Origin of the sequence: Paenibacillus sp. FSL L8-0340 (genome assembly GCF_038593145.1) — a bacterium.
GTDB lineage: Bacteria > Bacillota > Bacilli > Paenibacillales > Paenibacillaceae > Paenibacillus_AQ.
On sequence record NZ_CP151967.1, the window covers coordinates 3286410 to 3401752 of the forward strand.

The 115343-nt window shown below is 47.8% G+C and carries 121 protein-coding genes, 1 pseudogene and 1 riboswitch (2 of these 123 cut by a window edge); of the genes and pseudogenes, 88 read left to right on the forward strand and 34 right to left on the reverse strand.

What is annotated here, in order from left to right:
- On the forward strand, positions 1 to 68 hold the final stretch of the coding sequence (locus NST07_RS14700) for an AraC family transcriptional regulator (RefSeq protein ID WP_342481798.1). The gene continues 859 nt to the left of window position 1, outside the view; only the last 68 of its 927 coding nucleotides appear in the window; the start codon falls outside the window, past its left edge; it ends in the stop codon at positions 66 to 68.
- 13 nt (positions 69 to 81) lie between these two features.
- Here the strand turns inward: NST07_RS14700 and NST07_RS14705 are convergent, their stop codons facing one another.
- Complete coding sequence (locus NST07_RS14705) at positions 82 to 459, reverse strand: PilZ domain-containing protein (RefSeq protein WP_341092667.1); 378 nt, start codon at positions 457 to 459, stop codon at positions 82 to 84.
- 177 nt (positions 460 to 636) lie between these two features.
- Positions 637 to 747: riboswitch (purine riboswitch) on the forward strand.
- A gap of 75 nt (positions 748 to 822) precedes the next feature.
- Here NST07_RS14705 and NST07_RS14710 point away from each other — a divergent pair.
- Positions 823 to 1779, forward strand: coding sequence for a DMT family transporter (locus NST07_RS14710; RefSeq protein ID WP_341092668.1), 957 nt, complete (start codon positions 823 to 825; stop codon positions 1777 to 1779).
- Positions 1780 to 1939: 160 nt separating this feature from the next.
- The gene (locus NST07_RS14715; RefSeq protein ID WP_341092669.1) at positions 1940 to 2494 is read left to right on the forward strand and encodes a CueP family metal-binding protein; all 555 of its coding nucleotides are present in this window, start codon (positions 1940 to 1942) and stop codon (positions 2492 to 2494) included.
- A gap of 95 nt (positions 2495 to 2589) precedes the next feature.
- On the opposite strand, the gene NST07_RS14720 is transcribed toward NST07_RS14715, so the two are convergent.
- Entirely contained in the window at positions 2590 to 2919 is a 330-nt protein-coding gene (locus NST07_RS14720; RefSeq protein WP_052092545.1) for a helix-turn-helix domain-containing protein, read from the reverse strand.
- A gap of 156 nt (positions 2920 to 3075) precedes the next feature.
- Here NST07_RS14720 and NST07_RS14725 point away from each other — a divergent pair, with 156 nt between their 5' ends.
- From NST07_RS14725 to NST07_RS14735, 3 genes are all read left to right on the forward strand, one after another.
- The gene (locus tag NST07_RS14725) at positions 3076 to 3702 is read left to right on the forward strand and encodes a nitroreductase family protein (protein ID WP_342481799.1); all 627 of its coding nucleotides are present in this window, start codon (positions 3076 to 3078) and stop codon (positions 3700 to 3702) included.
- 65 nt (positions 3703 to 3767) lie between these two features.
- On the forward strand, positions 3768 to 3935 hold the full coding sequence (locus NST07_RS14730) for an ankyrin repeat domain-containing protein (RefSeq protein ID WP_342481800.1): 168 nt from the start codon (positions 3768 to 3770) through the stop codon (positions 3933 to 3935).
- The gene (locus tag NST07_RS14735) at positions 3932 to 4198 is read left to right on the forward strand and encodes a hypothetical protein (RefSeq protein ID WP_342481801.1); all 267 of its coding nucleotides are present in this window, start codon (positions 3932 to 3934) and stop codon (positions 4196 to 4198) included. Before NST07_RS14730 ends, NST07_RS14735 begins: the two co-directional genes overlap by 4 nt.
- Before the next feature lie 28 nt (positions 4199 to 4226).
- Here NST07_RS14735 and NST07_RS14740 read toward each other — a convergent pair whose 3' ends face one another.
- On the reverse strand, positions 4227 to 4739 hold the full coding sequence (locus NST07_RS14740) for a MepB family protein (protein ID WP_342481802.1): 513 nt from the start codon (positions 4737 to 4739) through the stop codon (positions 4227 to 4229).
- 676 nt (positions 4740 to 5415) lie between these two features.
- Here NST07_RS14740 and NST07_RS14745 point away from each other — a divergent pair.
- From NST07_RS14745 to NST07_RS14755, 3 genes are all read left to right on the forward strand, one after another.
- A complete protein-coding gene (locus NST07_RS14745) occupies positions 5416 to 6027 on the forward strand; it encodes a TetR/AcrR family transcriptional regulator (protein WP_341092679.1) in 612 nt (203 codons plus the stop codon).
- Positions 6005 to 6703: an ABC transporter ATP-binding protein gene (locus NST07_RS14750; RefSeq protein WP_341092680.1), complete on the forward strand. Its 699-nt coding sequence runs from the start codon at positions 6005 to 6007 to the stop codon at positions 6701 to 6703. The genes NST07_RS14745 and NST07_RS14750 overlap by 23 nt, the downstream gene beginning before the upstream one ends.
- A gap of 69 nt (positions 6704 to 6772) precedes the next feature.
- Positions 6773 to 8983: an FtsX-like permease family protein gene (locus NST07_RS14755; RefSeq protein ID WP_342481803.1), complete on the forward strand. Its 2211-nt coding sequence runs from the start codon at positions 6773 to 6775 to the stop codon at positions 8981 to 8983.
- A 122-nt stretch (positions 8984 to 9105) separates the two neighbouring features.
- On the opposite strand, the gene NST07_RS14760 is transcribed toward NST07_RS14755, so the two are convergent.
- The 3 genes from NST07_RS14760 to NST07_RS14770 form a co-directional block, all read right to left on the reverse strand.
- Positions 9106 to 11169 carry a methyl-accepting chemotaxis protein gene (locus NST07_RS14760; protein ID WP_342481804.1) on the reverse strand — a complete coding sequence of 688 codons (2064 nt, stop codon included), beginning with the start codon at positions 11167 to 11169 and terminating at the stop codon, positions 9106 to 9108.
- A 285-nt stretch (positions 11170 to 11454) separates the two neighbouring features.
- On the reverse strand, positions 11455 to 12435 hold the full coding sequence (locus NST07_RS14765; protein ID WP_342481805.1) for a BtrH N-terminal domain-containing protein: 981 nt from the start codon (positions 12433 to 12435) through the stop codon (positions 11455 to 11457).
- Positions 12425 to 12997, reverse strand: coding sequence for a PadR family transcriptional regulator (locus tag NST07_RS14770; RefSeq protein WP_341092688.1), 573 nt, complete (start codon positions 12995 to 12997; stop codon positions 12425 to 12427). Before NST07_RS14770 ends, NST07_RS14765 begins: the two co-directional genes overlap by 11 nt.
- Positions 12998 to 13220: 223 nt before the next feature.
- Here NST07_RS14770 and NST07_RS14775 point away from each other — a divergent pair, with 223 nt between their 5' ends.
- Together NST07_RS14775 and NST07_RS14780 are read left to right on the forward strand one after the other, a co-directional pair.
- A complete protein-coding gene (locus NST07_RS14775; protein WP_341092689.1) occupies positions 13221 to 13598 on the forward strand; it encodes a BlaI/MecI/CopY family transcriptional regulator in 378 nt (125 codons plus the stop codon).
- Between the two features lie 5 nt (positions 13599 to 13603).
- Positions 13604 to 15868 (forward strand): M56 family metallopeptidase, encoded by a 2265-nt coding sequence (locus NST07_RS14780; RefSeq protein WP_342481806.1) that lies wholly within the window; start codon positions 13604 to 13606, stop codon positions 15866 to 15868.
- Positions 15869 to 15880: 12 nt separating this feature from the next.
- Here the strand turns inward: NST07_RS14780 and NST07_RS14785 are convergent, their stop codons facing one another.
- Entirely contained in the window at positions 15881 to 16357 is a 477-nt protein-coding gene (locus tag NST07_RS14785) for a GNAT family N-acetyltransferase (RefSeq protein WP_342481807.1), read from the reverse strand.
- A gap of 422 nt (positions 16358 to 16779) precedes the next feature.
- Here NST07_RS14785 and NST07_RS14790 point away from each other — a divergent pair, with 422 nt between their 5' ends.
- The 3 genes from NST07_RS14790 to NST07_RS14800 all read left to right on the forward strand — a co-directional run bounded on the left by NST07_RS14790 (position 16780) and on the right by NST07_RS14800 (position 19421).
- A complete protein-coding gene (locus NST07_RS14790) occupies positions 16780 to 17514 on the forward strand; it encodes a LuxR C-terminal-related transcriptional regulator (protein ID WP_342481808.1) in 735 nt (244 codons plus the stop codon).
- 93 nt (positions 17515 to 17607) lie between these two features.
- The gene (locus tag NST07_RS14795) at positions 17608 to 18252 is read left to right on the forward strand and encodes a hypothetical protein (protein ID WP_341092697.1); all 645 of its coding nucleotides are present in this window, start codon (positions 17608 to 17610) and stop codon (positions 18250 to 18252) included.
- Positions 18253 to 18494: 242 nt separating this feature from the next.
- Positions 18495 to 19421, forward strand: a complete 927-nt coding sequence (locus NST07_RS14800) for a hypothetical protein (RefSeq protein WP_341092699.1) — start codon at positions 18495 to 18497, stop codon at positions 19419 to 19421.
- A gap of 1 nt (position 19422) precedes the next feature.
- On the opposite strand, the gene NST07_RS14805 is transcribed toward NST07_RS14800, so the two are convergent.
- Positions 19423 to 19869, reverse strand: a complete 447-nt coding sequence (locus NST07_RS14805) for a hypothetical protein (RefSeq protein ID WP_342481809.1) — start codon at positions 19867 to 19869, stop codon at positions 19423 to 19425.
- Between the two features lie 129 nt (positions 19870 to 19998).
- Here NST07_RS14805 and NST07_RS14810 point away from each other — a divergent pair, with 129 nt between their 5' ends.
- The 6 genes from NST07_RS14810 to NST07_RS14835 all read left to right on the forward strand — a co-directional run bounded on the left by NST07_RS14810 (position 19999) and on the right by NST07_RS14835 (position 24835).
- Positions 19999 to 20505: a hypothetical protein gene (locus tag NST07_RS14810; RefSeq protein WP_342481810.1), complete on the forward strand. Its 507-nt coding sequence runs from the start codon at positions 19999 to 20001 to the stop codon at positions 20503 to 20505.
- A gap of 267 nt (positions 20506 to 20772) precedes the next feature.
- Positions 20773 to 22131, forward strand: a complete 1359-nt coding sequence (locus tag NST07_RS14815; RefSeq protein ID WP_341092704.1) for a hypothetical protein — start codon at positions 20773 to 20775, stop codon at positions 22129 to 22131.
- Positions 22124 to 22759, forward strand: coding sequence for a hypothetical protein (locus tag NST07_RS14820; protein WP_341092705.1), 636 nt, complete (start codon positions 22124 to 22126; stop codon positions 22757 to 22759). Before NST07_RS14815 ends, NST07_RS14820 begins: the two co-directional genes overlap by 8 nt.
- A gap of 92 nt (positions 22760 to 22851) precedes the next feature.
- Complete coding sequence (locus tag NST07_RS14825) at positions 22852 to 23433, forward strand: hypothetical protein (RefSeq protein ID WP_341092706.1); 582 nt, start codon at positions 22852 to 22854, stop codon at positions 23431 to 23433.
- A gap of 92 nt (positions 23434 to 23525) precedes the next feature.
- Complete coding sequence (locus tag NST07_RS14830) at positions 23526 to 24158, forward strand: hypothetical protein (RefSeq protein WP_341092708.1); 633 nt, start codon at positions 23526 to 23528, stop codon at positions 24156 to 24158.
- A 95-nt stretch (positions 24159 to 24253) separates the two neighbouring features.
- A complete protein-coding gene (locus NST07_RS14835; RefSeq protein WP_341092709.1) occupies positions 24254 to 24835 on the forward strand; it encodes a hypothetical protein in 582 nt (193 codons plus the stop codon).
- Between the two features lie 151 nt (positions 24836 to 24986).
- Here NST07_RS14835 and NST07_RS14840 read toward each other — a convergent pair whose 3' ends face one another.
- The 5 genes from NST07_RS14840 to NST07_RS14860 form a co-directional block, all read right to left on the reverse strand.
- Positions 24987 to 25628 (reverse strand): ABC-2 transporter permease, encoded by a 642-nt coding sequence (locus tag NST07_RS14840; RefSeq protein ID WP_341092711.1) that lies wholly within the window; start codon positions 25626 to 25628, stop codon positions 24987 to 24989.
- Position 25629: 1 nt separating this feature from the next.
- The gene (locus NST07_RS14845; protein ID WP_341092712.1) at positions 25630 to 26493 is read right to left on the reverse strand and encodes an ABC transporter ATP-binding protein; all 864 of its coding nucleotides are present in this window, start codon (positions 26491 to 26493) and stop codon (positions 25630 to 25632) included.
- A complete protein-coding gene (locus NST07_RS14850) occupies positions 26490 to 26870 on the reverse strand; it encodes a GntR family transcriptional regulator (protein WP_341092715.1) in 381 nt (126 codons plus the stop codon). Before NST07_RS14850 ends, NST07_RS14845 begins: the two co-directional genes overlap by 4 nt.
- A 356-nt stretch (positions 26871 to 27226) precedes the next feature.
- On the reverse strand, positions 27227 to 27691 hold the full coding sequence (locus NST07_RS14855) for a hypothetical protein (RefSeq protein ID WP_341092717.1): 465 nt from the start codon (positions 27689 to 27691) through the stop codon (positions 27227 to 27229).
- A 235-nt stretch (positions 27692 to 27926) separates the two neighbouring features.
- On the reverse strand, positions 27927 to 29009 hold the full coding sequence (locus NST07_RS14860) for a YiiG family protein (RefSeq protein WP_342481811.1): 1083 nt from the start codon (positions 29007 to 29009) through the stop codon (positions 27927 to 27929).
- Positions 29010 to 29486: 477 nt separating this feature from the next.
- Here NST07_RS14860 and NST07_RS14865 point away from each other — a divergent pair, with 477 nt between their 5' ends.
- The 5 genes from NST07_RS14865 (at position 29487) to NST07_RS14885 (ending at position 34287) form a co-directional block, all read left to right on the forward strand.
- A complete protein-coding gene (locus NST07_RS14865) occupies positions 29487 to 30242 on the forward strand; it encodes an N-acetylmuramoyl-L-alanine amidase (RefSeq protein ID WP_341092719.1) in 756 nt (251 codons plus the stop codon).
- A 32-nt stretch (positions 30243 to 30274) separates the two neighbouring features.
- Complete coding sequence (locus tag NST07_RS14870) at positions 30275 to 31246, forward strand: copper amine oxidase N-terminal domain-containing protein (protein WP_341092721.1); 972 nt, start codon at positions 30275 to 30277, stop codon at positions 31244 to 31246.
- An 83-nt stretch (positions 31247 to 31329) separates the two neighbouring features.
- Positions 31330 to 32637 (forward strand): hypothetical protein, encoded by a 1308-nt coding sequence (locus NST07_RS14875; RefSeq protein WP_342481812.1) that lies wholly within the window; start codon positions 31330 to 31332, stop codon positions 32635 to 32637.
- 130 nt (positions 32638 to 32767) lie between these two features.
- Positions 32768 to 33430 carry a DUF2625 family protein gene (locus NST07_RS14880; protein ID WP_342481813.1) on the forward strand — a complete coding sequence of 221 codons (663 nt, stop codon included), beginning with the start codon at positions 32768 to 32770 and terminating at the stop codon, positions 33428 to 33430.
- Positions 33427 to 34287 carry a metallophosphoesterase family protein gene (locus NST07_RS14885; protein ID WP_342481814.1) on the forward strand — a complete coding sequence of 287 codons (861 nt, stop codon included), beginning with the start codon at positions 33427 to 33429 and terminating at the stop codon, positions 34285 to 34287. The genes NST07_RS14880 and NST07_RS14885 overlap by 4 nt, the downstream gene beginning before the upstream one ends.
- A gap of 181 nt (positions 34288 to 34468) precedes the next feature.
- Here NST07_RS14885 and NST07_RS14890 read toward each other — a convergent pair whose 3' ends face one another.
- Together NST07_RS14890 and NST07_RS14895 are read right to left on the reverse strand one after the other, a co-directional pair.
- The gene (locus NST07_RS14890) at positions 34469 to 36742 is read right to left on the reverse strand and encodes a DEAD/DEAH box helicase (protein WP_342481815.1); all 2274 of its coding nucleotides are present in this window, start codon (positions 36740 to 36742) and stop codon (positions 34469 to 34471) included.
- A gap of 106 nt (positions 36743 to 36848) precedes the next feature.
- Positions 36849 to 37001 (reverse strand): helix-turn-helix domain-containing protein, encoded by a 153-nt coding sequence (locus tag NST07_RS14895; RefSeq protein WP_341092726.1) that lies wholly within the window; start codon positions 36999 to 37001, stop codon positions 36849 to 36851.
- 1199 nt (positions 37002 to 38200) lie between these two features.
- Between NST07_RS14895 and NST07_RS14900 the strand changes: the two genes are divergently transcribed.
- From NST07_RS14900 to NST07_RS14920, 5 genes are all read left to right on the forward strand, one after another.
- Positions 38201 to 38563 carry a VOC family protein gene (locus tag NST07_RS14900; RefSeq protein WP_341092727.1) on the forward strand — a complete coding sequence of 121 codons (363 nt, stop codon included), beginning with the start codon at positions 38201 to 38203 and terminating at the stop codon, positions 38561 to 38563.
- Complete coding sequence (locus tag NST07_RS14905; protein ID WP_341092728.1) at positions 38560 to 39123, forward strand: winged helix-turn-helix transcriptional regulator; 564 nt, start codon at positions 38560 to 38562, stop codon at positions 39121 to 39123. The genes NST07_RS14900 and NST07_RS14905 overlap by 4 nt, the downstream gene beginning before the upstream one ends.
- Before the next feature lie 947 nt (positions 39124 to 40070).
- Positions 40071 to 41984, forward strand: coding sequence for a serine hydrolase domain-containing protein (locus tag NST07_RS14910; RefSeq protein WP_342481816.1), 1914 nt, complete (start codon positions 40071 to 40073; stop codon positions 41982 to 41984).
- Positions 41985 to 42007: 23 nt separating this feature from the next.
- The gene (locus tag NST07_RS14915) at positions 42008 to 42166 is read left to right on the forward strand and encodes a transposase (RefSeq protein ID WP_341092730.1); all 159 of its coding nucleotides are present in this window, start codon (positions 42008 to 42010) and stop codon (positions 42164 to 42166) included.
- The gene (locus tag NST07_RS14920; protein ID WP_341092731.1) at positions 42163 to 42336 is read left to right on the forward strand and encodes a transposase; all 174 of its coding nucleotides are present in this window, start codon (positions 42163 to 42165) and stop codon (positions 42334 to 42336) included. The genes NST07_RS14915 and NST07_RS14920 overlap by 4 nt, the downstream gene beginning before the upstream one ends.
- Before the next feature lie 93 nt (positions 42337 to 42429).
- On the opposite strand, the gene NST07_RS14925 is transcribed toward NST07_RS14920, so the two are convergent.
- The 3 genes from NST07_RS14925 to NST07_RS14935 all read right to left on the reverse strand — a co-directional run bounded on the left by NST07_RS14925 (position 42430) and on the right by NST07_RS14935 (position 45946).
- On the reverse strand, positions 42430 to 43203 hold the full coding sequence (locus NST07_RS14925; RefSeq protein ID WP_341092732.1) for a (2Fe-2S)-binding protein: 774 nt from the start codon (positions 43201 to 43203) through the stop codon (positions 42430 to 42432).
- A gap of 13 nt (positions 43204 to 43216) precedes the next feature.
- Positions 43217 to 44179, reverse strand: coding sequence for an ABC transporter substrate-binding protein (locus NST07_RS14930; RefSeq protein ID WP_342481817.1), 963 nt, complete (start codon positions 44177 to 44179; stop codon positions 43217 to 43219).
- A gap of 120 nt (positions 44180 to 44299) precedes the next feature.
- The gene (locus NST07_RS14935) at positions 44300 to 45946 is read right to left on the reverse strand and encodes an AraC family transcriptional regulator (protein ID WP_341378420.1); all 1647 of its coding nucleotides are present in this window, start codon (positions 45944 to 45946) and stop codon (positions 44300 to 44302) included.
- Positions 45947 to 46539: 593 nt separating this feature from the next.
- Here NST07_RS14935 and NST07_RS14940 point away from each other — a divergent pair.
- Genes NST07_RS14940 through NST07_RS14960 form a run of 5 tightly spaced genes read left to right on the forward strand, consistent with a single transcriptional unit; the run spans position 46540 to position 49872 of the window.
- The gene (locus tag NST07_RS14940) at positions 46540 to 47124 is read left to right on the forward strand and encodes a TetR/AcrR family transcriptional regulator (RefSeq protein ID WP_341097654.1); all 585 of its coding nucleotides are present in this window, start codon (positions 46540 to 46542) and stop codon (positions 47122 to 47124) included.
- A 19-nt stretch (positions 47125 to 47143) separates the two neighbouring features.
- Positions 47144 to 47965, forward strand: a complete 822-nt coding sequence (locus NST07_RS14945; protein WP_341092735.1) for an ABC transporter substrate-binding protein — start codon at positions 47144 to 47146, stop codon at positions 47963 to 47965.
- A 42-nt stretch (positions 47966 to 48007) separates the two neighbouring features.
- Entirely contained in the window at positions 48008 to 48652 is a 645-nt protein-coding gene (locus tag NST07_RS14950) for an amino acid ABC transporter permease (RefSeq protein WP_189022729.1), read from the forward strand.
- 19 nt (positions 48653 to 48671) lie between these two features.
- A complete protein-coding gene (locus tag NST07_RS14955; RefSeq protein WP_341092740.1) occupies positions 48672 to 49418 on the forward strand; it encodes an amino acid ABC transporter ATP-binding protein in 747 nt (248 codons plus the stop codon).
- Positions 49419 to 49437: 19 nt separating this feature from the next.
- Positions 49438 to 49872, forward strand: a complete 435-nt coding sequence (locus tag NST07_RS14960) for an OsmC family protein (protein ID WP_215184439.1) — start codon at positions 49438 to 49440, stop codon at positions 49870 to 49872.
- Between the two features lie 81 nt (positions 49873 to 49953).
- Here the strand turns inward: NST07_RS14960 and NST07_RS14965 are convergent, their stop codons facing one another.
- The 3 genes from NST07_RS14965 to NST07_RS14975 all read right to left on the reverse strand — a co-directional run bounded on the left by NST07_RS14965 (position 49954) and on the right by NST07_RS14975 (position 52092).
- Complete coding sequence (locus NST07_RS14965; RefSeq protein WP_342481818.1) at positions 49954 to 50817, reverse strand: sulfurtransferase; 864 nt, start codon at positions 50815 to 50817, stop codon at positions 49954 to 49956.
- An 85-nt stretch (positions 50818 to 50902) separates the two neighbouring features.
- Complete coding sequence (locus tag NST07_RS14970; RefSeq protein WP_341092746.1) at positions 50903 to 51604, reverse strand: zf-HC2 domain-containing protein; 702 nt, start codon at positions 51602 to 51604, stop codon at positions 50903 to 50905.
- Positions 51604 to 52092 carry an RNA polymerase sigma factor gene (locus tag NST07_RS14975; protein ID WP_341092748.1) on the reverse strand — a complete coding sequence of 163 codons (489 nt, stop codon included), beginning with the start codon at positions 52090 to 52092 and terminating at the stop codon, positions 51604 to 51606. Before NST07_RS14975 ends, NST07_RS14970 begins: the two co-directional genes overlap by 1 nt.
- 120 nt (positions 52093 to 52212) lie before the next feature.
- Between NST07_RS14975 and NST07_RS14980 the strand changes: the two genes are divergently transcribed.
- Positions 52213 to 53172 carry a phosphotransferase gene (locus NST07_RS14980; protein WP_341378421.1) on the forward strand — a complete coding sequence of 320 codons (960 nt, stop codon included), beginning with the start codon at positions 52213 to 52215 and terminating at the stop codon, positions 53170 to 53172.
- A 436-nt stretch (positions 53173 to 53608) separates the two neighbouring features.
- Entirely contained in the window at positions 53609 to 54580 is a 972-nt protein-coding gene (locus NST07_RS14985; protein WP_341092751.1) for an alpha/beta hydrolase, read from the forward strand.
- Positions 54581 to 54654: 74 nt separating this feature from the next.
- Here the strand turns inward: NST07_RS14985 and NST07_RS14990 are convergent, their stop codons facing one another.
- Positions 54655 to 55026 carry a hypothetical protein gene (locus tag NST07_RS14990; protein ID WP_341092752.1) on the reverse strand — a complete coding sequence of 124 codons (372 nt, stop codon included), beginning with the start codon at positions 55024 to 55026 and terminating at the stop codon, positions 54655 to 54657.
- Between the two features lie 296 nt (positions 55027 to 55322).
- On the opposite strand from NST07_RS14990, the gene NST07_RS14995 reads away from it, so the two are divergent.
- Genes NST07_RS14995 through NST07_RS15015 form a run of 5 tightly spaced genes read left to right on the forward strand, consistent with a single transcriptional unit; the run spans position 55323 to position 58847 of the window.
- The gene (locus NST07_RS14995; protein ID WP_342481819.1) at positions 55323 to 56294 is read left to right on the forward strand and encodes an ABC transporter ATP-binding protein; all 972 of its coding nucleotides are present in this window, start codon (positions 55323 to 55325) and stop codon (positions 56292 to 56294) included.
- The gene (locus NST07_RS15000; RefSeq protein ID WP_341092756.1) at positions 56287 to 57033 is read left to right on the forward strand and encodes an ABC transporter permease; all 747 of its coding nucleotides are present in this window, start codon (positions 56287 to 56289) and stop codon (positions 57031 to 57033) included. Before NST07_RS14995 ends, NST07_RS15000 begins: the two co-directional genes overlap by 8 nt.
- On the forward strand, positions 57033 to 57407 hold the full coding sequence (locus NST07_RS15005) for a GntR family transcriptional regulator (RefSeq protein WP_341092758.1): 375 nt from the start codon (positions 57033 to 57035) through the stop codon (positions 57405 to 57407). The genes NST07_RS15000 and NST07_RS15005 overlap by 1 nt, the downstream gene beginning before the upstream one ends.
- 13 nt (positions 57408 to 57420) lie before the next feature.
- Complete coding sequence (locus tag NST07_RS15010) at positions 57421 to 58122, forward strand: ABC transporter ATP-binding protein (RefSeq protein ID WP_342481820.1); 702 nt, start codon at positions 57421 to 57423, stop codon at positions 58120 to 58122.
- Positions 58116 to 58847 (forward strand): hypothetical protein, encoded by a 732-nt coding sequence (locus NST07_RS15015; RefSeq protein ID WP_341378424.1) that lies wholly within the window; start codon positions 58116 to 58118, stop codon positions 58845 to 58847. The genes NST07_RS15010 and NST07_RS15015 overlap by 7 nt, the downstream gene beginning before the upstream one ends.
- A gap of 143 nt (positions 58848 to 58990) precedes the next feature.
- On the opposite strand, the gene NST07_RS15020 is transcribed toward NST07_RS15015, so the two are convergent.
- Positions 58991 to 59374 (reverse strand): PilZ domain-containing protein, encoded by a 384-nt coding sequence (locus NST07_RS15020; protein ID WP_341092762.1) that lies wholly within the window; start codon positions 59372 to 59374, stop codon positions 58991 to 58993.
- Between the two features lie 127 nt (positions 59375 to 59501).
- Between NST07_RS15020 and NST07_RS15025 the strand changes: the two genes are divergently transcribed.
- From NST07_RS15025 to cysK, 8 genes are all read left to right on the forward strand, one after another.
- Positions 59502 to 60107 (forward strand): pentapeptide repeat-containing protein, encoded by a 606-nt coding sequence (locus NST07_RS15025; protein WP_341092764.1) that lies wholly within the window; start codon positions 59502 to 59504, stop codon positions 60105 to 60107.
- Between the two features lie 157 nt (positions 60108 to 60264).
- Positions 60265 to 61896, forward strand: coding sequence for a sensor domain-containing diguanylate cyclase (locus tag NST07_RS15030; RefSeq protein WP_342481821.1), 1632 nt, complete (start codon positions 60265 to 60267; stop codon positions 61894 to 61896).
- Positions 61897 to 62540: 644 nt separating this feature from the next.
- On the forward strand, positions 62541 to 62918 hold the full coding sequence (locus NST07_RS15035) for a hypothetical protein (RefSeq protein ID WP_342481822.1): 378 nt from the start codon (positions 62541 to 62543) through the stop codon (positions 62916 to 62918).
- Between the two features lie 5 nt (positions 62919 to 62923).
- The gene (locus NST07_RS15040; RefSeq protein WP_341097655.1) at positions 62924 to 63202 is read left to right on the forward strand and encodes a holin; all 279 of its coding nucleotides are present in this window, start codon (positions 62924 to 62926) and stop codon (positions 63200 to 63202) included.
- A 136-nt stretch (positions 63203 to 63338) separates the two neighbouring features.
- Positions 63339 to 63761, forward strand: coding sequence for a hypothetical protein (locus tag NST07_RS15045; RefSeq protein WP_341092769.1), 423 nt, complete (start codon positions 63339 to 63341; stop codon positions 63759 to 63761).
- A gap of 228 nt (positions 63762 to 63989) precedes the next feature.
- On the forward strand, positions 63990 to 64124 hold the full coding sequence (locus NST07_RS15050) for a YjcZ family sporulation protein (protein WP_341092770.1): 135 nt from the start codon (positions 63990 to 63992) through the stop codon (positions 64122 to 64124).
- A 127-nt stretch (positions 64125 to 64251) separates the two neighbouring features.
- Positions 64252 to 64704 carry a GNAT family N-acetyltransferase gene (locus NST07_RS15055; protein WP_341092771.1) on the forward strand — a complete coding sequence of 151 codons (453 nt, stop codon included), beginning with the start codon at positions 64252 to 64254 and terminating at the stop codon, positions 64702 to 64704.
- 64 nt (positions 64705 to 64768) lie between these two features.
- Positions 64769 to 65707 (forward strand): cysteine synthase A, encoded by a 939-nt coding sequence (gene cysK / locus NST07_RS15060; RefSeq protein WP_341092772.1) that lies wholly within the window; start codon positions 64769 to 64771, stop codon positions 65705 to 65707.
- 608 nt (positions 65708 to 66315) lie between these two features.
- On the opposite strand, the gene NST07_RS15065 is transcribed toward cysK, so the two are convergent.
- Positions 66316 to 66636, reverse strand: a complete 321-nt coding sequence (locus NST07_RS15065) for a ferritin-like domain-containing protein (RefSeq protein WP_342481823.1) — start codon at positions 66634 to 66636, stop codon at positions 66316 to 66318.
- Between the two features lie 44 nt (positions 66637 to 66680).
- The gene (locus NST07_RS15070; protein WP_341092775.1) at positions 66681 to 67076 is read right to left on the reverse strand and encodes a VOC family protein; all 396 of its coding nucleotides are present in this window, start codon (positions 67074 to 67076) and stop codon (positions 66681 to 66683) included.
- Positions 67077 to 67235: 159 nt separating this feature from the next.
- Between NST07_RS15070 and NST07_RS15075 the strand changes: the two genes are divergently transcribed.
- Entirely contained in the window at positions 67236 to 67361 is a 126-nt protein-coding gene (locus tag NST07_RS15075; protein WP_341092776.1) for a hypothetical protein, read from the forward strand.
- Between the two features lie 972 nt (positions 67362 to 68333).
- Here NST07_RS15075 and NST07_RS15080 read toward each other — a convergent pair.
- From NST07_RS15080 to NST07_RS15090, 3 genes are all read right to left on the reverse strand, one after another.
- A complete protein-coding gene (locus NST07_RS15080) occupies positions 68334 to 69215 on the reverse strand; it encodes a glycosyltransferase (RefSeq protein WP_341092777.1) in 882 nt (293 codons plus the stop codon).
- A 107-nt stretch (positions 69216 to 69322) separates the two neighbouring features.
- Positions 69323 to 70186, reverse strand: a complete 864-nt coding sequence (locus NST07_RS15085; protein ID WP_341092779.1) for an ATP-dependent DNA ligase — start codon at positions 70184 to 70186, stop codon at positions 69323 to 69325.
- Positions 70187 to 70254: 68 nt separating this feature from the next.
- Positions 70255 to 70470 carry a galactose oxidase gene (locus tag NST07_RS15090; protein ID WP_341097656.1) on the reverse strand — a complete coding sequence of 72 codons (216 nt, stop codon included), beginning with the start codon at positions 70468 to 70470 and terminating at the stop codon, positions 70255 to 70257.
- A gap of 333 nt (positions 70471 to 70803) precedes the next feature.
- Here NST07_RS15090 and NST07_RS15095 point away from each other — a divergent pair, with 333 nt between their 5' ends.
- The 4 genes from NST07_RS15095 to coaD all read left to right on the forward strand — a co-directional run bounded on the left by NST07_RS15095 (position 70804) and on the right by coaD (position 72833).
- Positions 70804 to 71202 carry a hypothetical protein gene (locus NST07_RS15095; RefSeq protein ID WP_342481824.1) on the forward strand — a complete coding sequence of 133 codons (399 nt, stop codon included), beginning with the start codon at positions 70804 to 70806 and terminating at the stop codon, positions 71200 to 71202.
- A gap of 258 nt (positions 71203 to 71460) precedes the next feature.
- Positions 71461 to 71592 (forward strand): hypothetical protein, encoded by a 132-nt coding sequence (locus tag NST07_RS15100; protein ID WP_341092781.1) that lies wholly within the window; start codon positions 71461 to 71463, stop codon positions 71590 to 71592.
- A gap of 130 nt (positions 71593 to 71722) precedes the next feature.
- Positions 71723 to 72331 (forward strand): 16S rRNA (guanine(966)-N(2))-methyltransferase RsmD, encoded by a 609-nt coding sequence (gene rsmD, locus NST07_RS15105; RefSeq protein WP_341378427.1) that lies wholly within the window; start codon positions 71723 to 71725, stop codon positions 72329 to 72331.
- A complete protein-coding gene (gene coaD / locus NST07_RS15110; RefSeq protein WP_144024236.1) occupies positions 72315 to 72833 on the forward strand; it encodes a pantetheine-phosphate adenylyltransferase in 519 nt (172 codons plus the stop codon). Before rsmD ends, coaD begins: the two co-directional genes overlap by 17 nt.
- On the opposite strand, the gene NST07_RS15115 is transcribed toward coaD, so the two are convergent.
- Positions 72805 to 74034 (reverse strand): nucleoside recognition domain-containing protein, encoded by a 1230-nt coding sequence (locus NST07_RS15115; RefSeq protein WP_341092783.1) that lies wholly within the window; start codon positions 74032 to 74034, stop codon positions 72805 to 72807. The two genes, coaD and NST07_RS15115, sit on opposite strands and share 29 nt — an antisense overlap.
- A 154-nt stretch (positions 74035 to 74188) precedes the next feature.
- Between NST07_RS15115 and NST07_RS15120 the strand changes: the two genes are divergently transcribed.
- Positions 74189 to 75226, forward strand: coding sequence for a SepM family pheromone-processing serine protease (locus tag NST07_RS15120; protein ID WP_341092784.1), 1038 nt, complete (start codon positions 74189 to 74191; stop codon positions 75224 to 75226).
- Here NST07_RS15120 and NST07_RS15125 read toward each other — a convergent pair.
- Positions 75216 to 76454 (reverse strand): nucleotidyltransferase, encoded by a 1239-nt coding sequence (locus tag NST07_RS15125; protein WP_341092785.1) that lies wholly within the window; start codon positions 76452 to 76454, stop codon positions 75216 to 75218. The genes NST07_RS15120 and NST07_RS15125 overlap by 11 nt on opposite strands.
- Before the next feature lie 148 nt (positions 76455 to 76602).
- Between NST07_RS15125 and NST07_RS15130 the strand changes: the two genes are divergently transcribed.
- The 18 genes from NST07_RS15130 to hydF all read left to right on the forward strand — a co-directional run bounded on the left by NST07_RS15130 (position 76603) and on the right by hydF (position 93830).
- Entirely contained in the window at positions 76603 to 77112 is a 510-nt protein-coding gene (locus tag NST07_RS15130; protein WP_341092786.1) for a DUF177 domain-containing protein, read from the forward strand.
- 62 nt (positions 77113 to 77174) lie between these two features.
- Positions 77175 to 77348, forward strand: coding sequence for a 50S ribosomal protein L32 (gene rpmF, locus NST07_RS15135; protein ID WP_019911234.1), 174 nt, complete (start codon positions 77175 to 77177; stop codon positions 77346 to 77348).
- Positions 77349 to 77615: 267 nt separating this feature from the next.
- A complete protein-coding gene (gene fapR / locus NST07_RS15140) occupies positions 77616 to 78212 on the forward strand; it encodes a transcription factor FapR (RefSeq protein WP_076109228.1) in 597 nt (198 codons plus the stop codon).
- Positions 78196 to 79185, forward strand: coding sequence for a phosphate acyltransferase PlsX (plsX, locus tag NST07_RS15145; RefSeq protein ID WP_341097657.1), 990 nt, complete (start codon positions 78196 to 78198; stop codon positions 79183 to 79185). The genes fapR and plsX overlap by 17 nt, the downstream gene beginning before the upstream one ends.
- A gap of 8 nt (positions 79186 to 79193) precedes the next feature.
- A complete protein-coding gene (locus NST07_RS15150; RefSeq protein WP_341092788.1) occupies positions 79194 to 80183 on the forward strand; it encodes a beta-ketoacyl-ACP synthase III in 990 nt (329 codons plus the stop codon).
- Between the two features lie 97 nt (positions 80184 to 80280).
- Positions 80281 to 81213 (forward strand): ACP S-malonyltransferase, encoded by a 933-nt coding sequence (gene fabD / locus NST07_RS15155; protein WP_341378432.1) that lies wholly within the window; start codon positions 80281 to 80283, stop codon positions 81211 to 81213.
- 34 nt (positions 81214 to 81247) lie between these two features.
- Positions 81248 to 81997: a 3-oxoacyl-ACP reductase FabG gene (fabG, locus tag NST07_RS15160; protein ID WP_341092791.1), complete on the forward strand. Its 750-nt coding sequence runs from the start codon at positions 81248 to 81250 to the stop codon at positions 81995 to 81997.
- 121 nt (positions 81998 to 82118) lie between these two features.
- Entirely contained in the window at positions 82119 to 82352 is a 234-nt protein-coding gene (locus tag NST07_RS15165; protein ID WP_019911228.1) for an acyl carrier protein, read from the forward strand.
- 221 nt (positions 82353 to 82573) lie between these two features.
- On the forward strand, positions 82574 to 83812 hold the full coding sequence (gene fabF, locus NST07_RS15170) for a beta-ketoacyl-ACP synthase II (protein WP_076109231.1): 1239 nt from the start codon (positions 82574 to 82576) through the stop codon (positions 83810 to 83812).
- 12 nt (positions 83813 to 83824) lie between these two features.
- On the forward strand, positions 83825 to 84529 hold the full coding sequence (gene rnc / locus NST07_RS15175) for a ribonuclease III (RefSeq protein WP_038591210.1): 705 nt from the start codon (positions 83825 to 83827) through the stop codon (positions 84527 to 84529).
- A gap of 311 nt (positions 84530 to 84840) precedes the next feature.
- Positions 84841 to 85158 carry a Na-translocating system protein MpsC family protein gene (locus tag NST07_RS15180; protein ID WP_341092792.1) on the forward strand — a complete coding sequence of 106 codons (318 nt, stop codon included), beginning with the start codon at positions 84841 to 84843 and terminating at the stop codon, positions 85156 to 85158.
- A 133-nt stretch (positions 85159 to 85291) separates the two neighbouring features.
- Positions 85292 to 87436 (forward strand): formate dehydrogenase subunit alpha, encoded by a 2145-nt coding sequence (gene fdhF, locus NST07_RS15185; RefSeq protein ID WP_341092793.1) that lies wholly within the window; start codon positions 85292 to 85294, stop codon positions 87434 to 87436.
- On the forward strand, positions 87433 to 88023 hold the full coding sequence (locus tag NST07_RS15190; protein ID WP_341092794.1) for a 4Fe-4S dicluster domain-containing protein: 591 nt from the start codon (positions 87433 to 87435) through the stop codon (positions 88021 to 88023). The genes fdhF and NST07_RS15190 overlap by 4 nt, the downstream gene beginning before the upstream one ends.
- Positions 88024 to 88055: 32 nt before the next feature.
- Complete coding sequence (locus NST07_RS15195; RefSeq protein WP_341092796.1) at positions 88056 to 89453, forward strand: [FeFe] hydrogenase, group A; 1398 nt, start codon at positions 88056 to 88058, stop codon at positions 89451 to 89453.
- Positions 89450 to 90034, forward strand: coding sequence for a 4Fe-4S dicluster domain-containing protein (locus NST07_RS15200; RefSeq protein WP_342481825.1), 585 nt, complete (start codon positions 89450 to 89452; stop codon positions 90032 to 90034). Before NST07_RS15195 ends, NST07_RS15200 begins: the two co-directional genes overlap by 4 nt.
- 36 nt (positions 90035 to 90070) lie before the next feature.
- Positions 90071 to 91102 (forward strand): GTP 3',8-cyclase MoaA, encoded by a 1032-nt coding sequence (moaA, locus tag NST07_RS15205; protein WP_341092798.1) that lies wholly within the window; start codon positions 90071 to 90073, stop codon positions 91100 to 91102.
- A gap of 7 nt (positions 91103 to 91109) precedes the next feature.
- Positions 91110 to 92531, forward strand: coding sequence for an aspartate ammonia-lyase (locus NST07_RS15210; protein ID WP_341092800.1), 1422 nt, complete (start codon positions 91110 to 91112; stop codon positions 92529 to 92531).
- A 30-nt stretch (positions 92532 to 92561) separates the two neighbouring features.
- The gene (gene hydF / locus NST07_RS15215; RefSeq protein WP_342481826.1) at positions 92562 to 93830 is read left to right on the forward strand and encodes a [FeFe] hydrogenase H-cluster maturation GTPase HydF; all 1269 of its coding nucleotides are present in this window, start codon (positions 92562 to 92564) and stop codon (positions 93828 to 93830) included.
- A gap of 88 nt (positions 93831 to 93918) precedes the next feature.
- On the opposite strand, the gene hydG is transcribed toward hydF, so the two are convergent.
- The 3 genes from hydG to fdhD form a co-directional block, all read right to left on the reverse strand.
- A complete protein-coding gene (hydG, locus tag NST07_RS15220) occupies positions 93919 to 95334 on the reverse strand; it encodes a [FeFe] hydrogenase H-cluster radical SAM maturase HydG (protein ID WP_341378438.1) in 1416 nt (471 codons plus the stop codon).
- Between the two features lie 100 nt (positions 95335 to 95434).
- Positions 95435 to 96511, reverse strand: coding sequence for a [FeFe] hydrogenase H-cluster radical SAM maturase HydE (hydE, locus tag NST07_RS15225; RefSeq protein WP_342481827.1), 1077 nt, complete (start codon positions 96509 to 96511; stop codon positions 95435 to 95437).
- 121 nt (positions 96512 to 96632) lie between these two features.
- The gene (fdhD, locus tag NST07_RS15230; protein ID WP_341380366.1) at positions 96633 to 97442 is read right to left on the reverse strand and encodes a formate dehydrogenase accessory sulfurtransferase FdhD; all 810 of its coding nucleotides are present in this window, start codon (positions 97440 to 97442) and stop codon (positions 96633 to 96635) included.
- A 216-nt stretch (positions 97443 to 97658) separates the two neighbouring features.
- On the opposite strand from fdhD, the gene smc reads away from it, so the two are divergent.
- The 12 genes and pseudogenes from smc to NST07_RS15290 all read left to right on the forward strand — a co-directional run bounded on the left by smc (position 97659) and on the right by NST07_RS15290 (position 114007).
- Complete coding sequence (smc, locus tag NST07_RS15235) at positions 97659 to 101228, forward strand: chromosome segregation protein SMC (RefSeq protein WP_342481828.1); 3570 nt, start codon at positions 97659 to 97661, stop codon at positions 101226 to 101228.
- Between the two features lie 67 nt (positions 101229 to 101295).
- Positions 101296 to 102294 (forward strand): signal recognition particle-docking protein FtsY, encoded by a 999-nt coding sequence (gene ftsY / locus NST07_RS15240; RefSeq protein WP_341092808.1) that lies wholly within the window; start codon positions 101296 to 101298, stop codon positions 102292 to 102294.
- A gap of 482 nt (positions 102295 to 102776) precedes the next feature.
- The gene (locus NST07_RS15245; protein WP_342481829.1) at positions 102777 to 104240 is read left to right on the forward strand and encodes a circularly permuted type 2 ATP-grasp protein; all 1464 of its coding nucleotides are present in this window, start codon (positions 102777 to 102779) and stop codon (positions 104238 to 104240) included.
- Between the two features lie 67 nt (positions 104241 to 104307).
- The gene (locus tag NST07_RS15250) at positions 104308 to 105261 is read left to right on the forward strand and encodes an alpha-E domain-containing protein (RefSeq protein ID WP_341092813.1); all 954 of its coding nucleotides are present in this window, start codon (positions 104308 to 104310) and stop codon (positions 105259 to 105261) included.
- Positions 105258 to 106124 carry a transglutaminase family protein gene (locus NST07_RS15255; RefSeq protein ID WP_341092814.1) on the forward strand — a complete coding sequence of 289 codons (867 nt, stop codon included), beginning with the start codon at positions 105258 to 105260 and terminating at the stop codon, positions 106122 to 106124. Before NST07_RS15250 ends, NST07_RS15255 begins: the two co-directional genes overlap by 4 nt.
- 209 nt (positions 106125 to 106333) lie before the next feature.
- Positions 106334 to 107143: an SDR family NAD(P)-dependent oxidoreductase gene (locus tag NST07_RS15260; RefSeq protein ID WP_038591254.1), complete on the forward strand. Its 810-nt coding sequence runs from the start codon at positions 106334 to 106336 to the stop codon at positions 107141 to 107143.
- A 362-nt stretch (positions 107144 to 107505) separates the two neighbouring features.
- Positions 107506 to 108330 carry a DUF2087 domain-containing protein gene (locus NST07_RS15265; RefSeq protein WP_341092816.1) on the forward strand — a complete coding sequence of 275 codons (825 nt, stop codon included), beginning with the start codon at positions 107506 to 107508 and terminating at the stop codon, positions 108328 to 108330.
- 49 nt (positions 108331 to 108379) lie between these two features.
- Positions 108380 to 108763, forward strand: coding sequence for a GIY-YIG nuclease family protein (locus tag NST07_RS15270; RefSeq protein WP_341092817.1), 384 nt, complete (start codon positions 108380 to 108382; stop codon positions 108761 to 108763).
- A gap of 65 nt (positions 108764 to 108828) precedes the next feature.
- Entirely contained in the window at positions 108829 to 109227 is a 399-nt protein-coding gene (locus NST07_RS15275; RefSeq protein WP_341092818.1) for a DnaJ family domain-containing protein, read from the forward strand.
- A gap of 191 nt (positions 109228 to 109418) precedes the next feature.
- Positions 109419 to 111907, forward strand: a pseudogene (gene hrpB / locus NST07_RS15280) (ATP-dependent helicase HrpB).
- A gap of 257 nt (positions 111908 to 112164) precedes the next feature.
- Entirely contained in the window at positions 112165 to 112740 is a 576-nt protein-coding gene (locus NST07_RS15285) for a general stress protein (RefSeq protein WP_341092820.1), read from the forward strand.
- 907 nt (positions 112741 to 113647) lie between these two features.
- Positions 113648 to 114007 carry a helix-turn-helix transcriptional regulator gene (locus NST07_RS15290; RefSeq protein WP_020432045.1) on the forward strand — a complete coding sequence of 120 codons (360 nt, stop codon included), beginning with the start codon at positions 113648 to 113650 and terminating at the stop codon, positions 114005 to 114007.
- Positions 114008 to 114009: 2 nt separating this feature from the next.
- On the opposite strand, the gene NST07_RS15295 is transcribed toward NST07_RS15290, so the two are convergent.
- Entirely contained in the window at positions 114010 to 114573 is a 564-nt protein-coding gene (locus tag NST07_RS15295) for a conjugal transfer protein TraR (protein WP_341092823.1), read from the reverse strand.
- 186 nt (positions 114574 to 114759) lie between these two features.
- Between NST07_RS15295 and NST07_RS15300 the strand changes: the two genes are divergently transcribed.
- The gene (locus NST07_RS15300) at positions 114760 to 115143 is read left to right on the forward strand and encodes a DivIVA domain-containing protein (RefSeq protein WP_038591281.1); all 384 of its coding nucleotides are present in this window, start codon (positions 114760 to 114762) and stop codon (positions 115141 to 115143) included.
- 43 nt (positions 115144 to 115186) lie between these two features.
- Positions 115187 to 115343: the 5' end (the start) of a CHASE3 domain-containing protein gene (locus tag NST07_RS15305; protein WP_342481830.1), read on the forward strand. 2591 nt of this gene lie beyond the right edge of the window; 157 of the gene's 2748 nt are visible here — the first part of the coding sequence; the start codon lies at positions 115187 to 115189; the stop codon falls past the right edge of the window.

Here is a 115343-nt window from a genome sequence, read left to right on the forward strand (position 1 = left end):
CCCGCCTCTTCGGGCAGCCGCCCATCAGGGATGTCAATCAGTTGCGGCATAGGCTGTCAAGAAGCTGACACCGCAACTCTTCTATTTGACAATGATTTTGCTTTGCCCGGCCAGCAGCCGGAGTTCACGCGGAAGCCGGTCGCGTTCATGTTCGGGGATGTCCAGCTGGACGCCGTAATAATGATTATCTGCTTCCTCACGGCCCCAGCGCAGCGTGCCCTCCAACTGCAATGGTTCTTCATGCAGGACGAGGTTTAAGCTGACCCGGATTTGATTGCTGTCTACTCTAAGCGCAAGCGGCATCTTAAGACCACAACCTGAACGGCTGATGTCATACATGAGCGCCTGTACGGGTTTGGCGGGAGCGGGTATTCCATTTATGCTTACAATAAACAAGTTGAAGGAGACCGGCTCCTTAAAGGTGTATCGGAAAGGTTCTTTTCTGTGGTTGATCTTCATCGGTACCTCCATAATTTTCCTGGCAATATCAGCATATATCTATCATCGTCAGGAAACGTCCTGTGATGAAGAGTAACACTTCAGTTCCATAGGGGTTCCTAAGACAAAACCACAAATTTAAAGAAATTAGTGTTGACGTCTGCTCACTTGCCGTGTAACATATGAACAGTCGAAACACAGAAAACTACATACTGTTCTCGTATAACCTCGCAGCCATTTGCTACATACAGGGCGAGGGTTTCTACAGGAAGCCTATTCTTCCTAACTACGATGACAAGGATCTAATGTTATGATCCTTGTCCCCGGAGTTAGGATTTTTTGTGTGCAGCGGCCGATTCAGAAGATTCAGGAGGATTAATAAACATGAAAGATTTGAAATACCTCATATCCGTCTTAGTGGGGGCCATGAGCTATGGTATCCTATCAACAATTGTTGTGCTGGCTTACGGAAAAGGATATCAGCTCGGGGAAGTGGTCGGTACACAGTTATTGACCGGCTGCATACTCGCTTGGCTGCTGGCTATCTATACAAAAGTCAAAGAAAACCGCAAACAAAAGAGCCACGGCATTCCAGCCGCAGCAACGCAGCGTGTGTCAACAGCACTGACCTGGAAGCATAGACTGCTGCTCATGCTCGCCGGAGCTCCGACGGTGTTGACTGGTCTGCTGTATTATCAGTCGCTCCGCTATATTCCGGCATCGCTGGCGATCATCCTGTTGTTCCAGTTCACATGGATCAGTGTGCTGATTCAAGCTGTAAGCAAACGCCAGCGTCCCGATAAAATTACACTGCTGACTTTGCTGCTGCTGTTCGGAGGAACATTGCTGGCTGCGGGGATTTTGGATCAAGGTGCCGCCCATTTCAATATCTTGGGGCTCACTTTAGGCCTGCTGTCTGCGGTAAGCTATTCGATGTTCATTATATTCAGCGGCAAAGCCGTTCCTGCCGCACACCCGGCCTACCGGAGCGCCTGGATGATTACCGGCGGATTTATATTATTATGCATTTTATTCCCGCCAACCTTCATCTTCAACGGTTTGCTGTGGGGACAATTGCTGCTGTATGGTTTCCTGCTGGGTTTGTTCGGCGCCTTTATTCCGCCTGTGCTGTTTGCAATCGGTGTTCCCCATATTGGCGGCGGAATGGCAGGGATTCTTGGTGCCGCCGAGCTGCCGGTTGCAGTTCTGCTGTCCTCATTTGTACTGCATGAGCATGTAAGCTGGCTGCAGTGGACTGGCGTCATTATAGTGCTGATCGGAGTTGTGCTTCCTGAACTGTATAAGCTGCGCTGGAAAAATACACGCGTAATAACGTCATAATCTTATTGTTCCTTTGTCAAAGGCCGGTATCCACTCAGGAGGAGTTGGACAACCGGCCTTCTTTGATATTGTTACTCTTTTGCGAATATCATCTGTGCCACGCGCACAATTGTACGATCTCGGTTACAATAAAATAAACGGACAAGGAGATGAATTCAAGATGAACAAAAAAACGCTGGCGGCTGCTGGAGTAGTTGCTATCGCGCTGGGGACATACCTATTTGCGGGAAACACCGAAAAACAAAAACCTGAACATGACATAGCACCTAATATTAAACAAATGGTACATGATTTCAGTACAGGCAACACAACGGCCCAATCGGCTTCTATCACTTCCGGGCAGCTTATCGTGACTGGTGACAATTCAAAAGAAATCACCTACAATCTGCCTGAGGATGAGTTTTTTCTGTCCATCGCGCCTTACATAGATAAAACACACCCTTGCGCAATCCATAGCCTCACTGGCTGTCAGGGCGAAATGACGGATGAAGAGTTCAGTGTAGGGATTGAGGATTCAGAGGGGAACTCCGTAATGGACAAAACTACAATGAAATCACAAGACAATGGATTTATTGATCTGTGGCTGCCGCGTGACAAAACATACCATATAACGGTGGAGCATGACGGGAAAACCGCGGAATCCGCCATCTCTACTTTTGAGAACGACGACACCTGTATTGCAACCATGCAATTAAAAGACAAAGAGAGCTTGTAAGCCCCCTTGAGAAGGAAGCTGTTTAGCTCTAGTTAATGATCGGGGGCAATCCGGCACAACTGGAATGCCCCCACGATAAACCTCCTTATGTCCTGCTATTGAGGATTATTTTGGTGCGTGCAGTAAAATTGTCCGTCTCGCTCTATCTCCTTCAACACTGCATATTCATGGCCCCAGTCACACATTGTATTTAACACGGGCACAAAAGATTGGCCCAACTCCGTTAGACTATATTCTACTTTTGGTGGAACCTCCTGAAAGATCTCTCTTTTTACAAGTCCGTCTTTTTCCAGCTGACGCAATTGATCGGTTAATACTTTTTGTGTGATCCCCGGAATGTACTCATAAAACTCCTTGGTTCTGACCGGATTCCGGCTCAAAAAGAAAAGAATTAAACACTTCCACTTTCCGCCCACAATATTCATAAATATATTTATCCCTGAATTATATTGGACCAAGTCCCGTTCCTCCCCAATAGGCACTTAAAAGTGGGTAAACCACAATTTTGTGCGTTATTTTCCTGTGTAATCTTTACTACTATAATTTGAAAAGCAAGATAAATAAAGGTGGGAGTGAATAACATGAGTGTGAAAAATATTTTAGAACATCGGAATTCAGTCCGGCATTATGATCCGGATTATAAAATCAGCCCGGAACTGCTGGCTTCATTCATTGAAAGTGCAAGCAAATCACCCAATGGAAATAATGTACAGGCTGTCCGGTACCTGATTATTGATGATCCTCATATCCAAAAGTCACTATTGCCTATCGCATACAATCAGCAGCAAGTGGCAGACGCCTCCGCTGTATTGGTGATGCTTGGTGATTATAAAGCGTTCCAGGACGACAACATTATTCAGATTCACGAGGAAGGGTTTCAAGCTGGTTATTTCGATGAATCATTAAGAGACTACCTGGCAAATGCGGCCATCGGATATTATGCCAGTAAATCAGAAGAGGACCTCCGGATGGAATTAACCAGAGATGTAAGTCTTGCGGCTATGTCATTTGTGTTGCTGGCGAATGAAGCCGGACTGGACACGATTACAATGTCAGGTTATGATTCCAGGCAGCTAAAGGCAATTTTGAATATTTCCGAAAGATATCTGGATGTAATGCTTATTGCTATCGGTAAAGGGATTAAAGCAGGGCATCGGACGGTGAGACATGAGGTAAATAAAGTGATTTATAGAAATAAACTAACTTAACTCAGACCGAATGGATATTTTGCAGATACTCTATAATCGGAAATCTCAACGCGCTGCAAACCCCATTGTCAGACGGCCTGGACATCAACATTGAGCTAGAACTAAGCAAATTCACTAAGGTTACTCCTCTGGAATTGGCGCTTATCAAAGACCGTTTGGACGTCGTCCAGCTGCTGGTGGAGCAGGGCGCGAAGTTGAATACACCGGTTAAAGCGGAGAGAATCTGCGTGTGAAGCTTCCGGCGAACAACTATGGAGTCGATTACATCGACTTCTTTACCCTGACGGACACAATTGAAATGAAGTCCGGCCGGCAAAAGCTGCGGCGCCTGTCGGCAGAAGTAGACGATTACACGGATATCCTTATCGTGTGGCATCCGGGCTCACAAAAGATCGGCTACTACGATGTAGAGCATCAGGAATATGCTCCTTTGGCTAAATTCGCGGAGTTCATGGCCGATCCGGCCCTGTATATGACCAGAATTATGGAAGGCTAGATTGCAGCCCTACAAACGGCACATGGGATCAGCTGGAGTATAATTCTATTAATTTCTGTGTCTGTAAACAATCTTTGTTATTTACAATAGCAAAATAGGGTAATTGCCAGCTTTGTGTAGCTATAGCTTGTTTGCTGGTGGGGGTATCCCAACTAGGGTAGACTCTAATGGCCATTTTTCCATTTGCCTTAGTTGTTGTAAGGATATTATGTTTCACAAGAACATCTTTTGGGAAAACGAATTGTCCAAAGCGATTATTAGGTGCATCAAAAGTATTAATAACCAATAAGTCTGTGGCCTTTTCATATGAAAAGGCTTGATTATTATGATGACAATCTTTTTCCCATATTGCGACAAATTGTCCTGTTTTGGTTGGTGTTATTTTGGCAACTCTGAATCTGACCGATTTAGAATTCAGCTGGAATACACCAGCCCCATAATCAGAATTTTGGGGTTCTTCCCGGACGGATGCTATCGTTAATTGATTAGGTTCATACAAAATTTCTTTTACATAGGATAGTGCCTCAAAAAATCTATTCATTTTACAACTCCTCATTTTACTGCTTTACAGAATCCCCCACAAATACTAATCCCAGTCCATAAAAAATGTGGATTCCAACTGTCCGTGTTCACACGCAGGGCAACTCAAATGAACAGGCACCAAGTGTTCCAAGGGTGTAAGCCTCAGGGTATCCTTGCATCTTTTACAAGTATAGATCGTTACAAACTGAGATGTGTCCGAGCACATTTTCATAAATAATTCATTTCGGACAGCATTACAGGATGGGCAGACATATAAAGCCTTATAAGCGTCGAAGGTCGTGGCAGGATCTTTTTGAAAATGTTCAATCTGTTGTTTGAGCGCAAGGTCTTTTACAAATGAGGCAATGGACTCCAAGCTGAAATAATAGAAACCAATTCCAATATATATATCTTCAGTATATGTACAGTGATCACAGGTCAGTTTGTAGCCTTGTCCCATTTTACGCACCTCTTGGATTTATTTCTGTATTGGCTTATATGTGATTTTAGCACAGTTTTTGGCCAGGAGGATGGACGGATTGAGTAACTGTGAAGTTCAACACAATGTAGCGCTCATCCAGTTGTGGACAGACAAACGTATATTGACAAAAGCGACAGTGGTGTCATAAAATCAAAAAGCGACAGTCGTGTCACATTTTTGAGTGGAAGTTCTTTTAGCGATTGGAGGAATGAGGATGGCCAAAAAATCAGTGGAAAAGAGACAATTGATTCTGAGTAAAGCACTAGAGTTATTCGTTCGCAAAGGATTTCATGCTGTGACGATGAGCGATATTGTAGAGGAGTGCCAGATTAGCCGAGGTGGTTTGTACCGTTATTACAGCTCTACAGATGATATCTTCCGCGAACTGTTGCGTGCAAATGCCATACATACAGAGGAAATCTTTGAATCTATGATGGGGGCAGGCAAGCCCTATCGTGAAATCATGGAGCTGTTTTTGTCCGGGCAAAGAGCGGAGCTACGCCAGATTAATAACAGCATGATGACTGCAGCCTATGAGTTTTTCCTCTCACACAAAAGCAAATCAGACAGGGAGTTCTTACAGCAGCAGTACATACAATCAGCGGCTTTTCTCAGCAGGCTGATCCAGTACGGCAATGAACGGAAAGAGACGGAGTTAGCCTCCCCGGATATAGTTGCCAATCAGTTGCTGATATTTTTAGAGGGCCTGAGGGTGCTGGGTTTATCCGTTGATCTTACAGATGAATTTCTGGAGGAGCAGTTCAAGTGGTTTCAAAATAATCTGTTCGGAGGCCATCCCCCTTATGAAAACAATCCTTACAGTTAACGAGGTAACGAAGCAATACAGGAACAATGAACTCATTCTCAAAGAGGTTTCACTGGAAATAGAGGAAGGAAGCTTCACGGTTATCATTGGGCCAAGCGGGTCAGGAAAATCCACCTTGCTCAACATCATGTCCGGATTACAAAAGCCGAGCAGCGGAACTGTATTCTTCGGAGACAAAGACATTACACAATTCAGCGAACATGAGCTTGCTGATTTTCGCAGACAAGATATCGGTCAGATTTTCCAGCAATATTTGCTGCTCTCCCATCTCACGGCAGAAGAGAACATCAGGATTGGTGCGCCTGCATCGGGTGGAGCGTATTCTGTGCAAGAATTGGCGGAGATGCTGGATATATCTGGTGTTTTGGACCAATATCCAGGCGAATTGTCGGGAGGCCAGCAACAGCGGGTAGCCATTGCCAGAGCTTTGATCAAGAAGCCGCGTATGCTGTTTTGCGATGAGGCTACTGGGGCTCTGGATGAAACAAACAGCAGAAAGGTTATTTCTTTGCTGCATCAGATTTGTGTTAAATATGGTGTAACTGTACTTTTCATCACCCACAATTACGAAATCGCGAGAACCGCAGATCGTGTGATTACGATTAAGGATGGATCGATGATTAAAGATATACATCAGAAGAATCCTATTCCTGTGGAACAAATGAGCTGGGTATAGCGCGTGCAGACTGAAGGGGAATGGGGCGGAATTGGATTGCACTATTTAAAAAAGCAAATAGTTAGCCTGTTGAAGCAAAACCGTGCTTATGGAGCAGTGCTGCTGTTGATTATTTTGTTAACCTCTTTTATGTATTTTTTCGTGCAATTTTCAGTTGACCGGAATGTAACGAATATGGAGTACTACTTGAGAAATCAAAACCAGGAAGATGTCAGATTCCAGTTCACCGGCACAGCAGACAAGAACAGGGTATTGAAGGGGTTAGAGAATAAACTGATTACCGAGGAACGCAGCATTAAGAAAGTGAAGGGGGAGAACAAGACTTATTTTCTGCTTAGTGAACCTCAGCGGCTGAATATGCCTTATATCGTGAAGGGCAGGCTGCCGGAGCAAGCAGATGAAATTGCGGTCTTGCCGCAATTTCTGCAACAGAATAACCTGCAAGTTGGCGATTCATGGAGAATCGGAGAAGTAAGCTTTACGATTACTGGTTCAATGTATTTGCCGGATTACTTATCGTTTATACCCTTTGGTGAGGTTCAGCAAAATTATTCCGATGCTACGTTCGTTCTTGTCTTACCGGAAGTCTATGACAGACTAGAGGGGCAGGAGAGTCAATATTATGCCGGAGCCTTGCGAGAGGGCGTTGATCACCTATCAAAGGAAAGCCTGCTGGCAGAACCAGCTTTTTCTTATTTAGCATCGGCCGCTGAGATAGACAGCGATACAGAACTGCAAAAGGCGCTGGAATCAAATAATGGACTGGCGCAGTCTTTTTTGATTGTGCTCGGTTTAATATCTTTTTTCATCTTTTATATGTTTTTTAAACGATTCATGTCGCTGCACAAGCAAGATTTGGGCTGTTTAAAAGCACTTGGCTTTACCGGGAGGCAAATAACTTTTGTCCTGATAAGGTTTACCTTCGGAATTGCAGGCATAGGTTGCCTCTTGGGGATGGGGTTAGGATATCTTGGATCCAACGTGCTCATGGGCATGCTGGAAAGCACTTATTCCTTCCCGTTTTTTGAACGGGGGATTCATTTCGGGTCAGCCGTTAAAGGCATCTTATTTCCAGTCGGGGGAGCAGTTCTTATAACGTGTTCTGCAGCGGTTCCGTTTTTGAAGCAAGAAACCCATGCTTTGTTAAACATTTCAGCGCAGCCGCGGCCGGTCAAGGGTGTCTTGCGGGCTGCCAACCGGGTAGTTAATCTATTGCCGGAGAAGTGGCGGTTGCCGTTCCGTGTTGCACTGCGAAAATGGAATGCCTTAATCCTTAGTGCTTGTGCGATTCTGCTGACTACCTTGTTGTTCTTGCTAAGTTATTCCTTATATCAATCCAGCGGTACAGCCTTGAATGCCCAAATGGCTGGCATTGATTATACCTATGACATTACCTATCCGGAATTTCAGAATGATGATGCGAATGCCAGATCCTCCCGGATGTATTATCTCCAGCAACAAGTGCAACTAAAGCAAAAGAAAGGCAGTATCATCTCAGCGCAAATGCTGGGACTCGATAGCGGGGGGACGCTGTTCACGCTGCTCGATGCCAATAATAACGGCCTCAGGATGGATAACCTGAAAGGAGTCATTGTCAGCCGCTCATTCAGCTGGTTATATGGCATCAAGAAGGGGGATACTCTCAACCTTATACTGGATCGGCAAAATGTGGAGGTTGTCGTTCAGTCGATCAGTCAAAACGGGGATACGGATACGATATATACTTCCAAAGATAACCTCGCTGGTTGGATGAAGGTGGAGCGTTCACTGCATTCGGGGGAGTTAAGTGATGAAATGAATTCTTCCGCCAACGTTAAAGTGGTAACTGCTGCGGATAAAAGAGCTGCGCTGGAAAGCAGCGCTGTTTCAAGTCGTTCAAGTGCTGTCATTAATCAAATGATTGGCGTTGTAATTGGCGTTTTACTGATATACCTGATTCTCCTGCTTAATTTTCAGGACAGTACCCGGGATATGAAAATACTCCGGCTGCTTGGTTACAAATCAGCCGAAATCAGCCGTTTGCTGATTGACGTGTACAGACCGCTGCTGGTATTGCTCTATGTTATTACTCTTCCGTTTGCGGTGTTTATTACAGAACGGATTTTACGGATTCTATCTCTTCAGACTGGTGATTATATACCGTTTAACCTGAATATATGGATGCTGATTCTTCCGCTGGCGCTTATTATGCTGCAATATATGCTGGTTATGCCGATATTCAAGGGTAAGCTGCGCAGAGGAAATAGAGACAACAACAGTATTGAAACGAATACCTGTTGAAATTTTGGTGCTGCGGATCAAAAAGATAAATTAACACAAACAGCGCGCGCCGATGGAATATCGGTGCGCGCTGCCTGCTTAGCATGATTCTGTTATTGAGTTAACAGGGGATAACTTGAGCACTATTCGACCTGGAACTGGTTCAACTCATCCTGAAGTTTTTTGGACAAATGACTGAGTTGCTGGGATAGTTCAGCGACCTGTTCAATGCTGTCCAGTTGTTCCTGCGTGCTTGCACTAACCTCTTCCGTTGAAGCGGAATTCTCTTCTGTAGTGGAAGAGATGATTTCCAGTGCCTGGAGAATTTCATCTTTATGTTTATGGACCTTGGAAGTGTTGCTGCTGATCTGAATCATGCGTAATTTCAAGGCCTCCAAATCCTTGTTAATGCTAAAGAATACCTGCTTCGTAGCCTCCACGGATTTTGCATTTTCTTCAGCAATTTCAAGACCCTGTGCTGTGTATTTAACGGATGCAACAGTTTTTTCCTCGATTTCATGTACCTTTCTGCCAATCTCCTGTGTGGCCTGTGCGGTCTGCTCCGCCAGCTTGCGAACCTCTCCGGCAACAACGGCAAACCCGCGGCCCTGTTCTCCCGCACGGGCGGCTTCAATGGAAGCATTGAGCGCCAGCAGATTGGTTTGTGTGGCAATTTGATGTACTGTATCCACAATGCTTGAAATTTCATGGCGGCTTAGATCAATATCATGAATAGCTGACGATATCGACTGGGTGGAGTTGTGATTTTCTTCCGCCCACTTGGATAACTGATCCAATACACCCAACCCCAGCTCGCTTTGGTCAGCAGAAGCTTGCACCATCGTTTCTATGGCTATGGCATCACTGGCGATTTCGTCAATTTGGCCCGACAGAGATCCGGTTTTTTGCAATATAGTATCTGTTTCGATCGACTGATAGTTGGTCGCATTGGCAATCTCATTAATGGCCGTCGCTGTATCGTTCATGGTTATAGCCGTTCTGGAAGAAATGGATTGCAGATCCTTGGAAGACTGGTTCAATACCTCAGCGGAGGTGCCGACCATCTGGAGCATACCTTGAATTTTCTGGACCATATTGAAGATTCCGTTTGAAATTTGTCCGATTTCGTTGTTGGAATGGGCATCAAACTGAACTGTCAAATCCCCGTTTTCCACCCGCTTGATTTTAGTGAGCAGTATGGGGATTGATCTGAGCAGGTAACGGAGCGTGAGATAAGAAAATAGAACGAGCAGGATCGCAGCTGCAGTAAACCCGCCAAGCGTAACCCAGGTGAACTTTTTTAATTCTGAGAGCACTTCACGCTCCGTAATGGTCAAACCTACGGACCATCCGGTATCTTTACTGATAGCATAGCCAATGTACCGGCTTTCTCCGTTGTCATCAATCAGTTGTACCCCGGATTCGCCAGCTATCATTTTCTTTCCGATTCCTCCAAGATCGCCCGGGAACTCATTAATCTTTTCCTTGGATACCTTAGTCTGGTCAGGGTGATACAGGATATCACCTGTTTTGGAGACCAGAATGGAATAACCTGTGCTGCCAAGCTTGTAGCTTTCCATTATGGCAGGGATGTCTTTAAAGGCTATATCAACCGCTGCAAAACCGATTAATGCATTGTTATCATCCTTAATCGGATAAAAGATACCCATCAGCGTATCGCCCGAAGTGATGTCAATATAAGGATCGGAATAGTACAGTCCGTCTGCTGCGGCTACCGGTTTGTAATATGGCCGTTCCTTAATATTAAAGGCTGCATCGGATGCCTTGCCGTCATTCAAAAGGTAAAAACCTTTGCCGTCAATACTTGCAATCCAAGCATCTGCAAAAGAGGGTTCTGCTTTTACAATGGCTGCCAGAGTCTTCACTACTTCATTGGCATGCGGGGAAGTTATAGCCATTTCCGGAGATTCAGTGGTTTCAATGTATTGTTTAAATATATCATTCGTTGCCATTTGTTTAACTTGTGAGCCCTTTTCCTTAAATAGAGCATCGAATTGACTTACGAGTGCCTGTGTCTTGGTCTGCAGCATAGATTCTTGTTGTTTCACAAGTATGCTTCGAGTGCTGGAAAACATATATGTTCCCAAGATCGAGAAGACGACAACAATAATAACTAAAAGTACAATGGACAAAGTATTTGCTATGCTAGGTGAGCCGAATCGCCATTTCTTTATTTGCTGCAACATATTACCATCTCCCCCGAATCTTTTCTGAGCTAAAAGCTCATAAGAATATGTCGGAAGATTGTAACCCTTTTAATATAGCTTTTATCTAAATGAACGAAATTTAATTTTAAAAAATAAGGATTTGGGAACTTAAATACGTTAAGTGCGATATATGCTGTCCTTATTCTGGATGGGTTTCCAGACAGGTGGAAGGAGATGGGCTAATTAGACAATAAGCGGAAAATCTAAATCCAGCACAAAAAGCCCACGCTGGACGCGGGCAGCTCGTATTTACCAGTCCTGAAGTTAAATTGTCAATAAAATCTCCATGGCGGAGCGTTCTCTCTGGGCAATATCGCTTAAAAGCTCGGATCCCCGTCTTAGCTCCTGCTGATTTCCGGTTCTTCCCGCATTGTCAATTGACGCTGATACATTATTCCACAAGAGGGCGATTTCCGTAAACAGCAGATAAGCCTTTTCTATTTTTGAATTACTGAGCAAGTCCACACATTCTTTGAGGAAATCTCTGTATAGGTTGCGAAATAAGGCACCGCCGGTTCCGGCCTTTTCCATTAACATAGCAGTCAAACATAAATCTTTCTCCAAGTCCTTACTGCGAGCAGGCCATTTCAGAATTTCATTGCTCATTTTTTCGATGCCTTTATTGCCCATATTGCGGATCGGCGGATTCAAATAGTCGTGCGCATTATTAAGAATAGAGGATCGTATTGCAGGCAGAAGCGGTGGAAGGTCACCTGTCAGTTCAAGCGTAAAGGAACGGTTCCTGGAACTCATGGATCCCTTTGCGTTCCTTGCCATGGCCAAACTGGATAACCGTGTGGCTACGAGCCCGCCTTGTTGGCCTGTGTCTGACATATAGGCGTATTCGTCATCCATACCGTAGATCACGGCATAGTGGGCGGCAAAGTGTATTTTATTCGTAAAGTAATCTAAATAATATGAATCTAATTTAAGGCCTACGGGAACACCTTGCTCTATGCAGCTTTGCACATTCTGCCATGCTTTTGTGACAGAGGAAGTTTCCTTCACCTTCATGTTTAACTGGAGCCGGGATGCCAGGCATGCAGACAGTTCATCTGGCTTCGCTCTGCCTCCAATAAAAGGAAAGTCCATTCCCTTCGAATCCCAATATATAAATCCTAATCCTTGTCCAATTCCGAATAACATCGGCTCCGATAATTGAACGCCTGCATGTTGAAGCAGATTACCCATAGCTGTGGTCTCGCAGTGTTCTCCCTGATAAGGAGCAAAGTTTTCAATCCTCATGATTTTGACCCTCCAATTCCCCTATTAGTTCGTTGATCAGATTGGCGACAAAAATCTTTTCATTCTCGATGAGACTCATCGGGTGAAGAAAAAGAGCCCTGACGTGCAACGGCAACCGGTAGCCGCCTTGTGATTCATATTTTTGCGCGATGTTCCTCAATGACTCCTCCAGAAAAATCTGCCGTGTCTGCAATGCTTCTACAGCTTCATTTATCCCGATAAAAGGGAGAGCCGCCAGCCCGAGATCGAAACGGTTATCCCGTTCCCGTGAGGTAGTTAGGCTAAGGATGATTTCATTTCTCAAAGTGTGCATACCGTCTTCCAGCATGACAAAAGTGGACGGGAGAGGACCTTTACCAGACTTGTGGCCGGATTGTTCGGATCGGATCAGGCCTTTGTCTTTCAATTTCTGCAAACCATTGTAAATAGAAGTAGTGCCTATGTTCGCCCATTCCCGGTAACCCCGCTGCTCGATCAGCTTATTAATCTGGTAACCTGACGCTTGCTTGGATTCCGCAATAATTTGCAATAAGATGAATTCCACGTTGGAGAGACTATACATTTTCTTCCTCCTTATATTACATGAGTGTAATATAACACTAGTGGATTATAACGTCAATAGAGTTAATTTGGGGAACGGCCCAGTTTCGCCGGAAAACTCTGAACATGCATGAAACCTCGCAGATAAGAGCTGCTTCTGGTTGACATAAATGAGATATACTTGTATATTATTGGAATTGGATTACAATTGTAGTCATGGAAACGGGTAGAAGGGCGGAAAGAATATGTCTACGGAAACTCCAAGAATCTCGGATGCCGAGTGGGAAGTAATGAAGGTGCTGTGGGCAGAGGCCCCTCGCACTGCAGGTGAAATTATTGAAGTGCTGGAAGGCAGCCGGGACTGGAACCCGAAGACGGTACGGACACTGATTAAGCGTCTGACCGAGAAGCGGGCCGTCGGGTACAACCAGACAGGAAGGGTGTATTCATATTACCCGCTTGTACGGGAAGAGGAATGCGTTCAATCGGAGACCCAATCGTTTCTGAAACGGATCTACGGCGGAACTCTGCGTCCGATGTTGGTCAACTTTTTGCAGGATGAGAAGTTGTCCCGGGAAGATATTGATGAATTGAAGAGAATTTTGGATGAACGAAAGGACTGAGCTGCTTGCTGGAAGCTGCATACAATCTGTTCGTCAAGGTAGTGTCGCTGTCCGCTATGGCGAGCGTGCTGACGCTGCTGATCCTGGCTGCCCGGTTTCTGTTCAAGGATCGTTTAAAACCGGCCTGGACGTATCTACTATGGATACCGCTGATTGTGAGGTTGGCCATTCCTTGGGCACCGGAGAGCGCGTTCAGCATTTTTAATCTGCTGCCGCTGGAGAAAGAACTGGCGCAGACTACCTCCATTCCGTCAACGCAGCCGATGGTCGGCATTAAGCTTGAGGCCGGGTGGACCGGTGGAGAATCAGGCTCCCCGCCTGACGCTGGAACAGCAGGTGCCGGACTTTCACCGCTAACGACGATACCGGGTCTAATACCGGATAATCCGACCTCGCCGGTTAGTGTTATTCAGCCGGGGACAGGGAATGCTCTGGCTGCAGATGCAGGCTGGACGCCGCTATATTTGCTGGGACTGGTATGGCTTGGTGGAGCTGCAGTGGTACTGGGCCTGTTGGTCCGGGCGCAAATGCGCTTCACGGCGAGGGTTCGGCGGGAACCGGAGGTCATTTCTCCGGACATCCGAATGTTGTTCGAAACCTGTCTTTGCGAACTGCAGGTGCGTCGTCCGGTGAAGCTGATCGAGACGAGGCAGATTCCCGTCCCGGCGCTGCTCGGTGTTATTTGGCCCAGGCTGCTGCTGCCGGCATCCACGCTGCATACTCTGGAGGCAAGCGGGCTCCGCCATGTATTTCTCCATGAACTGGCGCATTTGAAACGCCGCGACATTCCACTGAATCTGCTGACAAGCTTGCTGCTGGCCCTGCATTGGTTCAACCCGCTGCTGTGGTATGCCGTACGCCAAATGAAAGCGGATCAGGAGGTCGCGTGTGATGCACTGGTCTTGACACATCTTGAACCGGAATGCCACAGAAGCTACGCGCTGACTCTTCTCAAACTGTTGGAAACATTACCTGGCCCGATCAGTCTGGCCGGAGCAGCTGGCATTTCAAGCAATAAAAAGGAAATGGAAAGAAGGATAATCATGATCACAAGGCATAAGAAAATCACAGCAAAGAACACGCTGTTGGGCCTGGCCGTAATTATGCTCTTAAGCGGCTGTAGCCTGACCGGGGCCAAGCTGAATTCTGCGCCGGTCCCGGAGAAGAGTACTCCTGCTGCTTCCCCGGCAGCTTCACAGGATAAAGATACCACTGCATCCGGTGTCAAAGGGACTCTGTTGGGAGAAAAAAACGGGATCACTGTGACCGCTAAGCCCACAGGGGAGAATACGCTTTTGCATGAAGTCACAGTTAATGTACGGGGTGAAGTGAGCCGCACGTTCTTGTGGGATGCCGGTAAAGACGAGACGCGGCCTCCGATCATTGATGAAGCTGACCTGAACGGGGACGGTACTAAAGAAATCTTCATTCGTATTACGACCGGCACCGGCACAGGACTTTATATGAATGACATTCATGTTCTGCAGCCTGTTACCCTGGAAGAGCTTGTGGTGGAGGATCCGGTCGAAGCGCTGAATCAGAGGCTGAAATCCTCCATTACACACCGCGATAACCATACCTATGTCTCTGCTGAACTGGATGGAAAGCATATGAGCAAAGTTTATGATTACACTGAGGCAGCATGGGGGGAGAAGGTCGGATTTGGTGCTATAGTTTCGTATGAGCTGACAGGCGGCCGTATCGTGGCCCGCTTGTCCGGCGCTGCGTCTATGACTGAGTTTCCGCTCGATGTTGTTGTTGTTTACGGCAAGGACCTGACCCTTGACAGCGTACAGATGTACTATGGCTCGTTCGTTGCTCCGCCGCTCAGCGAACAAGAGATCAAGTCCATGATGGAACAAAGGCTTCCTGCAACCGGCTGGACCTTTGGCAAAGACGGCGACCAATACACTGTGGATTTCACTGATCCGCCGAACGGCGAAGGGCAAGGTAACACCTATAAAATCAATCCGTTTACCGGAACGGTTTATGACGCTATCTCCGGCAATCCCTTGAGAAGCCTTGTAAACAGGGAAGCGATAGATTTGTGGGAGATCTCTGACGGCAGCAAATACCAGAAGGAGCTGTATAAGCTGCTCCAGCCCATTCTGGATACCGAAGGCTTCGAGCCGGTCAGCAAGGACTGGATTTCCGGCTTTACCGGGGATGGTTATTTGTTCGGTGAAGTCAGGAAAGAGGGCAGGGAATTCACGATTAAAGCCGATGTCTTTACCAGCCAGTGGGAAGAAATTCCTGATCCGTATAAATAGTTAAGCCGCATTTCAGATTTGCAATACGGTTACTAACTCGTTGTTACAGATTTCGCCGTTGTCACGGAAGCCGAAACTTTCATAAAGCTTTTGGGCGAAGGAATTTTCGCCTGCATAAGGAATCCAGCAGTAATTTGCAGGCCCGGCTGGAAAGGTGCGGATAAATTCCAATATCTTTGTCATAGCTGCCCGGCCATAGCCCCGATTCTGGAATTGCTTGTCAATCATTAGCCGCAGGATGCAATAATTACCGTCTGCTACTGACGGGAGATCGTATCCGGTGATTCCATAAGTCAGCATTACAAAACCGACAGGCTGTTCATCCGCATAAATAGCAAACGGAAACGGATGTCCCCCATTGGTGGTCAGAACATAACATGAAGCCATACTTGACAGATTGGACGCAACATAACGGCGTTGGTCTTCTGAAACCTCCAGATTAAAGATGGACCGCCGGTTTTCCAGCGTGATTTTTCTGAGCGTAATCATGTAATGTGTCTCCCTTCATTTTTCGTTTTGCGCCGCAGCCGCTTATATAACATACAATTTATACAGAAAAAGTAATAGACTTATATTGTATTTTTTTATAGACTAATATGTATCCATGGCTTTTTTAGATATCGTCTTATTTGGCAGTATTGGCTAACCCCCCCACATAATTGTTCCAGTTTTATTATTTCGTTAACATATAACTTTACGCCGCCAGAACCTTGGCGGTTTTTTTGCATTCTCCGCGAAAAATACTTCTATATAGATTGAACTTAAAAACTTGAGATAAGGAAAGGAGGAACGGAAGATTAAAATTTAAAGAGAGTTATTCATAAAATTTAAGTTCTCCTGCAGTTATTCCGATATGTATAAAAGGAATATCCACAATCTGGATGAGCATAAACGGAAGGAGAAATATAGTAATGATTAATATCATCGATACATCTGGCAGACTTGGAAAAGAAGGCTGCTTGCTATCGAATACGCAGCAATTTATCCGGAAAAGTGCACCGAATCAACTATTAATTGAAGTTTTCCAGGACTGTATATTCAATATTAAAGAACATCTTTCCGGCACTTTTTTATTTCTTCTTACGGATGAAGAGGGAGTTCTGCTCGCGATGGATTACAGCCCTAACTTGGAGAGAACAGTGAGCAGGTCGCCTATTCACTTAGGAATGCTTTTTACAGAGGATCATTGTGGTGTAAATGCAATATCAGAGGCCATTGCCCAAGGCTGTCCTGTGTATTTACCGCCTGAAGATCATGAGAACCCTTTTTTTAAAGATTGGCATTGTTTTTCGATTCCTTTAATTGTTAATGAAGAAATTGTTGGTTATCTCGATGTCTCCACGATTAATTCGGATATGAAAAGTGAATTGATCGCGATTGCCAAGCTGATTCCGGCAGATATGTTGATCAATTACCAGGACCAGCTTGTAAATCAGGCCGCTGAACAGCTTTCAGCACAACTAAGTGAACGTCAATTAAACGTACTTGAACTGATTTCTCAAGGACTGACAGGAAAAGCGATTGCTTCAGAATTAAAAATCAAAGAGTGTACAGTGAATCATCATAAGAAAATTATTTTTGATAAATTGGATGTTCGATCCAGCTCAGAAGCTGTTTCTGTCGCGACCCGGATGTCATTGTTTTAGCACTTCCCTATAGTTTTATATAGTGGGAAATGATGGGGCAACATGCTAAAATTATCTGGTGTTTAAAAAAGAGAGAGACATCAGGAGGGTATAATGAAGAAAAAAGTTGGATTATTATCAATGGTAATGGTTTTAATGCTGATGATGGTTACGGCATGCGGGGGGAAAGATAAAGAAGTAAGCTTAGGTGTGACTGAAAGTGGTACATATAAGAATGATTACTTTGGTGTGTCCCTTAACTTCCCAAAAGAATGGGTTTTCCAGAACAAAGATGAGATGATAGAGACTATGGAGGCTGGCTTGGAAATTGTTGCCGGTGATAATGCAGACAAGAAGAAAAAGTTGGATCTGGCAAAAACCAAAACACTTAACCTGTTGATGGCTTCCAAATTTTCGTTAGACTCAGGTAAAGTCGGACCTTCCATTGTCTCTGTTGCCGAGAAGTTAAGCATGCTCCAAGGTATTAAGGACGGTAAGGACTATCTGGAAGCTTATATAAAGCAGGCGAAGGCAAGCCAGCTGCCGTATGAATTTGCAGAAATCACGACGGTAAAAGTCGGTGGCAAAGATATGGACATGTTGAAAGGTACCATTGATAACGGAGACTTGGGAGTAGTCACACAAGAATATTACAGCACATTAATTGAAGGCTATTCATTCAACTTTATTCTTACATACGTAGATGATGCGTCGAAGGCTGAAACGGATAAGATTTTGGAATCTGTTTCGTTTAAATAATAGGCTGGCCTATAAGTCCAAACTGTAATAAAACACAGAGCAGCGATTCTCCTGTTACCGGAGAACTGCTGCTCTGTGTTTTTTGGGTCATTAGCGGCTTGAAATGGAGGGAATGACATCTCTTTATTGGCGAGAGAGCTGCTATAATGACGTGGAGGAATACTTGAAAAAATTTGGACGACGTATATAAACTGGGTTTTCCTGAGAGCAGATTGGCATTTATTATGAGAGGGGACAATCAGATGGTTACATTGAATCATGCGGCGTGGAGCCGGTTATCCGGGCCTGAAAAACAACAAATGCTGCAGGAACGGCTGCCGAAAGGCTTCTCGTTCTGTCGGCTGGAGCGCTTTGAACGTTATGGGCAGAGTTTGGAAACGGGAGTGTGCGCCTATGAAGGGGTCGAATTTGTATTTGTTCCCGGCAACGAGGTAACCTTGGGCTGGGACGGATGGTCCGGGGAGCCGGACAGTACAGCCTCCAGGGTTATGGAAGAAAGTTTTGCGCTAATCAGGGTGGCGTCCGAGAAGGTGGAGGAGAGGCTGCGCGGAATAATGACTCCAGTCAGAAACGCTGTCATCCAGCCGATGTTGGTAGAACGTAATACCCAGTCTGTTGGCTGGACAGAAGTGACTGCCCGGGAGCTGGATGCAGAGAAACACGCCGAGCTGTTCGAGCGGTTGGATACGTTCAAGAACAATTCTAACGGAAACCGCGAATACTATCCTTCCTATCGTCTGGATCGTGATGGTGAACAGATCCGCATCTATCTGTTCAATGAAAGTGAGGATTTCGAGGATTGGGCCGATTACACATTGAAGCGGGAATTTGACATTCCGACTGAAGACGAATGGGAGTATTTGTATGGCGCTGGCTGCCGGACCTTGTTCCCATGGGGAGACGGAATGAACGATTCCATGCATCTTGAGCTGCCGAATGCTTTCGGGCTTTACTTTCTGGGAGATCCATATCAGAAGGAGCTGACCAGGACTGGAGACGGTGGGTCGATTGGCAAAGGAGGCGACGGTATGGTTATTCACAGCGGCGGTCCGGGCGAGTTTTTCAGTTATTTGACAACGGCTGTATATTACCATGACCATCATGAAGACGAACAGGAATGGATGGATTGGCTCGATCAGCTGCATTACCGGCGGATTGTGAGGCTGTAGTCTATACCTGGTAGATTTTAAGCTCCTGTTGAAATATTCTGTCTCCATAACGGAGGGTAAGGGGATATTGCTCAGGTCTTGTCAGCTTATAAAGTACAGACTGGCCTTCATGGTAAAAGACTTTGTGTTCGCACTCATCATACAGTTTTCGGGACAACTGCTGAATCAGCTTATGATTATGGGTAGCACGCCATCCGAACTGTACCATGCCCAGCTGGTCTATCGGATCTTGATAGGTGTCCAGGATAATGTAAGTTCCAGGTTGATCCTTATGGACATATTTAAGCACATGACCAGTATGGACAGGCTGTTCCAGAGCATATTCATAGATGTCATGGAAAGGGATTGTAATGTCCAGAGCGTCCATGATGTTCTGAAAGTTAGGATGTACCAAATATTCTGCCGCATCTTCATCCGGCCAATAAGCCAGTTCAGATAAAGGTGCCATTATTAAAAATTGTTGCTCCAAGCTGCTTCCTCCTTTTATTTCATAGTACCTTCAAGTGTAAGAGAACAAGGTTTGCTTGTAAAGGGAGGGGGCGTACTGCAGAGGCATTAATTACTCAGGGGAGGAAATATGATGAACCTAACTAATTTGTCAAAAAAAGAACGCGGGAGCCTGGCGATTGACTTTACGGAGGCCGAGCAGAAGGTTGGATTTCCATTATGCGAGGGCATAAAAAGCTTGTATACTCGCTCATTTGGGGAGATGGACAGCAGTGTTTTAAATCTCAGAGAGAAAGTCCATATCAAACCGCAAGGAACTCGCTGGGATACTTGGTTTTCGTTCAACAATTGTGAAGGAAACTGCGAGGTCATGTTGAGTATGCCCGGCTCGGAAAAAGAGCTTGCGGATTTTATTGCATACGGGTTTCGTGAATGGACCGGCGGCAATGATTTTGGCAAACGGATGATGATCGGTTCCTTGTTTGTCAACATCGGCGATATTTGTATCCTCCTTAATAATGACACAGGCAAGGTTGAGTGGATTGATTGCGGTTACGGTTATTTTGACACTTATGACGAAAATCCAAACGGTGTTCTAGCGGATTCGATTGAAGGATTTTTGGGGTTTTTCGAGTGAGAGGTAGAGTTTATCAAGCGATTCAAGCGAAACTAAATAGCCAGTCGCCACTTCCGGCGACTGGCTTCTTTGACTTGTAAGGTGTTTTGATCCCAGTCTCACAAACGGGGGGCTTTCCCATTGCTGTGGAAGAATTTTATTGTTTATATGGAATATAATGAAAAAATATTTTATAACCGATATACATAATAAAGGAAAAAATGGTTCTTATGTCTTGAGGATATAATTGGAAAACTGGCGAATCGAGGTGGATGGATGGGACTTTCCATGAGAATTGAAGGGCTGGATACGGAAGACAACATCATTGAATTGTATGAAGAATCGTTAGTATCTACCGAATATCTACACAATACTATTGGGAATGCGATGGCAAGGACCGGGGATACGGGGTATGTCCTAAGAATAGTCGGAAGAATAGAACCTTCCCTTAAGAGTGAACAGCGGACTACTCAAAAAAGTATTTTGGAACTCACCAAATGGGCGTATTTACCCTATGCTCCCGAAGCGGACTTTTACCGGAAGGTGTCTATTGTCTATGAGAAAGGAGAACAGATTGTACGTGAATTAAACTTTACCAAAGCTTATGTACTTAATTATGAAGAGAATTATGACAACCACACCGGTACAGGCAGCTTCCACTTAACCTTAGGGCAAAAACGGGGTGAACAGGGCAAGATCAATTTTGGTGAGCAAGAACAGGCAGACGCTGCAAAAGTGTTTACTCCACTATTACCTAACGCATTTCCTCCGAAGCCCCCGGCTTATTATGATCTCCTGAAGATAAGGATACCCGAACCTGTGGATGCAACCTCGGGAGCCGCACCTACGAGAAAAGAGCTTATTGAAGCCTTGTTCATTAAGAAGATGGGGACCTTTTCCGGGATGGCAGATCATGATACATATCTTAAAGAAGTGATTAAACGATATATGAAGGGCACACCTATTGCGCAGGAAGTATTTTTGAAGTATGTGGAAGATGACTCAATGAAAGAACTCACGGGTGTTGATGATGGTTCTTATTATCGTGATTCCAAGGAGAAAGTTTTTCTGAATATTAGAGGTGATTTTACTGATAAAGGTACAGGTGTAGTTTTCTTTCATGAGTATGGCCATTACATTGATCATGCTGCGGGCGATTTATCCGATGATAAGACCTTCCGGGAGAATTTAAGAGCTGATTTTAAAAATATAATGGAATCTCGTGCGAATGCAATGTATTTAAGCGAGCTGGATCCTAAACTAATATCGAAGCTAGGCAATACAAAAATAAGACTCGAAGACATTATGAATCCGGATTATTGGAATGGGAAGGAGAAATCATTAATTGATTACAAGAAATTATACGAGAAAATAAGTAAGGAATTAATGCCCAATAGCCTTTCTGCGGTATCCGATCTTTATAGTGGATTAAGTATAGTAAAGGTAAATAAGAATACCAAGAGAATCCTGGGGAAATGGCAGCATCCTGTGAAATATTGGACAGAAAATCCTGATAAAATATATATAGAAGCTCTTGCTCATTGTTATGAAGCTCAATTTGATCCAACTAGGCGCGCTAATTTTAGGAAGTATTTCCCAACTGCCTATAAGAGATTCGAAGAATTACTGGAGGGAGCTCATGACTAAGAGAAAATGGAAGCTTTGTGGAGTAATTGTATTCATCGTCTTAATTACAACTGGCGGTTGGTTATGGTATAGCCACTCCAGGCCGGAAGTTCGTTTATCTGGGGAAGCGGCAGAACGTAAGAAATTAGAGGAATCGCTAAGAGCGAAGGAAAAGCAGGTGGATTTTTATTTTCATGAAGTGAATGAATTGATACACGAATTGAATCAGGATAAATTAAGAGATGATCTTACAAAAGGAGGAGAAGAAATGAGCATAGACGGGCGATTGGTATGGGATATGTTGGAATCAGAGGAATATAAGAATATTTTGGAAGAATATAGTGAACATTATGGTGTTCTAAGTGAACATAAGATCCCTAAGACAGAGACAATAGAAGGTCTGCACTATAAGGTTAAGGAAAGTAGTGATTATGGCTATAATTTGTTACCCAAGTATTATGGCTGGACTGAAGCTGTGAATAATATAGATACGAAAGAGTTTCGAGATTTAAACACCCTTTACAATGAACATTTTGATGATGGTATTCCTACCGAGATGATCTTCGGAACTATGGAAGAGTTAATCGATATAGTGAATAGAAGTGTGAAAGAAGGCAGGGATTTGCTGCCAGAGTATTATCGGTACTAAAGTAGGATGAGACCGTATTTCCGTAACTTTAGCTGGAGATACGGTCTTATTATTATTCTACAAGAGATTCGGAGAGTTACTGGAGGGAGCTCATGACTAAGAGAAAATGGAAGTATTGTGGAATAATTGTGTTCATCGTCTTAATAACAACCAGCGGTTGGTTATGGTATAGCCACTCCAGGCAGGAAGTTCGTTTATCTGGGGAAGCGGCTGAACGTAAGGAACTGGAGGAATCATTAAGAGCGAAGGATAAACAGATAGATTTTTATTTTCGTAAAGTGAATGAATTGATACATACGTCGAAAGATCAATTGGTGTGGGATATGCTGGATACGGAAGAATACAAGGAGATTCTAGAAGAATATAATAAACAGTACGGCTACATGGACGAGGACGGCATACCCAAAACTGAAACTCTTGGAGGATACCGATACAAGGTACGAGAAAGCATTGCTGAGGGTTATAATCTGTTACCCAAGTATTATGGCTGGACCAACGTCTTGATGAGTTTGGATACGAAAGAGTTTCGAGATCTGAACACCCTATATGATGAACATTTTGGAGAGGGTATACCTACCGAGCAGATATACGGAACGATGGAAGAGTTAATCGATATAGTGAATAAAAGTGTAAAAGAAGGCCGGAATTTACTGCCGGAGTATTATGGACTCTAAAAAGCAGGTAAGACCGTATTTCCGTAACTTTAGCTGGAAATACGGTTTTATTTTATTCTATAAGAGATTGAAAGAGTTGCTGGAGGGCGTGCATGACCAAGAGGAAATGGAAGTATTGTGGAATAATTGTGTTCATCGTCTTAATAACAACTAGCGGTTGGTTATGGTATAGCCACTCCAGGCAGGAAGTTCGTTTATCTGGAGAAGCGGCTGAACGTAAGGAACTGGAGGAATCGTTAAGAGCGAAAGATAAACAGATCGATTTTTATTTTCATGAAGTGAATGAATTGATACACGAGTTGAATCAGAAAAAATTAAGAGATGATCTTACAAAAGGAAAAGACATGAGCATAGACGACCAATTGGTATGGGATATGTTGGAATCAGAGGAATACAAGAATATTTTGGAAGAGTATAGTGAGTATTATGGCGTTCTAGATGAATTGAATATCCCTGAGACAGAGACAATAGAAGGGCTGCGCTATAAAGTTAAGGAAAGTATTGATTATGGATATGATTTGTTACCCAAGTATTATGGTTGGTCTAGAGCAGTGATGAATATAGATACGAAAGAGTTTCGAGATTTGAACACCCTATACAATGAACATTTTGGTGATGTTATTCCTACAGCGGTGATCTCCGGAACGATGGAAGAGTTAATCGATATAGTGAATAGAAGTGTGAAAGAAGGCAGGGATCTGCTGCCAGAGTATTATCGATATTAAAGCAGCGCATGACCATATTTCCGTGATTTTTGCTGGAAGTGTGGTTTTATTTTTATTCTTCTATAAGAGATTTGAAGAGTTACTGGAGGGAGCTCATGACCAAGAGGAAATGGAAGTATTGTGGAATAATTGTGTTCATTGTATTAATTACAAGCAGCGGTTGGTTATGGTATAGCCACTCCAGGCAGGAAGTTCGTTTATCTGGGGAAGCGGCTGAACGTAAGGAACTGGAGGAATCATTAAGAGCGAAGGACAAACAGATAGATTTTTATTTTCGTAAAGTGAATGAATTGATACAGACATCGGAAGATCAATTGGTGTGGGATATGCTGGATTCGAAAGAATACAAGGAGATTCTAGAAGAATATAATAAACATTACGGTTACATGCATGAGATAGACATTCCCAAAACTGAAACTCTTGGAGGATACCGATACAAGGTACGAGAAAGCATTACTGAGGGTTATAATCTGTTACCCAAGTATTATGGCTGGACCAACGCCTTAATGAGTTTGGCTACGAAAGAGTTTCGAGATCTGAATACCCTATACAAAGAAAACTTTGGTGAGGGTATTCCTACAGAGGAAATCTACGGAACGACGGAAGAGTTAATCGATATAGTGAACAAAAGTGTGAAAGAAGGCCGGAATCTGTTGCCGGAGTATTATCGGTACTAAAGCAGCATAAGACCGTATTTCCGCGATTTTAGTTGAAGTGCGGTTTTATTTCCATCACAACGAGCCCGCGTACTACGCGAGCTCGTTATACCGATAAATATAATGGTTAAAAAACTTATATAAATTCCAGCAAACAAGCTTATCGAAAGAATTAAAATTCCTTATTCCTATGTATCTGTACCGATAGGAGATAAGATGCCACAAACATTACAACCGCAACAATTAAAGAGGCAATTCCTACCTCGCTGCCATTAAAATTTACATTATCCCATACCATTCTTAGAAGAACCCACACCACAATTCGGATAACCACTGACAAGCCTGACGACACAAAAATCATCATCTCACTTTTCTCAACTCCGAATCTTAAAATAACCGGATATAAAATGGAAATTGTTGAAATAGAGAGTGACAGGCCCATAGTATACCCAGATGACAAATTCAAATAACTAGTAGTATCTAAATCTCTTAAATAGAAAAGAACCGGAGTAAACAAGCTGATTGCAGTACCCATTAATATCAACATGATAAATGAAATGTATTTGGCATTGATAATAGTTTTCCTTTTTATTGGCAAGGTAATTTCTATCCTACTCCATTTAGATGCTTCATCGATCTGCAGAGAAGAACCTACATTCACAGGGAAAACCATAATCTGTGCAGCAATGACCGCATTAAGTACAGACGTATCGCCTGCCACAAAAGAAACAAACAACAAACATAAAGCTATTCCAAAGGATGTCTTTATGTTGTTCTGCATGGAATAAAAATTGTTCAACAGTAACCCTTGCACGTTATTCCTCCCCCTTTACCAGGAGCAGCATAATTTCATCAATAGATACATTATCAACAATAATACCGTCATATTTTCGCTCGAACTCTTTTTTATCTTTTACAAGAACGTCTGTTTGAAAATTCTTTACTCTGTACGCAAGTCTATCGGCTTTATCAATACGATTGAACTGATCTATTTTGCAGCGGGCCACTCCGTATCCATAAATCAAATCATCTTTCTTCGCAGTAAGGATAATTTTTCCTTGATGAATAAAGGTTATAAAATCAGCGATTTTTTCCAAGTCACTTGTGATATGGGAAGACATAAGGATTGAATGGCTTTCATCCTCCACGAACTCCAGAAAAACCTCCAAAATTTCTTCTCTGGTAATGGGGTCTAAACCGGAAGTTGCCTCATCTAAAATAAGTAACTTGGGATGATGTGATAATGCGACTGCAATAGCAAGCTTCATTGTCATTCCTCGTGAAAATTCCTTGATCTTTCTATCCATAGGAAGGTCAAACTTACTCGTGATATTTAAAAAGAAACCCTGATTCCATTGTTTGTAAATTCCGCCCATAACCTTTGCAAGTTTATTGGGTGTCACAACACCTGAAAAACTCGCAGCATCAAAGACAACTCCTATGTCTTCACGAATTCCTATGTCTTTGTCTGTCATAACCTGACCCAGAATTTTAATAGTTCCACTATCTTTTTTAACTGTGTTCAATATGGATTTAATGGTCGTTGTTTTTCCAGCTCCATTTTCACCAACAAATCCCATAATTGTTCCACAAGGAATAGAGAACGAAACATTATCTAAATGAAAATCAGAATTAGAATAGGTTTTAGTTAGTCCTGCTATTTCTAGACTATGATTCATTTTTTATCCTCCGCATAAAAGACAGTCAGCATTTCTACCATCTTTTCCAATTTAATTCCGCTCGTTCGGGCAATTTCAGCTGCAATAGTTAAGTGCTCTTCAATTTTCTTCTGTTGCTCTTCTTGAAAGACATCTTTATTGGAGGCAGATACGAAACTTCCACGTCCAACAGTTGTTTCAATGAATCCATCCCGCAGCAAATCTTCATACGCCTTTTGGACAGTAATGACACTGACTTGAATAGATTTTGCTAACGACCGCATGGAGGGAATAGGGTCTCCCGCTTGCAGTTCTCCACTCATAATCATTGTTTTTATTTGCGAGGTTATCTGTTCATAAATGGGCTTATTCCTATTACTGCTAATAATAATTTCCAAAAAAGTCCTCCTTTCCGCGAACAGTGTACTTAATGTACCAGTACAATATAACTGATCTGCTTGCTTTTGTAAATATTCCCTGTGTAGGAAGGTGTAAGTTTAAGTGGTCCCGAAGTAAGTCTCCTTGCTTCCAGAAGCTGTAGCTTAATAAATAATTATCGGGTTGATGCTTGTAGGATAACGTAGCTAATGAAGGGAGGGGGCCTTGTGAGTTTTGGTGGCGAGTGAAGTCACATCAGTCTCAATCAACTCGTGTAACCAGCGCTGTGACGCAGAGCCGAACGGCTCTGCCGTGCGGAATATCGGCGTGGAGTGTCTTCTGGCTGATTATGGCTAAATAACACTGGTAGCCAGTGTCACAGGTCGTAGGATTTGAGTTGCTGTTCAAAGACGGTATTGTAGTGGAAAGTTCGCGAATATGGGCCTTTTCTCAGTATATGGTAGAGTACACTCTGACCTTCCTCGTAGCGAACGGCATATTCGCATTCATCATAGAAGTGCCTGGACAACTGCCGTATAGTCTCCCCTCTGTTCACGGTGCTCCAGCCAAACTGTATCATATCAAGTTGGTCCAACGGGTCTCGATAGGTATTCAGGACAATGCATTCCGAGGGTTGTTCCTGATTGCGGAATACCAGCATATCGCCAGTATGTACAGGATTGCTGAAGTAGTGTTCATGAATCTCCTCCACAGGAACGGTTATACCAAGTTCATTCAAGATCGCCTGGAAATTCGGGTGTGTCACATAGTTATCATCCCACTCATCGGGATAAAACACCAAATCGCTGATCGAAGCTGTAATCCAAAATTCAATATTCATTCTGTATGCCTCCGTACTCGAACTCAAGGGATAAATTACTTGGAGATCATTATAACACCAAATAGATAGGGGGATTATAGGGTGAATGAAACAGAGAGCGCGAAAGCACAGCAAATGGAACAACTGTCCGTTCACGGAGTGTCTTCTTCATCAAGCCTAACGTTGATCCTACTAACATAAGGGCTGATCCAAGTAGCCATTTCATGGCTTTGGGTCAGCCCCTGCATAGAGTAGCTTACTGCAATTGGTTGTATTCTGCGATTAATTCACTTAAAGACTTGCTGAATTTCTCGGGTGTGCCTGACTGATTTTCGCGGAAGAAAGAGCTTTTCAAATAAAAATCTTCTACACGCTGCTTCTTGTTGACACGTTCGATAATTTCAGCACCTGAAACTTTGACTTTCTTGGCTGCATCAACATATCTTTCGAGCGAGTGGCTAGAGAATCCTTCCGATACGACTCTTGTCTCGTCTGCCGCATATTCCATCAGCAGCTTGAGATCTTCCGTCAGAACAGCGTATTTCGCTTTGAATTTCGCCATATCCAGCTTCAGAATGTTGTCCGCCAGAATTCCCTGGTCATCCATCTCCGTTGCCAGGCCTTCCGCATCCAGTAAAAAGAGCATCACGGTGTAATTCAGATCCTGACCGTTATCCTTGTATTCTTGAAGACTGTTTCTTGTGCGTTCATCCTCCATCTCGCCAAGCAGCGAGAAAAACTCGCTCGAAGCTTCTTCATAGGCAGCCTCTGCCTTGACAATTCGGGTATGCATCGTCTTGCTTCCGGCAAACTGATCATCGACATAGCCTTTGATCTCGTAATACTCATGCGCTTCAGCCAGTGCGGCAAGCAGTTCTGTCAGGATTGGCTCCAGCAGGCTGACCTGGGCGTCCAGTTTCCCGAAGCTTGGCTTGTCGGTAGCGGCGGCGAACGCAGTCTGCATGGCCTTCTCACCGGATTCGCTTAGAGAGAGCATTGTGGCGCTGAAATACTTGTCAATCACCGGCTTGGCCTCATAACCGAACTCTTCAAAATAATCATTCAGCACATCCTGGAGCCGTCCTGTCATTGCGTTGTTCAGGTCTACATAGGCATTGTATTTGGCCAATTCCTGGGCCTCGAGTTCTAACTTGGCGGCTTTCTCGTCGATGGCCTCAGTGGGGGCAGGCGCTGAGCTTGAAGCTTGCGCGGTTTCCACGGCTGCCTTGGAGTTGTTGCCATTCGCACCTGTTTCATGTTCGGACTTGCTCATTGAACAGGAAGTCATTAGGGTGCTAATAAGTACTAAAGATGCAATCAGTGTAACATGGGACTTCACGATTATTATCCTCCAAATCTCTCAAAACAGTTAATATTATGTATTAAACATAATATATTCTTCGGCTGCTAATCCCTGAAAGTGAATATTTGAAAGAAACCTACTTTAGTGTTCCCGGTGATAGAGTCGGATTCGGGGAGAGAATAATTCTCATTTTTTTGAATTGAAGCACAGTTTATTTATGGATATACGCATGATCAAGGATTTATCAAACGTCAGATTAGAAACCATTTTTCTTGTTCATAAGTAGTTTTGACTTCATTGAAAATTTACATTTGTGCAGAATATGAAGGGATATTTTGTATGATGTCGAATTATGTATTACGGTATAACTATTAAATAATAATACCACTAAGTTTAGATTAAAATGGGAGAATAAGGAAAGGAGGTACTAAGTCCCACCTGTTGCGGATGTTCCATTACGGAGTCAACAAATTATATAGTGGTGATCCTTGGCCTAACTGATAGGAGTTAAAAATGCGCGCGAAATTGAATGCAATCCTCTTAGCTATTATGATTTTATTAACGTCAGGCAGCCTTCCAAATACAGTAGAGGCGAAAACAGCAGATGTAACATCATTAGCCAGTACAATGGGAAAGACGGTTATCTGCATAGATGCGGGACACCAGAGTAAAGGTAATAACTCTAAAGAGCCCGTAGCGCCAGGAAGCAAAACGGTTAAACCAAAGGTGTCAAGCGGTACGCAGGGCATAGCTACTGGTAAAACCGAATACAAACTTACACTGGAAGTGGCGTTGAAATTGGAGCAAGCCCTTCAGAAGGATTACAAGGTGGTAATGATTCGCCGCACTAATAATGTGGATATATCAAACAGCGAGCGTGCCATTAGATGTAATCAGGCAGGTGCCGATATGACCCTTAGACTACACGCAGATGGGAGCGTTAATCGCGAGATTCAAGGCATGTCCTTTCTCTATCCTTCTACTGAGATCCCATCTACGAAGAAGATTGCATCGCAAAGTTTGGAGATCACCAAGGTTCTGTCTAAAGCGGTGCTGAAAGAAACGCAGGCGGCATCGCGCGGATTAATTCCTAGGAGTGATCTTACCGGGTTCAACTGGTCAACCGTACCGGTTGTGCTTATCGAAATGGGATTCATGACGAATCGTAAAGAAGACATGAAGTTAAGTGAGGATGAATATCAGGACAAGATTGTTCAAGGAATTAAAAAAGGTCTGGATTCGTATTATAAAGTTGCTGCGAAGAATTAAACTCTATATATGAATCCCCCCGTCCATATTTGATGAACGGATTTCTTTCTGTCTTTTGCGGTTTACATAGAATATATATAAAGGGGAATACCAACATATTTAAGACAATTACAATTAAATTATCAATTCTTTTAATGATATTCATGTGTTTTGTAAGTGTGACAAGTGTAAATGCTGCAAGTAACGAAGTTACTGTGAGGCTCGATGGTACGAATTTGCAATTTGATGTTCCGCCCCAAGTAATAAATAATCGTGTTATGATACCGATGCGAGTTATTTTTGAAGCATTAAATGCTACTGTTAAATGGGATGATGCTACACTATCGATTACAGCCTTATCTAAAAACGGTGATGTGGTTAAGCTCTCAATAGGAAATGAATATATTTATAAAAATGATAGAAAAGTGACTATTGATTCCCCGCCAGTATCGATAAATGGGCGTACATTAGTGCCCGTTCGTGTTATCGCAGAGTCATTAGGCAGAGCCGTAAGTTATAGATCAGATTCACGGACGGTTATTATTGAGCCTGTTGACACTTCAAAAGAAGACAATTTAATAGAAGACACATCAATAGATACTTCAATAAATACTTCAATTAACACAACAACACCTGTACCTACAGAAGAGGCTGCTTATGAAAAAATGATTGCCCTAAAGGAACAATATCCTGAGGGAATGGCATGGACAAACGGTAATGTTTACGCGTGGAATGGTGGCATTTATAGTAGAGGTTATGGCTGTGTGGGGTTTGCTTTTATATTAAGTGATGCGGCATTTGGTAACTTACCCGCTCGCAAGCATACGGATTTTAACAATATTCAAGTTGGAGATATTGTGAGGATTAATAATGATACCCATTCAGTGATTATTCTCAGCATAGATGACACAAATATTACCCTTGCGGAAGGGAACTATAATTCATCTATTCACTGGGGACGTATGTTTACTTTGGAACATATAAAAGCTGTAGGCGATTATATTATCACAAGATACCCTGAGTAAAAATAAGGGCTGGCTCCCGTAAAGGGGCCGGCTTTTTCGATCTGACAAATGAACATTTATGTGAAAATGGGGCTATAGATTAAATGAGAACATTACATGTTTTTCTACTGTTACTGTTGTGTATTACGTTGAACGGATGTACTAACTTCCAATCAAAACCGGATATAGGTTTGCCCCGTATTAACGAGTCGGACTCAAGCGGTTCCTATCAACGTGAATTGGAACAATTGAAAATTAAACTAAGTAACAGTAAAAATCAAGATTTAAAGAATGAGATAAGACAAAGTAATCTGGATCAGTTTATTTCGGGGTTAGTTGCTCTATTAAACATGCAGGACAGTATTAAAATAAAGGATAGTGAACTTAGTAACAAGTTTGATGAAGTAGTTTTTGCATCGACTAAAGCGGTAGTACATGAAGGCGGAAAATTTAATATCAAAGTTGTTAATTTCCAGGCGCCTCTAGGTCTAAAGGGTAAGCTCGAGGATAAATATACAGTTATTCAGTGGTGGAATGATGAGCAGCATGTACATGCCCAATTAGTTGTGAATGAAGATTCAGAGATAGTTAGAGATTTTGTGATTCGTACTTATAACGATAAGATAGAGCTTTTATTAGGAGGTTACCTTTCTTTGTATTCACCTACGCCCGTATTTGTATCGTCGTGGGAGCTGGACAATCAGAAATGGACTGAGAAGAAACATAGTTTCACTAAAACAATTAGCTCTAATGATTTTTGGGACCTGAGTATTGTAGATAACACACTTATTGTTGAAAACCAGCAGTATATAGGAATGAATATAGAGATCTCAGAGCATACAAATGGATTTGTAATTACAAGTGATAAAGATGCAAGTGTAACCGTACAATTTTCTGGAAAAGGTGTTGAGGTACGGCAAGCACTGAAATCATTTAATGTTGATGGGGCAGAACCGCAAAAAATAGACATCAATCAATACACCGTAGACAAAGACCAATCCTTTACTACCAATCTAAAAGGCTGGGGGAAAGTGAAGTTTGTATCCACCGTAAGGAACACAAATGGTATGGATCAGGCATATTTTTTCCTGTTGGATAGTGAAGAGCATATTTTGTATTCGTTTCCTGTATTTAATGGAAACAGCAGAGGAACGCTGAAGGCGATCAAGGGAGTATCTTTCAAGGATGTGAATCTGGATGGATACACTGACATTGCGATCATCGGTGAGTACATAACAGGGGACGGCACTGAGGGTGTAACTCCATTCCCCGTAGCAGGTATTTATTTTCAACAATCAGACCATAGCTTCATCACACGGCTCGAACTGGATGAGGAGATCAACGGGAAAGGGCACAACCGGACGCTTTATGATGTGATTCAATATGTAAGTAAAGCTGTATCGGCCTCGTAGGCTCATATCGGGGACAAATTCATTAGGGATTATTGACGTGTTTGATTTGGGTATATATTGGTAGAAGTACATATAGCCGCATTATTGGCGCAATCACGAGATACATTATAAATGAGAGAGGCGGAAGAATATGCACTCATTATCTGTAGCAGAATTGGTGGATTTGGAGAATCATGCTTGGGAAGAAGTCAGAGAGCTGCTGAGTCAAGGTACTCGCACCTATCGGCTGACAGCAGCGGAACCGGAAACAGCAGCACAGACGCTCGTTCGCTTACAGGTAAGCACCAAGTCTTATCTGGGAGCGATTGCTTACGAGACCGGAGGGATCGTTTTTGAGCATGGTTGGATTACACTTCTTGGCGCTGGCGGCGAAGGCATCTATGGGAGTCTTACTTCCTGGAATGGTCTTGCAGCCTCACAAGATATTCCTGCATTGCCCGGCCTGCTGATTGTGGCTTATGATGCTGCAGGCGGTTTTTTTGGACTTGATGTGGGACGGTTCGGGCAGAGCGGGCATGTATATTACTTTGCCCCGGATACGCTGGAATGGGAGTCGACCCAATTGGCCTATTCCGGGTTCATCGGCTGGCTGGCGGAAGGGGATCTTGATCTGTTCTATGAGACATTCCGTTGGGAAGGATGGGAAGAGGCGGCCCTGAAGCTTCAACCTGGTCAGGTCTTTGGCTATTATCCTCCGCTGTGGACTAAAGAAGGTAGCGGTCAATTTAGCCGCAAAGCGCCAATTCCTATACTGGAGGCTTGGCAAGAGGCGAGGAGTGAAGGTAAAGCGTGAGCAAGAGAAAGGCAGGAAAAACAGGCAGAGCAGCGCTTAAGATCGTAAGTATTGCCGAAGAGCCGCTTGAGCAAATTCCTTATGTCAGTGCTGCGGCGGGCGGCCAAGGGATCTCATATGAATGGCTTCCTGTATATTGGGGAGAAATTCTGGGACTCCCTCAGGATGTGGATGCGCTGATAGTGGCATCGGATCTTCAAGGTATGGCCATTCATAGCACAACCGGTGAATATGGCGACTCACTGCTGGGTGAGGTACTTCCTGAATCGCTGGAGGTTTTGCTCCAAATCCACATGCCGGCCGTAGATCCCGAGAAGGTGCTAGTCTGTTTATGCGGTGATTTATACGGTGATCCCGCCAAAAGAGGTTCAAGCGGTGACCCGCTTCCGGTATGGAAGGCATTCCGCAACAAGTTCGGCACGGTGCTGGGCGTTAACGGCAATCATGATTTGCTGTCCCGGGAAGGGCAAGCCGAGCTTGCGTCTCATACCGGAATTCATCTGTTCTCTGAACCTGATATTATCCGGCAAAAGGGGCTACATATAGCAGGTCTTGGAGGTGTGACCGGAAGAGGGGATAAACCGAACCGGAAGCCTGAAGGTGAATATCTGGAAGCGCTGCGGAATCTGCTGCATCGTGGCCCGGATGTGCTTCTGCTGCACCAAGGCCCCGAGGTTCCCGAAGCCCGGCTTCCGGGGCATTCAGGTATCCGTGAACAACTGGAAGCCGGGCCCGAACTCTTATTATTTTGCGGGCATGTCCATTGGGACCAGCCCCTGGCGGAGCTTGAGAATGGCACCCAGATTCTAAACACGGACGGAAGGGTGCTGCTGTTCACCGCTGCGAGTCTGCAATGAATGAATAACTGCTGAGACAATGCCGGTTGCTGCGATTCATATCTATGAAGGGGAGAGTCTACGCTTCGCTTCAGAAAACATTTTCAGTGTAGAATGTATCGAGCGTTCGCTCTTAGCGGATCAGCCGTTATTTCGTGCAGTAAATGGGCGGCAACGCGATTATTCTTGAAGCTACGCTGCATCAATATTTTGACAGTCTGAACATCGGCCTCATAATCATGCGAATCCAATAAGCAAATACAGTCGTTCCGGTCCATGAGGTTCGCTTATTCTGTAGGTATTGATCGTTGATAATATAAGTCCGGGTGGAAGCAGGGCTCTTCAGACCGAACTTTTCCCACTCAGCCGGGTCATTTGAACCTCCGAGCCTTTCAAGCATATTTTCCGCCGCGCTATTTATTTTAGAAGGAATTTGCTCGTAGGCTTCGGTGATTTGCGCATGAAATTCGTCGATCGGATTGCGGCTGGCAAGGCTTTCCAGGTGAATCCCTTCGCGAAGGTAAGAAACGTATGCAAGATGGTCAGCCCAGAACTCGTCGAGATAAAAAAGCCGTACCCTCTGCTCCGCTGGGCTCAACGGCTGCTCGCCTTTCAAAATTCGGAGCCGCTCCGCGTATAGAATTCGCCTCTGATCCTCCACCATATCCGAATAACAGTTCAGTTCCTTGTGGATATCGAAGTTTTGGCCCATAACAATACGCTGAATACTGGTGATCTTGCTGCTGAGCCCCGGTGCTTCAAGAGCCTCATCCTGCCTGGAAGCGCGAACCGCTTTATGGATGCCGAAGCGAAGCAGCAACTCGTCCTCTAAGCTTACATAAAAAACGGAAGCTCCCGGGTCGCCTTGGCGGCCGGAACGCCCGCGTAACTGGTCGTCGATCCGCACGCTTTCGTTCACATGGGTGCCAATCACGTACAACCCGCCAAGCTTGGCGACTACCTCTGCTTGTGCGCCGCCGCCGCCGAGCCGGATGTCGACGCCGCGTCCCGCCATATTTGTAGACACCGTCACTGCGCCGGGTTCTCCCGCTTTGGCGATGATGTCGGCTTCTTCCGCGTCGTTTTTCGCATTCAGAACATGGCAAGGTACGCCGGCAGCCGCTAGCGCCTCTGCCAGCATGGCAGACTCTTCGACGCTTGACGTACCAATGAGAATTGGACGTCCCGTCCTATGGATGGATGAGATTTCTTGTACGAGTGCCTTAAGCTTGGCTTCTTTATGGGTATAAATCCGGTGCCGGTGGTCGATCCGGATGTTTGGCTGGTTCGGCGGGATTTGCACGACCTGCAGCGCATAAATATCTTCGAAGTCCATGGCGGAAGCATGCGCGGTAGCCGTCATCCCACAAATCTGCGGATACAGGCTGATGAAGTGTTGAATGGTGATCGTCCCGAGAATTTTCCCGCCGGCTATGGAGTACAGCCCTTCTTTGGCCGTAAGAGCGGCTTGCAGCCCGTCCGGCAAATACCGGTTCTCCGCCACGCGGCCGGTATATTCTTCGATCAGCTCGATTTTGCCGTCCCGGACGATGTAATCGACGTCTTTTTTTAATAACGATTCCACATGCAGCGCGCAATTTAATGACGTTAGCAAGTGACCGTTATGGCTATCGTACAAATTGCCGCATCCCAGCAGTGATTCCGCTTTTGCAGCGCCTGCTTCATTTAAGTAAACGTTCCGCTGGAACTCGTCAAAGTCGTAATGCTCTGCTTGCTTGAGCTGCCGAGCCACTTCTGCGAAACGAAAGCTGTCGCTTCTGGAAGAGGCCGAATCGCCGCTGATGACCAGCGGCACCCGCGCCTCGTCGAGCAGCAGCGAATCCGCTTCGTCCACGATAACGTAGTGGAAGGGACGATGCACGGTATCGGCTTCGCTTAGTGCGATTGTGTCGCGCAAATAATCGAATCCGGCCTCTTTAGCCGTAACGTAAGTTATATCCGCGGCGTACGCTTCCCGTTTCTCAGGCAATTTCATGCCCGCTTGAACCGAGTATACCGTTAACCCGAGGAAACGATAGATCGGGCCCATCCACTCCGCATCCCGCTTGGCCAAATAATCGTTAAAAGTCAGTACATGAACGCCTTTGCCGGTCAGTGCATTTAGATATGCAGGCATAACAGCAGAGAGTGTTTTTCCTTCACCGGTATGCTGCTCGATCAGAAATCTCTCATGTAGAGCTATGGCAGCCATGATCTGGACATCGTAAGGCTGTAATCCGAGCGTTCTCTTCGCTGCCTCACAAACTAGTGCATAGGCATCGACAAGCAGCTCGTCCAAAGGCGTACCTGATTTTGCTTCTTCTTGCAGCCGGAGGGATTCCGCTTGAAACTGCCCATCGTCCCATGCTTCCAAATTCCGTTTCCTGATAAGCTCCGCTTTGCCCTGGTAAACTTTCAGCTTTTTCTGGTTATCGAGGTCTTTGAATTTTTGCATCAACTTGACGGCTATATTCATATTATTTTGCTCTCCCCTCGGTAGAAATACGCTTATTTCTGTACAATATTTACGATGATGCCGGGAAACAATGGGGTTGAAAGTAATGGCGAACACATAATCCGTTTTAACATCTTTTATAAAATACTTCCCCGACGGGTAACTTGAAAGCTGCGGCAATTTTAAGAGAGAGCGTAATCGAAGGGGAGCAATCTCCTTTCTCGATTAACCCTACTGTCTGGCGAGTGGCTCTGATGTCATCCGCTAGGTCCTGCTGCAACTATCTGAAGCGGGCCCTCAGTTCACGAACGTTGTTAACAAGCACACGAGAGTTCCTTTCCAGTTATTGGTTGGGAGTGATTGTAACTTATGTATTGTAAAATGTAAACACTATATTGCATTTTGGAAGCCATCTTAGTCATATAAAAGCCAAAAGAAGACGGCAACACGTTAAATCTGGCATTCCCCTAATCCAGTCACTCCAGCTGTCGGATATACGCTGAAAATGGTTTCAGATCAGGAACGTTGGGCATGTACAGAGACTTGTGATCCGCCAGCGTCATTGCATTGCCGCCTACGATGATCGAGGGTCGTTGCTTCCACCGCCAAGACCAAGAGCCTGGTTTGTGGTACGCCAGCGCCATTGGCTCGGAGAGAACGGAGCGAACCGCTCAGCCAACTCGGGTGCCGTAACAGTCGCCTTTTCCAATAAAATATAAATCATTTGAAATAATCTGCTGCTTTGCATCCGCTCACCTCTTGGTTTCAGTATAACTATAAAACTTGACAAATACATGTCAAGTTAAGACTTCCTGTATGAATCAAGCCGTATGCTGCTGCTAATAAATAATGCTTAGAAGTTGACAGTGGAATGTCCTGCTGGTGAGGGGCAAGCGGGATGAAAATGATAAAAACCGGTAGGTTCTATTTGAGACTGTGCCTGTGACGATGGCTTTGTCTTCCGGGTGATCCTATTATCATCGATAACGAACAACGGCTCCTCAATCCTTTCAGACATCTGCACGACTTTGGTTTAAAGCACTTCTTCGTCCCACTTGCATTCGGCCAGAAAGTAGCCGATCGTGGCCGATGACAATCGCTGTGTTCCGCGAGATCCACCACTTTAGCGCGAATTTTTTCCGCGGTCGAGGCCGCCAAATACGATGCAATAGTGGGATAAACGCATCAAAACCGATCATCAACGTCATTGCATATTCTTGAACGCCTGAGCACAACGTAAAGAAGTACATCGCTGTTCGAGCGATGTACTCCAGATTACATACTATTATGCTGATTACTCCTTCTCCTCGTCCCCCACCGCAATTGAATTCCCCTCATAACTAATAGATTCGCTCGCATTACCCCCATATATAATTTCATTCTGGAGTATGAACGAGGAACCTTGATCACTTTACTACCGTTATTATACGTGGTATATTATCGGTAGTAAAATTCAGATTTATCATAGGAGGCTAATTTATGTACAGATCAGGTCTAACCGTATGGTACAGCGTATCCAACTTAGAGCAAACAATAGCGTTTTACTCAGGCAAGCTTGGTTTCGAAGTTATCTTTCATGATGCGGAGAGTGGCATGGCCATGGTGAATACCAACACCAAGGACTGCGTAATTGGTTTTTCAGTGGCAGAGACCGTAGAACCAGCTACTTCTTCGACCGTATTTGAAGTATGGAATATCGAGGAAGCGATACAGCAGCTCGAGAGTAAAGGGGTAACTTTTATTGGTGAAGTCGAACATATTCCTGAGTTGACCAAGCTGGCCACTTTCGTGGACCCCGACGGGCATAATCTGATGTTATCCGAACCGCTTACAGAGTCTTGAGCAAGAAAGAAGAAGTGCTAAAGCTGAGTCGGGAGCTAACCGGGCAATGGACATTGCCCATCCTGCTTTCGCTTGACGAACGTGGCGGTCGCTTCACCCCGCTGCAGAACAAGCTCGGTATCGCGCCTTCCCGGCTAACCGCTAATTTGAAGAAGATGATAGCGGATGGTTTGCTCGTTCATCTATCTCCGCAAGAACGGCGGCATCCGCTCCTCCCCGAGTATGTGCTGACCGACAAAGGACGGCTCCACCGCGAAGCAGCCCGTGCCGTCCAACTCAGCGAAGAGCAGATTGGACATGGCAGACTATCAGACAAGGCCTGGGGCTTGTCTGTTCTGCTAACGCTGAACTATAATCACGAGCGGTTCCAGGATATCCGCCAGTCGCTCACCGGCATAACGCCTCGCCAACTATCCTTGCGTCTGCATGATTTTCATGACGCCGGTCTTATTCACAAGCAAGTGTCCGAAGAACCGCGACCTTCCTTCCTGTACCGGCTGGGACAGCCTGTTCAGCAGCCGATTCACCGGCTGTCTATCGATCTGGCATCCCTGATGTGAGTACACTGCCTATCAGATTCTACAGCGATTATGAACAGCGCCGCTCACCGAGGAGAGCCAGAAAAACCGGCTATTGTTCACCAGCCTTCTGACTCGACCACCTAGCTATAGCTAGTTTTTGAGTAGCTGCTGCAACTGCTTGTTGGCAAGCTGTTTGCAGAGAAGACCGAAAGGGCTGTGGCAACCTGCCACAACCCCCAAACCCGCGACCAACGCGACCTTTCAGATCTTACTCTTCTCCCGTTGCAATCGGATTCTCCTCATAAGAGATTGTGCAACGATCTTCCTTGGCTACACTTGAGAGGACTTGTGGAGCAAGAAGCCCGTGGAGGACGGGTCTGACTAAATAATACGGTTTGAGCTAAGGCGAAGTATACAACATAGCTGGGTCAAGCCGTACGGATCGCTCTTTTTCTGTTGATCGTATTACAAGTTGAATTCGTTGTTGACTTAGTGTTCATTCAAAAGGAGCCGTAAAGTAAACAACGAGTAGTTAAGGGCCGATTAGCCATTCCCACGAGGAGGGGCTGATCGGTCTTCTTTATGTGTGTACAGCGGCGAGGACGTACGTGTGCGAGGGGTTAAAAGGTACATGAAGGAGCATACCAACAAGCGCTCAGCGCGTGGTTTCCTGAAAATATTTACAGAGCGCGCATGTTAATTTCGTGTTGACTTCGAGCATAAAAAATACATCGCCTAAAGCAAGTTGCCCATATGGCGATGTATTCAAGATACGCATACTGCTATGCCTTGTCCGGTTGTTCTTCATCTCCGACAGCTATCGGGTTCCCCTCATAACTAATCCAGTCACTCCAGCTCCCCGCATATAACTTCACCATCCTATACCCGGCCTTAGTTTACTTTTACAATATTATGCGGTTATGTGTGAAGATATTTGTTAGAATAGGAGAACTGCAGGAGTTTACTTGACTAAAGGAGAGGTCTTATTGTTAAGAAGAGGATTTACACTTGTGTTCTCAATACTATTGTTACTATCCGGTAGTATTACAGCATTTGCTGCGGAGATAGGTAGCGGCGGAGCAGGGGGAGCAACCCCTTCCGGGATTCCGCTGGCAGGTTTGGAAGCTTTTGTCGATGATTATGTAAAAGAGTACATAGGGCAACAATCCGTAGGTGCGTCTATTGTTATGGTGAAGAATGGCCAGGTGGTACTGTCCAAGGGTTACGGCTACGCCGATGTGGAGCAGCAGATCCCTGTCTCACCGGATACAGTAATGGAGTGGGGTTCGATCAGCAAGCTTGCAGTTTGGACATCTGTGATGCAGCTGGAAGAACAAGGGGAAATTGACCTGAATGTAGATATCCGCAGCTATTTGCCGGAGAATTTCCTAACCAAACTAAAGTATGATGATCCCATAACGATGCTCAATCTGATGAACCATAATGCCGGATTCGAAGAGTATATGTTCGATATGGCCTATCAGTCCCCTGAGGAAGTGCGTTCGCTGGAAGAGGGGCTGCAGCTAGCCCAGCCGTCACAGATTTACAGACCAGGTGAGGTTGTAGCCTATTCGAACTATGGCAACTCACTGGCTGCATATATTGTGGAGAGAATCAGTGGTCAGCCTTATCATGAATACGTTCAGCAGCATATTTTTGACACACTGGGCATGAGGGATTCTATTGCTCATTCCGTCGTAGAGGACCGCCCGGAGCTGCTGGAGCATAAAGCTAAAGGTTATTTCTTCGATGGAGAAGGGTCCTTTACGCTGGGATCATGGAATTATATGTCCATGTACCCCAACGGTGGTAATAACGGCACTGCGGAAGATTTGGCTAAGTTTGCAAGGGCATTCATGCCTGCAGCCGGGGAACAATCCCCTCTGTTCAAGAAGCCGGAGACGCTGGGCACGATGCTGACCCAGAGTTATGCCTCAGCTGAAGGAATGCCGGGCATTGCACATGGATTCTGGGAATATCCCGGAATGCACCGGACGTTGGGACATGGCGGGAATACGATTGCTTTTGCCACCAATCTGCAGATCGTGCCTGAAGACCGGTTTGCGCTCGTAATTATGACTAATCAGGCCAGTGAATCTAAAATTGTACATGGTCTAGCCAAAGCGATAGTGGGCACACGTGAGCAGGCGGATGCTGTTGATCTGCCGGATACGTCTGAGGTTCAAGGTGAGTTCATGGCTGCGCGCCGCCCTGGACATGGCTTCATGACTCTATTCCCCTATCTTACGCTGATGAAGCTTGAGCCGCAGGGAGTGGACCAGCTCCAGGTATCACTTGCAGGCATGACTGGAAGCTATAAGCAGGTTCAACCTTACCTCTATGAGAAAGTGAGCGGAGACTCGGCACTCGATGCCTGGCCAATGCTGCATGCCAAGGTCAGTAATGGTAAGGTAGAGGCGATCTCGGTATATACCACTGATTATTTGCCGCTGCCTGCAAGTAAATCAATGCCGGTGCTGCTCTTGAGTGCCGCGTTGGCGGTGCTGGTCATCGTCTACTTCATTATCGCCCCGTTAGTATTGCTGGTGAAGGCGATTTTGAATAAGCGAAGAACCAGAACACGCCCTGCACCTCGAGCGTTCAGCCGCAAACTGGAGGCTGGCCTGACTTTAACGGGAACCGGAATTGTGGTGAACAATCTGGTTCTGGCCTTGCGGATGCTCAGTAACAATGAGCGTGCCTATGACGAAGTCTATCCTCAGATTTTGGTAAATTATGCTCTGACCGGATTGGCTGTATTGTTCTTAGCGGCGCTGCTGCTATCCTGGATGAAGAATCGGTTTGCTTCGACTGCCCGTGTCAAGTGGTTGGCCATTCTGCCTGTGGCGATGATGGTAGTTCTGGTGGGCCAGCTTGTACTCTGGCAATTCTACAGTTAAGCAGGCAGGGTGTGCTTGATGTTGTGACTAGAAGCTGCAAAGGTTGCCCATTGAAGGAGCGTTGTACAAAAGCCGCCGGAAACCGTGAAATCGTCGTTAGTCTGGAACGAATACGGTACCAGAACCAGGCTCGTGAGATTCTACGGGTGAAGAAGGTTGCGCCTTGGCCGTGCGCCGGATGACGGAACCGGAGAGTGTGTTTGGACAACTGGAGAATAACCGGGGCATCCGGCGATTTTGCCGATGCGGCATCGAAAAAGTGACGATTGAAGTCGGGTGGCTTTCCCTTGCCCATAATCTGCTAAGGCAAGCCACCCATGACCAAAAACGCAAAGCAGCGATCCTCCAATAACGGGAGAATCGCTGCTTTGCTCACTTTTTGTGGTCTTAAGAATGAAGAAAGCTGTGTCTAAGTCATAGAAATTCTACTTATGGGACAACCCCTTCAATTTGTTATCTCTGGCTGCTCCGGTGGCAGTATAGGACAGCTACTGCAGTATCCATGATCCGCTCTGAGCTGATAGGCCAGACAGCAGGTCGCCTTAATAGATATAATGCGGTGCGGAGGGTTGGGGTCCGTTCTGAATTTGGGCATGATGCGGAACGGATTGACGGGAAGTCCGAATACCTCCGGTTCGAGTTCCCAGGTCACAGATTTGAATTGCTCGATGATAAGGTTGCGTTGGCTCTCACCTGCTGCGTCCCGGGCTTCCTCTTCCATATAGGTATATAGCTGATTATAAATATGCTTCCATAGCATCACTGCCTTGGTCTGTGCGGCTTCGGCAAGAGCAAGAATAATCGGTCTAACATCATTCTTATAGAACAAACCAAGCTCATCTAGTAATTCTTCCCCAGAACTATGTTTTTGGCAGAGATCGTCCCGATTTTCATGGACAGGAAAGGAGAATATGGGGAATCCCTCAGTGCGGATGAGCTGTACAGACATGTTGCTCAGGCACAAGGCACGAGCCATCGGGGGTGAAGCCGTGAGCAGTGCATATTTGGCTCCGCAAATTCCGGCATACCAGCTGCAAAAGATAGCAGCTGCCAGACGCTTGTCATCTGTTCCGAGCATGGAAGCATAAGTTATGAGCAGATGCTCAGCATTTGCTGGCTGGCTTAATTCGGTAAGCGATAAAGTAACCACTGCATTCTCCGCAGCTTCCGAATGGATGAAAAAACGTTCTCCCAATTGCAATTTTTCGGTTTCGCACATCCTTAAATCCCCTTTATTCCGTGTTGCCTTCAAAGGCTTGGAGAACCGAATCAATCGCATAGCGGTTCGCCAGCGGAGACATGCCCACGTTAAACCAATCCTTGCCCGCCATCGTATACACCTGATTCTTCTTGACCGCGTTGATGTTCTTCCACAGAGGACTATCCAGCATGTCTTCATAGGTTTGCTTAACCTCAGCACTGTCTTCATTATTCAGCTGAATAATGAGGTGGTCGGGATTATACTCCGGCAATTTCTCAAGTGATATGGATAATGACAGATCTTTATCGGGGAAGTTCGGAATCATCTCCAGCCCAAGCGTGGTATGAATAAACTTTCCGCGATCGATCTGATCCCCATAGAGAATGAGGCTGTTAGGCATAACCATCATATACAACACGGTTTCATTGCCAACCAGATCATCAAGCTTCCGCTTGGCTTCAGCTTCTTGGGCTGCCAGATCTTGAATGACCTTCTCTGCAATGTCCTTCTTGCCCAGGACCTCGCCTATATCCTTCAGTTCATCACGCCAGTCATCGCGCTGTGGCAGCAGAACCGTCGGTGCGATCCCGGATAACTGGTCATAGTCCTTGTCAGACCACCAGACGGGAGCAAGGATAAGATCTGGTTCAGAGGCCAATATCATTTCAAAATTTGGGGTTTCTGCAATGCCCATTTTAAGGGTATCCTTGAGCGGTTCTCTCAGATAGGTTGGTAGATCCGTTTGGTAGTTCTGTACTGCTATGGGTGTAACGCCCAATGCTTGCAGAAACTCCGGATAGACTACGGAGAGTCCGATGACTTTGGTTGGATTGGCAGGGATCGTAGTCTCGCCCTTTTCACTTTTCACTACACGAGTGTCCGCTTCAGCTGAGGCGGCAATCTCGGCCTGTCCACTGTTATTTGAGCAAGCTGCCATTACCAATACCAGCACAATAGTCATACAGAACGCCATTCCTGTTCTTAACTGTATCATTTATTATGTAACCTCCTGATTTTCGATACCTTAAATCTCACTTGCGAGTGAGAATCAATATCACTGTTAGGAGTATAAAACAATCTTTTAGATTCGACTATTGACAATCACGCCAATATTTTATGTTCGATTACGCCAAAGAGACAACGCTAGGTCGAGAATCAGCTCCTGTGTGAACGATGTATACTCTGTCCAGGGAAAGGGAGGGAGATGGTCAATACGCGAATATCCGGCGGGATCAGGCTGCTTCCACGACTTCTTGTCCCGGAGCTCAGACCAGACGGCCTGCGAGTGGACATCCTCATCCACAATCAACAGGAGCCTGTCCGCATCCGCAGACCCCAGCTCTTCCAGCGTCAATGTCTGATAGCTAAGCTTGCGGTTAACAACGGACGCCGGGAGTAAATGCAGATCATCGTAGAGCACTTCACCCAAGCTTCGATTAGACAACACGGTAATCTTCTGACCGGATATTCGGGCAATAAGGAGCTTGTCCTTGGCGAGTTCATGATCTAAGTCCGCCCGGACAGCCTCGGCTTTGCGCTCATATTTGTCTAACCATGCCTCTGTTTCCTTTGACTTGTTAAGACATTTTCCGATGAATCTTAATTGCGTCCGCCAATCCATTCGGAGCCAGGATACGAAATAAGTGGGTGCAAGCTCTTGAAGCTGCTTCAGTATGTCGGGACTTAGCGTTTGCTCCAGCCCCAGAATAAAATCAGGATGGAGGGAGGTGAGTTGCTGTATTCTGGTATCGTCATCTTGGGCAAGAGGCAGTACCGCACCAGGCTCATATTTACGGCGGTAATATTCAGTCCAAGGATGGTCAGCCGGAGCTGCGCAGGGAATAATATTCAGGGTAAGCAGTGCCCCAATCAGGCTGCCGTGGTATGCAACAATTTTCAGCTTGGCATTTCGCATGAATGTTGCCGGAGCTACACCGGTAATTTGCTTGAATTTGCGCCGGAAATAAGGAATGTCCTTGTAACCGACGTAAGCGGCAATATCCTTCAATTCATAATTCGTTTGCGGCAGCATAAGGCTCCTTGCTTGTCTGATCCGGTATTCGGTCAGGTATTCAATCGCGCTGAGACCATATTTCTGCTTGAACAGTCTGATGAAATGCCTTTCGCTAGTGCCTGCCTCGCCAGCCAGCAGACGAATGGAGATATCTTCGCGGTAGTGTTGCTCTATATATGTCTTGACCCGCTCCATAACAGCATCAGTATCGCTCAGATGCAGCTGGCTGGCATCGTTCAGCAGACTATACAGTAGCTCATAGAATCCGCTCTGTGCATGCAGCCATTGCAAGGGGTTTATGCTTCCCATGGAAGCGGCGATGGACTCACAGTGTTTGCTGTAAGTAATAGTTGAAGCAATTGCTGTTTCTCCTTCCAAGGGGAAGGGGATATGAAGCTCCGATGAGCTTGTCTGTTCCTGACGTTCAGGCAGATCACGCTGACCAAATACATCAAACCGCAGAATGTATAATCTCTGGTCTCCTGTACCCTCTAGACGTGCTTCGATCAATTGCCCTGGCAGGCAAACAAATACAAATCCCGCCCTGAGTTCACTATACTTGCCATCTACCGTTATCCAACCCCGGCCAACTATTGGAATCAGGAGCATATGCGATTCAAGAAATTGCAGCCGAAGTGACCACTCTCCATTGGGACTGTTGTTCTGTGCGATGCTTCGAAGTCTGAACCACAACTGATCAAGCTGTTCGAATGTTCCTTCAGGCGGGACGCCATCCTTACCGTTCATTCTTAGCACCACCTTCCGCTATGCATCAACGGGCCGATCCCGGAATCTGAGGCCGCAAGCAACCGGGATAAGGCAGCCTTTTCCTGGTTGAAGCCAGTGATTGGCTGAACAGAATAGCTGCTGTTTACTGGTGAGAGATTCATGCTTCACACTACTTTCCATTCAAATTTGAAACAAAAAACGGGACGTTTATTTTCTATCCATATATTATACTATTTCTTAATCCGGAACTTCAGCAGACTTCACAGCTGTAAAAACCATTATTTTCATAACCAAAGGGGAGAGTGTAAAGAAAAAACGCCTGCCTATACCGGCAGCCTTGCTGGTTATCGTGATGCTTGTGGAACAGCTCGAACTGTATCCTTAACTGTCAAAGCAGCCCCAGATTCAATTGAACCGTAAGTTGGTTAGTAAATTAGTCCACCGTAGCAAAATATGTCGTGTAGTAGGACGAAATATAAACAATCCATTGACAATAACAAAGTTATCCTATAGGATTTAAAAAAGACAACTGACTGACTAATCAATCGGGAGGAGGAGATGGATTGCCTATTGATGAAAACAACGGAAACATAGATCGTAGAACTCAACTGATGAAGATAGCGCTAGAAAAGTTTGCCCGACACGGATATCATCAGACGAAAATATCTGACATCGTTCAGGGAGCGGGCGTAGCCCAAGGAACCTTTTACTGGCACTTTAAGAGTAAGGAAGCCATTGCACTGGAGATTATCGAAACAGGCAAGGAACAGCTGCTGCAAGTGATATCCCAAGGTTATCGTCAAGATCCCGGAGATATTACAGATATGGTAAAAGCTTCAGAAGTTCTGTTCCACCGGTTGTTCAGTTTCGCCGCAGATAACCGCCATCTTATGGAGATCCTCCTGATGGGAAATGGGGCCGACCAAACAATAAGGAACCGTATTTCGGCTACCCGAAATGCGATGGAGCAAGCTTTTCGCCACAATATAGAAAGAGCGATAGAGCTTCAAATGCTACCTGAGGGAATAGAGGTTGAGCTTCGCGCTGCTTTGTTGATGAGTATGTGTGACGGTTTGCTTTCACGCTGGTTATTTGGCTCCGAAGAAATTCATACAAAGGTTGCGCAAGCCTCTGCACAGCAATTAGCTACTGAATTGGCCAATTTCGAATTTTACGGATTGTTGGGAAGAATATAGATAAAGGGAGAGAAACGATATGATAAAACGTAAATTAGCTGTGGTTACAATAACAGCTCTAGCAGTGTTCGGCCTGGTTTTAAGCGCTTGCGGGGGGAACTCGGACTCGGGAATTAAAGCGGCAAATGAACTGGAACAAATTAAAGAAGCGGGTGTGATCAAGGTCGGTACAATGGGGACCTATCCACCGTATACCTTTTTGAATGAAAAGAAAGAAGTAGATGGCTTTGACCCTGATATCGCCAAGGAAATTGCCAAACGTCTTGGAGTGACAGCAGAATTCACGACTCAGGATTTCTCCGGGCTGATCCCAAGTCTGCAAGCGAAGAAATTCGACATCGTGATTAGCCAGGTTACGATAACAGATGAACGTAAGAAGCAAATTGATTTCACGGATTCTTACATCACGAACAATGTCAAAATCATCGTCAATACTAAAAATACAGATATCACGAAGCTGGAAGACTTCAAAGGGAAGACGATTGGGGTTGGACTCGGAACGAACGATGAAACCTACCTGCGTACCGAAGTGCTGCCAAAAGTAGGTGATTTCGAGATCAAGACGTATGATGACGTCATTACCTCACTGAAAGATCTGGATGCAGGACGGATTGATGCTACCATTAATAATCTGTATGCCTTGAAACCGGTTGTGGATGAGAATGGCTTTCAGATTAAAGCGGTTGGTGAAGCGATCAAATCCGATATGGCGGGTGTAGCTCTTCGCAAGGAGAATACAGAACTGCGGGATGCAATGAATAAAGCTTTGGCGGATATGAAGGCAGATGGCACCTACGATACTCTTTTTCAAAAATGGTTCAATGAGACACCCGCAAAATAAATGTTGGAGCGCGCGCCCTATGGCGGGAAGGGGATAGTATCTATGCAACTCGTGTTCGACAACCTGCCCTTCTTGTTGAAGGGAGCCGGTTTTACCTTACTGCTGACGCTTGTCTCCATGTTCTTCGGTCTGATCATCGGACTAGTGGTGGCTATCGCCCGCCTCAAAGGGAATCTGCCGATTCGGTGGATCGCCCGTTTCTATGTGTCTATCATTCGCGGTACACCGCTCCTGGTACAGATTGTAATCATTTATTATGGGCTTGTGGATTATGGAATTACACTCGGTTCCCTTACAGCAGCCTATATTGCGCTTAGTGTGAATGCCGGGGCTTACTTGTCTGAGACGTTTCGCGGGGCCATTCTGTCTGTTCCGAAGGGACAATTGGAGGCTGCTTATTCAACCGGGATGACGCCATGGCAGGCGATGCGCAGAATTGTACTGCCCCAGGCCATGCGTATTGCCATTCCGCCTATGGGGAATACGTTTATTGGTATGCTGAAGGAGACCTCACTCGTTTCAGTTATCACGGTCAGCGAACTGCTGCGCCAAGCACAGCTGCTCATTGCCCAATATTATCAATATATGCCTTTTTATCTGGGGATCGGAGTGATGTATTGGATTATGAGTACAGGGCTGGCCTTCATCCTGGAACGGTTCGAACGGAGATTAGCCAAAGCTTACTAAACATGGAGATGACGTTAACATGATAACGACTACAGGCTTATCCAAGCATTTTCAGGATCATGAAGTGCTGAAGAGCATTAATATAGAGGTGGCAGCACAAGATATTGTCGTCGTCCTGGGACCGAGCGGTTCAGGCAAAAGCACATTGCTTCGCTGCTTAAATGGTCTGGAGGACATCTCGGGTGGCAGCTTTGAAGTAAATGGTATTGTGGTGGATGCCACAGCTTCCAGACGTTTGCGTCAGCAGGCCACCAGGAATATCCGCAAGCAGAGCGGGATGGTGTTCCAGCAATTTAATCTATATCCGCACAAAACAGCGCTCGGCAATGTGATCGAAGGTCTGATCACCGTGAAGAAGCTGCCGAAGGATCAAGCTGTAGCTATAGGGCGAAAGCTTCTGGATCGCGTTGGACTGGCGGACCGTGAAGCATATTATCCTTCCCGGCTCTCTGGCGGACAACAACAAAGAGTGGCGATTGCCCGTTCTCTGGCTATGGAACCCGCTGTAATGTTATTTGATGAACCTACTTCTGCGCTTGATCCCGAGCTTGTGGGTGAGGTGCTGAGTGTGATGCGTGAGCTAGCTCAGGAGGGCATGACGATGCTGGTCGTGTCACATGAGATGAAGTTTGCCCGTGAAGTGGCGACCAAAATCATTTTGATGGCAGATGGGAACATCATCGAAGAAGCGGCTCCGCAGCGGTTTTTTGAAGATCCAAAAGAGGAAAGGACGCGGAGATTCTTGCGCCAGATCAACGAAATTTAAGGAAGAAGGTAAAAATATAGTGAAAGTTTCGACAATTTGGAAGGGTAAACGGATGTTTAATTCTATAGGACCTTCAGGTTATTCTGTAGAGATGGATGCAACTCCCAAATACGGCGGGAACGGCGAAGGCATGACTCCCATGGAATTGCTGCTGGCTGGTTTGGGAGGCTGTATGGGCATCGATATCACGATGATTCTGGATCGATTCCTATCTGGGATCACACGTCTTGAAATTGAAGCAGATGGAACACGCAAGGAAGTGAACCCTTCCGGATTCACAGCAATTGATCTGTTCTTTCATATCGATGGGGATGTCCCCGATTACCGGCTCTGGAAAGCCATCCTGATGGCTGAGGAGAAGTATTGTGCCGTCTCTGATTCACTCAAGGCAGAGATCCGCTTGCATTTAATCCTCAATGGAGTAGAGGTAAAGAAACCAGAGAAGGCAATCTAATGCTATGATTGGACTGAACCAGAGACCTGTGAGACTGCTGGTTCAGTCCTCCAAATTCCTTATACATATATCGTGCTAATTTTACTCTTCCCCGGTAGCCACCGCATTCTCCTGATACGAAATCCAATCACTCCAGCTCCCGGGATACAACCTCACATTATTGAATCCCGCACGCTCCAGTGCCAGTACATTCGGGCAGGCGGTGACGCCGGAGCCGCAGTAGACGATGATCTCAGCGTCTTTGTCCAGCTCGGAGAAATGCTCCTGCAGCTCCTCGGCACTTTTGTAGCTTCCATCAGCATTCTGCGTTTCTTTCCAGAAGAAGTTAAACGCACCAGGGATATGTCCGGCTTTATTGTCCAAGGTTTCTTCCAGACCCAGGAAGCGTTCCCGGGCGCGGGAATCGATCAGGACCGGAGTGAGGCCGGCCGGAGAAGCCGAAGGCTCCATATTAGCAGATACCTGATGTACTTTGTTCACGTCAACCAGCATCTTCAGCTGCACATTTGCCTGAAACGAGCTTGGCACCCGCACCGGCTGATGCTCCGTTACAGGGAATTTCTCTGCCTTCCATGCGCTGAAGCCGCCTTCCAGAATGAATACCTGTTCATGCCCCAGGTAACGCAGCAGCCACCAGAGCCGCGCAGCATTCATGCCACTTTCGTCATCATAGGCGACAATGCGTGAATCATTTCCGATTCCCAGCTTCGAGAGGCGTGCTGCAAGTACCTGCGGGTCGGGGAGGGGGTGGCGTCCGCCATGTTCTCCCACAGGGCCTGACAGATCCAGCTCCAAATCGAGATAGACCGCACCCGGAATATGCTCTTGTTCATAGCTTTCCCGGCCAGCCTGAGGTTTACCGAGCGTAAACCGGCAGTCTACTATGGTCTGCTCCGGCTCATAGAGCCTTGCCAGCAGCCATCGTTTGGAAACAGTTGCGTCCATATGAATCCCATCCTTTGCATATATCAATATGAAATTTATTATAGCGGAAAAAATCAGAGGGTGCTCAAGATATGCTCCAAATATACTAATCCCGCTCCATAAACTGCGCTTCAACGGTATCGCTTGCTGGCGGTAGCTGCATTCCTTGCTTCCAGATCAATATGGGGTTGTCATCCTTGGGTCCATAATAGATGGCTTGAATCTGAGTGGAAGGGTCTGTACGGTTAGCGTTTAATTGTTCGAAATTTACAAAGTCGTACCCGTTGCCAAGCCCAATCGCAGCAGACTTTTTGGTTTTGATGACAGGCCGCATTGGAGTTATATAGTAGATTCCGTCCCCCTCCAAAAAACCCATAACCTGATTTACCAGGTAGCCATCGGTCATTCTCACATGATAAGCGATTTTTCCGTCTTTGAGCCGGCTAACATCAGTGATCTCGATGACACTGGAGGGGACTTCGGCAATATTCCAGCGGAATAAGCCAACATACCCTAGAATGATAACACCGCACAGGGCTGTGGCCAGAAGCAGACCTTTGAGAAATGCCGCAGCTTTGGAGCGGTGCCAGTAGCCTTTGAAGCTGACCAGACCGGTGCTTTCCTGTTTGTTCTTCACTATGACCTCAAACGGCAGATGGCTACTCTCTTGCAGCTTGTGCAACGCGGTTGTACATTGCTCGCAGGTAGCTAAGTGAGCCTCAATCGATTCCCTGGTATCTGCGCTGCACACCTCATCATAGTAGAGCGGCAGCAAATCCCCGACGACTCCGCAGGACAGTTTGTTCATCAATTTTCCTCCATTAATAAGTCTTGTATGATGTTTCTAGCGCGGTGAAATGTAACCCTGGCCCAGCTTTCCGTTCTGCCAAAAACCTGACTGATATGGTCAAAGGATAACTCTCCAAACACCCTCAGTGTAAAGACTTCCTTATAAGGTTCTTTCAGACTGTGCAGTAGCTTGTGGATTCGCAGGGCTTCGGTCTTGTCGATCAGCTTTTGTTCAATCGTGAAACTGTTCTTGTGTATTTTTTCCTGCGGATCGCCCGGTTCGTAGCGCTTTTGTTTGTCCATATAAGTGAAATAGGTGTTTTTGGCGATTTGACACAGCCAGACACTAATTTTACAATTGCCTTTGAACTGGTTAATATTTTTCACTGCTTTTACAAACGTTTCTTGCGTAATCTCCTCAGCAATCTGCTTACTTCTGCTTAAGGATAGCGCAAACAAGTATACGTCCTGAAAATATTGCTCGTAGATTTGTTCTACATCGGTCACATGTTCACCACCTTACATATAAGACCCGCTCACGGGAGATTCGTTACAAAACAATTAAGAGAGGGGCATAAGCCTACGGATACTATTGTAAGCCAAGTTTGGCCGGAGTGGAGTGGAACGTTGAGGAAGCGGAGCGGGGGTTGGAATAATACAACCTATTTTGTAGAAAATAGCACACGCCGCGCCGTGCTGCGAATCTATGATACACATAAAGATAGAGAGAAAATCGAATTCGAGCATGCCGTACTGCAAAAGCTGGGGATGTTGTCTTTACCCTTCAAAGTGCCTGTTCCTATCGGGACACCGGCCGGAGAAACTTTGGTTCAGCTGGAGGACGGGGCTGGTAAATTTAGCTGCTTGTTCGAATACATAGACGGAGATTCGCCCACTGAGCAGGAGTTTGGCTATTACGAATCCTTCGGGGAGGCGGCAGGTACATTGTCTGTAGTGCTGGCAGAGATAAGTCCCGGACTTGCTCCGGTCTACCGGCCTTATTATGAGCTGCGGCAGGCTTATCCGCTATGTACCGGAGAAGTAATCCGTGAGCTGTGTCTGCAACCGCCAGTTCCCTTTACTGAACTTGCCAAGGGATTGGAGATCCTTTACAGCGCTTATGAAAATATCGCGGGTTCGCTGGCTGAACTTAAGGGGTTGCCGCATCAGCTGGTGCACGGAGATTTGAATGCTTCCAATCTGCTGGTGGAGACAAGCGATCACCGGCAAGTAGCTGCGCTGCTTGATTTTGAATTTTGCACCTTTGATGTGAGGGCGATGGAGCCTGCGGTAATTCTGTCGGGGCTATTGGGTCATGCGGAGGAAAGAGCAGCGGTCCGGGATTTTTGCCGGGGGTTCAGCACAAGGGTCCTTCTTACCGAAGCCGAAATCAAGGCCGTTCCCGTGCTGATGCTGCTTAGGAAAGTTGATGTGTTCCTGCACTTTGTCACCCGCTATCTGGAGGGCACGGATGAAGCACATGTGCTTCATGAACAAGTGAAACAGTTATCCGCAGAGGTAACCCAGCTGTCAGTTGGAGCTGTACAAATTCAAGAAATTCTGCTGGAAGAGCAAGGCGGAGCTTGATGCAGCTGTCTCCCGGTATGGATCATGGGTCTGCGCTCCACAGCCAGCACCCCCGGTTAAGCGCATTATCTTAATCGTCGAGCTTCAACTCCATATAGAATTACTGCCAGCTTTCCGCTGTACGGAGGTTGACGATTTTTCTGGAAGACGGAAGGTAACGTAAGGCAGTTACTTTGGACTCGTGGGCCAGAATCAGGCTGGTCATATAACCGTTAACATGAAAAGCCCCTTGGGCCGAGGTTGTAACAAGCCAATTCAGAAAACTGAAATAATAGAAAAACCGGTATCCCCTTTGAATTAGTGTATTGTTGGACCTTTGATTTGTGGGATGCCATCAAAAAATTACGAATATCGCTCAAGGCTTAGGAGTGAGAAACGTCTGAATATATCGTTGTCGAGGAGAAGAGCAGCTTCTAACATGGAATTGGAGGAGTGTATGTTAAAAAGAAGAGGTGTGAAAATTACACTCTGCCTGCTGGTTGCACTGATTGTATTGGCCGGGTTAGGAGCCGCATATCAATGGTATGGTTCCACACAGGACAGGAAGAATTATTCACCCGCCGGAGGTCTATATCAGGTAAAAGGAGGTAAAATGCACCTATATACTGAGGGTGCGGGATCAACGACTGTGGTGTTTGCAGCCGGGTGGGGAACAGCAAATCCTTACGCCGATTTTTCTCCATTGTACGAGGGGCTGAGGCAGCATGCGAAAATTGCGGTCTATGACCGCTTTGGTTACGGATATAGTGACTTAACCGGCAGAAAGCGGGATATTGACTCCATCACCGACGAAGTTCACGAGCTGCTGCAAGTTTCCGGTCAGAAGCCGCCTTATCTTTTTGTTGGCCATTCGCTAGGCGCGCTGGAAACCATCCGTTATGCCCAGCGGTACCCTGAAGAAGTGAAGGGGATTCTGCTGATTGACGGGGGAAGTCCTGAATACTATGAGTCTAGTCCGGAGCTTAAACTTGTGTCCGGAATATACAAGGGGCTTCGGGCGACCGGTATATTACGGGCATTATATCATGTGAATGGATTCGCAGAATGGGTAGCGAGTGACAGCAATGGGGATAAGCTGCTGCCCGGGAAGCTAAAGGAAATAAACCGCAAGGCGGTACTGCTGCTGGCGGGCAACCGGAATATGACCGATGAAATTCGCCAGAGTCAAGAGAATGCCCGCGTTGTGCTGGCTGGCAGCAAACCGCTTCCGGTTCCCGTCACTGTCTTAACTGCAGACTATTTCGGCAAGCTTGACGATGATGCCGCCTGGATGGACAGCCAAGCTGTTCTTCCTGCATGGTCCGTTAAGGGCAAACAAATCATCGTGCCTGACAGCTCCCATTATATTCACAGCTATCAGCCTCAGCGGGTGGTTGAAGAGCTGCTGCAGTTAGTTGAAGGGGAATAGCTGATTCATGTAAAAGAGGGTACACCTTAGGCCGGGGTGTACCCTCTTTTTGATATAACGGCAGCCCATAAACTCTAGATCAGACGATATCCGGAAGGCAGCTCTCCGCTGTCGCGGATATTGCGGATTTGCGCTAACGTCAGCCTTTGATTGGTGGAGATGATTGATTCCACGTCGTTGCCGTTGATGTAATCATCCAGATCACGGATACTGTGATTTCCACGCAGTACACGGAAAATGCCTCTGAAGCGGGTTCTGCTGAACAATACAAGCGTAGCATTGCTGCTGGTGGAGAAGAAGCGCAGGCTTTCGATCCCGTCGAGAATGTTGTCTGTATTACGGATCCCGAGATTGCCGGTATAAATTCTGCTCCGTCCTCTGTAGTTCTCCTCCGAGTATACAGTGAGCCGCGGGTAAGTCTGCGAAATATGAACCTCTCGTTTCATTTTCATTCCTCCTAAAAGTTTTGTGAGCATTGCTTCCAGAATCTTCAGCGTACAAAACTGATTTCGGAAGCATGGGTTTAAGCTCTGTGAAATCAGCGTGTGTTGAAGCTCATTCCACTACTATTCTATGTTTGCTTGAGAGGAAGTCTTGGACGAGGGGCTATAGGGCCGCCTTTTAATGGAACCCAATTCCTAAAAAATGGCTTTACATCACAGTGATACTAGTGTACTATGTAACTAACACACCGATACAGTATTTCTTTCTCCAATATTTTCACTTTTTCAGGGAGGTTGCTATGAAACAGTCAATGAATACACAGGGACTTACAACACAAGGGAAAGATTCCATTGTGCTGCAGATGAATCAGGTGAGTAAGGTTATCAAGGGAAAGGCGATAGTAGATCAGCTGTCTTTTGACATCCGCAAAGGAGAAATTGTCGGGCTGCTCGGACCTAACGGTGCCGGAAAGACAACGACGATCCGCATGATGACCGGCTTGATCAAGATGAGCGAAGGGGATGTGCTGGTTCAAGGACATAGCATCCGTAATGATTTCAACCGGGCAATAGCCCATATCGGAGCGATTATTGAGAACCCTGAGTTTTACCCGCATATGACCGGGCTGGATAATTTGAAGCAGTATGTACGGATGAGTGATGATGTTCCGGAATCGCGGATTGAAGAGGTTGTGCAGTTGGTTGGACTGCAGGAAGCGATGAGCAAGAGGGTAAAAGCCTATTCGCTTGGGATGCGGCAGCGGCTAGGTATTGCCCAGGCACTGCTCCATTCGCCGAAGCTGCTGATTCTGGATGAGCCGACGAATGGTCTGGACCCTGCGGGAATACGCGAAATGCGTGATTATATGCGGACAATCGCTGAAGTTGAAGGGATATCCATTCTCATTTCCAGCCACATGCTGGCGGAGATTGAACAAATCTGCCAACGGGCCGTTGTCATTCAGAACGGGAAACTGGTGACAGTAACCAGGCTGGGTGCAAGGGATGAGACGGAAGGAGAAGTGTCACTCACTGTTCGGGTAGGCGGGATGGAAGCCGCACAACGAGTTATACAAGAGATGCAGGGAGTGGGGCTGGGCAGCGTGGATGAGGCCCGTTCTGAACTAAACATACGGCTGCAGGACATCAGGGTGCCTGAGCTTGTTGAGGCATTGGGAAGAGCCAATGTTGGCGTGTACCGGATTACGGAGAACAAACAAAGCCTTGAGGAAGATTTCTTGAAATGGACGGGGGGCAACCGCATTGCGTAAATTTAATTATCTGGTGCTGAATGAGTGGCTGAAGCTGTCGAAGAAACGTTCTTTTTTCGTGCCGCATGTACTGCTCATTCTGCTGCCGCTTCTGTTAGGCTACATGATCAAAGCTTTTTCCGAAGCTTCATTCGCCTCTGCTTCCGAGTTTACGGCGGTGATGCTGCAGCCAACCGGAATAGGCCAGGTCGTCGCAATACTTGCCATCATTGGAACAGCAGGGATTGTATCCAAGGAGTATAGTCAAGGAACGATCAAGTTTCTGCTTATCCGCGCACGCAGCCGTATGGCTATTCTAGCCTCCAAGTATGTAACGGTGCTGCTGTTCGCGCTGAGTCTGACTGCAGTTGCCGCCGTGGCTGTCTATCTCTCGGGTGTCATTTGGTTTGACGTTGGCGGGGGAGAGTCGGGAATAAGAGATATACTACTTTCGCTGCTGTACGGCTGCGTGTACACGGTCGTATATGTAACGCTGGCGTTTATGATCGGGGTGCTGACGACCTCCACGGGAGTGACCATCGGGATTACGATGTTTGCACTGACCTTGGATAAAGTAGTAATTTACCGTGATTTTTACAAATACTTTCTGTTTCCGAATATAAATCTTAGTGTCTACCACAACAACGCAGCGCCGTTGCCGGGAATGACTCTTGGCTTTTCCATTGTTATGCTGGCGGTCTATCTAATTGCGTTCCTGCTGGCGGGGTTTGTGGTGTTCAGACGAAGGGACGTTGCTTGATGACCATTGAATTTGACAACAACCAGCCCATATATATTCAGATTATGAATTATATCAAAGGCGAGATTATCACAGGCAAGCTGAAACCCGGCGATAAAATCCCCTCGGTGCGGGAACTGGCCGCAGAATTGCAGATAAATCCAAACACGGTGCAAAGAACCTTTCAAGAATTGGAGCGTGAAGAGATTGTGGAAACACGGCGGGGAATGGGCAGATATGTTACGGGGAGGGAAGAGACCATTATGACCATAAAAAAAGAGATGGCCCAGGACGTCTTGGACCGTTTTATCCGCGGCATGGAGGAGCTGGGTTTCCAGGGGGAAGAGATCTTGACGGTCGTGGCGGAGAATATTGCGCAAAGGAATAGTAAATAGGGGGATTGCCAGGGTGGACAGTATACTTCAAGTACATCAGGTTACTAAAAAATACGGCTCGAAACAGGCGCTGCGCGGGGTTTCTTTTGAACTCGGTGCAGGAAGAATCACCGGACTGCTCGGCAGCAACGGCAGCGGGAAAAGCACACTCATGAAGCTGATTGCCGGGCTGGCACAGCCAACCTCAGGCAGTATGTCTGTGCTCGGTGTTCCGGTAGGGGAACAGAGCAAAGCATTGGTTTCGTTTATGCCGGACCGGCCCCTGACAGATCCTTGGATGAGTGTGGGAGATGCAATAAAATTCCAGCGCGACTTCTATCCGGATTTTGACCCGGTCAAAGCCAAACGTATGCTGGAGTTTATGAAGCTTAGTGAACGGGATAAGGTGCAGACGCTCTCCAAAGGGATGAACGAACGGCTGCAGCTGACCATGGTCCTCTCGCGGCGGGCGAGTTTATACATGCTGGATGAACCTATTGGCGGAGTGGACCCTGTGGCGCGGACGAAAATTCTCAATGCGCTGATGGAATTTTACGAGGAAGACAGCAGCATTTTGCTCTCGACGCATCTGGTCACAGACATCGAACGGATCTTTGACGAAGTTATTTTTATAAAAAAAGGAGAAATCGTCCTGCAAAGTGATGTGGAGGAGTTAAGGCTGCAACGGGGAAAAAGCATTGACGAGTTGTTCAGAGAGGTGTATGCGGAATGCTGAAGCTGATAAAATACGATTTTAGACGGAGCCGTGACCGGATTCTTGCGTACTTTGTAATCGCAGTTCTGGTGCATGCCGCCACATGGTATTGGAACAGAAACATGGGGGTTCAATTGGTAGCAATCAATCTGACCACCTATGTCGTAGTGGGAATCAGCCTCCTGCTCACTAGCGCGATTACCTATGGCCGCAATTTGAAATCCTATCACCGCCGGCTTCTGCCAGTGAGTTCCCTGTATACTATCTTGTCACCGCTGCTGCTTCTCTGGGCGCTGCTATTATCCGTTGTTATCATCGCAACCCTGCATCTTGGGATCTATATTCTCGTATATTCGGCGGATTTCCTCCCGGGAAATTTCTGGCCGGTATTCCTAAACTGCATGCTGCAGCTTATCTGGTTCTCCGGTTTAACGCTGATCTCCATTATGTTTGCCATCACGTTGGCCAATAGTCTGCGGGTCAAGGGCAAGATATGGATTATTATTGCTGTATTGGTGGTATTCCAGAATGGGCTATCTTATCTTGAACAGCTATTGTTTAAAAGCTCCCTCGCGAGTGTGGAGAGCATGTTCGAGTTTGATATTCTTGAAATGGACTCGGTTCGCAGCGGGATTACATTCTCCTATCCACATCTTAATTACTGGCCGATGTTATTTGAAGCGGTAATTGCAGTTATTCTAATCTATGCGATGAATGTGCTGCTGAAGAAAAGGGTTGAGGCTTAAAGCGCCACTCCATTTGTGAGGGAGGCAGAGGATACTAACTTATCATGCTGCATTTGGCTGAACAAAAGCAGGGCTATTAGCCCTGCTTTTCGTGTTTGCACACCAAAAGACGTCCTTGAAAGAGGACATTCGGTTGTGCCGTATTATCCATTTTGCTGGGCGCTGCGCGTGTTAGTCCAGCTTTCCAGCTCCCGGAGGAGTTGCTCTTCTTCATCCTCCTGCAAATCCAGTCTTACCCCATATTGATATTGGCCAAGTCCGAACATCCAGCCCCAGCGTACACTTCCTACGAACTGAAGTTTGTCTTCTGCCAGCTGAAAGTGGATAATTATCTTCGTATCGCCTGCAGTGAAGCGGAGATTCAGCGAAGTCCGGATTTTGCACCCTGAATGGCTAAGGTCAAGCAGTACGCCCTCCGTAAGCTTGCCTGCCCCGGGACCGTTGTTACCAGCAGGAAGTTCAAGCCAGCATTCGATGGGCTGGTTCATTACATATCGGAACGGTTCTTTTCTGCTGGAGTCGTCCATTGTTCACCTCCGCTAGTTTATTTGCTATTATAACGAAATGGTATCATTTGAACAATCTCCTAAAGTGCTATTTTTAAAAAAGAAAAGTTTTACTTATTTGTTGAAACGAGAGAGGAGCAGATACCCCGTGTATCAATATGACAATGAAAATTTTACCGGGCATAATTTTGATTACGCCGAATTGCGTGATGGAGAACTGAACAGCTGTACCTTTGATAGGTGTTCTTTCAAGGGAGCTTCTATGGAAGAAATGACTTCCAGCGGCTGCCGTTTTGTGGATTGTGATTTTACCGGCGCTTTGCTGAATGCCTCGCTCCATAAAGGAGCGGCGTTCACCAATTGCAAGTTCTCGGGAGCAAATCTGTTTGTGTCTAAATTCGAGGATTGCAAAATGGTCGGCTCCGATTTCTCCAATGCATATATGGACGGCATTACGCTGATCAGCGGGGATTGGTCTTACACCAATTTGCGGCATATTAACCTCAGCAGGCAGGACCTGCGCGGCATCCGGTTTGCTGAGGCGGACATGCTTGGCTGCAATTTGCAAAAAAGCGATCTGCGCGGTGCAGATTTAAGCCGGGTACAGCTGGCCCAGTGCAAGCTTGCGGGAGCGGATCTAAGGGATGCTAAACTCGAAGGGATTGATCTGAAAAGCCTGGACTTAAAGGGAGTTAGGCTCGATGTGGAGCAGGCGGTGCTGCTGGCACGCTCGCTGGGGGCTAAAGTCGGCTGATATTGGATACGCGAACAGCTCCACTCTGTAAGATAAGGGCGGAGCTGTTTCTCTGTCTACTACGCTGCTTTTAAGATTGAAGATTTATAATTTCTGCGGCTTTATCCGATAAAAAAATTAACGACACTATTCTGCGAAAGATATGGGGAGAATGTGCATGACGTTTAACCTGCGGACTTTTTTTGCCAGTGCCTTTGCGGTAATTATTATCTTGCTGACTGCACTGCTTATTTATGTAATCGGGAATCAAGCTACGAAATCTGTGGAGGTAAGTATCGGGGGATCGCTTGCTGCAGAGGCATATCAGATGTCGGAGAAGCTGGATCATTTCATGTGGTCGCGTTCCGGGGAAGTGGAAGTGCTGAGCAAGCTTAACGCTTTCCAGAAGCCGCTGGACACTCAAGAAATCAGCGGATTGCTGAATCAATTGAAGAGCAGTTTGCCGGTGTTCACCTGGGTCGGTTACCTTGACCCGAAGGGAACTGTGCTATCCGCAACGGACAACATTCTCCTTGGAAAGGATATCAGCCAAAGACCCGTATTTCAGGAAGGCCGGAAGGGTTTGTTCACGGGTGATGTGCATGATGCCGTGTTATTGGCAAAGCTCTTGCCTAATCCAACCGGAGAAGTCTTGCAATTCGTGGACGTGAGTGTCCCGGTCTACGACAAGCTAGGAATGCTTAATGGTGTACTGGCAGCACATTTGAGCTGGGAGTGGTCGCGTGAGGTAGAGAAATCTATTCTAGACCCGCTCAAAGAACGGATGAAAGATGTGGAAATCTTCGTAGTCAGCCAGAAGGATGATACTATACTGCTTGGGCCTTCTGGGCTGGCGGGAAAGAAAATGTCGAATGAAACGCTGCAGAAAGCCCGGAACGGCGGGAATTCATGGATCGTGGACAGCGGCAGCGGAAAAGATGCTTATCTGACCGGATACGCTTACGGGGACGGTTATTTGAATTATCCGGGTTTGGGCTGGTCAGTTCTGGTTCGTCAGCCAACAGATGTTGCTTTCGCAACGGTACACCAGCTCGAAAGATTTATCATATTAAGTGGATTGGCAGCTGCCGTGATTTTCGGAATTCTGGGCTGGCTGCTTGCCGGGTGGATTGCCCGTCCCTTGAGTCAAATTGCCAAAACGGCAGATTTGCTCAGCTCGGGTGCCAATGTGGAAATCCCCGCCTTGTCCCGCTTTAAGGATGTGGCCATCTTGTCAACCTCACTGCGGAATCTGGTCAGCAATCTGACCAAAACAGAGAATAAGCTAAGCTATATGTCGGATATGGCTCTGCACGATGTGCTAACAGGGCTGCCGAACCGTGCCGGATTGAACGAATTTTTGGTTCACGCGGTGAACAAGGCCAAATTGAACCGGACAACCCTCAGTTTTCTATACATGGATCTGGACGGATTCAAAAAAGTGAATGATACTTTCGGCCATGCTACCGGAGATGTTCTACTCCAGCAGGTGGCTGTGCGGCTGCGGGAGTGCACCCGTGACAATGAAATCGTTGCCCGTCTGGGCGGAGATGAATTTGTGATCATTCTGAATACTTCTGCAAGCAAACCCATGCAGGAATCGGAGGTTGTTGCAGCGCGCATCATCAGCAAAGTCAATCTGCCGGTCGTCATTGGAGGCGATACCATACAGGTCGGATGCAGTGTCGGAGCAGCCGTATGGACTCCAGAATGTCTGGACACGGCCGAAACTCTGCGGCTGGCAGACGAGGCTTTATATATTTCTAAACGCAGCGGCAAAAATCGGATTACATTTGAAGCCGCTTGCTAATAGGCGCTGTACGCCCAAAAAACCTTTCTGTGTAGATATAGCGGTTAACCTGCCGCTGTATCCTAAGAAAGGTTTTTTTGTGTTGCTATTCAAATGAGATTCTTAGTTGTAAGTAAAACCCTCAGCGCAATTTTTTTCGGGGGGAAGCCCACCACTTGATCCAAAGGCTCCCTTCATCATCATGAAATAATTTAATGCCAAACCATCTAAGGGGTGTCCACAACTCTTTAAAATAATATGATGGCATAGTCCAATAGACCCTCCTTAATAGTTAATTTTCACTATATACTACCCCAATTTTTAGTAACTAACAATAGCTTTTCTATCAATTTCAGGTAAAGTTTTGGTAAAATCAGGGCCGTTTATCTTTAAACTGGTTACTCTATGTATGGTGTAGGATCAACAATTGATAATTCATTACCCCTTTATTCATATAGCTAAACAGCTATCCTGAATTCATAGGAATAAGCACAAGCTATTTGGCAGAATGCGCATTTAATATAAGGAGAGGAAGTGATGAGAGGACGGAGACCGGATTCATTTCCAGAATTATACCCTACGCAACCGAAGATATGAAGCGCAGCCATATTGCGGCAGCGGGATATGCGACTGATCCCAAGTATGCGGCAAAGCTGTTTCAGATAATGAATACCTATAACTTGTACGCATATGATGAAATTAAGGAGGAGGATGAGATGTCGGCGGAAGATAAGCAAAAGCTTGCAAGTCTGGAAAAAGAGCTGAAAGAGCTGCGGATTTTGTTGTCCGATCTTACTGCCAGCAGAGATATGCTGAAGACGGATGTACAGGAGCAGGGGCGGGCGATCACAGGTGTGATTGACCGCCTTTCCCTAATCGAAGGCCAGATGGTGATGAATGTACCGGCATGTGCAGTGCCGGCTTTCAGTGCTGCAGTGACGGCGGGGCTGTTGGATACGCCCACCGGAGGCAGCTTGGATTTCTACCGGGTTCTAACAGTACTGCATCCGGCGGGTTTGCTGTTATCCTTGAAGGAGGGATGAACATCATGTATAACGATGCGCTTAACAATGTGCTTGCTTTCGCATCGGTATTAGCCGTGTTTGTAATGGCTCTTGTTCAGCTTGTGAAGAATAGCGTGAAGCTTCCGCGCAACCTTGTACCGGCGGTTGGCCTGGCAATAGGATTATTAGTCGGGGCCATTGCCTATCCTTTTACAGATATGAATCTGGTGCTGCGTCTGTGGGCAGGCGGACTGGCAGGATTGTCTGCCACGGGCCTGTTTGAACTGGCTTTTAACAAAAGAGATGGAACAACTAAAGATTAATATCTTTGCCTGACGATTCTTCCGAATCTATTTAAGATTTACTATTAATTATTGAACCTAATGGTGATAAGTACAAGCAATCGGTAAGCTCTCTTAATATGATGTGGTATGCAAGAAAGGAAAGGGGGTGCTCATCATGGGAACTTATCTTGATGCTCGAACCTCGCAGAATGCGAGCATAGCGAACTCAATTGCGATTCCGATTTTGTTGCTGAATACTCCGCAGCTGTTCGGACAAATTGGCTTAGTCACCGAAGGTGCAACAACGAATCCGCGAGTATTGTTAAAAGGAACCATCTCTTTGACGCTTCCGCTGGCGCTTGCTGGTATTACAATTACAATAGTGAGAGGAACACTTAGTACCGATCCGGTTGTATATTCTGCTACCTCTACGTTTAGCCTTAGCGTCTTGGCGCCACAAGTCATCACGTTTTCAGCTGCAGACTTTAACCCGCCGATTACTCCTCAATTGACGTACACTGCTTTCGTTAGTTCCAACCTGCTCGGCACGATTCGTGTCGGTCCGGAGAGTTTTGACGGCATTCTGGTCTCCGATTAATTTAAGGTTACTGTGTCTTGTCATGCCTGTAATATTGGGCATGACAAGATGTAGATTTTGTTTGAAGTGCATATCAAAAGAACCGGTGGGAGCCACACCATATATGGATGAAGCTATGCCTCAACATTATTTTTTGTTATGGCCTAAATTTAGACCGTTTCGCCCAATCTGTTAAGCCAGTCAATACATATTCTACCTTGTAGTAATCATTATGAAGGAGGTAATCTCATGGGTGCAGATTGCGGATACGGTGGTAATGTTGGTGGCGTTCAACATTGTCCGGTAAGTCCTTTTACATCAACAGGTGCAATTCTTGTTCTTTATATCCTGTTGGTCATTATTTTGAGTGCCTGTTTCATCTAAGCTGGATAGCACATCGGCGTGTTCCCGGGCTTTTTGCCGGGGACGCGCTTTTTTCTGGTCTAGTCCGATTTACATAAAGCACCAAAACATTTATATTTGAGGATAATGGCGAAACAAGGAGATCATTATGGATTTCAGGAAAATAAAAAACGGTGAAAGTCTGCCGCTGGAGCTGCTGCTGTCAGCTGATCCTTCTCTGCCGAAAGTGGAGGATTATGTAAAAAGAGGTGTTTGTTATCTCGCAGTTAACAAAGAGGACGTTGTGGGAGTGTATGTGCTGCTGCCGACAAGACCTGTTACGGTTGAACTGGTAAATATTGCGGTTGCTGAAGAGCAGCAGGGCAGAGGAATAGGTAAACAAATGGTGATGCACGCCATACAGACTGCCAGACGGGACGGGTACAGTGTGATGGAAGTGGGCACCGGTAATTCAAGTATAGGGCAGCTTGCGCTGTACCAGAAATGCGGCTTCAGAATAGTAGCCGTGGATATGGATTTTTTTACAAAACATTATCCTGAAGAGATCTATGAGAATGGCATACAGTGCAGAGATATGCTACGGTTATCCCGAGATGTATGATGGGGATGTGAGATGCCCATTCTTGTACAATTCGCTGTATCATTAATTTATTGGAGGAATTGTTGTGACAACTATTTATAAGAATCTAACCGATCTGATTGGCAATACACCCCTGCTGGAGCTGGCAAATTACAGCAGTTCCCATGGGGTTGAAGCTAAGCTTATCGGGAAACTGGAGTACTTTAACCCCGCTGGTAGTGTAAAGGACCGTATCGGCTTTGCAATGATCAAAGATGCTGAAACCAGAGGGCTGATCCAAAAGGATTCGGTATTAATTGAACCTACCAGCGGCAACACTGGGATTGGTCTGGCTTTTGCGGCTGCTGCACTTGGTTACAGGCTGATGATCGTGCTGCCTGAATCGTTCAGCGTGGAACGCCGCAAACTGCTGAAGGCACTTGGAGCTGAGCTTATTTTGACCCCGGCGGCTGATGGGATGTTAGGCGCGGTTACCAAGGCGGAAGAGCTGGCTGCAACAATCCCGAATTCTTTCATTCCGCAGCAGTTCAGCAATCCGGCCAATCCACAAATTCACCGCGACACAACTGCAGAAGAAATTTGGAAGGATACCGGCGGGGAAGTGGACATTTTTGTGGCTGGGGTAGGTACTGGGGGAACCATTTCTGGTGTCGGAGCAGTATTAAAAGCAAGAAAACCGGGCGTGCAAGTAATTGCTGTTGAGCCGGCAGATTCGCCGGTCCTTTCTGGTGGTAAGCCAAAAGGGCATCAGATCCAGGGCATTGGAGCCAATTTTGTGCCCGATAATTTTGACCAAGACGTGGTGGACGAAATTTTTCAGGTTAAGAACGAGGAGGCATACGAAACGGCGCGCAGTCTGGCCAGAACAGAAGGCCTTCTTGTAGGGATTTCCTCCGGAGCAGCTGTTTATGCCGCATCGCAAATAGCTAAACGCCCCGGGAATCAAGGGAAGAACATTGTTATTATCCTGCCGGATACGGGAGAACGCTACTTGTCCACACCACTTTTTGATGGCGAGGAATAAATTCTTCTGCAGGACGTAACTCGGACGACCCAATTTTCCCAAGTAGAACAAAAATCGAGGCCCTATATCCAGGGCCTTTACATATAACAACGATAAAAGAGCTGGATAGAATATAAGAATCAAAGCCGTACAAACAAAAAAATATCTGGACAACTATTAATTTATTCTTTTTTATCTTTAACAAAAAACAGGAAGTGCTAACAAGTGTAGATAAGCCAAATAGAATAATCGATGGTCAAAAGTTGGAGTCAAAAGGTATGAAAAACAATCCGGCTATAGCAAGACCATATTGTAATCGAGTAAGATAAATTCTGGTTTGTTCATAAATATCCCTCCTAACTTTAATTAATACGATTATAGAGAGATACACAAATGGCGGTGGTTACAGCTACAGTTATTTTAAGGGGTTGTTGGAGCCCACAATGCCCTGTTTGTCGCCGCCGCAGTCACTATAGTGCCTGCTGGCTGCTCTAGAAAAGGCACAACAACAGGAGGGGGAATGGATCGGTATTGGCAAACGGCTATCAAAATTAGTACGGAGTTGCGACTGAATTTAGTAGTAATAGATTATTATACTTCGCTGCATGCTTCTGCTCATCGAGGTTAATTCAATACAAAGCATCCTTATAAACGCCGTATGGAAGGCCGAACCATATCTTTCGATATTTTTCAACAGCAGACAATTCACCTTGGAAGGCTTTTTGCAACCCGGCAATATACAAATTAACATGTTCAGGAACTTCGCTGCTAACTCCTGTCATTTCATGTCCTGTTAATTCCCAGTACATTTGTCGGAACATTTGATTATGCCCTCGTTCATCATTCCGGATAGAGGTAATAACTTCAGCTTGTTCGTGGTTCGGAGCAAGTTTTATGAATTGGTCATAAAAAAGTTTATCATTTCGCTCCCCTTGGGCTGAATTCCTCATTTGTGTTGTTGAACTAACGTTTCACGTTAGCTTAGATTGTTTTTTTAAAAGATTAACTGACAATCCTTATGCTCCCATACATCAAATAAGTTTCCATCTAGGTCCTCAAAAACAAAAAACTTGCCGTAAATGCCTTCATTGCTAATAGGTCTAGTCGTAACCTCCTCAGATGTTAGTTTCATGTGTAATGATTCAATGTCATCTGTAAAAAATGTTACAACCCACCGTGACCGTCCGTTTACTTCAAAAACTGCTCTTGTATCATTATCAGATTCAATTAAATCAATTATTGGACGGTTATCCCTAAATAAACTTATATAATTCCCTCTATCGTTTCTGATGTTAAAACCAAAGTGTCTGACAAACCACTCTGCAGATTTTTTTGCATTTTTAACCGGAATTACATTGTAGGCGATTCCTAAGATTCTCCCATTTACCATACTATTCAGCCCCTGTCATAAATTTATCTCTAAAATTATTTCAAGGTGGCTACCATATTATCCTGCCCGCTAGCTTAAAGAAGCTTTTTCATGGAGAGACATAGTGATTGTTGCGCAGTGCGAAAACACTGGCGGTAGACTCATATAGCGAAGAAAGGGATGAATGAAATGACCCAAAACACATGGGGATTACAATTCGTGAAAATCGATACTGAAGAAAATGAATTTAAAACATTACTGGCTTTGAACAATGGTTCCGAAGCCAAGGCTCGGAAAGGTATTTAACCAGATCAAAGCGGAGCTTGCAGAGAACCAGGGAGAGCCTGATTGAGTAGTTGATTTGCTTGATGAAGATGATAGCATTGTGGATGATTTTGCGATTACCTCCGACCAAGCTAAAAACAATAGCGTCATTGCTCCGACATTCAGTTATTGCGTAGAACGAGAGTACCGGAGAGTAGACGCATTTAGCGAATCAATATAATCAAGTTGTCCTGTTTTTCAAGAATGAATAAATCACATAACTAGCTGTACAGGCAATGAGGTACGAAACGTAGGTAAAGCCTATGTTCCAGTCATTTTGATAAACAACTTTCCCTGTAAAAACAAGAGCGCTTTCAAGGACAGTTTTTACGAATGTTACTACAGGGATAACAATCCAGGCTCTTCCAACTTTATTTGTCAAGTGTAGCGTGAAGACAGAAAACACTGCGAAAATCCCGAAATTGTAAGGAATAAAGGATATAGTGCTGTAATCTTTAGGTGTAACGTACCACCAATTCATATGGAATCCAACATCATTGAAGAGGAAGGCGAGTAGTGCACCAATTATGCTAGCTTGTATTACAAAAGGCTGATTCCTTTTAAGCAAATGTAGCCCAAACAACCAAGGAAGAATGAATCCCAAAAGTATATTTAATAACACCAAAATCACCTCAGATTAATTATTGCCACAAGTTGCAGTGTATAGGCATAATTTAGCTTTTTTAAGCAAAGAGGAGACTAGGGTAGGGGAGGAAGCCCAATGACACAAAGGGACTGGCAAAAGGAAGTTGCGACAAACGGGCCATTTGATGGATTATGGCGGCATCGTTGAGGGATACTCACCAGAGTCTGTTAAAATTGCCGGAGCTTACTTCGTTAGGGAACGATTTGAATTTAGAGCATACATAAAATAACCCGCCGGGCCGGCGGGATTTTCTTTTTTGCCATCACCTTTTTTGAAGGCATCAACTATTTGACGAAGTTGGCAACATATTAGTATGGAACTCCTGATATCAATCTGGATAGAGCCATTCTGAATATATCGTGGTCGAATACTTGGTATTGTCGATTTTGATCAAGCAGCCAATTCGCAAAACCTGCGGCTGTTCGATAGTTAGCGAAATCTTCAGAATTAACCCCATATTCAGCTAATTTAATCATTATTGCGTATTCCTCATCAGATAATTGAATGCCTAGTTGAGAAAGTTGTCTCTGACGGATTCTTCGTGCAGAATCATCTTGTATTACCCGGTGTTTATTGGACACTTGTCCTTCATGAGGCCGATAGTACATTAAATTGTGAGGGAGATTTGCGAATTTCACGCTTGAGGAAAGCCTGTTCCACAATTCGTAATCCTCTGCATGAGGGTAATTATAATCATAACGAATCCCGAGTTGATCTATAGAACTTCGGCGCATCATAACAGAAGGATGTAGAATGCAACTGTAAAATAAAAGCCAGACCTTAATTTCTTCGTGATGCATAGGATTTAACTTGACGGGCCCGAGGTAGTTCGTTGTATATCCTGTTCCGCAAATATCTATGGTGGGATTAGTGTCCATAAAATAAGCCTGCACTTCCAAGCGATTTAGTGCGGCAATGTCATCACTGTCCATACGGGCGATGTACTCACCTTGGGCCAGATCGAGTCCTTGATTCAGCGAAGTGACAATCCCCATATTTTCACTATGAAATATCTTTTTTACTCTAGTGTCCATTATTTCATGTATAATTCCCGCTGATCCATCTGTCGATCCGTCATCGATTATTATCAATTCTAGGTCGTTTAGCGTTTGCAATAAGATTGTGGTAACTGCTTCTTGTAAATACATAGCGCTATTGTAGACAGGCATAATTACAGATATCCTTGGCACCCAGCATTCCTCCTAGTTTCGGTGTGTCTTATCATCACGTTATGATGAAACAAACTAATAAGCGACAGGAGGAAAGAAAAAAGGGCTTAAGGTCAGTGTGTCTTTGCTTATATGATAAACTCCGTAAATACTGGACTTCGCAACATTCCTGATTTGGTCCAGTTCCTCATTCTAACTTTTGCCCGCAGTCGCGGTTCCAGATGAATAAACTCTTTGTCTTCGCCTTTCACAAGCTGCTGGGCTACTCCACGAAATGCTTGCTTGTGAAGCGGGGATGCTCCGAACTCAATAATCCCCGCCGGGCGCAGTTTACCGGACGTGCCGGACGGGACCGCAGCAAGCCAGCCAAACTCCTGTTTGCGGTAGCCAGTGATATAAACCTCTGCATAGGTCCAGTTAATGACCTTCTGCCATGCGTGGGATCGGCGTCCAGCCTCATAGGTGCTGTTCTTTCGCTTGCCCACCACACCCTCCATACCTCGTGCCTTGATCTCCTTAAACAGAGCCTCGCCAGCACCGTTTATATGCGGCACAACGCCGTAACTCCCAGAGGGGAGGGATAAGCTTGTTAGTATCTCCTTGCGGTGCAGCAGCGGTAGTCCGCGCAGATCCTTACCTTTGTATTGCAGGATATCAAAGATAGCGTAATAAGCCGGAAGCGTGGCCGTGAGTTGCTGAATCTTGTCTGCCCGCCGTGACTGAAATCGACTCATGACGGACTCAAAATCAGATACGCCGGTTGCCGGATCTATGCAGGCGACTTCACCGTCTAAGATTATATCGTCATCAAACGGAAGCTGCAGTTCCGGGTACTGCCGGGTGCAGTCGTTATCATGTCTAGTGTATAGCCGTACTTTGTCGCCTTGTTGGGAATAGATCAGCCGATGCCCGTCTATCTTTGGTTCGAATATATATTCACTGTGGCTAAAAGGACCAGCAGCAGTTTGTAATAACATAGGGGAAATAAACATAAAAAACCTCCTCTATCCAATTATAGCGCTTGGCTATAAGGGAAAGAGGAGGTAAGTGATGGTAAGGATTATTCTGATGCTGTATATTCACTTACTTCATAGGTAAGTATTTTATCAAATACGACATAATCTTTACGCTTTTTGAAGGGGCCTTTGTTGTTGGTATGTTTATCAATTGCATACATCCCAGGGCCTCTACCTGCATCACGGGCATCATACCAGGTTAAGAATGCATCTACTTCAGCGATCGGGAGATCGTATTCCTTTTCTACTCCATTTGTCATCGTAATCACCAGTATAGCTCGATCACCTGGTTGTTCTGGTGTCGGAGTTGGCGCTGGCGTAGTACTAGAATTGTTTACACATCTAGTGATGGCTATTCCTATCTTAATTATAGTTCAATTTTCGTTGACTTGGATAAATGTACTGAAAAAACAAGAGCAAAGAGACTAAAGGCGATCTATAACTCTGCGTACTCCACGTAATTTGGTCCTGTTACCTATTCTGGAGTATCGATTGAGTTTCAAAAGCCCGTCAATCTAAAACTTGTCGGCGGGCTTTTTTTGTGGATAAAAGAACGTGTGTTCGCATAAAATAAGCTCATGGAGGCGATAGTTATGGGCGTGAACACTGGCGAAAAGATGCTCACGAATGAAGAGAGGGAAATGGTTCGGGACTTAATATTGCTCCCTTACATAGATACGATGGTCAGCAAGAGCATGAAAGAAATTCAACACTCGGGTAACATCCTTAGCCGATCATACCTATTGGCTGGCCGCTATGTTCAGAAGCGAGTTGTGCAGGATGTCTACCGACTGAGGCAAGAACTTAAACGCCGGAACATCAAAGTGATCGAGGATACCCAGGATGATTTCATTACATATAGTATGATCTACTTTCGCGGCTATCAAGAGCGTTTTGGCATGACTCGTGACGTAATGCGTACTGAGATCAGCTTAAGGCTCTCTCGATACACAGCTGATCTCGGCGATGTCTTAAAAGAGCAGATGATATGAGCAAAAAGCCCCTACTGGCCGTAATGGCCAGCAGGGGTTTATTTATTGACCGAAAGGTGGCGTAATATCGGATTCAATTATAGAAGAAAACAGTATGATACAAAATGCCACCTCATTACAGAGAGATTAATGATATGCCACCTTTTTTGCCACCTTTAAGTATTTTTGAGGGTGGTATTTCTCATGATATTCAATTAAATCGTGTAGGTATGGGGTTCATAAAACAAAAATCGAGGCTCCCTTTCGGGAGCCTCTTTCATGGGAGAGGAGAAACCGGACGAAGAGCTTATGGGGAAACGTAAGCCTGCTCCGCGGTTGTCTACGACATTTTGTGATGTCGATAGTTACATGATGTCCCGGTTGCTCCAGTCTTATACCTGTGTACGTTAAAAAAATCTGCCGGCCTCATGTGACAACGGTAGACAATCTTTTTATTTCAATAGACAATTGTGGTACTATAGGCTTGGACTTGTGCCTCAATCGGCATAATAAATAGAGACATAGAGCAGGTGGATAATCGGTGAGAGTTGTATCGGGAAGTGCAAAGGGGAGGCCCCTGAAGAGTGTTCCGGGCAGCGGAACGCGGCCTACAACCGACAAGGTAAAAGAAGCGTTGTTCAGTATGATCGGTCCTTATTTCGAGGGTGGAGCAGCGCTTGATTTGTTTGCAGGTACTGGCGGTCTAGGTATTGAAGCCTTGAGCAGAGGGATGGACAGTGCGGTATTTGTGGATATGGAGCAGAAAAGCATCGACACAGTGCGTGCCAATCTGAAGGCGGCTAAGCTGGAAGCGCAAGCTGAGGTTTACCGCAATGATGCCGGCAGAGCCCTTAGCGCGCTGGAGAAGCGGGGACGTTCGTTTGATCTTGTGTTCCTGGACCCGCCGTACAGGCTGAAGTATGGGGATGAGCTGATGATGGCGATGGTGCAAAAAGGTCTGCTCAGATCAGACGCGGTCATCGTGCTGGAGCATGAATCAAGCTATGCCTATCCGGAGGATATTCCGGGGTTCTATAGAACCAGACAGGCCGTATACGGCGAGACGACAATTTCAATTTATCAGTATGAATCCGCTCTGCGTGAAGAGGCTGTGAGTGGTAAGGAGGGGAATGATGAGTCTGCAAATTAGAAAAGAACGTGTTGCCATTTATCCCGGGAGCTTTGATCCGGTTACGATGGGACATATGGATATTATCCGGCGTGCAGCCAAACAATTCGACAGACTGATTGTTACCGTGCTTAACAACCTAAGTAAGAATCCGATGTTTTCGGTAGAAGAGCGTACGGAGCTGCTGCGGCAGGCCACTGCGGATATTCCGAATGTGGAGGTTGACAGTTTCCGCGATCTGCTGGTAAATTATCTTCGCCAAAAGGATGCTCAGGTCATTGTCCGCGGCATCCGCACGGTTACCGACTTTGAATATGAATTGCAGAATGCATCCATTAATCATAATTTGGACCCTGAAGCGGAAACGATCTTTATGATGACCAATCCGAAATATTCCTACCTTAGCTCAAGTGTGGTCAAGGAAATCGCCCACTTTGGCGGGAATGTGTCGGATTTTGTGACCCCTGAGGTAGAACAGGCAATGAAGCTTAAATTCAGCCGTTTAGACGGCGGAGCCAAGTAACAGCAGATACAGCGGCAGACAGAGCGATGATCATCATCAGCAGCAGCGATTGCAGGCCAAGCAGCTGGGGGACAACGCTCCATACGTTCAATGCTCCCAGTGTTGCGGTCGATTCGGCAACCTCGGGAACCGCCACTGCCGGCAGTACGGTTTCACGGAGATTCATCAGCGGGTTCCATAATAATAGGGTAAAAGCAAAGGCAAATACTCCATGCAGCAAGCGGACGGCGGCATAAGGCAGGAAAGAGATTTTCGCCCTTTTTAGCAAGGTAAGTGCTTGGAGCTGGCCGCAAATTCCGCTCCAGCCGAGAGCGGCTGATAGCAGGGCCAGGCCTGTGATCCCCATGGAACTAAAGTCGTGAGGTGCTGTCAGTTCTGAGGTCAGAGCATTTGCTCCGAGATGAATCTCCAGAAAACTTGCCGCCAAAGCAGGAGGCAGCTGCGGTATTAGAGAAATAGCAATATTTATGACAACAGCAAACATAATCATGTACCCGCCGATGACCATCAGGTTCTGAACGGCAGTTGAGACGGATTCCCCGAGCAGCCTGCCAAATCCGCGGCCATCTCTTGCCCGGGCTTCTGATACAGCCTGATGAATCCGTCTGGGCAATGAAGCCGTTTTGCGCTGTGATGGAACTACCGTCGGAGCTTCGGTTTTCGGCTGACCTGTGAGCAGGGTCGCGGTTACGCCTGCGGCAAGTCCCGAAATCCAGTGGATGGCCAGCAGGGTATATCCGGCGGCAGGACTGTGCAGAAAAGCAACGCCGACTACAATGAGCAGTGTAACCGGACTGGCGAAGTGGGCGATGGAAGCCAGGCGTCCGGCCTCCTTGTCCGTAATGCTGCCCTGCTTATGCAGCAATTGCACACCGCCTGCTCCAGCCGGGAAACCGGCGGTCATTCCGAGTGCGAGTGTCCAGCCTCCGGACCCCGGAAGGCGGAAAATCCTGGTCATCACCGGCTCCAGCAGTACTCCGAGTCCATGCACGAATCCCGTGGCTGTGAGCATTTCTGATAACATCAGAAAGGGTAGAAGCGCCGGGAAGACAAGTGTCCACCAGAGCTTCAGACCCTGAAGGGAAGCCTGGAAGGAGGACTCCGGCGATAAGATAATCGCAATGGCGAGCACAATGGCAACGGCCCCGGACAGAAAGGGAACCGAGGCTGAAGTGAACCGGCGTATTTTAAAGTTATTCATTATGAGCATCACCTCTTCATAACTTAGGACATGGGCTGAGACTGTTATCAATTTATGCAGGGCAGACAACCATCATGCCACAGCGGAGAGGATACAGCTCCGAAGTTTATTTGGAGACATAAGCATAGAGCCGCGGGGAAAGAAGGGAATTGCATTGAGGCAACTGAAACGCCGGGTAGGCGTTCGCGCCATAGCCTACTTGTTTACTTTTGTGGTTATACTCTATGTGGCAGTATTTATGAATACTCCATATCTCGTGTATCAGCCGGGCAGTGCCTCAGAGGTGGCGCCGATGATCAAGGTGGAGAATGCTGATCCGCAGGAGCAGGGCACATTCATGATGACGACCGTATCTGCGAGCTACGCCAATGTTGCCCTATTAGTGGCTTCTGCGTTTAATTCCAATGCGGAAGTCGTATTGAAAGAGGCAAGGCTAGGGGATAAGAGTGAGCAGGAATATGCGGCTGAGCAGGTATATTATATGAGCAGCTCCCAGTCTTCTTCCGTTCAGGCGGCCTATCATGCTGCGGGCATTCCTTATGAGGATGTTGTAGACTATCTGTATGTATTCTCGATTCCGGAGGAAAGCAGCCAGGAGCAATTTCAAATAGGCGACAAAATCATCCGTGTTCAGGGGCAATCTGTGCCTGATCCCACTGCGCTCTCTAAACTGCTCTCCTCAAGCAAGGTTGGCGATCAGGTAGAAGTCGTGCTGCAGCGGGACGGTAAGGAAGTCAAGGAACAGGTAACACTGGTGGAGGTTAAAGACAAGGAGACTGCAGCGGGCCGTCCTGGATTTGGGGTTGTGATTGGCGCGGTGCAGAAGGTACAGCCGAAGGAAGCAGGAAAAGCGGTCAGCTTTGTGGATACCAGTGTTGGAGGACCCTCGGCAGGCCTAATGTTTACGATGGAAATTTATAACCAGCTTACCAAAGGCGATTTAACCAAAGGTCATCGGGTAGCGGGAACAGGAACTATTGACGCTGAAGGCAAGGTAGGAGCCATTGGCGGAGTGAAGCATAAGATTGTTGCTGCAGACCGGGAGGATGCGGAGATTTTTTTCGTGCCGGTTAAGAATTATGATGAAGCCAAAGCCAGAGCGGATAAAATAGGCACATCTATGAAGCTGGTGCCTGTATCCACTCTGGATGAGGCACTGAAATATATGGAAGAGCTGCCGGTCAAACCCTAACCGGCGGCAGTAAGAAATCGCTGTACAAATCAGCACGCTGAGGATTGGTGAAAGCTCCGGCATACGCGGCGGAGGCTTGGAGATCGCGTTCAAGCATGGGGTGTGAGAAATGGGCAGGACTCAGGACAACGGGAAGTGAGGCACTTCTCTTCATGTTCTTGAGCAGCTTTCTGCCGCTCTCGCTGAACCCCAGAACCCGAATGTAACCGGGGCCTTGAGCCAGACGGGAAGGGGTCGTTTCCTCCCTGCTGTGATTCAGCAGGGCATGCAGCAGCAATCTCTGCAGCCGTGTATGCGTGTAGCGTCTGCTCTTTAATAGTTGTAGCAATGCGCTGACCGAGAATTGTTCAAGCTGCGGCATGACTCTCAGCAGCCGGTTCTCAAGCCCTTCATTCATATCCTGCAGGGACCTCAGCTCTGCGGCAGTATGCGTAGTCAGCACATGACGGAGCTGGATGCGGAAGTCTTCCAGGTTCAAAGGACCTCTGCCGGCTGCATGCTCTCTTTCCAGGATGGACACGCTATATTCTGGCATGAATTCTGCAGGTGAGCCGCCTTCATTAAGAAGCTGGCGGATCGCTGTGGCGCTGGCAATCGAAGACCCCGCCTGCAGCGGGTCATGGAAGCCTGCGCCAGTGCGCGGCACAGTAAGAGGTCTGATGACACTGCCGAGACGCCGCAGGGCGATCAGGTAATGCAGGCCGAGACTGTTGTTTGGCTGCCGCAGCAGTTCTTCGGCATCGAAGGGTTTCTTCTCTCCAAGGAGAGACCCTTCCCAGACTGCCGCCGCTGCTGCGCTATATGCGGCGGGGAAACTCGTGCCTAGCGCCATGAGGCGGCGGATCTCGCTCTGAAGCTCGCTGCTTTCTTCGGCCAGAAATCCGGCCAGCGGCAGCAGCTCACCCAAAGTGCCGGCTTCGGAGCCGAAGCACAGGCTGTCCACGACCCCGGTCGCTTCCAGCAGGGATACAGCTCCGAAGGCGAACCACTCTGCCGGTTGAAGCGCATAAGCGACCGGCAGTTCAATCACGAGATCGGCGCCCATATGCAGCGCCATCTCCGTACGGGCCCGTTTACTGACCGCAGCCGGCTCGCCGCGCTGGGTGAACGGGCCGCTCATGACGACGATTACGCTGTCCGCGCCGGAGATTTTTTTGGCTTCGTTGAAATGATGGACATGCCCGTTATGTAAAGGGTTGTATTCTGCAATTATGCCGACGGTTGTCAAAGCTGCTTCACTCCGTATTCTGAGAAATATGGTGATTTAATAGTTATATCATAATTGTCCCTCTTCCTGAAACAATATAAAGGGAAAGTGGTTGACAAAGTTCGGTAATAATAGGTATAATAAATTTTGTTTGTTTGGAGTGATGATTATGAAGATTCACTTTCGCAAAATGGCAAATGCCGATGAGCCACTGAATATTCATGAAACTATGGATGTCAGCGAGCTTGTCAAAGGGCGAAAGGATATACTTGCTGTTGCACCGCTCTTGGTGGACCTTAAAGCGCTGCCCGCGGATACCGATTGTGTGAACGTGGTGGGAAGACTGAGTGGAGAGGTGGACATGTTATGTTCACGTTGTCTCACCGAGGTCAACAGTAAGCTGAACATTCCTTTTGCGGAGACTTTCAAGTGGCTTAAGGAGCCAATTCTTCCCGAAGATGAAGATGATGAACTCATTTACATCAAAGATGAGACTGTGGAGCTTGTCCCGTTCGTGGAAGAAAACTTCGTACTGCACTTGCCGGATTCGGTATTGTGCAAGGCAGACTGTCTTGGTCTTTGTCAGAAATGCGGACAAAACTTGAACGAAGGCACCTGCAGTTGCGACAACACAGTGATCGATCCTCGACTCGCTGGGTTGAAAGACTTTTTCAAATGAAGTATGACTAAGACCAAATCCCGCGATAGGCGGGTTAAAACCGAATTAGGAGGTGTAACACAATGGCAGTACCTCAACGGAGAACGTCCAAAACACGCCGTGACAAACGCCGCACCCACTTCAAACTGGTTGTGCCGGGCATGGTGAAATGCGAACAATGCGGAGAGCTGAAACTGGCTCACCACGTATGCAAAGTTTGCGGAACCTACAAAGCAAGAGAGATCATCAAACAATAGTTTCTAATAAGAGTAGCACTTCATCTAATGGTGGGGTGCTATTTTTTTGGGGATGGGTAAAAATCCCCTCCGTTACCTGTGTGGCTGAAGCCGCGTGGTTATGCCGCTTTTCAGGCAAAGCTTTATTTTTGCCGCAGCATGCTTTATACTACATATTAGTACCAGGTTCTAAACGAAGTTTATGACCTTTATATGGATTGATAGCGGCCTTCTCGCGGCCGGATGCTAAGTTCAGCATGTGCCAGGAGGTGAGCCGCCATAGAGCGGATGTCCAAGAAAGAGCGCCAGCAGCAGCTGCTGGGTATTATCGATGGCAATCCATTTGTGACCGACCGGGAGTTGACCCGGCAGCTCAAGGTGAGTATTCAGACCATCCGTCTGGACCGGCTGGAGCTGGGGATTCCGGAGCTGCGTGAACGGATGAAGCAAATGGCTGAACATTCTTATGATCAGGTGCGCTCCTTGCCTGCGGATGAAGTGGTCGGTGATATTGTCGATCTGCAGCTGGACAAGAGCGGCATTTCCATATTTGAAATTCGTGAGGAGCATGTCTTCTCCAGGAACGGGATCGCTCGCGGCCACTACGTGTTCGGACAGGCCAATTCGCTGGCGGTTGCCGTGATTAATGACGAAATTGCCCTGACCGCTTCAGCCGACATCCGGTTTGTGCGCATGGTCCGGTTAGGCGAGAAATGTATTGCCAAAGCGCAGGTGCGTTCGCTTGCTGGCCGGAACGGCAAAGCTGAGGTGGACGTATTTACGTATGTCGGAGAAGAACTCGTGTTTCAGGGCCATTTTGTAGTGTACCGGTCCGCAATTGAAGAATACAGCGAAGGGGGAAACCGCAGTGCTGATCGCCATTGATGCCATGGGAGGCGATAATGCTCCTGAATGCAATGTGGAAGGGGCATTGTCCGCGGCCGCGGAATGGAGCGATACGCAGATTGTGCTCGTCGGTGACGAAGCCAGACTTGAGCCGCTGCTGAAGAATAAGCCGTCCAATGTGATGGTGCGTCATGCGGGGGAAGTGATTGGCTCCGATGAAGAGCCGGTCAAAGCAGTCCGCCGCAAGAAGGATTCATCCATGGTTGTGGCTGGACGCATGGTGCGTGAAGGGGAAGCCGATGCTATGATCTCTTCCGGGAACACAGGCGCACTGATGACCACGGGACTGCTTGTGGTGGGGAGAATGGATGGAATAGAGCGCCCGGCGCTTGCTCCGATGATTCCGACGCTCGATGATGTTGGCGTACTTGCCCTTGATCTGGGGGCCAATATGGATGCCAAGCCCCAGCACCTTGCACAATACGCGCTGATGGGCAGCATCTACCGCAGCAAAGTGCACGGAATTGCTAAGCCGCGCGTAGGGCTGCTGAATGTGGGGACTGAGCCGGGTAAAGGGAATGAATTGACCAAAGAAGCGTATCCTCTGCTAGCCGCTTTGCCGGGAATTCACTTTGTCGGCAATGTTGAAGCACGTGATGTGCTGACGGGCAATTGTGATGTGCTTGTTTGTGACGGGTTTGCGGGTAACATTCTTTTGAAGACACTTGAAGGTACGGCGGGCGCTATGTTCTCTCTGCTGAAGGAACAGTTCAGCCGTTCGCTCAAAACCAAGCTGGGTGCGGCTATACTAATGCCGGAGCTCAGAAGCCTTAAAGGTAAGATGGATTACAAGGAGCACGGCGGAGCGCCGCTGCTCGGTCTAAGCGGTCTGGTAGTGAAGGGGCACGGTTCATCTGACGGCAATGCGGTCAAGAATGCAGTGAGACAAGCGCGGATTGCGCTGCAGGCGGGTCTCGTGTCCAGCATATCCAAGGAAATTAGCGGGAAGTGAGTGACGATATGAAACAGTTGCGTCCGGTAGGAATAATTGGTACAGGAAAATATGTGCCCGAAAAAATATTAACCAACAGTGATTTGGAAAAGATAGTCGAAACGAATGATGAATGGATTGTCAGCCGGACAGGGATCCGTGAACGGCATATTGCCGCCCCGCATGAGGCGACCTCGGATCTTGCTTATGAAGCTGCGCTGAAGGCGCTGGAATCAGCAGGCATGAAGGCGGAGGATCTGGATCTGATTATTATAGCAACAGTCACACCTGACAGCTCGTTTCCGTCAACAGCCTGCATTCTGCAGGACAAACTGGGGGCCAAAGGAGCAGCGGCCTTTGACTTGTCCGCAGCCTGTTCCGGCTTCGTTTACAGTCTGGCAACAGCAACCGGATTTATCCAGAACGGGATGTATAACAATGCTTTGATCATCGGAGCGGATACCTTGTCGCGGATTACGGATTACACGGACCGCAACACTTGCGTGTTGTTCGGAGACGGTGCAGGAGCGGTTATTCTCGGCGAAGTTCCGGAAGGCAGAGGTTTTCAATCCTTTGATCTCGGTGCCGAAGGCTCCGGCGGCAGTCTGCTGAAGATGGAAGCGGGCGGTTCGCGTATGCCGGCTTCCCAGCAGACGATAGACGATAAGAAGCATTTCATCTACATGAACGGCCGTGAGGTGTTCAAGTTCGCCGTTCGGGTGATGGGTACTGCTACCGAGCGTGTGCTTACCAAAGCAGGTCTCACGAAGGAAGACATTGATCTGTTCGTGCCGCACCAGGCGAATATCCGCATCATTCAATCGGCTATGCAGCGTTTGGATCTGCCGGAAGACAAATGCGTAATCAACGTGGACAGATACGCCAATACGTCTGCGGCTTCGATTCCGCTTGCGCTGGTTGAAGCAGCGGAAGAGGGCCGGATGAAGGAAGGCGACACCGTGCTGATGGTTGGCTTCGGCGGCGGCCTAACTTGGGGTGCCTCGGTACTGAAATGGTAAACATATAAACGAGCAATGAATTCAAAGAACTCGGTGTGCCTGCCGCTTGATTTGCAAGCCCGGCAGCTGCACCGTTTACGGGAAGGATTTCGAACTTATGGGTAAAATCGCATTTGTCTTTCCCGGCCAGGGTGCACAGGCAGTTGGGATGGGTAAGGATGTATATGACGCTCTGCCGGATAGCCGTGCGGTGTTCGAGAAGGGCGATGAAGTGCTTGGGTTTCCGCTGAGTAAACTTGTATTTGAAGGTCCGGACAGCGAACTCAAGCAGACGGTAAACACTCAGCCTGCGCTTGTAACAACCAGTGTAGCTTATCTGGAAGCACTGAATAAGCATGGACTGAAGCCAGACTACGTTGCGGGTCACAGTCTCGGTGAATACAGCGCTCTTGTGGCTTCAGGCGTACTGTCTTATGAGGATGCAGTCAGCCTCGTACGTCTCCGCGGACGTTTCATGGAAGAGGCGGTTCCTGGCGGACAGGGCGCTATGGCGGCTGTATTGGGTGCAGAACGCGAAGCTTTGGCTGAGCTGTGCAACAATATTTCCGCAGAGGGCAACCCGGTTGAATTGGCAAACGTCAACTGTCCGGGTCAGATTGTAGTGTCCGGATCGCTCGAAGGTGTGAATGCTGTCGTTCAGCGTGTGAAAGAAGCCGGAGGCAAGCGGGCGATTCCGCTCGAAGTCAGCGGACCGTTCCACTCTTCTTTGATGAAGGAAGCTGCCGAGCGTCTGGCAGCTGAACTGAAAGGTGTAAACTTTAATGCGCCTTCAGTTCCTGTAATTGCCAATGTTACTGCCTCGCCGGTTACCGATCCCGAGGAAATCCGGAGGCTGCTGGTACGCCAGGTGTTCTCGCCAGTACTCTGGCAGGACAGTATAGAGTGGCTGATTGCAGCCGGTGTGGACACCTTTGTTGAGATTGGCTCTGGCAGTGTGTTGGCAGGACTGATCCGCAAAATTGACAAGAATGTCAAGGTGATCAATATCAACAGTCTGGAAAGCATCCAGACAGTCAATGGCTTAGCTTAACCACAGCGAAGGATAAAGGGAGGGGGAATACAGAATGTTCTCAGCATTAAGAGGCCAGACAGCCCTTGTAACCGGTGGTTCCCGCGGCATCGGCCGCAGCATAGCGCTTGCACTTGCAGAGCATGGCGTAAAAGTGGCCGTGAACTATTCCGGAAGTGAAGCTGCAGCGCAGGAAACAGTAGCCCGGATAGCAGAGCTAGGCTCCGAGGGGATTGCCCTGAAGGGGAATGTAGGCAAAAGCGATGAGGCGGAGAATCTCGTCAAAGAGGTCTTGAACACTTGGGGCAAGATTGACATCCTCGTTAATAATGCCGGCATCACCAGGGACAACCTGATTATGCGCATGAAGGAAGAGGAATTTGATCAGGTCATCGAAACGAATCTCAAAGGCGTGTTCAACTGTCTAAAAGCAGTCACACGTCCGATGATGAAGCAGCGTTACGGGCGGATCATAAATATTTCTTCGGTTGTGGGTGTGACGGGGAATCCTGGGCAGATTAACTATACTGCTGCAAAAGCAGGGGTAATCGGCATGACGAAAGCTGCGGCCCGCGAGCTGTCTTCACGGGGAATCACCGTGAACTGTATCGCTCCCGGTTTTATTGACACTGATATGACCCGTGAGTTGTCCGATGAAGTCCGCAGTGAGCTGATTAAGGGAATTCCCCTTGCTGAGCTTGGGCGGCCGGAGGACATTGCTATGGCGGCGGTATTTTTGGCCTCGGAAGGGGCTGCTTACATGACCGGTCAGACACTTCATGTGGACGGCGGTATGTACATGTAAGACCAAACCAGCGTATAGGGATTAAGGGAGAAGCGGGAAGAAGCGCCCGGAAAGCGTTTTTTACGCTCTATGGTATTTTGACTTCATATCTCGTATAATACCAAAAGAGGAGGTGAACCGGATGTCCGATGTATTGGAGCGTGTAAAACGCATTGTCATCGACCGCTTAGGTGCCGATGAAGCTGAGGTAACATTAGAAGCGTCTTTCAAAGATGATTTAGGTGCTGATTCTCTTGATGTAGTAGAATTGGTTATGGAATTGGAAGATGAATTCGATATGGAAATCTCTGATGAAGATGCAGAGAAGATTACGACCGTGGGTGAAGTTGTGAAGTACATACAATCTCATACCTAGAGTCATATGATTGAGGGTCCCGTCCCTGCTAGGGCGGGACTTCTCCTCATTTTACAGCACAAATGAAATGCAAAAGGATGCATATTTGCACCTTTACGGGGAAAATAACAGAACCGCAGAGGGGTTAATTTTTGCGGCGACTGCAGTTTATATAGACTATTCAGAGAGCATGTATGTTCAATTATGTTGAAGTATACAGCCTACAGATGGGGTGATTGCGTTTGAGTCATAGAGTGGTTATTACCGGTATGGGCGTGATGACGTCACTGGGTAAAGATTTGGATACGTTCTGGGATAGCCTTATGAGCGGGAAATCCGGTGTTTCCAAGGTTGAAGCCTTTGATGTCAGTGAATACACTACGCAAATAGCAGCTTCGGTTAAAGACTTTGATGCGGAAGAGCGTTTTGGCCGCAAGGAAGCCCGTAAGATGGACCGTTTCGTTCAGTTCGCGGTAGCAGCCGGAGAAGATGCGCTGAAGGACAGCGGACTTAAGATTGGTGAAGATATTGATGCGGAGAGAATTGGTGTGTCCGTCGGATCAGGTATCGGAGGTCTGGGTACTTGGGAAGACAATCATAATCTCCTGCTGGAAAAGGGACCAAAACGGGTCAGCCCGTTCTTTATTCCCATGATGATTGCCAATATGGGCTCCGGCCAGCTGTCGATCAATCTTGGTGCAAAAGGTCCCAATACAACAACTGTGACAGCCTGTGCAACAGGAAGCCACTCCATAGGGGAATCCTTCCGCCTGATCCAGCGCGGTGACGCGGATGCGATGATCTGCGGCGGTTCCGAAGCTACCATCCGCCCGACAGGGATGGCAGGGTTCTGTGCCATGCGGGCGATGTCCACCCGTAACGACGAGCCGGAGAAGGCCAGCCGTCCATTTGACAGCGGCCGTGACGGTTTTGTAATGGGTGAGGGTGCCGGGATTCTGATTCTGGAATCGCTGGAGCATGCCGAGAAACGCGGGGCGAAGATCTATGCCGAAGTGATCGGCTACGGTCTGAGTGCGGATGCCCATCATATGACGGAGCCGGATCCTGACGGCGCAGCACGCTGTATGAAGATGGCGATCCGAGATGCCGGTATCGCACCGGAAGAGATTGATTACATCAATGCGCATGGCACTTCTACGCCAGTAGGCGACAGATCGGAAACGGCTGCCGTGAAGAAGGCGCTTGGAGATCATGCTTACAAGGTTGCAATCAGCTCCACGAAATCAATGACAGGTCATTTGCTTGGTGCTGCCGGCGGTGTGGAAGCAATCATTTGTGGTCTTTCCCTGCAAAATAACATCATTGCGCCAACCATCAATCTGGACAATCCTGATCCGGAATGTGATCTGGATTATGTTCCGAATGAACCGCGCAAAGCTGATCTGAATATTGTTATGTCGAATTCGTTCGGATTCGGAGGACATAACGCAACCGTAATTCTCAAAAAATATAATCAGTAAGGGGACAGTGCAGTGAAAGGAGACCTGAAGCAGCTACAAAGTCAACTTCAAATCCAATTTCACGATGCTGTACTTCTGAAGCAGGCCTTTACCCATGCCTCTTATGTGAATGAACACCGTTTCAATCAGCATCAGGACAATGAGCGTCTAGAGTTTCTCGGAGACGCTGTTCTGGAGCTTACGGTTTCTGAATATTTGTATAAGTTGCTGCCGGACAGACCGGAGGGGGAATTGACTAAGCTGCGGGCCGCTATTGTATGCGAGCCTTCACTGGTCAAGTTCGCTGAGAGCTTGGGTTTCGGCAAATATGTATTGCTGGGCAAAGGGGAAGAACTTACGGGCGGACGTACTCGCCCGGCCTTGCTGGCCGATGTGTTTGAATCCTTCGTGGGAGCGCTTTATCTCGACCAAGGGCTGGAAACGGCGCGGCGGTTTCTTGATCATCATGTATTTCCACTGGTGGAGACGGACGGCAAGCTGCAAATGCAGATGAGCGATTTCAAGACGGAGCTTCAGGAGCTGATACAGCATCACGGATTGGGTACGCTGGAATATCGGATTATTGAAGAACGGGGACCGGCGCATGAGCGCGAATTCGTCTCTGAAGTATATATGTCCAGCCAGTCACTCGGCAAGGGCAGCGGCCGATCCAAGAAGGAAGCGGAACAACAGGCTGCGGCTGCAGCACTTTTGCGTCTGAAGGAAGACGGCGCCTGAGTGATGTGGAACTTAGATAAGGTAGCTAGCAAAGAGCGGTAAAGGTCTGAATCCGGCAGGAAAAGCGGAATTTAGACCTTTGCTGCTCTTTTTTAAATATAGTTAGATTGAACAAGCTTTTTAGGAATTAATGGATATCGTGTAAGAAGTGGATGAATTCACGTTGAAATGAAAGGATTTGCCCTTTTTTGTGGTTTGACAATCTTTATTGGATAGGTTTAACATGTAATTAATTAAATAAATTACCATAATAGGGATGTTGAGGCTGGGATGTAGTGATGCCTGAGACTGTATTTGAATGTCAGGAGAAGATGCGAAGACTTGCAGTTAAGATTGTGAAGCATTATCGCGGCAAAGGTCCGGAGAATGTAAAGGTTAGGATGGAGTATGAGTCCTTAATCATTATTGAGATTCGTGGAATTCTCTCTAGTTTATCTGAAATTTTGCTCAAAGAAGGTGCGGTACATTTAGTTACAGAATACTGGAAAGTGCTGAAGCCTTATTTGGAGAGAGAGTTTATGGCAGAGATCGTAGAAACGCTTGGCAGCCCCTTTACATATACATGGAAGATCGAAGACCCAAATCAAGGGGATAGGGCAATCATTATTCAATTGAATAAATCGGTTTGATTAGAGAGAATGGACTTTTGCTCCTTAGCTTTTTAATAAGCCAGTACATTGTGTATTTCTGATTATACCTTGTATTGGCTTATTTTTGTGTTGCTATAATTGTGTAAAAAATCACAAGGAGTGGTGAGGAACTATGGAGAATAAAGTGCTGACTGTATGTCCGTATTGCGGAAGTGGTTGTCAGATGAATTTACTTGTTGAGGAGGGGAAAATCGTAGGCGCTGAACCAGCGGATGGAAGAACGAACGAAGGGAATCTGTGCCTTAAGGGTCATTATGGATGGGATTTTCTGAATGATCCGCAGATTCTTACCGCCCGTATCCGCAAGCCGATGATTCGTAAAGCAGGGACACTGGCAGAGGTATCCTGGGAAGAAGCCATTCAGTATACAGCCGAGAAACTAACAGCAATCAAGGAAAAGTATGGACCGGATGCAATCATGGGAACCGGTTCAGCCCGTGGCCCGGGAAATGAAGCCAATTATGTCATGCAAAAATTTATGCGCGCTGTTATCGGAACCAATAATGTTGACCATTGCGCTAGGGTATGTCACGGGCCGTCCGTAGCTGGGCTTACCTATTCGCTAGGGGATGGCGCAATGTCCAATTCAATTCCTGAAATTGAGGACACGGATCTGTTGTTTATTTTTGGATACAATGCAGCGGTTACCCATCCCATTGTGGCGAGAAGAATTGTTAGTGCGAAGCAGAAGGGCGCAACGATCATCGTAACCGATCCCCGCAAGACGGAGTCGGCCCGCATTGCAGATACTTGGCTGCCCCTTAAAGGCGGAACGAACATGGCGCTTGTCAATGCCTTTGGTCATGTGTTAATTGCTGAGGAGTTATACGACAAGCAGTATGTTGAGAAATATGTAGAAGGTTTTGCGGAATATAAAGCCAGTGTACAGAAATATACTCCTGAATATGCGGAGAGCATTACAGGTGTGCAAGCGGCTGAGATCCGCAAAGTAATGCGGCAATATGCGAGTGCGAACAAGGCGATGATCCTGTACGGTATGGGGGTATGTCAATTTGCCCAAGCCGTGGACGTTGTAAAGGGTCTGGCCTCACTGGCGCTTCTGACCGGCAACTTTGGCAGACCTGCCGTCGGGATTGGTCCGGTCCGCGGCCAAAATAATGTACAGGGTTCCTGCGATATGGGGGCATTGCCAAATGTCTATCCGGGATACCAGTCTGTTACGGATGACAAGATCCGTAAAAAATTTGAAAAGGCCTGGGGAGTGGCTTTGCCTCGCAAAGTCGGGTATCGGATTACCGAAATTCCTCATCTCGTTCTAAAGGAAGACAAGGTGAAGGCCTATTATATTTTTGGCGAAGATCCGGTGCAGAGCGATCCGAATGCCTCAGAAGTGAGAGAGACGCTGGATAAATTAGAATTTGTAATAGTCCAGGACATCTTCATGAACAAGACAGCCCTGCATGCCGATGTGATTTTGCCGGCCACCTCCTGGGGTGAGCATGATGGGGTCTACTCTTCAGCCGACCGTGGATTCCAACGCATCAGAAAGGCCATCGAGCCTCCCGGTGAAGTAAAGCCCGATTGGCAAATTATCAGCGAGCTTGCCACGGCGATGGGATACCCGATGTCCTACCGGAACACGGAAGAAATATGGGATGAAATGAGGGGGCTCTCCCCGTCGTTTGCCGGAGCCAGTTATCGGAAGATGGAAGAACAGGGCAGTGTTCAGTGGCCTTGTCCGTCAGAAGATCATCCGGGCACACCGTATTTATATGAAGGGAACCGGTTTACCACTTCCAGCGGCAAAGGACAGCTGTTTGCCTGTGAATGGAGGGCACCGCTGGAACAGCCGGATCAAGAATATCCGTTGTCCTTGTCCACAGTGCGTGAGGTAGGGCATTATTCGGTTCGGACGATGACCGGCAACTGCCGTGCCCTCAGTCAACTGTCGGATGAGCCTGGTTTCATCCAGATGAGCCCGGCGGACGGATCAAGCTTAGGGATTGAAGACGGCCAGCTTGTACATGTTGTATCCCGCCGTGGCAGAGTGTTAGCCCGGGCACAGATCAGCAACCGTGTTAAAACCGGGGCCACCTATATGACCTACCATTTCTGGATTGGGGCCTGCAATGAGCTGACGGGTGATTATCTGGACCCGGTATCCAAAACCCCGGAATACAAGTATTGTGCGATCCGCATTGAGAAAATTGCAGATCAACTGCGCGCAGAACAACAGGTTCAGCAGGAATATGAGGCGCTCAGAGCGCAGATGCATGTGGAGGCGAGACCGGTATGAATAATGTACAGCCGAATCCGTTTGTCATTGCCGAAGCGGGCAAATGCATAGGCTGCAAGGCGTGTGAACTGGCATGTTTCGCAGTTCATAACGATCACAATGGGGTTGGGGCGGCTGTGGGTACCGTTACGGTACCGGTGATTCCCCGCCTGCATGTCATTCGAACAGAGAGCTTCACACTGCCGGTCCAATGCCGTCAGTGCGAGAATGCGCCTTGTGCAGAAGCCTGTCCGGTTCAGGTGATCCGGCAGGAGGAGGGGATAATAGTTATTCATGAAGAGAGTTGCATAGGCTGCAAAGGCTGTGCCATGGCTTGTCCGTTTGGTGCCATCAGTCTGTATAAAGCATACAGCAACGGCAAGGTAGTCCCGCAGATTCAACTAAAGGAGCGGCAGCATAGTGCGATGGTACGTAGCGCCAAAGTGATCGCCTATAAATGTGATTTATGCCAGACCAGGGACCATAAGGACGGAGCTATGGGGAACATTCCGGCTTGTGTAGAGGTCTGTCCGGTAGAGGCACTGTCACTGGTTCATCCGGATAACAGTGTATCCAGGTCGCGGACAGCAGCAGCTATGCGACTGTAATACCACTTCAATTCAGAAAAGAAGGTTGCACTATGCCGTATAAGGATCCAATCATTCATATTGACGAACAATTATGTACCGGCTGCAGACGTTGCGCGGCTGTATGTCCTGTAGATGCCATTATTGGCGAACCGGGCCACCCGCAGACTATTGATGCTCATCGCTGCGTCGTTTGTGGACAGTGTGTGCAGATTTGTACCGCTTATGCTGCGGACAACGAGTCGACGGCAGCCTCACGAGCGGTAAAGTTACAGGAAAGAGGACAGCTCCCCAACGTGCGTGAGCCTTTGTTCGCTGCTTATTCGTCAGGGGATATCCAGAAGGTAAAAGCTGTTCTGGCTGATCCGAAACGGTTCAAGGTGGTGCAGTGCGCTCCTGCGATCCGAGTATCTCTGGCGGAGGAGTTTGGGCTGCCCTTCGGCACTTTAACCCCGGGGAAAATGGCGGCTGCGCTGAGACGGCTGAAGTTTGACCGGATTTATGATACAAATTTTGCTGCGGACGTGACGATTATGGAAGAGGGCTCAGAGCTGATTGGCAGAGTGATGTCAGGAGAGCGGCTGCCAATGTTCACCTCCTGCTGTCCAGCCTGGGTGAAGCATGCGGAGACGGCAGCACCGGAGCTGCTGGAGCATTTATCCAGCTGCAAGTCCCCGATGCAAATGGGTGGAGCCTTGTTCAAGACCTACGGAGCGGAGCTGGATGGAATTGCACCTTCGGATATTTTCAGCGTCGCGGTTATGCCCTGTACCTGTAAGAAATTTGAATGCAGCAGAGAAGAAATGAGTGTGGATGGTTGCCGTGAAGTGGATCTTGTTATTACTACAAGGGAACTGGCCAGCTTAATCAAGGATCAAGGCATCGATTTCATTCATCTTCCCGACGAGCCATTTGATTCACCGCTGGGCAAATACTCTGGAGCAGGCTCGATCTTCGGCGTCACAGGCGGTGTGATGGAAGCTGCGATACGAACGGGGTATGAACTGATCACCCATGAGCAGATACCCAATCTGCAATTGGATTTTGTCAGGGGAGAGGAAGGCATCCGGACGGCAGAAGTTCAGATTGGCGATTTGGAGCTCAAAGTGGCAGTAGTTGCAGGACTGAAATATGTGGATGCTGTTTTGGCAAAAGTTGCAGATGGCACCTGCCCGTATCATTTCATTGAAGTGATGGCTTGTCCCGAAGGCTGTGTCAGCGGCGGCGGACAGCCCAAGCTCCTGTTGGAAACGCAGCGGAAAATTGCTTATCAGGCCAGAAAGAGTGCCGTCTACCGCCACGACTCTCATCAGAAGGTCCGCAAATCCCATGAGAATCCAGATATTATCAAATTATATAAGGACTTCTTAGGTGAACCGTTAGGCCATACTTCACATCATTTGCTGCATACCAAATTTGTTGACAGAAGTCTTAAGGAGGAGATGTCATGAACGGGTTTGTCATTGCCGATCCCGATAAATGTATAGGTTGCCATACTTGTGAAGTGGCCTGCGTAGTTGCACATTCCGGGAATAATATGTTCCTTCAGGAAGAGAGCGGTGCTGACTTCTATCCACGGTTGACTGTCGTCGAGACCGACGAAGTTACGGCACCGGTGCAGTGCAGACATTGCGAGGATGCTCCTTGTGCTAATGTGTGCCCTAATGGGTCCATTACGAGCAAAGACAACAGCATTTTCATCAATCAGGATAGCTGCATTGGTTGCAAGACCTGTATGCTGGTATGTCCTTATGGGGCGATTACAATGGTTCCGGCACATAAAAGTGGCCAAAAGCAACTTCAATCCGGGCTTTGTTCCAATACTTCGGGTGCATGGAGCCGCAAGGAGAGAATCGTTGCGAACAAATGTGATTTGTGTGAAGACAGCGGCAAGGGCCCGGAATGTGTGCGGGTATGCCCCACAAATGCTCTCCAATTTATCGTTCCAAGCCAGATTGAGGATTCCATTTCCCGGAAAAGACTGGCCAGTGCGCAGTCATTGCAGCAGTTCGGCGGTTTTTCGCGCCTCTAATTCAGTCACTATTACGCAGAAAGCAAGGTGGAGCGTTTGTCCGATATCTTGGTCGATCACTTTGGTCGTTTACATAATTATGTACGTATCTCCGTTACTGAGCGCTGCAACTTGGGCTGTCAGTATTGCAATCCGGGCAGAGTAGAAAAGGCTGTGGAGAGTAACCCGCTTACCTTTGACGAAATTGAACGGATCGTAAGGGTACTCGCTGAGATGGGGGTAACCAAGGTGCGTCTTACCGGAGGAGAACCGTTGATGCGTCCGAACCTGGAAGAACTGGTGGCCAGGTTAAGGGCCATCTCCGGGATCGAACGTGTCGGTCTGACCACGAATGGACTGCTGCTCGCCCCCAAAGTGCAGAAGCTGCGTGATGCCGGGCTTACAGATCTCAACGTCAGCCTGGATTCTCTAATTCCAGAACGCTATTCCAGAATCACTGGGGGCGGCGATGTCAGCAAGGTGTTGCATGCTTTAGCAGCTGGTTTTAAGGCTGGCTTCGAGGTACTCAAGCTGAATATGGTCTTGATGAAAGGTGTAAACGATGATGAAATTGAATCCTTTCTGCAGCTGACTCAGAAATATCCGCTGCACGTACGCTTTATTGAGTATATGCCCATGGGTCATGATATCAACGGATGGGAAGCGGGATATATGCCTTTGGATGGAATACTGGAGCGTTGTGCCAAGGCTGGTTTTAGTCTTGAAGCAGGCCCGGACTCGGGTAGGACAACTGATGAGCCGGCTGAAAAAGCAGCAGATTCCGGCCCTGCCCGTTATTTTCGCATCCAAGGTGCGCCAGGGCAATTTGGCTTGATTCATCCGGTCAGCCAGCATTTCTGTAATTCGTGTAACCGGCTGCGTATTACAGCAAATGGCCACGTTAAGCCGTGCCTCTTCTGGAACGAAGAGCTGTACATCCGGCCTTACATCGCTCAATCAGAGCTGCTGAAGCAATTGTTCCTGCGCGCCTTGGAAGCCAAACCTGGCCAGCATATTATGATGGACCAACCGGGCACCAAGCCACCCCAGAAGGCCACAATGCGTCTGATGTCGCAAATTGGGGGGTGAAAAACAATTGGACGACGATCCAACGTTTCGGGTGGAATCGGATGCTTTAGGGAGTGAAGCGGTTCCCAGTGGGGCTTATTATGGAATTCACGCGGTAAGGGCGCGGGATAATTTTGCGGTCAGCGGCCGGCAGGTGAATCCGCGGATCACGCGGGCCATTGTAATGGTGAAGAAAGCGGCAGCCAAAGTGAATGGCAGGCAAGGGGGGATTTCCGAGCAGGCGGCTGCGGGTATTCTATCCGCTTGCGATGAAATTCTGCAAGGCCAGATGGATAAATACTTTATTGTGGATGCGTATCAGGGCGGAGCGGGAACGAGTACGAACATGAACGTTAACGAGGTTATAGCCAATCTGGCCATCGAGAAACTTGGTGGGCATAAAGGGGATTACCGGCTGATCCATCCGATAGATCATGTGAATCTCTATCAATCTACCAATGACGTGTATCCCACTGCCATGCGAATTGCGATGATTCCGCTGCTTCGCTCGCTTAGTGAAGAGTTCGCCTCTCTTCAGGAGGCATTGCAGGAGAAGGAGCGGGAATACGCCGATGTGTTAAGGTTAGGACGGACTCAACTCATGGACGCACTGCCCATCATGGCCGGACAAAGCTTTGGTGCTTATGCCAAAGCGGTTGCACGGGACAGGTGGCGGCTGTACAAGGCGGAGGAACGGCTGCGGGAGATTAACCTTGGAGGAACGGCAGTGGGCACAGGAATGAATGCCCCCCTTGCTTATATTTATGCCATTGCGGAAGAGCTGCGGGAACTAACCGGAATGGGGCTGTGCCGCAGCGATTTTCCGATGGATGGCACACAGAATATGGATGTGTTTGTGGAAGTCTCAGGTTTGCTCAAAGCCGCTGCGGTGAACTTGCTGAAGATATCCGGCGATTTCCGGCTGCTTAATTCCGGGCCCTCCGGCGGAATTGCAGAATACATCCTGCCGCCTATGCAGGTAGGTTCTTCGATCCTGCCCGGTAAAATGAACCCGGTCATCGCAGAGATGGCCGGGTCAGTCGCTATGAAGGTGATCTCCAATGATACAGCAGTCACTTTGGCGGCGGCCAGCGGACAGCTGGAGCTGAATGCCTTTGCCCCTTTAATCGCAGAATCTCTGCTTGAATCTCTTGAAATTCTTACTGGGGCTGTACGGCTCTTTCATGAGCGATGCGTGCGTGGGTTGAAAGTCGATACTGCGCATTGTCTCGAGCATTTGGAACGCTCCGGCGTCATGGCTGCCGCAGCGGTGACGTATCTGGGTTATGACGCCGCGGCTGAACTGGCTACGTCTGCGGCGGCCTCGGGCCGGCCGTTAAAAGAGATATTGCTGGAACGCGGACTGATGACGAAAAAGCAGATCGATGCCATTCTGCACCCGCTGGAGGTTACCAAACCAGGCATCCCTGGAAGATTAGGAGATTTATAAAGGTTCTAGGATAACGAAGGAGCGCATGTTATGAGCTTAAATAATACCCCGCGTGGAGAACGAATGCACATTGCAGTCTTTGGACGGCGGAATGCCGGCAAGTCCAGTGTGATTAACGCTTTAGGCGGTCAGGAGACATCCATTGTTTCTCCCGTAAGCGGGACAACGACAGATCCGGTCTATCAACCGATGGAGCTGCTGCCGGTGGGACCGGTAGTGCTCATTGATACCGCCGGATTGGATGATAGCGGAAGTTTGGGCGAACAGCGGATTCGCAAAACAAATCAGGTTCTGAGCAAAACCGATCTGGCGTTGCTGGTGATAGATGCTGTCCACGGAGTAGCCGGATTTGAGCACAACCTTTTACAGACCCTGTCCGTGAAGAAGATTCCGGTCATTCTACTATTGAACAAAATAGACTTACTCGAAGAGCATGGTAACGGTGAGGAACACACTGTAGTGGCGGCAAAGGCAAAGGTAGAAGAGCAGCTTCATTTGAAGCCGGTACTATTCAGTGCTCTCAGCAATACTGGGATCACGGATTTAAAAGCCGCAATCGTCAGGGAGCTGCCGAGGGACGAAGACCGGTTCCGGCTAGTGGGAGACCTGCTGAATCCCGGAGACTTGGCTGTTCTGGTAGTGCCGATTGATAAGGCAGCACCCAAAGGAAGACTGATTCTGCCCCAGCAGCAGACCATTCGTGACATCATGGAATGTGATGCGGTTGCTGTTGTCACCAAGGAACAGGAGCTTGGACACACACTCAAGACGCTGGGGCGCAAGCCAAATGTGGTCATCACGGATTCACAGGCATTTCTTAAGGTTCAGGCAGATACCCCAAAGGATATCCCGCTCACGTCCTTTTCCATATTGTTTGCCCGCTACAAGGGGGATCTTCCTCAGCTTGTACGCGGGGTTCGCGCTATTGGTCGTTTGCAGGATGGAGACCGGGTGCTCATTGCGGAAGCCTGCACGCATCACCGGCAATCCGATGATATTGCTTCCGTGAAGATTCCCCGCTGGCTGCGGGAACTGACAGGCAGGCAGCTTCAAATTGAACATGCCGCAGGCAGCGATTTCCCCGCAGGACTCGGCGGTTATTCACTGATCATTCACTGCGGAGCGTGTATGTTGAACCGCAGGGCGATGCTGGGGAGGCTTGAAGAGGCGGAACATGCGGGTGTTCCGATTGTGAATTATGGTGTATTTATTGCCTACATGCAGGGGGTATTCCCAAGAGCCATCGAAATGTTTCCGTCCGCAATGCTGGCCTGGGAGGAGGGGGTATATAACCATTAATGCGTATATTAAAGCGGGGGTGCTCCAAAAGCCATCTGGATGGCTGCTGGAACACCCCCTTTTTGTGACAGCGTACATTGGGTGCGGCCTAAAACCGTAGATCTCGTTCGCCGTTATGGATACGCTGAAGTTGCTTTAAGGTCGCTTTTTTGACCGATTCCTTGGGAATGCGCTCCAGATTGTCATGAATCGTCTGCTCTCCAATGGCCCGCATCTCCTCATCGGCGTAATCCAGCAGGTATTCCTGAAACGTCATCAGGGAGTTCGGCTGGCAGACATTATGGATTTGGCCGGATTTGGCCAGCTGCATGAAACGGTCTCCCGTTCGGCCTTCCCGGTAACAGGCGGTGCAGTAACTCGGCACATACCCGTCCTGGCAGAGATTTTTGATAATTTCCATAGGGGAGCGGTGATCGCCGACCATGAATTGCGGTTTGTCATCTTTATCTTTGTTCACACTGTATGCGCCAACACCTGTGGCGGAGCCTGCGCTGATCTGGGAAATGCCGAGTTTGATGATCTGATCCCGAAATTCAGCGTCTTCGCGTGTAGAGAGTATCATACCTGTATAGGGAACGGCTATTCGCAGAACGGCGACGATTTTGGCGAAATCCGGATCGCTGACTAAGTACGGGTAATTGTCCAGGTTCACATTCTCTGCTTCGCGCAGGCGGGGGACGGAAATCGTATGCGGTCCGCAGCCATAGGCCTGTTCCAGATGCTCGGCATGTTTTAACATAGCTATCGTTTCATATTTATAATCATAGAGCCCATACAGAACACCAATACCAACATCCTCGATACCGGCTTTCATGGCCCTGTCCATGGCGGTCGTATGCCAATCATAATCACTTTTGGGTCCTTGCGGATGGTATTGCTTGTAACTAGGTCTATGATAAGTCTCCTGAAATAAAATATAAGTTCCAATTCCCGCCTCAGCCAGCTTGATATAGTCATCGAATGTGGTTGCAGCGATATTGACATTGATCCGGCGGATACTGCCATTGTCCAGCTTCGTATCGTAAATGGTCTTTATGCAGTCGAGAATATACTCGATGGAACAATTGCGGGGATCCTCACCCGCTTCCAGCACAAGCCGTTTGTGTCCCAGAGACTGCAGAACGGTAACTTCCTGGGCAATTTCATCTGAGGTTAAGCGGCTGCGTGTGAATTCAGAATTGGAATGTTTGTAACCGCAGTATACGCAATTATTGACACAGTAGTTGCTGACATAGAGCGGTGCGAACAATACAATCCGGTTGCCGTAGATCTGCTCCTTGATAGCTCTGGATACCTGATAAATCTCATTGAGTGTTTCCTGATCTTCCACATTTAAGAGGACAGCTGCTTCTTGTGAGGTCAGTCCTTTACATTGTCTGGCTTTCTCAAGAATTGCGGACACCTTGGCCCGATCTGATCCGGCATTTTCTCCAAAGCGCAGCGCTTCTTTGATCTCTTCGTCCTGAATGAAATCCGCCGGACGACTTTCATTAACTCGGCTCACGAACATCCACTTCTTTCTGGGTTCATTAATAGATTGACAAGCAGACTTGGACTCTTCCAACTCGATTTCGAGATGACAACAGGCTGATTCGGTGGCTTCCTTACAATGGAACATGCTGTGCAGAAGAACGGGATAGATGATTCAGACTATCTCCCCGGCCCATATCCACATGGAATCCGGCAGCTTCAATCCGCTGTTCAAGACAGAATCTGCATTGGGCGGATTCGTCGCCCATACAGATTTTGTTATTGTAGAGCGTATATTGGGCTCGTACAGTCAATGGAGAGAGATTAGGCATGACCACATTTGCGCCTGCTTGCAACGCCAGCTCCCGCCCGTTCGGGTGAGCGGTTCCCATGGCTGTTGTAGCAGGGATTAGGGCATTCGGCACGAAGAGCCGGGCAAGAGCAATCATATCCAGTGTATTTATTACTGTTCCGGCCGGCTCGTCCTTTAAGGGTGTGGCCTGATGCGGCAAAAAAGGGCCAATGCCGATCATATCCGGTTGAAGCGCCTTAAGATACAGCAGGTCTTCAGCTAAATCTCCGGGCGTTTGGCCTGGTAAACCAACCATGAAGCCTGCACCCACCTGATAGCCGAGGGACTTGAGCGCCTCCAACCGATTCCGGCGGCTGTCAAAGGTCATGGTCGGGTGCAGGGCTTGGTACAGCTTACGGGAGGCCGTCTCATGGCGCAGTAAGTAACGGTCAGCTCCGGCCGCGAGCAGTGTAGCGTACGTCTCATCATCCCGTTCACCAATCGACAGGGTTACCGCGGTATCCGGATAGAGCGTTTTGATGCGTGTAATGAGCTCGGCCAGCTTCTTAGTGGTGTACCAGTCGTCTTCTCCGCTCTGCAGAACAAAGGTACGATAGCCCAGTTCATACCCTTCCGAGCAGCATTCCAAGATTTCTTCAGGTTGGAGCCGATAGCGGCTGACTGTCTTATTGCCGGAGCGTATGCCGCAATACAGGCAGTTTTGTTTGCAAATATTGGAGAACTCGATCAGCCCACGCAAAAATACACGGTCGCCATAACGTTCCATTCTTTTCAGATGGGCCAGGTGATGAAGCCGCTTTTTTAGATTTTGGTCCGGGTTCCTCAGCACAGCAATGATCTCTTGAGCTTCCAGTGATTCTTCTTCATATAATCGATCCAGCAATTGTTCCGTTGACATCACTCCCTATCCTGGAGGGGATTAATCATATAACCAAAAAATAACAATTGCGAACCCCTAGAAAAAATTGTAACAAAAGTAAAAATAGAGAACAGTGAGTTTTGTGCTTGAAATTTGAGGTTCATGGAGGAGGGAAAGTGGGACAGCCAGAGATACGATCCGGACGGGTATACACATTACATGAATTCTGACGAATAAAACCAACGGTGGTGATTCCCAGCTGTTCCGCCAGCTCAAGTGCTAGTCCGGTGGGGGCAGATTTGGACAAAATCATTTCACAGCCTATTTTGGCTACTTTCAATAAGATTTCCGAAGAGATCCGTCCGCTGAAAACAACAATTTTGTCATTGAGCTTCAAATGTTGCTTCAGGCAGTAGCCGTAAATTTTGTCTAGTGCATTATGACGCCCAATGTCACTGCGGGCCAGCAGCACCCCGCCGGTATCGCAAATTGCAGCAGAATGAACGCCACCGGTGCGGTGGAACAGCTCTGATCCGGTTTGCACCTCTTCCATTAAGCGGAAACAATCGCCGAAAGAAAGTGACACATGTACCCCGTCCGCAATTTTGGCCGTTCTGGCATCATTAATGTAGACGAAGCCATGCCGGCTAGACCCGCAACAGGAAGTTACATATCGCTTGGCGAATAGCTGACGGTGTAATGGGCTTAAGTGGTCTATAGTTACGTGGACGAAACCTTCTTCTTCCTGACTCCAAATCGCCTTGATATCCTGGAACCCTCTAATGATTCCTTCGGATGCCAAATAACCGATAACCATGTCCTCGATATATTCAGGCGTGCATACCAGAGTAACGAATTCATCACCGTTTATTTTGATTGTGACCGGATGCTCCGTAACGATAAGATCTTCCTCTATCGTGATATGGCCACTGCGGTAACGTATAATTTCCCCATGCCGCTCGGATCCCAGTTCCAATGCAATCACCCTTTTTCGTTAGAAATTTGAATATCTCAAAAATACCTCAAATGATAAATAATACCATCTAAAAACACACCCTTACTACATCACTTTTTCTAAAAAGTGTCAATTTAATATCTCACACACTGCCTTTGCGTTCATCATGAATCAGAGCTATTTTAGGAGTTGAACGCTATGGTATAATGGGTCAGAGGTGATAGGCGAGTTATGTTTTTGAAACGGATTGAATTAGCGGGCTTTAAATCATTTGCCGACAAAACGGAAATGGAATTTGTACGCGGCATAACGGCCGTCGTTGGCCCGAACGGCAGCGGTAAAAGCAATATTTCCGACGGCATCCGCTGGGTGCTCGGTGAGCAGAGCGCCAAATCGCTGCGCGGCGGCAAGATGGAGGATATTATCTTTGCCGGAAGTGATGCACGCAAAGCCGTGAATTACGGTGAGGTGTCGCTCACGCTGGACAATGAGGATCATGTCCTGCCGCTCGATTTCAGCGAAGTTACAGTAACGCGCCGTGTGCACCGCAGCGGTGAAAGTGAATATTTAATCAATAAGCAGGCCTGCAGGCTGAAGGATATCACAGAGCTGTTTATGGATACCGGCATCGGACGCGAGGCTTATTCGATTATCGGACAAGGCCGGATTGAAGAAATTCTGAGTACGCGTTCCGAGGATCGCCGCGGTATTTTTGAAGAGGCCTCAGGTATTGTTAAGTATAAATCTCGCAAAAAAGATGCGGGGCGGAAGCTGGACGAAACTGAGCAGAATCTGCTCCGGATTCATGATTTGATCAGCGAGCTGGAGGATCAGGTAGGCCCGCTCAAGGATCAATCAGAGAAGGCTATCCGCTATAAGGAGCTGCGCGAGCAGCTGAAGCAGCTGGAAATCTCCGTGTACGTGCACCAGATAGAAGGCATTCATACCGCCTGGAAGGAAGGCAATGCCCGGCTTGAAACGCTGCAGGTAGAACAGCTTGAGCTGTCCACTGTCGTTTCGGCCCATGACGCTAAGCTGGAGAGCGGGCGTTCTGAGCTTCGGGCGCTGGAGGCGCAGGTAGAACAGCTGCAGGAACAGCTGCTTCGTTACAGTGAAGCCAACGAGAAAAGTGAAGGTTACGGCGAAGTGCTGAAGGAGCGCAAGCGCAACCTGGAGAACAACCGCGAGCAATTGATGCTTACACTCGGCTCGGTAGGTGAACGCTCAGAGGGTAGACAGCGCGAGCTGGCAGAGCTGGAGCATAAGCTGCAGCAGTCAAGACAGGCTCTGGAGGAGCTGCGCGCTCAACTGGCAGATGAGGAAGCCCGGCTGGAAGGAGTGGCCGGCGGGATTAGCCAGAGCAAGGAAGAGAAGCTGAAAAGCGCCTTGCTTGAGCTGATGAACCTGATGGCCCAGGCCCGCAACGAAATTCGTTACGCGGATCAGCAGAAGGAAGCCTTGGAGCGGCGGATGAGCCGCAGCGTTGAAGAAAGCGGCAAATGGGTTGCGCGGCTCGCGGAGCTGTCTGCTTCGCAGAAGGGTCTGAAGGATACCATTGCCACTCTCGGCAAAGAGATTGGAACGCTGCGCGGCGCCTATATCACGGAGAGCGAGCAGACCAGTAAACGCCAGAAGCTGCTGGAGGAAACGCAGAGCGGACTCCGTAAATGGGAACAGAAGCGTGAAGCCCAGGTTTCCCGGCATGAGACGATGAAGGAAATGCAGGACGATTTTGACGGATTTATGCTTGGAGTCAAAGAGGTCCTTAAGGGAGCGCGCAAAGGCCAGCTAAGCGGTGTGCACGGTGCAGTAGCGGAGCTGATCTCCGTGCCGGAACGGCTGGAGCTGGCTGTGGAAACAGCGCTAGGCGCATCGCTTCAGCATGTGGTTATGGATAATGAAGCCGTCTCCCGTCAAGCGATTGCCTTCCTGAAGCAGCGCCAGCTGGGACGGGCTACATTTCTGCCGCTGGATGTTATCCGGCCCCGGCAGATTACCGGCAGCGACCGCAGTATGGTGGAAGGTGCCGAAGGTTTCGTTGGCATCGGCAGTGAGCTGGTCGGTTATGAGGACAAATACGCAAGCATTGTCGGCAGCTTGCTCGGAAATGTCGTGATTGCAGAAAGTCTGGAACAGGCTAACCGGATCGCCGCCAAATGCCAATACCGTTACCGTGTAGTTACGCTGGAAGGCGATGTTGTCAATGCCGGCGGTTCGATGACCGGGGGCAGCCAGCATAAGAAGAACAACAGCCTGCTGAGCCGTAAACGCCAGCTCGACCAGCTGTTCGGTGAAATTGAAGAAAGCGAACGTCAGATTGTCAAGCTGAAGCAAGGCATGGCCAAACTTCGCGAGGAGCAGGAGAATGCTGCGAAGAAGCTGGAGCAGCTGCGCCATGACGGTGACGAGAAACGTCTGGAGGAGCAACGGGTCTCCGGTGATTTGAAGCAGCTCGAACAGGAATTGCGCCATGTTCAGGAGCAGGTGGATGGTGCGGGTGCCGAGCGCAGCGGATTTGAGAGTGAAGTCCGCAGTCTGGACGAGAGCCGGAATCAGGCGGTTGCCGAGCTTGCACGGCTGGAGAAAGAAGAGAAGGATTCCCATGAGGCCATCCGCAATGCCGAATCGGAGCGTAAGGCGAGTGAAACGGCTAAGGAAGAGCTCCAGGGTAAGCTGACCGGCATGAAGGTAAGTGAGGGTAAGCTGGACCAGGAGATATTCTCACTGGAGGAACAGCTTAGACGCATGAGGCAAGATGCCGGATCACAGGATAAAGAGCTACGCCAGAGCCGCAGTCTGCTTATGACCATTGAGAAGGATCTCGAAGAGAATTCACGCGAAGCGGTTAAACAGAAGGAAGATCTGAACAACTACCGCCTGAAGAAAGAAGAGACGGCGGGTACGCTTGACTTGGCGCGCGCTGAACGCGCGGCGTTAACCCGTAAGCTGGAGCTCGCCGAAGGTGAAACCAAAGACCAGCGGCAGGCTTTAAAGGCCGTGGAGGACAAGCTGCGTTCCACCGAGGTAGCTGTAGGACGGCTTGATGTTGAGCTGGACAACATTCTCCGTAAACTGAGCGATGATTATGAGCTGAGTTATGAATTGGCGAAGCAGCGTTATCCGGTTCCCGAGGATGTGCCGGCTGCACAGATGGAGGTGCAGCGTCTGAAGCGCAGTATATCTTCGCTTGGCGAAGTGAACCTGGGGGCCATCGAGGAGTATCAGCGCGTGCATGAACGTTATACTTTCCTCAGCGGCCAGAAGGATGATCTGGTCGAGGCCAAGACAACACTTTACCATGTCATTCATGAGATGGAAGAAGAGATGTCCAAACGCTTCAAGCAGACCTTTGATGCCATCCGCCGTGAATTCGGCACGGTTTTCTCGAAGTTGTTCGGCGGCGGACGGGCGGACCTGATGCTGCTTGATCCCGAGCATATGCTCGACACAGGCATAGATATTGTCGCCCAGCCTCCCGGCAAAAAACTGCAAAATCTGCAGCTGTTGTCAGGCGGTGAACGTGCATTGACCGCTATGGCACTGCTGTTCGCCATCCTGCAGGTCAAACCGGTGCCTTTCTGTGTGCTGGATGAGGTGGAAGCGGCACTGGATGAAGCGAACGTAGTCCGCTTTGCCCAGTATCTGCGCGAGTTCTCGGAGCAGACACAGTTTATCGTGGTTACCCACCGCAAAGGAACGATGGAGGAAGCGGATGTGCTGTATGGTGTAACGATGGAAGAAGGCGGCGTATCGAAGCTTGTCTCGGTGAAGCTGGAGGATGAGGAAGCGGAGATTGCCTGAATGGAAGCATTGTATTTCGGAAATGAACCGGGGAATCTGGTGTCTTAACGATAAGAGGAGGAAGAGCATGAGTTTTTTTAAGAAACTGAAAGAAAGTATTTCCGGTAAAACCGAAACGGTTACCAAACAGTTCCGCGACGGTCTGGAGAAGACCCGCAAGGGTTTCGTTGAGAAGGTATCCGACCTCATCACCCGCCGTAAAAAAATAGATGAAGAGTTTTATGAGGAACTGGAAGAGATTCTGATCGGTGCCGATGTCGGGGTAAATACGGTAATGTCACTTGTTGAAGAGCTTCGGGCTGAAGTGAAGCAGAAACGGATTGAGGATGCGTCGGAGCTGCAGCCGATCCTCTCCCGCAAACTGATGGAGCTGCTGCGCGGTGATGACGACAACAGTCTGAAAGAGAATCCGGACGGAATCACCGTTATTCTGTTCGTCGGCGTAAACGGTGTCGGCAAGACAACAACAATCGGCAAGCTGGCACACCGCTACAAACAGGAGGGTAAAAAGGTTCTTCTTGCCGCAGGCGATACCTTCCGGGCCGGAGCGATTGAGCAGCTTGAGGTCTGGGGCCAACGGGCCGGTGTGGACGTCATTAAGCAGCAGGCGGGCTCTGACCCGGCTGCAGTAATGTTCGATGCCGTGCAGGCAGCCAAACAGCGGAATGTGGATGTGCTGATTTGCGATACGGCGGGAAGACTGCAGAACAAGAGCAACCTGATGGAAGAGCTGAACAAGATCTTCCGGGTCATTCAGCGTGAAATTCCCAGCGCCCCGCATGAGGTGCTGATGGTGCTGGATGCGACTACCGGTCAGAATGCCTTGACGCAGGCGAAGCTTTTTGGTGAAAAAAGTGGAGTTACCGGCCTGGTGTTGACCAAGCTGGACGGGACCGCCAAAGGCGGAATTGTTGTGGCGATCCGCCAGGAAATGAATCTGCCGGTGAAGCTGGTTGGGCTGGGCGAGAAAATGGAGGATTTGCAGCCATTTGATTCCGGACAGTTCGTCCATGCCCTGTTCGCCGGGATGATCTCTGACGAAGATCAGAAGGAAGCGCAGGAGTAACTCGCCGCAGGCGCTTCAAACGAGGATGAACTGTGATTACCATAAAAGCCCTGCAGAACGGTCACGTTCTGCAGGGCTTTTATCATGACTGATTGTGTGAAAAAACAACTGCCCCCAGGTTTTTTTGTGAAAAAGCTGGCCCTTTTTAAATAGAAGGAACGGATGCTTTTACATTTGGATACCTATACTAAAAAAACATTATATGAAAAATTCATAATAGTACTGCTTGTCAGCTCACCTGCATACAATTCAAAGTATAATTCACTTTCGTGCTCCCGAAAACTAAACTCATGAAAAAGGAAGCGATTCCACGATTATAGATGGGGTATAAACTCCATTTTGTTGTTATATATATTGACATGAACAATATTATTTACGTATTATGAGAGTAGTATTTAATATTTTCATACTTAATTCTCAAATTACGAACCAGCTTGTCAACAAACATCACACATTATAATGATTCGAAAGGAGTCGGGCTCATGTCCAAACTTGATCCTTTGCCCGGTCTGTCTCCGTATCCGCTACAGCATTTCTATGATGAAATGTATGCCGGTGAACGAAGCATCCGTCCTCATTACAAACATGTGAACCGCATGTTTTCCGGGATGAGCCCTGAAGAGCTGCAAGGTAAGCAGAAGCTGCTGCAGCGCCGGATGATGGAAGAAGGTATAACCTTTACGCTGTACAACCCGGCACAGGATCATCCGATGGAACGAACGATTCCTTTCGATATGATTCCGCGGATTATCCCCAAGGGGGAATGGGAGAGGCTTGAGGCTGGCATTGTCCAGCGGATCTCGGCTTTGAACCTGTTTATCCATGATATTTACCACGAGCAATACATTGTAAAGGACGGGATTGTCCCGCGCCGCATGATTATCTCCAACTGTTATTTCCGGCCGGAGATGGCGGGACTGCGAGTTCCCGGCGGTGCTTATGTCACTACCTCCGGCATTGACCTGATCCGCCATCATGACGGAGAGTATTATGTGCTCGAAGACAACCTGCGTACTCCTTCCGGCTTTTCCTACCTGTTTAAAGGCAGATCACTCATGAATCAGCTTTTCCCCGAATTGTCTTTCGCCAGCTCCATTCGGGATGTGGATCATAGCTTAAACCGTTTTCTGTCTGTGCTGCGGAGTTTATCTCCGTCGAGGACCAAAGATCCGGTTATTGCGCTTCTGACCCCGGGAGAATATAACTCCGCTTATTATGAACATGCTTTCCTGGCACAACAGATGGGCATTCATCTTGTAGAAGGCCGTGATCTGGTGACCCAGGACCACAAAATTTATCTGAAAGAAATGAATGGGCTGCGCCGTGTAGATGTGTTGTACCGGCGTTTGGATGATGACTATATCGATCCGCTGGCGTTCCAGCCCAGCTCCCTGCTTGGTGTCGCCGGACTGATGAATGCCTACAGGGCAGGCAACATTGCCATCGCCAATGCACCGGGAACCGGAGTAGCCGATGACAAAGCCATATATGTCTATGTTCCAGATATGATCCGGTATTATCTCAATGAAGAGCCGATTCTGGGCAATGTCCCCACCTACCTGTTATCACGTCCGCAGGAACGCCAGTATGTGCTCGATAATCTTGCGGAGATGGTCGTGAAGGAGACCTCACTCTCCGGCGGCTATGGCATGCTGATTGGAAGTGAAGCTACCAAGGAGGAACTGGTTGATTTCCGGCTCAAGATTCTCGCTGACCCTGCCCGTTACATCGCTCAGCCGATTATGTCGCTCTCGAGAGCGCCGGTATTGTCAGGAGGGACAATGGCTCCGCGTCATGTTGATCTCCGTGCATTCGTGCTCATGGGTGCGGACCGCAAACCGCATGTGATTCCCGGAGGGTTAACCCGGGTTGCCATGAAGGAAGGCTCGCTGGTCGTGAATTCTTCACAAGGCGGTGGGGTCAAGGATACCTGGGTAATGGCCTGAGGGAAATGCATATGGCTTCTGGAGCATAAAATGCCGAATCACTATGTTAGATGAGGGAGTGGCGAAGATGCTGAACCGTAATGCGGAGGCTTTGTTTTGGATTGGCCGGTATATTGAACGGGCAGAGAATCATGCGCGGCTTATCGATGTGCATTATCATATTCAACAGGAAGCGGACTTCCAGGCGGAAGGGAATAAATGGTCAAGGCTGATTGATGCGCTCGGTGTCAGAAATGAATACCTGCGGCAATTTGACAGCTTTTCGGAACAGGATGTGTTGTCCTTCATTACGCTGGATCTGGGCAATTCCAATTCGTTATTCTCTTGTGTTCATCAAGCGCGCAACAATTTGCGCACTCTGCGTCAGCATTTGCCAAGCGAGCTGTGGGATATAGCCAACGGTTTTAATCTGTGGCTCGCAGAGCAGTCGGTAGCGGATATTATGCGGGGTCCGCATCATTTCTATCAGCAGGTCAAAGAGCGGGCGGCGATGTTCCTCGGGGCAGAGATGTCTGTCATGCTGAGGGGGAATGAATGGCATTTTATTGAGAGCGGCCGCTTTCTGGAACGGGCAGAGAACACGACGCGGATTCTGCAGGCGGTCACTGTACAGTGCAAGTCTAAGGATATTAACGCGATTTATACCCAGCTTCAGGCGGTGCTGAAATCCGTGAGCGGATATCAATCCTTCCGAAGGTATTATGCAGATGCCATGTCACCGGAGAGTATTCTGGAGTTCCTCATTGTGAATGCCTCTTTTCCCCGTTCGATCCGCTTTTCATTCCATAAATTAGAGGAGCATTTAGCTAAACTCGAGCTGGATACTTCTGAGAAGGGCTCCGGGCATGAGAAAGTCATTCGCCAGGCCGGAAAGATCAAAGCAGAGCTGGATTATATGGAAAAAGAAGAAATGTCCGGTGATCTCGTCGAGGATGTACTGCATTCGCTGATGTTATCATGCCAGAGACTGGGGAAAACGATGGAAGGCGCCTTTTTTCGCCGCGAAGGAGTGCGGATATGAAAATTCAGATCCATCATACGACCACCTACAGCTATCCCGAGCCGGTTACGGACAGTGTCAATGAAATCAGGCTGACGCCGCGCACGAATTACCGCCAGTCCTGCTACCATCATGAGGTTGAGGTGTTTCCCCCCGCCAATTTGCTGACTTACGAGGATTTCTTCGGCAACCGGGTTCATGCTTATTCCGTGAATAAGCCGCATACGGAGATGGTCATCCATACAAAGGCGACCGTAGTGACTTTAGATAAAGCACAGGGTAACGATCTGCCGCATCTTCCGCTGGAAGAGCAGGTGAGACTGCTCAATGATGAGAAATTCCAGAACCGCTATGTTGAGTTCATCTTGCCGACACGTTATACGGAAGTGACTCCTGAGCTGGTTGAATTTGCTTCACAGCATCCCTTTGACGAAGCCGATGATATGTACGAGTGGACCAAAAAGCTGTCTTCGACCATCTACGAGCAATTTACGTATGATCCCGAGGCAACCAGTGTGAACACGACTGTGAAAAAAGCATTAAAGCTGAAGCGCGGCGTCTGCCAGGATTACGCACACTTGATGATTGCAGTCTGCCGCAGTGTCGGTCTGCCTTCCAGATATGTTAGCGGGTATCATTTTGTCGGTGATTTGCAGGGAGCCAATGCCAATTTCGAGCAGGCTTCGCATGCCTGGGTAGAGACGCATATTCCCGGCACGGGCTGGCTTGGTTTTGATCCCACCAATAATGCGGAAGTAAGCTGGCGTTATATCAAACTTGGGCATGGCCGTGATTACAAGGATATTGTACCGGTCAAAGGTGTCTACCGCGGAGTATCGGGCACGCTCACCGTGAAGGTGGATGTCCGTCAGCTGGGAAACTAAATGTGCAGAATCCAGGCCCCACATTGTGGGGCTTAGTTTTATATCTAATTGAGACAACCGGGTCATATCCTCTTGTTTTGTTGTGCATTTTTAGTGCAACTTGCTGCTGGTTTGCACAAATTTTGCATAACCTGATTATAATCAAGGCCGATTTGGGTAATCTTGAAACAGAGCCACTTAGATGGACGAATCGGAAGGAGAGTGTACATATGAGCCCAAATATAGCTAAAAAGCAGCGTTTTCTTGGAAAAACAGCCATAATCACAGGTGCGGGCTCGGGAATCGGCAGAGCGACGGCGATTCAAATGGCGCGCGAAGGGGCAAATGTAGCCTTGTTTGATCTGGTGAATGAGCGTACTTCGATCCTGGAGCAGAAGCTGAACAAGCTCCGCAAGGATTGTGCACTGGCCATTGACGTAGACACCTCGGATGAGGAACGGATGAAAGAAGCAGTGCGCAGGACTGTTGAGCATTTCGGAGGTCTTGATGTTGTGTTCGCCAATGCTGGAATCAACGGAGCAGTGGGTCCGATTGAGGAACTCAGCCTTAGTGATTGGGAACGTACTATATCGGTCAATCTGACCGGAACCTTCCTGACGCTGAAGTACAGTATTCCCCATCTGAAGGATAAAGGGAAAGGCAGCATCATTATCACCAGCTCGATTAACGGCAACAGCAGATTCGCCAGCTTCGGCTGGTCCCCATACAGCACAACTAAAGCCGGTCAGGTAGCCTTTGCCAAGATGGCGGCACTGGAGCTGGCCAAATTCAAAATCCGGGTCAATGTAATCTGTCCGGGGGCGATCTCCACCAATATTGATGAGAGCACGGAATTTAATGAGGATATGGAAGCTATCGTGATTCCAATTGAATTTCCGGAAGGGGCACAGCCACTCGCAGATGGACCGGGCAAGCCGGAAAATGTAGCGGATCTGGTTGCTTTCCTGGCCTCGGATGAATCCATTCATATAACGGGTGCGCAGATTGTGATCGACGGTGCAGAATCCCTGTTGTCCTAACCCATAACGCAGCGGGTGATAAATCATCTGCTTCCCAGCAAACAGCCTTAAACGGTGATCAGATCAATGATCAGGGTTGAGGCTGTTTGCTGTATTTTTCTTGTTGTAAAACTTACAGGTTATGGTCCATGCCTGGATTGACCCGGACTCATAAGTAATATTATGCTATACGGTTGATTATGAGCTGCTGGGTGCATTGCTGAAACAAGCCTCGGCTACACTCTAGGGTATTTCATAGAATCGGATGCTGATCAATAAGAGGAATGAAGCACTGCCGAAAGGTGGTGTTTTTTATTTTTTCACAAGAATAAAAACTAAACAATCTAATTAGATGGTTGTAAAATAACAAACAAAATGATAATATGTCTATATTATATAAAGTGGATTGGGTGATTGAGTTGCCGGAAGGAAAGGGTTCAGTCAGTATTTCGGAAAAATTCTGGAATGCCTCGATTGAGGAGCTAAAGCAAGGTTATATTTATGAGACGCGAGACCGTTCGGGAATCTATACCTGTCTGGTATGCGGTGAAGAATATGAGAAGGGTATTATCTATAAGGATGACAACCATTACTATGAGGCAGAGAAGTATGCTGCGCTTCATGTGGCCAATGTTCATGGCACCATGTTTAATTGGCTGCTCGGAATGGATAAGAAGCTTATAGGGCTGACGGATCTGCAGAAAGGGCTGCTGCTTGCATTTCATCAGAGCCTAAGTGACGGAGAGGTCGCCAAGGAGCTTGGAATCGGCAGTACTTCCACGGTGCGGAATCACCGGTTCACACTGCGTGAGAAGGTCAAGCAAGCCAAATTGTTTCTTGCCGTCATGGAGCTGGCTGAGGAGAAACCGGGTGTTTCTTCACCATTTGTAAGTATCCCGCGCTCGACTTCCATGGTCGATGAACGTTTTGCTATTACGGAAGAGGAGAATGCTGAGATCCTTGGGACTTATTTTAAGGAGGGACTGGATGGCCCGTTATCCGAATTTCCCAAGAAGCAGAAGCGGAAAGCCGCCATTCTTCGCCAGCTGATTAAGAGGTTTGCCGCCGGCCGCAAATACAGTGAGAAAGAGGTTAACGCCATTCTGGGTGAAGCCTTCCCCGATCATGTCACACTGCGGCGCTATCTGATTGATTATGGCCTGCTGGACCGCGAGGATGACGGCAGCAGCTACTGGGTTAAATTATAGAGCCTGTGCCCCGGGACAGAGCTTATTATTGAAGGAGAGATCAGGAATAATGGAAAAAGCAAGACGCAAAGAACTGGCCTATGATTATGCCCACTCTCATCGGCCGATGGGTGTATACCGGATTGTGAATACGAAGAACGATAAGTCTTTTGTAGGCAGCAGCCTTAACCTGGAAGGCGTATGGAATAAGCATAAATTTATGCTCGATATTAACAGCCATGACAATAAATCGCTGATGGCCGACTGGGTAGCGTACGGGGAAGAGTCCTTCCGTTTTGAGATTCTGGAACAAATCAAACCGGAGGAGGATTTTGTGGCATCCGTGTCCGAGCTGGCCAAATACAGAAAGCAGCTTCCTGAGCTGGAGAGCAAATGGATGGATCAGCTGTCTCCCTACGGAGACCGTGGTTATCATAAACCGAAGCAGAAATGAAATGACGTAGCGCCTGTGTTAAAATAAGAAGCAAAACGGGTTGTGAACACAAGGAGCGGTACGATATGGGCATGCTGTCATGGCTGGCGGAGCAGCGGATTCAGGAAGCGATGCGGAGCGGGGAATTCAAGGATCTTCCCGGGTCTGGAAAGCCGCTGGAGCTGGAGGACTTGTCGGGGGTTCCTGAGGAACTGCGGATGTCATTCAAGATTATGAAAAATGCCGGACTGCTGCCGGAAGAGGTCACACTGCGTAAGGAATGTGTAACCCTTGAGGAACTGCTGGCAGCATGCCGCAATAGCGGGGATACTGGTTCCGGTGAGCAGAAAACGCTGGAGAACAAGCTCTCCATAAAGAGACTTCGGCTGCAGGAACTGCTGAGGCAGCGGGGGCTGGAGAGCAGCAGCTCCATTCTGGAATACGGCGATAAAATTCGTCAGAAGCTGCTGAGTGAAGAAGAATAAGTCTGCGCCCGGAGGGGCGCAGGCTTATTTTGTTGTCTTTCGGCATATCTGTATCCGGTTGGGAGAGTTCGAATGCAACTTTATGAAGCATCTTGAAATTTAAGATCGTTTCGCCCATGATGATTAGGCAGGATAGATGCAATATGCGCTGCCAATTATACCAAGTTAATCACAGATTATGGAGAGAAAAGATGAAACAGCTTCCTATTATGCAGGTGCTTCCTGACCTGAAATTGATACTGAATAAGAAAAAAGCAGCTGTACTTATTGCCGAACCCGGTGCGGGGAAGACGACCGGAACCCCTCCGGCTTTTTTGGAGGAGCCTTGGATGTCTGGCAAGAGTATTCTAATGCTGGAGCCCAGAAGGCTTGCAGCCCGTTCAGCGGCTGTCTATATGGCAGCCTGCCTTGGAGAGAGTGTGGGACAGACGGTAGGCTACCGGATGCGTATGGACAGCAAGGTTGGCAAAAACACACGGATTGTTGTTGTGACCGAAGGTGTGCTGACTAGAATGCTGCAAAGCGATCCTTCGCTTGGCGATGTTGGACTTATTATTTTTGATGAATTTCATGAGCGCAGTTTACATGCTGACCTCGGGCTGGCACTGACGCTGGAGGCCCAGTCTGTGCTGCGTGAAGATCTGCGTATTCTCATAATGTCGGCTACACTGGATGGAGAACGGGTGTCGGCGCTGCTTGGCGGAGCGCCGGTAGTGGATTGTCCCGGCCGCACCTATCCGGTGGAGACGATTTATGTTCCGGGATCAGGCACCACGCAACTGGAGCTTGCTGCGGCTGCGGCAGTCCGCCGGGCCCTGGATGAGCAGCCCGGTGATGTACTGGTGTTCCTGCCCGGCGAACGGGAGATCCGCCGTACGGAACGTGAGCTGCAGAGCGGGGCGCTTCCCCAAGGGACGGTGCTGCGGCTGCTTTATGGCCAGCTCCCACAGGCCATGCAGGATGCGGCAGTGGCTCCAGCCGTGCCGGGTGAGCGCAAGGTTGTATTGGCGACTTCCATCGCCGAAACAAGCTTGACCATCGAAGGGGTGCGCACGGTGATTGACACCGGACAGCGACGTACGCAGGTATTCTCTCCGCGCACCGGCATGCCGCGGTTGACAACAGTGCCGGTCTCGAAGGCATCGGCTGACCAACGCCGTGGCCGTGCCGGGCGGACTGCTCCGGGAGTCTGCTACCGGCTGTGGAGCAGCGAGGAGCATCTACGTCTTCCGGACGACAACGTACCGGAAATCATGGAAACCGACCTGGCGCAGCTCGCGCTGGAGCTGGCGCTGTGGGGCGTACGCGATCCTGCCGCGCTGCCCTGGCTGGACGCGCCGCCCGCCGCGCCTTACGCGCAGGGCGCTGCGCTGCTGCGCCAGCTCGGCGCGCTGGATGCCAGCGGCGCCATCACGCCGCACGGCCGCAGCATGGCCGCGCTTGGCGCGCACCCGCGTGCCGCGCATATGCTGCTGCGCGCGGCAGAGCTTGGCGCCGCGCCGCTCGCCTGCCGGCTGGCGGCGCTGCTGCAGGAGCGGGACCTCTTCAAGGGTCCCGCCGCTGCGGACAGCGACCTCACGCTGCGCGTGGAGGCGCTGCTTAGGTTCGAGCGCTCCGCCGAGACGGGCGGAGCGGACCCGGCGATCTTGCGCGCGGTGCAGCGCGAGAGCCGGAATCTCCTGGCGCAGCTGCAAGCCGCGCCGGAAGTGCCCCGAGACAGCAGCGCCACAGGGCTGCTGCTGTCGTTCGCCTATCCCGACCGGGTCGGGCAGAAACGCGGCGATGGCGCGTTTCTGCTGGCCGGCGGCCGGGGGCGGCGATGCGGGAAGGGCAGCCCTTGTCGCGTTCGCCCTATATTGTTGCAGCCGGCGTGGACGACCGCGCCGGACAGGGGCGGATCATGCTGGCCGCAGATCTGCCTGAAGAAGAGCTGTTCCGTCATCATGCGGGCAGTTTTACTGAGGAACGGGAGGTTTACTGGGACAAAGAGAGCGGAAGCGTCAAGGCGCGCCGGCGTACGCTGCTGGGCGCTCTGGTATTGAAAGAGACCTCGCATGAGCGGCCTACGGCAGAAGAGACGGAGGATGTCCTGCTGGGGGTGATATCCGCAGAAGGTCTGGAGCTATTGCCTTGGGATAAAGGAACAGTGCAGTTGCGGCAGCGGATGGCTTTCATGCATGGACTGCGGACGGATTGGCCTGATGTGGCGGATGAAGCCTTGCTTGGCTCGCTGGATGAATGGCTGAGGCCCTTCATCCAAGGCATGCGCAACCTGCGTGATCTTCAGCGTCTTCCCTTAAGCCGGGCGCTTGAAGGAATGCTGGACTGGAACAGCAGACAGAAGCTTGACAAGGAAGCTCCGACACATATCTCGGTGCCCAGCGGATCTCGGATACCACTGGATTACAGCAATCCTGGCGCGCCTGTACTGGCAGTAAGGCTTCAGGAGATGTTCGGGCAGGTAGATACACCGAGAATCGGCATGGGGCAAGTTCCTGTACTGCTGCACCTGCTGTCACCGGCGAGACGGCCGATGCAGGTCACCTCCGATCTGGCGAGCTTTTGGCGCAGTACCTATTTCGAGGTTAAGAAGGATCTCAAAGGCAGATATCCCAAGCATTATTGGCCGGATGATCCGCTGCAGGCGGCGCCTACAAACCGGACCCGTCCGGTTAAATAGGGACGATGAATCGTCCCACACGGATACACCCGGTTAAATAGGGACGATGTATCGTCTCACACGGATACACCCTGTCAAATAAGAACGATGAATCGACCTGCACGGATGCAGCTTGTTGATTAGGGACGCCTATTGTACGCAGAATAACAAAACTATGAATTTTCAGGGAATTGTGAAGTCTTGCTCCTGTAAACTGTTTGGTTCAGCCGCTAAAGGGTAATAATGTAGCGAACCACAATTACGAAGGAGGGCTTCAAGTGACTAACAAAATTGTAGGAGTTTTCGATACGGAACAAGAAGCGACCAGAGCAATTGAAGGGCTTCAAAGTCGAGGAGTCAGCAATGACGAGATCTCAGTAATCACAAGAGACCGCGATGAATTAAGAAGTATTTCTGATGATACAGGCACGATGGCTCCCGAAGGGGTAGCGACAGGCGCGGCTACAGGTGGTGTGGTAGGCGGAATTACCGGGTTGCTCGCAGGAATCGGGGCATTGGCCATTCCGGGGATTGGTCCCATTCTGGCGGCTGGACCTATTGTAGCAACACTCACTGGAGCAGCTATTGGTGCAGGTGCCGGTGGTCTGGTAGGCGGATTGATTGGTCTCGGTATTCCTGAGGATGAAGCTAAGGAATATGAAGGATATGTCGACAGCGGCAAAATTCTTGTTCTCGTAGATGACAACGGCAGGGGCCGGGATATCCACCAGGTATTCAGCGGCAGCCAATCTCTGAATTCCAGTCGATACAATAACGTCTACAGCGATCCTACAGTGGATGGCACCTTGAACAACAGGGATACAACCGATACTTATAACCGTAACAGATTGTAAATAAAGTTAGATTGCAAGGGGCTTTATCAGTCTTCTTGACCCCATATTTGAACTAACAAAAACGGTTCTTCCGCTGACAAGCCGGAAGAACCGTTTTTTTATTGTATAGAAGATCATGCATTGTGAAAGTTGTGGATCACTCGAAAATTTGATGAGCCACATGCGCGGCTACTTGATCGCATAAAAGCGTCGAAACTTTGTCAGTATGCTGCACAGAAAGCACATTAGAAATCGGTGCGACAGTTATGGATGAAATGAGAGGCACATATGCATCTGAATTTGCTGCACATGGGCTAAATGGCGGAATGAGAGGCATATATGCATCTGAATTTGCCGCACATGGGCTAAATGACGGAATGAGAGGCATAAATGCTTTTGAATTCGCCACACACTCGCTAATGCGGAATCCAGAAGTTACACAACAATATAGTTCAATCTAGTCCACCTATTTAAGTCAACCATTTCACACTAACCTCAAATAAGCATGCCCATTTGAGGTTAGTGTGATTTTCATTTTGTTCCACCTACTTCCCAATCTGTTCCACCTTGTCGCAACTCTATTCCCTAGCTGTTTTCTTCTCTTCGCCTAAGGGTTTTTGAACACGGCGGCAGCGCACCATCCATCACAGCAACTACTATAACCCTAATTTCAACATATGAAAAATTCACAATAGAAAAACCATAAAAATCACTCACCCACATTTCAACGAGAATGACCACCATTTATTCTTCACTTAAGTCATTAAACAAGGAAAAAGTGAACCCCAAGCAAGCAGGGGCTTCAGGTTGTGAAAATTGGTAAATAGTGCTTTACTAGAGTTATATACGATAGAGTGTTTAATAGAGTTTCCTGAAGAGGTTTGTAAAAATACAGGTAAAGTCATTCCACTACAAGGAGGGGTTGCCGATGGCATTTATGATTGCCCAGCGGGCTTTTATTAAAGTATATCTGATTACGATGGTAGAACAGCACAAGGGATACGGTTATCAAATGCTGGAGGATTTGCGGAGAGATTTCAAAGCTCATGGCTATTCTCCTCCCCAAAGTGAAATCTACCGTGCGCTCCATGAACTGGTGCAGCAAGGAATACTTTACCGCACTAAGCAGTTGAAGGGGAATGATCCTAAGGTCGATTTCCAGGAAATTGTCTTATATCATTTCACGGCCGATGGGGAGGAAAAAGCCAGGCTCTATAAGAAGCAGGTGAAGACAGATCTTGACCGCTGCCTCGGTATATTAAACAAGGCGGTAGCGGATAATTTCTAAAGTCAGGAATCCTCTTTTTCTGCATCCTGCCCGGGAGGTGTGACCGGAGAGCTGGCGCTGCCGTAGTCCTCAACGGAATCCCAGGCCCCGGCATCATCAAATCTTCCGCTATGCTCCTGCCGTCCCTCGCCTGCCCCGGCAGGAGGAGGTGTCATTACCTGTTCTTCTACGGGACGGTCGCTTGAGAGCTCTCTGCCGGGAGAGTATTCTACGGCATAGGCTGTGTAAGGAATGGCCTCTAAACGTTCATAAGGGATGTTTTGTTTGCTGGCGGTGCAGACACCGTAGGTCCCATCCTTCATTCGCTGCAGCGCTGCTTCTATCTCTTCTAATTCTTCTGTAAGAGCTTTGTTAATACCCAAATCTCTGCTTCTTTCGAAGGTCTCTGTGCCTGTGTCAGCCGGATGGTTGTCGACGGAGGAGAGTTCACCGGTTGAGATTTTGAGCGAATCACCGAGCAGGCTGTTTTCTTCACCATTACTGGAGAAATGTTGTTCTAATTCTTCCTTGCGCTCTTCTAAAGCAGCTTTAAGTGTGGCCAGCTGCGAGTTACTTAAGTGGCCCATTATGTGATCTTCCTTTCTGCGAAAAGAGTAGTATTGCTGATGTATTCTTACCTTACCCTTTTCGCGAGGAGGGCAATCAATGAAGCTATGAAATCAGAACTGCAACTTTAGTGATATTTTCAGGTTGCACTCAGCCTGTTATAATGGTTACTGCCGGAGAACACAGATAACTTGGAGGTCACTTAAATGGATGAACATATGAAACGCCGATTGGACAAGCAGAGAAAGCTGTTCAGCCAGCTCGGCATTACACTTGATGCACTGACGATTCATGAGAAGGAATTTGGTATGAAGCTTCGTGGTTATGATGCGGAGGAAGTAGACACTTTTCTGGACAGCGTAATCAAGGATTACGAACGATTTTATGCGACGATTGCCGATTTGATGGATAAGTGGCAAGAACAGCAGATTGAATTACGCGAAATGAAAGCTGAGACCAAGGCGATTCCAGTCGCTCCTCCGATCGTTAGAGGAATTGATCCGAGAGAGTTGGAGGATGTTATCATCAAACTTGAAAACAATATCCGTCAATTAAAAGATAGACTGCCACAAAGTGAAGGCTACTTGTGACAATAAAAGTATATATCGGGATGCAAGATGGAGGTTGAAACCTTTGCCCAAGAAGCAAACTTGGAGCTTAAAGATCCGTGGCAAAATTGCGGTAGGCTATGTCTTGATTTTATTAATGTTAGGCCTTTTTCTGCTGATCGTATCCAGTAGAATTACCGATCTTGAGAAGGAAACAGTTTTCCTGAGTGACCATGATATAG

Excerpts from the sequence above, each read along its gene's own strand:
- NST07_RS15260 (WP_038591254.1), top strand. The coding sequence starts at position 106,334 with ATGAGCCCAAATATAGCTAAAAAGCAGCGTTTTCTTGGAAAAACAGCC.
- NST07_RS15015 (WP_341378424.1), top strand. The coding sequence starts at position 58,116 with ATGCTGAAGCTGATAAAATACGATTTTAGACGGAGCCGTGACCGGATT.
- NST07_RS14750 (WP_341092680.1), top strand. The coding sequence starts at position 6,005 with ATGAAAACAATCCTTACAGTTAACGAGGTAACGAAGCAATACAGGAAC.
- NST07_RS14945 (WP_341092735.1), top strand. The coding sequence starts at position 47,144 with ATGATAAAACGTAAATTAGCTGTGGTTACAATAACAGCTCTAGCAGTG.
- NST07_RS14820 (WP_341092705.1), top strand. The coding sequence starts at position 22,124 with ATGACTAAGAGAAAATGGAAGCTTTGTGGAGTAATTGTATTCATCGTC.
- NST07_RS15030 (WP_342481821.1), top strand. The coding sequence starts at position 60,265 with ATGACGTTTAACCTGCGGACTTTTTTTGCCAGTGCCTTTGCGGTAATT.
- NST07_RS14865 (WP_341092719.1), top strand. The coding sequence starts at position 29,487 with ATGCGCGCGAAATTGAATGCAATCCTCTTAGCTATTATGATTTTATTA.
- NST07_RS15250 (WP_341092813.1), top strand. The coding sequence starts at position 104,308 with ATGCTGAACCGTAATGCGGAGGCTTTGTTTTGGATTGGCCGGTATATT.
- NST07_RS15075 (WP_341092776.1), top strand. The coding sequence starts at position 67,236 with ATGAATGAAATGACCCAAAACACATGGGGATTACAATTCGTGAAAATC.
- NST07_RS15090 (WP_341097656.1), bottom strand. The coding sequence starts at position 70,470 with ATGACAAATGGAGTAGAAAAGGAATACGATCTCCCGATCGCTGAAGTA.
- NST07_RS15165 (WP_019911228.1), top strand. The coding sequence starts at position 82,119 with ATGTCCGATGTATTGGAGCGTGTAAAACGCATTGTCATCGACCGCTTA.
- NST07_RS14930 (WP_342481817.1), bottom strand. The coding sequence starts at position 44,179 with ATGATACAGTTAAGAACAGGAATGGCGTTCTGTATGACTATTGTGCTG.
- fdhF (WP_341092793.1), top strand. The coding sequence starts at position 85,292 with ATGGAGAATAAAGTGCTGACTGTATGTCCGTATTGCGGAAGTGGTTGT.
- NST07_RS14720 (WP_052092545.1), bottom strand. The coding sequence starts at position 2,919 with ATGAATATTGTGGGCGGAAAGTGGAAGTGTTTAATTCTTTTCTTTTTG.
- NST07_RS14955 (WP_341092740.1), top strand. The coding sequence starts at position 48,672 with ATGATAACGACTACAGGCTTATCCAAGCATTTTCAGGATCATGAAGTG.
- coaD (WP_144024236.1), top strand. The coding sequence starts at position 72,315 with ATGAGTCTGCAAATTAGAAAAGAACGTGTTGCCATTTATCCCGGGAGC.
- NST07_RS14725 (WP_342481799.1), top strand. The coding sequence starts at position 3,076 with ATGAGTGTGAAAAATATTTTAGAACATCGGAATTCAGTCCGGCATTAT.
- smc (WP_342481828.1), top strand. The coding sequence starts at position 97,659 with ATGTTTTTGAAACGGATTGAATTAGCGGGCTTTAAATCATTTGCCGAC.
- NST07_RS14970 (WP_341092746.1), bottom strand. The coding sequence starts at position 51,604 with ATGAACAAACTGTCCTGCGGAGTCGTCGGGGATTTGCTGCCGCTCTAC.
- NST07_RS15035 (WP_342481822.1), top strand. The coding sequence starts at position 62,541 with ATGAATACCTATAACTTGTACGCATATGATGAAATTAAGGAGGAGGAT.
- NST07_RS15055 (WP_341092771.1), top strand. The coding sequence starts at position 64,252 with ATGGATTTCAGGAAAATAAAAAACGGTGAAAGTCTGCCGCTGGAGCTG.
- NST07_RS15270 (WP_341092817.1), top strand. The coding sequence starts at position 108,380 with ATGGAAAAAGCAAGACGCAAAGAACTGGCCTATGATTATGCCCACTCT.
- NST07_RS14950 (WP_189022729.1), top strand. The coding sequence starts at position 48,008 with ATGCAACTCGTGTTCGACAACCTGCCCTTCTTGTTGAAGGGAGCCGGT.
- NST07_RS14770 (WP_341092688.1), bottom strand. The coding sequence starts at position 12,997 with ATGTATAGTCTCTCCAACGTGGAATTCATCTTATTGCAAATTATTGCG.
- NST07_RS15180 (WP_341092792.1), top strand. The coding sequence starts at position 84,841 with ATGCGAAGACTTGCAGTTAAGATTGTGAAGCATTATCGCGGCAAAGGT.
- NST07_RS15095 (WP_342481824.1), top strand. The coding sequence starts at position 70,804 with ATGGGCGTGAACACTGGCGAAAAGATGCTCACGAATGAAGAGAGGGAA.
- NST07_RS14845 (WP_341092712.1), bottom strand. The coding sequence starts at position 26,493 with ATGAATCATAGTCTAGAAATAGCAGGACTAACTAAAACCTATTCTAAT.
- NST07_RS14715 (WP_341092669.1), top strand. The coding sequence starts at position 1,940 with ATGAACAAAAAAACGCTGGCGGCTGCTGGAGTAGTTGCTATCGCGCTG.
- fabG (WP_341092791.1), top strand. The coding sequence starts at position 81,248 with ATGTTCTCAGCATTAAGAGGCCAGACAGCCCTTGTAACCGGTGGTTCC.
- NST07_RS14765 (WP_342481805.1), bottom strand. The coding sequence starts at position 12,435 with ATGAGGATTGAAAACTTTGCTCCTTATCAGGGAGAACACTGCGAGACC.
- NST07_RS14985 (WP_341092751.1), top strand. The coding sequence starts at position 53,609 with ATGTTAAAAAGAAGAGGTGTGAAAATTACACTCTGCCTGCTGGTTGCA.
- NST07_RS14935 (WP_341378420.1), bottom strand. The coding sequence starts at position 45,946 with ATGAACGGTAAGGATGGCGTCCCGCCTGAAGGAACATTCGAACAGCTT.
- NST07_RS15045 (WP_341092769.1), top strand. The coding sequence starts at position 63,339 with ATGGGAACTTATCTTGATGCTCGAACCTCGCAGAATGCGAGCATAGCG.
- NST07_RS15040 (WP_341097655.1), top strand. The coding sequence starts at position 62,924 with ATGTATAACGATGCGCTTAACAATGTGCTTGCTTTCGCATCGGTATTA.
- NST07_RS15290 (WP_020432045.1), top strand. The coding sequence starts at position 113,648 with ATGGCATTTATGATTGCCCAGCGGGCTTTTATTAAAGTATATCTGATT.
- NST07_RS14790 (WP_342481808.1), top strand. The coding sequence starts at position 16,780 with ATGATTAATATCATCGATACATCTGGCAGACTTGGAAAAGAAGGCTGC.
- fabD (WP_341378432.1), top strand. The coding sequence starts at position 80,281 with ATGGGTAAAATCGCATTTGTCTTTCCCGGCCAGGGTGCACAGGCAGTT.
- NST07_RS15100 (WP_341092781.1), top strand. The coding sequence starts at position 71,461 with ATGGGAGAGGAGAAACCGGACGAAGAGCTTATGGGGAAACGTAAGCCT.
- NST07_RS14835 (WP_341092709.1), top strand. The coding sequence starts at position 24,254 with ATGACCAAGAGGAAATGGAAGTATTGTGGAATAATTGTGTTCATTGTA.
- NST07_RS14810 (WP_342481810.1), top strand. The coding sequence starts at position 19,999 with ATGATGAACCTAACTAATTTGTCAAAAAAAGAACGCGGGAGCCTGGCG.
- NST07_RS15085 (WP_341092779.1), bottom strand. The coding sequence starts at position 70,186 with ATGTTTATTTCCCCTATGTTATTACAAACTGCTGCTGGTCCTTTTAGC.
- NST07_RS15195 (WP_341092796.1), top strand. The coding sequence starts at position 88,056 with ATGCCGTATAAGGATCCAATCATTCATATTGACGAACAATTATGTACC.
- NST07_RS15200 (WP_342481825.1), top strand. The coding sequence starts at position 89,450 with ATGAACGGGTTTGTCATTGCCGATCCCGATAAATGTATAGGTTGCCAT.
- NST07_RS14740 (WP_342481802.1), bottom strand. The coding sequence starts at position 4,739 with ATGAATAGATTTTTTGAGGCACTATCCTATGTAAAAGAAATTTTGTAT.
- NST07_RS14900 (WP_341092727.1), top strand. The coding sequence starts at position 38,201 with ATGTACAGATCAGGTCTAACCGTATGGTACAGCGTATCCAACTTAGAG.
- NST07_RS15255 (WP_341092814.1), top strand. The coding sequence starts at position 105,258 with ATGAAAATTCAGATCCATCATACGACCACCTACAGCTATCCCGAGCCG.
- NST07_RS14875 (WP_342481812.1), top strand. The coding sequence starts at position 31,330 with ATGAGAACATTACATGTTTTTCTACTGTTACTGTTGTGTATTACGTTG.
- NST07_RS14995 (WP_342481819.1), top strand. The coding sequence starts at position 55,323 with ATGAAACAGTCAATGAATACACAGGGACTTACAACACAAGGGAAAGAT.
- rpmF (WP_019911234.1), top strand. The coding sequence starts at position 77,175 with ATGGCAGTACCTCAACGGAGAACGTCCAAAACACGCCGTGACAAACGC.
- NST07_RS15265 (WP_341092816.1), top strand. The coding sequence starts at position 107,506 with ATGTCTATATTATATAAAGTGGATTGGGTGATTGAGTTGCCGGAAGGA.
- NST07_RS14870 (WP_341092721.1), top strand. The coding sequence starts at position 30,275 with ATGAACGGATTTCTTTCTGTCTTTTGCGGTTTACATAGAATATATATA.
- NST07_RS15020 (WP_341092762.1), bottom strand. The coding sequence starts at position 59,374 with ATGGACGACTCCAGCAGAAAAGAACCGTTCCGATATGTAATGAACCAG.
- NST07_RS14880 (WP_342481813.1), top strand. The coding sequence starts at position 32,768 with ATGCACTCATTATCTGTAGCAGAATTGGTGGATTTGGAGAATCATGCT.
- hydE (WP_342481827.1), bottom strand. The coding sequence starts at position 96,511 with ATGTCAACGGAACAATTGCTGGATCGATTATATGAAGAAGAATCACTG.
- NST07_RS14745 (WP_341092679.1), top strand. The coding sequence starts at position 5,416 with ATGGCCAAAAAATCAGTGGAAAAGAGACAATTGATTCTGAGTAAAGCA.
- NST07_RS14990 (WP_341092752.1), bottom strand. The coding sequence starts at position 55,026 with ATGAAACGAGAGGTTCATATTTCGCAGACTTACCCGCGGCTCACTGTA.
- NST07_RS14830 (WP_341092708.1), top strand. The coding sequence starts at position 23,526 with ATGACCAAGAGGAAATGGAAGTATTGTGGAATAATTGTGTTCATCGTC.
- NST07_RS14805 (WP_342481809.1), bottom strand. The coding sequence starts at position 19,869 with ATGGCACCTTTATCTGAACTGGCTTATTGGCCGGATGAAGATGCGGCA.
- NST07_RS15065 (WP_342481823.1), bottom strand. The coding sequence starts at position 66,636 with ATGAGGAATTCAGCCCAAGGGGAGCGAAATGATAAACTTTTTTATGAC.
- fapR (WP_076109228.1), top strand. The coding sequence starts at position 77,616 with ATGTCCAAGAAAGAGCGCCAGCAGCAGCTGCTGGGTATTATCGATGGC.
- NST07_RS14940 (WP_341097654.1), top strand. The coding sequence starts at position 46,540 with ATGAAGATAGCGCTAGAAAAGTTTGCCCGACACGGATATCATCAGACG.
- NST07_RS15070 (WP_341092775.1), bottom strand. The coding sequence starts at position 67,076 with ATGGTAAATGGGAGAATCTTAGGAATCGCCTACAATGTAATTCCGGTT.
- NST07_RS15295 (WP_341092823.1), bottom strand. The coding sequence starts at position 114,573 with ATGGGCCACTTAAGTAACTCGCAGCTGGCCACACTTAAAGCTGCTTTA.
- NST07_RS15275 (WP_341092818.1), top strand. The coding sequence starts at position 108,829 with ATGGGCATGCTGTCATGGCTGGCGGAGCAGCGGATTCAGGAAGCGATG.
- NST07_RS15245 (WP_342481829.1), top strand. The coding sequence starts at position 102,777 with ATGTCCAAACTTGATCCTTTGCCCGGTCTGTCTCCGTATCCGCTACAG.
- NST07_RS14815 (WP_341092704.1), top strand. The coding sequence starts at position 20,773 with ATGAGAATTGAAGGGCTGGATACGGAAGACAACATCATTGAATTGTAT.
- NST07_RS14925 (WP_341092732.1), bottom strand. The coding sequence starts at position 43,203 with ATGTGCGAAACCGAAAAATTGCAATTGGGAGAACGTTTTTTCATCCAT.
- NST07_RS14855 (WP_341092717.1), bottom strand. The coding sequence starts at position 27,691 with ATGAATATTGAATTTTGGATTACAGCTTCGATCAGCGATTTGGTGTTT.
- NST07_RS14890 (WP_342481815.1), bottom strand. The coding sequence starts at position 36,742 with ATGAATATAGCCGTCAAGTTGATGCAAAAATTCAAAGACCTCGATAAC.
- NST07_RS14760 (WP_342481804.1), bottom strand. The coding sequence starts at position 11,169 with ATGTTGCAGCAAATAAAGAAATGGCGATTCGGCTCACCTAGCATAGCA.
- NST07_RS14825 (WP_341092706.1), top strand. The coding sequence starts at position 22,852 with ATGACTAAGAGAAAATGGAAGTATTGTGGAATAATTGTGTTCATCGTC.
- NST07_RS14710 (WP_341092668.1), top strand. The coding sequence starts at position 823 with ATGAAAGATTTGAAATACCTCATATCCGTCTTAGTGGGGGCCATGAGC.
- NST07_RS15115 (WP_341092783.1), bottom strand. The coding sequence starts at position 74,034 with ATGAATAACTTTAAAATACGCCGGTTCACTTCAGCCTCGGTTCCCTTT.
- NST07_RS14785 (WP_342481807.1), bottom strand. The coding sequence starts at position 16,357 with ATGATTACGCTCAGAAAAATCACGCTGGAAAACCGGCGGTCCATCTTT.
- NST07_RS15005 (WP_341092758.1), top strand. The coding sequence starts at position 57,033 with ATGACCATTGAATTTGACAACAACCAGCCCATATATATTCAGATTATG.
- NST07_RS14795 (WP_341092697.1), top strand. The coding sequence starts at position 17,608 with ATGAAGAAAAAAGTTGGATTATTATCAATGGTAATGGTTTTAATGCTG.
- NST07_RS14920 (WP_341092731.1), top strand. The coding sequence starts at position 42,163 with ATGACGGAACCGGAGAGTGTGTTTGGACAACTGGAGAATAACCGGGGC.
- NST07_RS15190 (WP_341092794.1), top strand. The coding sequence starts at position 87,433 with ATGAATAATGTACAGCCGAATCCGTTTGTCATTGCCGAAGCGGGCAAA.
- ftsY (WP_341092808.1), top strand. The coding sequence starts at position 101,296 with ATGAGTTTTTTTAAGAAACTGAAAGAAAGTATTTCCGGTAAAACCGAA.
- NST07_RS15050 (WP_341092770.1), top strand. The coding sequence starts at position 63,990 with ATGGGTGCAGATTGCGGATACGGTGGTAATGTTGGTGGCGTTCAACAT.
- NST07_RS15130 (WP_341092786.1), top strand. The coding sequence starts at position 76,603 with ATGAAGATTCACTTTCGCAAAATGGCAAATGCCGATGAGCCACTGAAT.
- NST07_RS15150 (WP_341092788.1), top strand. The coding sequence starts at position 79,194 with ATGAAACAGTTGCGTCCGGTAGGAATAATTGGTACAGGAAAATATGTG.
- NST07_RS14965 (WP_342481818.1), bottom strand. The coding sequence starts at position 50,817 with ATGGACGCAACTGTTTCCAAACGATGGCTGCTGGCAAGGCTCTATGAG.
- NST07_RS14775 (WP_341092689.1), top strand. The coding sequence starts at position 13,221 with ATGTCTACGGAAACTCCAAGAATCTCGGATGCCGAGTGGGAAGTAATG.
- NST07_RS14705 (WP_341092667.1), bottom strand. The coding sequence starts at position 459 with ATGAAGATCAACCACAGAAAAGAACCTTTCCGATACACCTTTAAGGAG.
- hydF (WP_342481826.1), top strand. The coding sequence starts at position 92,562 with ATGAGCTTAAATAATACCCCGCGTGGAGAACGAATGCACATTGCAGTC.
- NST07_RS15300 (WP_038591281.1), top strand. The coding sequence starts at position 114,760 with ATGGATGAACATATGAAACGCCGATTGGACAAGCAGAGAAAGCTGTTC.
- NST07_RS14800 (WP_341092699.1), top strand. The coding sequence starts at position 18,495 with ATGGTTACATTGAATCATGCGGCGTGGAGCCGGTTATCCGGGCCTGAA.